Annotated in this window: 118 protein-coding genes, 1 tRNA gene, 4 pseudogenes and 2 riboswitches (2 of these 125 running past the window's edge); of the genes and pseudogenes, 107 read left to right on the top strand and 16 right to left on the bottom strand. The window is 38.3% G+C overall.

What is annotated here, in order from left to right:
* The 3 genes in view from IYQ91_RS01210 to IYQ91_RS01200 are tightly spaced (at most 24 nt apart) and all read left to right on the top strand, a layout consistent with a single transcriptional unit that may run on beyond the window.
* Positions 1–226, top strand: the 3' portion of a protein-coding gene (locus tag IYQ91_RS01210; protein ID WP_003024831.1) for a carboxymuconolactone decarboxylase family protein. 518 nt of this gene lie to the left of the window's left edge; 226 of the gene's 744 nt are visible here — the last part of the coding sequence; its start codon lies beyond the left edge, outside the window; its stop codon occupies positions 224–226.
* A 24-nt stretch (positions 227–250) separates the two neighbouring features.
* Positions 251–691, top strand: a complete 441-nt coding sequence (locus IYQ91_RS01205; RefSeq protein WP_003024829.1) for a cupin domain-containing protein — start codon at positions 251–253, stop codon at positions 689–691.
* A gap of 15 nt (positions 692–706) precedes the next feature.
* Positions 707–1,342 carry an SDR family oxidoreductase gene (locus IYQ91_RS01200; protein WP_003024827.1) on the top strand — a complete coding sequence of 212 codons (636 nt, stop codon included), beginning with the start codon at positions 707–709 and terminating at the stop codon, positions 1,340–1,342.
* A 235-nt stretch (positions 1,343–1,577) separates the two neighbouring features.
* Here IYQ91_RS01200 and IYQ91_RS01195 read toward each other — a convergent pair whose 3' ends face one another.
* Positions 1,578–2,486, bottom strand: coding sequence for a LysR family transcriptional regulator (locus IYQ91_RS01195; protein ID WP_003024824.1), 909 nt, complete (start codon positions 2,484–2,486; stop codon positions 1,578–1,580).
* A gap of 194 nt (positions 2,487–2,680) precedes the next feature.
* Here IYQ91_RS01195 and IYQ91_RS01190 point away from each other — a divergent pair, with 194 nt between their 5' ends.
* The 11 genes from IYQ91_RS01190 (at position 2,681) to IYQ91_RS01140 (ending at position 10,778) form a co-directional block, all read left to right on the top strand.
* On the top strand, positions 2,681–3,487 hold the full coding sequence (locus IYQ91_RS01190) for a dihydroorotate dehydrogenase electron transfer subunit (protein ID WP_195672823.1): 807 nt from the start codon (positions 2,681–2,683) through the stop codon (positions 3,485–3,487).
* 9 nt (positions 3,488–3,496) lie between these two features.
* Complete coding sequence (locus IYQ91_RS01185) at positions 3,497–4,438, top strand: dihydroorotate dehydrogenase (protein WP_195672822.1); 942 nt, start codon at positions 3,497–3,499, stop codon at positions 4,436–4,438.
* A gap of 313 nt (positions 4,439–4,751) precedes the next feature.
* Positions 4,752–5,447, top strand: coding sequence for an orotidine-5'-phosphate decarboxylase (pyrF, locus tag IYQ91_RS01180; protein ID WP_003024815.1), 696 nt, complete (start codon positions 4,752–4,754; stop codon positions 5,445–5,447).
* Positions 5,440–5,766, top strand: coding sequence for an inorganic diphosphatase (locus tag IYQ91_RS01175; protein ID WP_003024813.1), 327 nt, complete (start codon positions 5,440–5,442; stop codon positions 5,764–5,766). Before pyrF ends, IYQ91_RS01175 begins: the two co-directional genes overlap by 8 nt.
* 10 nt (positions 5,767–5,776) lie before the next feature.
* Entirely contained in the window at positions 5,777–6,406 is a 630-nt protein-coding gene (gene pyrE, locus IYQ91_RS01170) for an orotate phosphoribosyltransferase (protein WP_003024810.1), read from the top strand.
* A 5-nt stretch (positions 6,407–6,411) separates the two neighbouring features.
* Complete coding sequence (locus IYQ91_RS01165) at positions 6,412–6,867, top strand: ASCH domain-containing protein (protein ID WP_003035663.1); 456 nt, start codon at positions 6,412–6,414, stop codon at positions 6,865–6,867.
* A 77-nt stretch (positions 6,868–6,944) separates the two neighbouring features.
* Positions 6,945–8,474 (top strand): glycosyltransferase family 39 protein, encoded by a 1,530-nt coding sequence (locus tag IYQ91_RS01160; protein ID WP_195672821.1) that lies wholly within the window; start codon positions 6,945–6,947, stop codon positions 8,472–8,474.
* Entirely contained in the window at positions 8,471–8,686 is a 216-nt protein-coding gene (locus IYQ91_RS01155) for a YozE family protein (protein ID WP_195672820.1), read from the top strand. Before IYQ91_RS01160 ends, IYQ91_RS01155 begins: the two co-directional genes overlap by 4 nt.
* 76 nt (positions 8,687–8,762) lie before the next feature.
* On the top strand, positions 8,763–9,827 hold the full coding sequence (locus IYQ91_RS01150; RefSeq protein WP_195672819.1) for a PhoH family protein: 1,065 nt from the start codon (positions 8,763–8,765) through the stop codon (positions 9,825–9,827).
* 127 nt (positions 9,828–9,954) lie between these two features.
* Entirely contained in the window at positions 9,955–10,455 is a 501-nt protein-coding gene (locus IYQ91_RS01145; RefSeq protein ID WP_195672818.1) for a GNAT family N-acetyltransferase, read from the top strand.
* A gap of 2 nt (positions 10,456–10,457) precedes the next feature.
* On the top strand, positions 10,458–10,778 hold the full coding sequence (locus IYQ91_RS01140; RefSeq protein ID WP_195672817.1) for a TfoX/Sxy family protein: 321 nt from the start codon (positions 10,458–10,460) through the stop codon (positions 10,776–10,778).
* Positions 10,779–10,997: 219 nt separating this feature from the next.
* Here IYQ91_RS01140 and ald read toward each other — a convergent pair whose 3' ends face one another.
* Positions 10,998–12,110 (bottom strand): alanine dehydrogenase, encoded by a 1,113-nt coding sequence (gene ald, locus IYQ91_RS01135; protein WP_195672816.1) that lies wholly within the window; start codon positions 12,108–12,110, stop codon positions 10,998–11,000.
* Between the two features lie 132 nt (positions 12,111–12,242).
* Between ald and IYQ91_RS01130 the strand changes: the two are divergent.
* From IYQ91_RS01130 to IYQ91_RS00950, 37 genes and pseudogenes are all read left to right on the top strand, one after another.
* Positions 12,243–12,819: pseudogene (locus tag IYQ91_RS01130) on the top strand (GNAT family N-acetyltransferase).
* Positions 12,820–12,963: 144 nt separating this feature from the next.
* A tRNA-Thr gene (locus IYQ91_RS01125) sits at positions 12,964–13,036 on the top strand.
* 41 nt (positions 13,037–13,077) lie between these two features.
* Positions 13,078–13,807, top strand: a pseudogene (locus IYQ91_RS01115) (FAD-binding protein); the annotation flags it as partial.
* A 284-nt stretch (positions 13,808–14,091) separates the two neighbouring features.
* Positions 14,092–15,822 (top strand): ABC transporter ATP-binding protein, encoded by a 1,731-nt coding sequence (locus tag IYQ91_RS01110; protein WP_195672815.1) that lies wholly within the window; start codon positions 14,092–14,094, stop codon positions 15,820–15,822.
* Positions 15,819–17,555: an ABC transporter ATP-binding protein gene (locus IYQ91_RS01105; RefSeq protein ID WP_195672814.1), complete on the top strand. Its 1,737-nt coding sequence runs from the start codon at positions 15,819–15,821 to the stop codon at positions 17,553–17,555. The genes IYQ91_RS01110 and IYQ91_RS01105 overlap by 4 nt, the downstream gene beginning before the upstream one ends.
* Before the next feature lie 117 nt (positions 17,556–17,672).
* Positions 17,673–18,170 carry an rRNA maturation RNase YbeY gene (gene ybeY, locus IYQ91_RS01100; protein ID WP_195672813.1) on the top strand — a complete coding sequence of 166 codons (498 nt, stop codon included), beginning with the start codon at positions 17,673–17,675 and terminating at the stop codon, positions 18,168–18,170.
* On the top strand, positions 18,151–18,555 hold the full coding sequence (locus IYQ91_RS01095) for a diacylglycerol kinase family protein (protein ID WP_003024772.1): 405 nt from the start codon (positions 18,151–18,153) through the stop codon (positions 18,553–18,555). Before ybeY ends, IYQ91_RS01095 begins: the two co-directional genes overlap by 20 nt.
* 67 nt (positions 18,556–18,622) lie before the next feature.
* On the top strand, positions 18,623–19,522 hold the full coding sequence (gene era / locus IYQ91_RS01090) for a GTPase Era (protein ID WP_195672812.1): 900 nt from the start codon (positions 18,623–18,625) through the stop codon (positions 19,520–19,522).
* A 96-nt stretch (positions 19,523–19,618) separates the two neighbouring features.
* Positions 19,619–20,312: pseudogene (locus tag IYQ91_RS01085) on the top strand (alpha/beta fold hydrolase).
* A gap of 2 nt (positions 20,313–20,314) precedes the next feature.
* Complete coding sequence (locus IYQ91_RS01080) at positions 20,315–20,785, top strand: NUDIX hydrolase (RefSeq protein ID WP_195672811.1); 471 nt, start codon at positions 20,315–20,317, stop codon at positions 20,783–20,785.
* A gap of 53 nt (positions 20,786–20,838) precedes the next feature.
* Entirely contained in the window at positions 20,839–21,363 is a 525-nt protein-coding gene (locus IYQ91_RS01075) for a DUF664 domain-containing protein (RefSeq protein ID WP_195672810.1), read from the top strand.
* Between the two features lie 8 nt (positions 21,364–21,371).
* Positions 21,372–21,815, top strand: a complete 444-nt coding sequence (locus IYQ91_RS01070; RefSeq protein WP_195672995.1) for a GNAT family N-acetyltransferase — start codon at positions 21,372–21,374, stop codon at positions 21,813–21,815.
* A gap of 7 nt (positions 21,816–21,822) precedes the next feature.
* Positions 21,823–22,647, top strand: a complete 825-nt coding sequence (gene mutM, locus IYQ91_RS01065) for a DNA-formamidopyrimidine glycosylase (protein ID WP_003029866.1) — start codon at positions 21,823–21,825, stop codon at positions 22,645–22,647.
* A 3-nt stretch (positions 22,648–22,650) separates the two neighbouring features.
* The gene (gene coaE / locus IYQ91_RS01060) at positions 22,651–23,262 is read left to right on the top strand and encodes a dephospho-CoA kinase (protein WP_195672809.1); all 612 of its coding nucleotides are present in this window, start codon (positions 22,651–22,653) and stop codon (positions 23,260–23,262) included.
* Positions 23,240–23,470: a hypothetical protein gene (locus IYQ91_RS01055; protein WP_195672808.1), complete on the top strand. Its 231-nt coding sequence runs from the start codon at positions 23,240–23,242 to the stop codon at positions 23,468–23,470. The genes coaE and IYQ91_RS01055 overlap by 23 nt, the downstream gene beginning before the upstream one ends.
* 72 nt (positions 23,471–23,542) lie before the next feature.
* Positions 23,543–24,205, top strand: coding sequence for an NAD(P)-dependent alcohol dehydrogenase (locus IYQ91_RS01050; RefSeq protein ID WP_195672807.1), 663 nt, complete (start codon positions 23,543–23,545; stop codon positions 24,203–24,205).
* A gap of 258 nt (positions 24,206–24,463) precedes the next feature.
* Positions 24,464–25,669, top strand: a complete 1,206-nt coding sequence (locus tag IYQ91_RS01045; RefSeq protein WP_195672806.1) for a multidrug efflux MFS transporter — start codon at positions 24,464–24,466, stop codon at positions 25,667–25,669.
* The gene (rpmG, locus tag IYQ91_RS01040; protein WP_003024746.1) at positions 25,653–25,802 is read left to right on the top strand and encodes a 50S ribosomal protein L33; all 150 of its coding nucleotides are present in this window, start codon (positions 25,653–25,655) and stop codon (positions 25,800–25,802) included. Before IYQ91_RS01045 ends, rpmG begins: the two co-directional genes overlap by 17 nt.
* 39 nt (positions 25,803–25,841) lie before the next feature.
* Positions 25,842–26,075 carry a preprotein translocase subunit SecG gene (secG, locus tag IYQ91_RS01035; RefSeq protein ID WP_003024744.1) on the top strand — a complete coding sequence of 78 codons (234 nt, stop codon included), beginning with the start codon at positions 25,842–25,844 and terminating at the stop codon, positions 26,073–26,075.
* Positions 26,076–26,166: 91 nt separating this feature from the next.
* A complete protein-coding gene (gene rnr, locus IYQ91_RS01030; protein WP_195672805.1) occupies positions 26,167–28,500 on the top strand; it encodes a ribonuclease R in 2,334 nt (777 codons plus the stop codon).
* Entirely contained in the window at positions 28,463–28,930 is a 468-nt protein-coding gene (gene smpB, locus IYQ91_RS01025; protein ID WP_195672804.1) for an SsrA-binding protein SmpB, read from the top strand. The genes rnr and smpB overlap by 38 nt, the downstream gene beginning before the upstream one ends.
* Positions 28,931–29,111: 181 nt before the next feature.
* Positions 29,112–29,816, top strand: a complete 705-nt coding sequence (locus IYQ91_RS01020) for a helix-hairpin-helix domain-containing protein (RefSeq protein ID WP_195672803.1) — start codon at positions 29,112–29,114, stop codon at positions 29,814–29,816.
* Positions 29,800–32,028 (top strand): DNA internalization-related competence protein ComEC/Rec2, encoded by a 2,229-nt coding sequence (locus tag IYQ91_RS01015; RefSeq protein WP_195672802.1) that lies wholly within the window; start codon positions 29,800–29,802, stop codon positions 32,026–32,028. The genes IYQ91_RS01020 and IYQ91_RS01015 overlap by 17 nt, the downstream gene beginning before the upstream one ends.
* A gap of 81 nt (positions 32,029–32,109) precedes the next feature.
* Entirely contained in the window at positions 32,110–32,481 is a 372-nt protein-coding gene (locus IYQ91_RS01010; protein ID WP_223350767.1) for a DUF805 domain-containing protein, read from the top strand.
* Positions 32,481–32,651, top strand: coding sequence for a hypothetical protein (locus IYQ91_RS09930; protein ID WP_226997586.1), 171 nt, complete (start codon positions 32,481–32,483; stop codon positions 32,649–32,651). The genes IYQ91_RS01010 and IYQ91_RS09930 overlap by 1 nt, the downstream gene beginning before the upstream one ends.
* A gap of 654 nt (positions 32,652–33,305) precedes the next feature.
* The gene (locus IYQ91_RS01005; RefSeq protein WP_195672801.1) at positions 33,306–34,292 is read left to right on the top strand and encodes a Gfo/Idh/MocA family protein; all 987 of its coding nucleotides are present in this window, start codon (positions 33,306–33,308) and stop codon (positions 34,290–34,292) included.
* A 21-nt stretch (positions 34,293–34,313) separates the two neighbouring features.
* Positions 34,314–34,967, top strand: a complete 654-nt coding sequence (locus tag IYQ91_RS01000; RefSeq protein ID WP_174720595.1) for a uracil-DNA glycosylase — start codon at positions 34,314–34,316, stop codon at positions 34,965–34,967.
* Between the two features lie 36 nt (positions 34,968–35,003).
* Complete coding sequence (locus IYQ91_RS00995) at positions 35,004–35,474, top strand: NUDIX hydrolase (RefSeq protein WP_195672800.1); 471 nt, start codon at positions 35,004–35,006, stop codon at positions 35,472–35,474.
* 12 nt (positions 35,475–35,486) lie between these two features.
* Complete coding sequence (locus tag IYQ91_RS00990; protein ID WP_195672799.1) at positions 35,487–36,764, top strand: dihydroorotase; 1,278 nt, start codon at positions 35,487–35,489, stop codon at positions 36,762–36,764.
* Between the two features lie 266 nt (positions 36,765–37,030).
* Positions 37,031–38,221: a methionine adenosyltransferase gene (metK, locus tag IYQ91_RS00985; RefSeq protein ID WP_195672798.1), complete on the top strand. Its 1,191-nt coding sequence runs from the start codon at positions 37,031–37,033 to the stop codon at positions 38,219–38,221.
* Between the two features lie 416 nt (positions 38,222–38,637).
* The gene (locus IYQ91_RS00980; protein WP_117644510.1) at positions 38,638–39,897 is read left to right on the top strand and encodes a UDP-N-acetylglucosamine 1-carboxyvinyltransferase; all 1,260 of its coding nucleotides are present in this window, start codon (positions 38,638–38,640) and stop codon (positions 39,895–39,897) included.
* A 78-nt stretch (positions 39,898–39,975) separates the two neighbouring features.
* The gene (locus tag IYQ91_RS00975; protein WP_049533965.1) at positions 39,976–40,527 is read left to right on the top strand and encodes a GNAT family N-acetyltransferase; all 552 of its coding nucleotides are present in this window, start codon (positions 39,976–39,978) and stop codon (positions 40,525–40,527) included.
* Positions 40,520–41,797 (top strand): CBS-HotDog domain-containing transcription factor SpxR, encoded by a 1,278-nt coding sequence (gene spxR / locus IYQ91_RS00970; RefSeq protein ID WP_162614537.1) that lies wholly within the window; start codon positions 40,520–40,522, stop codon positions 41,795–41,797. Before IYQ91_RS00975 ends, spxR begins: the two co-directional genes overlap by 8 nt.
* 24 nt (positions 41,798–41,821) lie before the next feature.
* The gene (locus tag IYQ91_RS00965) at positions 41,822–42,679 is read left to right on the top strand and encodes a methionyl aminopeptidase (protein ID WP_003024703.1); all 858 of its coding nucleotides are present in this window, start codon (positions 41,822–41,824) and stop codon (positions 42,677–42,679) included.
* 50 nt (positions 42,680–42,729) lie between these two features.
* Positions 42,730–43,638 (top strand): YihY/virulence factor BrkB family protein, encoded by a 909-nt coding sequence (locus IYQ91_RS00960; RefSeq protein WP_003024700.1) that lies wholly within the window; start codon positions 42,730–42,732, stop codon positions 43,636–43,638.
* Positions 43,639–43,711: 73 nt separating this feature from the next.
* Positions 43,712–44,170: a MarR family winged helix-turn-helix transcriptional regulator gene (locus IYQ91_RS00955; protein WP_106100445.1), complete on the top strand. Its 459-nt coding sequence runs from the start codon at positions 43,712–43,714 to the stop codon at positions 44,168–44,170.
* Between the two features lies 1 nt (position 44,171).
* The gene (locus IYQ91_RS00950) at positions 44,172–44,879 is read left to right on the top strand and encodes a B3/4 domain-containing protein (protein WP_126466838.1); all 708 of its coding nucleotides are present in this window, start codon (positions 44,172–44,174) and stop codon (positions 44,877–44,879) included.
* A 65-nt stretch (positions 44,880–44,944) separates the two neighbouring features.
* Here IYQ91_RS00950 and IYQ91_RS00945 read toward each other — a convergent pair whose 3' ends face one another.
* On the bottom strand, positions 44,945–45,388 hold the full coding sequence (locus IYQ91_RS00945) for a GtrA family protein (RefSeq protein ID WP_022526909.1): 444 nt from the start codon (positions 45,386–45,388) through the stop codon (positions 44,945–44,947).
* Between the two features lie 28 nt (positions 45,389–45,416).
* A riboswitch (PreQ1 riboswitch) is annotated at positions 45,417–45,525 on the top strand.
* On the opposite strand from IYQ91_RS00945, the gene IYQ91_RS00940 reads away from it, so the two are divergent.
* On the top strand, positions 45,523–46,032 hold the full coding sequence (locus IYQ91_RS00940; RefSeq protein ID WP_022526908.1) for a QueT transporter family protein: 510 nt from the start codon (positions 45,523–45,525) through the stop codon (positions 46,030–46,032). (Overlaps the previous riboswitch by 3 nt.)
* A gap of 135 nt (positions 46,033–46,167) precedes the next feature.
* Here IYQ91_RS00940 and IYQ91_RS00935 read toward each other — a convergent pair whose 3' ends face one another.
* Positions 46,168–47,115, bottom strand: a complete 948-nt coding sequence (locus tag IYQ91_RS00935) for a 2-dehydropantoate 2-reductase (RefSeq protein WP_021001645.1) — start codon at positions 47,113–47,115, stop codon at positions 46,168–46,170.
* A 198-nt stretch (positions 47,116–47,313) separates the two neighbouring features.
* On the opposite strand from IYQ91_RS00935, the gene ligA reads away from it, so the two are divergent.
* From ligA to kphA, 5 genes are all read left to right on the top strand, one after another.
* Entirely contained in the window at positions 47,314–49,272 is a 1,959-nt protein-coding gene (ligA, locus tag IYQ91_RS00930; RefSeq protein WP_195672797.1) for an NAD-dependent DNA ligase LigA, read from the top strand.
* Between the two features lie 8 nt (positions 49,273–49,280).
* Positions 49,281–50,240 carry a diacylglycerol kinase family lipid kinase gene (locus IYQ91_RS00925; protein WP_024051581.1) on the top strand — a complete coding sequence of 320 codons (960 nt, stop codon included), beginning with the start codon at positions 49,281–49,283 and terminating at the stop codon, positions 50,238–50,240.
* Positions 50,241–50,253: 13 nt separating this feature from the next.
* Entirely contained in the window at positions 50,254–52,554 is a 2,301-nt protein-coding gene (gene pulA / locus IYQ91_RS00920; RefSeq protein ID WP_195672796.1) for a type I pullulanase, read from the top strand.
* 118 nt (positions 52,555–52,672) lie between these two features.
* The gene (gene rpsP / locus IYQ91_RS00915) at positions 52,673–52,945 is read left to right on the top strand and encodes a 30S ribosomal protein S16 (RefSeq protein WP_003024685.1); all 273 of its coding nucleotides are present in this window, start codon (positions 52,673–52,675) and stop codon (positions 52,943–52,945) included.
* A gap of 18 nt (positions 52,946–52,963) precedes the next feature.
* Positions 52,964–53,203 carry an RNA-binding protein KphA gene (gene kphA, locus IYQ91_RS00910; RefSeq protein WP_003001620.1) on the top strand — a complete coding sequence of 80 codons (240 nt, stop codon included), beginning with the start codon at positions 52,964–52,966 and terminating at the stop codon, positions 53,201–53,203.
* 58 nt (positions 53,204–53,261) lie between these two features.
* Here kphA and IYQ91_RS00905 read toward each other — a convergent pair whose 3' ends face one another.
* Positions 53,262–53,771 carry a transcription repressor NadR gene (locus tag IYQ91_RS00905; protein ID WP_195672795.1) on the bottom strand — a complete coding sequence of 170 codons (510 nt, stop codon included), beginning with the start codon at positions 53,769–53,771 and terminating at the stop codon, positions 53,262–53,264.
* A gap of 38 nt (positions 53,772–53,809) precedes the next feature.
* Complete coding sequence (locus IYQ91_RS00900) at positions 53,810–54,334, bottom strand: ECF transporter S component (RefSeq protein ID WP_024051575.1); 525 nt, start codon at positions 54,332–54,334, stop codon at positions 53,810–53,812.
* A 143-nt stretch (positions 54,335–54,477) separates the two neighbouring features.
* Between IYQ91_RS00900 and IYQ91_RS00895 the strand changes: the two are divergent.
* The 5 genes and pseudogenes from IYQ91_RS00895 (at position 54,478) to IYQ91_RS00875 (ending at position 60,293) form a co-directional block, all read left to right on the top strand.
* Positions 54,478–55,341, top strand: a pseudogene (locus tag IYQ91_RS00895) (GNAT family N-acetyltransferase).
* Between the two features lie 55 nt (positions 55,342–55,396).
* Entirely contained in the window at positions 55,397–56,029 is a 633-nt protein-coding gene (locus IYQ91_RS00890) for a copper homeostasis protein CutC (protein WP_022525802.1), read from the top strand.
* A 12-nt stretch (positions 56,030–56,041) separates the two neighbouring features.
* Positions 56,042–56,713 (top strand): MmcQ/YjbR family DNA-binding protein, encoded by a 672-nt coding sequence (locus IYQ91_RS00885; protein WP_195672794.1) that lies wholly within the window; start codon positions 56,042–56,044, stop codon positions 56,711–56,713.
* Between the two features lie 95 nt (positions 56,714–56,808).
* On the top strand, positions 56,809–58,548 hold the full coding sequence (locus tag IYQ91_RS00880; protein WP_195672793.1) for an ABC transporter ATP-binding protein: 1,740 nt from the start codon (positions 56,809–56,811) through the stop codon (positions 58,546–58,548).
* A gap of 2 nt (positions 58,549–58,550) precedes the next feature.
* Positions 58,551–60,293, top strand: coding sequence for an ABC transporter ATP-binding protein (locus IYQ91_RS00875; RefSeq protein WP_195672792.1), 1,743 nt, complete (start codon positions 58,551–58,553; stop codon positions 60,291–60,293).
* A gap of 239 nt (positions 60,294–60,532) precedes the next feature.
* Here IYQ91_RS00875 and IYQ91_RS00870 read toward each other — a convergent pair whose 3' ends face one another.
* Positions 60,533–61,819 (bottom strand): PLP-dependent aminotransferase family protein, encoded by a 1,287-nt coding sequence (locus IYQ91_RS00870; RefSeq protein ID WP_195672791.1) that lies wholly within the window; start codon positions 61,817–61,819, stop codon positions 60,533–60,535.
* A gap of 220 nt (positions 61,820–62,039) precedes the next feature.
* Between IYQ91_RS00870 and IYQ91_RS00865 the strand changes: the two genes are divergently transcribed.
* The 28 genes from IYQ91_RS00865 to rpsU all read left to right on the top strand — a co-directional run bounded on the left by IYQ91_RS00865 (position 62,040) and on the right by rpsU (position 88,638).
* Complete coding sequence (locus IYQ91_RS00865) at positions 62,040–64,355, top strand: CAP domain-containing protein (protein ID WP_195672790.1); 2,316 nt, start codon at positions 62,040–62,042, stop codon at positions 64,353–64,355.
* Positions 64,356–64,581: 226 nt separating this feature from the next.
* Positions 64,582–64,920: an ATP cone domain-containing protein gene (locus IYQ91_RS00860; protein ID WP_003024641.1), complete on the top strand. Its 339-nt coding sequence runs from the start codon at positions 64,582–64,584 to the stop codon at positions 64,918–64,920.
* Positions 64,921–65,154: 234 nt separating this feature from the next.
* Positions 65,155–65,346, top strand: a complete 192-nt coding sequence (locus tag IYQ91_RS00855) for a hypothetical protein (RefSeq protein ID WP_195672789.1) — start codon at positions 65,155–65,157, stop codon at positions 65,344–65,346.
* Positions 65,346–66,233 (top strand): replication initiator protein A, encoded by an 888-nt coding sequence (locus IYQ91_RS00850; RefSeq protein ID WP_003043334.1) that lies wholly within the window; start codon positions 65,346–65,348, stop codon positions 66,231–66,233. The genes IYQ91_RS00855 and IYQ91_RS00850 overlap by 1 nt, the downstream gene beginning before the upstream one ends.
* On the top strand, positions 66,233–66,499 hold the full coding sequence (locus IYQ91_RS00845; RefSeq protein WP_006269180.1) for a thiopurine S-methyltransferase: 267 nt from the start codon (positions 66,233–66,235) through the stop codon (positions 66,497–66,499). The genes IYQ91_RS00850 and IYQ91_RS00845 overlap by 1 nt, the downstream gene beginning before the upstream one ends.
* Positions 66,500–66,840: 341 nt before the next feature.
* Positions 66,841–67,161: a hypothetical protein gene (locus tag IYQ91_RS00840; protein WP_049512512.1), complete on the top strand. Its 321-nt coding sequence runs from the start codon at positions 66,841–66,843 to the stop codon at positions 67,159–67,161.
* 94 nt (positions 67,162–67,255) lie between these two features.
* Complete coding sequence (locus IYQ91_RS00835; protein ID WP_049512514.1) at positions 67,256–67,810, top strand: hypothetical protein; 555 nt, start codon at positions 67,256–67,258, stop codon at positions 67,808–67,810.
* A 70-nt stretch (positions 67,811–67,880) separates the two neighbouring features.
* On the top strand, positions 67,881–68,108 hold the full coding sequence (locus tag IYQ91_RS00830) for a hypothetical protein (RefSeq protein WP_049512516.1): 228 nt from the start codon (positions 67,881–67,883) through the stop codon (positions 68,106–68,108).
* A gap of 10 nt (positions 68,109–68,118) precedes the next feature.
* The gene (locus IYQ91_RS00825) at positions 68,119–68,874 is read left to right on the top strand and encodes a hypothetical protein (RefSeq protein WP_049512518.1); all 756 of its coding nucleotides are present in this window, start codon (positions 68,119–68,121) and stop codon (positions 68,872–68,874) included.
* Positions 68,875–69,274: 400 nt separating this feature from the next.
* A complete protein-coding gene (locus tag IYQ91_RS00820; protein WP_229311604.1) occupies positions 69,275–71,608 on the top strand; it encodes a VirB4-like conjugal transfer ATPase, CD1110 family in 2,334 nt (777 codons plus the stop codon).
* A gap of 17 nt (positions 71,609–71,625) precedes the next feature.
* Positions 71,626–74,268: a phage tail tip lysozyme gene (locus tag IYQ91_RS00815; RefSeq protein WP_229311579.1), complete on the top strand. Its 2,643-nt coding sequence runs from the start codon at positions 71,626–71,628 to the stop codon at positions 74,266–74,268.
* A 44-nt stretch (positions 74,269–74,312) separates the two neighbouring features.
* On the top strand, positions 74,313–74,954 hold the full coding sequence (locus tag IYQ91_RS00810; RefSeq protein WP_084741136.1) for a hypothetical protein: 642 nt from the start codon (positions 74,313–74,315) through the stop codon (positions 74,952–74,954).
* A 13-nt stretch (positions 74,955–74,967) separates the two neighbouring features.
* Complete coding sequence (locus IYQ91_RS00805; RefSeq protein ID WP_049534255.1) at positions 74,968–75,222, top strand: hypothetical protein; 255 nt, start codon at positions 74,968–74,970, stop codon at positions 75,220–75,222.
* A 13-nt stretch (positions 75,223–75,235) separates the two neighbouring features.
* Entirely contained in the window at positions 75,236–76,054 is an 819-nt protein-coding gene (locus tag IYQ91_RS00800; protein ID WP_084741130.1) for a hypothetical protein, read from the top strand.
* 19 nt (positions 76,055–76,073) lie between these two features.
* Positions 76,074–76,958, top strand: coding sequence for an LPXTG cell wall anchor domain-containing protein (locus tag IYQ91_RS00795; RefSeq protein WP_084741127.1), 885 nt, complete (start codon positions 76,074–76,076; stop codon positions 76,956–76,958).
* Positions 76,959–77,109: 151 nt separating this feature from the next.
* Positions 77,110–77,628: a hypothetical protein gene (locus IYQ91_RS00790; RefSeq protein ID WP_084741124.1), complete on the top strand. Its 519-nt coding sequence runs from the start codon at positions 77,110–77,112 to the stop codon at positions 77,626–77,628.
* Between the two features lies 1 nt (position 77,629).
* A complete protein-coding gene (locus tag IYQ91_RS00785; RefSeq protein ID WP_084741121.1) occupies positions 77,630–79,432 on the top strand; it encodes a VirD4-like conjugal transfer protein, CD1115 family in 1,803 nt (600 codons plus the stop codon).
* A gap of 44 nt (positions 79,433–79,476) precedes the next feature.
* Positions 79,477–79,656, top strand: a complete 180-nt coding sequence (locus tag IYQ91_RS00780) for a hypothetical protein (protein WP_195672788.1) — start codon at positions 79,477–79,479, stop codon at positions 79,654–79,656.
* A gap of 2 nt (positions 79,657–79,658) precedes the next feature.
* Positions 79,659–80,264, top strand: coding sequence for a zeta toxin family protein (locus tag IYQ91_RS00775; protein WP_195672787.1), 606 nt, complete (start codon positions 79,659–79,661; stop codon positions 80,262–80,264).
* 36 nt (positions 80,265–80,300) lie between these two features.
* A complete protein-coding gene (locus tag IYQ91_RS00770) occupies positions 80,301–80,633 on the top strand; it encodes a hypothetical protein (RefSeq protein WP_084741115.1) in 333 nt (110 codons plus the stop codon).
* Between the two features lie 12 nt (positions 80,634–80,645).
* Complete coding sequence (locus tag IYQ91_RS00765) at positions 80,646–82,928, top strand: DUF6782 family putative metallopeptidase (protein WP_084741112.1); 2,283 nt, start codon at positions 80,646–80,648, stop codon at positions 82,926–82,928.
* A gap of 54 nt (positions 82,929–82,982) precedes the next feature.
* Positions 82,983–83,264: a hypothetical protein gene (locus tag IYQ91_RS00760; protein WP_148131513.1), complete on the top strand. Its 282-nt coding sequence runs from the start codon at positions 82,983–82,985 to the stop codon at positions 83,262–83,264.
* 200 nt (positions 83,265–83,464) lie between these two features.
* A complete protein-coding gene (locus IYQ91_RS00755; RefSeq protein WP_084741108.1) occupies positions 83,465–83,857 on the top strand; it encodes a plasmid mobilization protein in 393 nt (130 codons plus the stop codon).
* Positions 83,848–85,488 (top strand): relaxase/mobilization nuclease domain-containing protein, encoded by a 1,641-nt coding sequence (locus IYQ91_RS00750; protein ID WP_195672786.1) that lies wholly within the window; start codon positions 83,848–83,850, stop codon positions 85,486–85,488. Before IYQ91_RS00755 ends, IYQ91_RS00750 begins: the two co-directional genes overlap by 10 nt.
* Positions 85,489–85,591: 103 nt before the next feature.
* Positions 85,592–86,176 (top strand): recombinase family protein, encoded by a 585-nt coding sequence (locus tag IYQ91_RS00745; protein ID WP_195672785.1) that lies wholly within the window; start codon positions 85,592–85,594, stop codon positions 86,174–86,176.
* Positions 86,177–86,248: 72 nt separating this feature from the next.
* On the top strand, positions 86,249–86,620 hold the full coding sequence (locus IYQ91_RS00740) for a hypothetical protein (protein ID WP_195672784.1): 372 nt from the start codon (positions 86,249–86,251) through the stop codon (positions 86,618–86,620).
* A gap of 130 nt (positions 86,621–86,750) precedes the next feature.
* Positions 86,751–88,076 (top strand): ISLre2 family transposase, encoded by a 1,326-nt coding sequence (locus tag IYQ91_RS00735; protein ID WP_195672783.1) that lies wholly within the window; start codon positions 86,751–86,753, stop codon positions 88,074–88,076.
* A gap of 385 nt (positions 88,077–88,461) precedes the next feature.
* A complete protein-coding gene (rpsU, locus tag IYQ91_RS00730; protein ID WP_000048054.1) occupies positions 88,462–88,638 on the top strand; it encodes a 30S ribosomal protein S21 in 177 nt (58 codons plus the stop codon).
* Positions 88,639–88,879: 241 nt separating this feature from the next.
* Here rpsU and mscL read toward each other — a convergent pair whose 3' ends face one another.
* Positions 88,880–89,257, bottom strand: coding sequence for a large conductance mechanosensitive channel protein MscL (gene mscL / locus IYQ91_RS00725; protein WP_117644497.1), 378 nt, complete (start codon positions 89,255–89,257; stop codon positions 88,880–88,882).
* A 153-nt stretch (positions 89,258–89,410) separates the two neighbouring features.
* Between mscL and dnaG the strand changes: the two genes are divergently transcribed.
* From dnaG to IYQ91_RS00680, 9 genes are all read left to right on the top strand, one after another.
* Positions 89,411–91,186, top strand: coding sequence for a DNA primase (gene dnaG, locus IYQ91_RS00720; RefSeq protein ID WP_324252975.1), 1,776 nt, complete (start codon positions 89,411–89,413; stop codon positions 91,184–91,186).
* A gap of 2 nt (positions 91,187–91,188) precedes the next feature.
* The gene (gene rpoD / locus IYQ91_RS00715; protein ID WP_195672781.1) at positions 91,189–92,301 is read left to right on the top strand and encodes an RNA polymerase sigma factor RpoD; all 1,113 of its coding nucleotides are present in this window, start codon (positions 91,189–91,191) and stop codon (positions 92,299–92,301) included.
* Positions 92,302–92,319: 18 nt separating this feature from the next.
* The gene (locus tag IYQ91_RS00710; RefSeq protein ID WP_003024629.1) at positions 92,320–92,649 is read left to right on the top strand and encodes a metal-sulfur cluster assembly factor; all 330 of its coding nucleotides are present in this window, start codon (positions 92,320–92,322) and stop codon (positions 92,647–92,649) included.
* Between the two features lie 147 nt (positions 92,650–92,796).
* Positions 92,797–94,125, top strand: a complete 1,329-nt coding sequence (brnQ, locus tag IYQ91_RS00705; protein WP_195672780.1) for a branched-chain amino acid transport system II carrier protein — start codon at positions 92,797–92,799, stop codon at positions 94,123–94,125.
* A gap of 137 nt (positions 94,126–94,262) precedes the next feature.
* Positions 94,263–94,973: a thiol-disulfide oxidoreductase-associated membrane protein CcdA2 gene (gene ccdA2 / locus IYQ91_RS00700; RefSeq protein ID WP_003024626.1), complete on the top strand. Its 711-nt coding sequence runs from the start codon at positions 94,263–94,265 to the stop codon at positions 94,971–94,973.
* 13 nt (positions 94,974–94,986) lie between these two features.
* Positions 94,987–95,550 (top strand): redoxin domain-containing protein, encoded by a 564-nt coding sequence (locus IYQ91_RS00695; RefSeq protein WP_003024623.1) that lies wholly within the window; start codon positions 94,987–94,989, stop codon positions 95,548–95,550.
* A 12-nt stretch (positions 95,551–95,562) separates the two neighbouring features.
* Positions 95,563–96,681 (top strand): peptide-methionine (R)-S-oxide reductase MsrB, encoded by a 1,119-nt coding sequence (gene msrB, locus IYQ91_RS00690; RefSeq protein WP_037593715.1) that lies wholly within the window; start codon positions 95,563–95,565, stop codon positions 96,679–96,681.
* Between the two features lie 57 nt (positions 96,682–96,738).
* Positions 96,739–97,473 carry a response regulator transcription factor gene (locus tag IYQ91_RS00685; protein ID WP_126466860.1) on the top strand — a complete coding sequence of 245 codons (735 nt, stop codon included), beginning with the start codon at positions 96,739–96,741 and terminating at the stop codon, positions 97,471–97,473.
* A complete protein-coding gene (locus IYQ91_RS00680) occupies positions 97,470–99,179 on the top strand; it encodes a cache domain-containing sensor histidine kinase (RefSeq protein WP_195672779.1) in 1,710 nt (569 codons plus the stop codon). Before IYQ91_RS00685 ends, IYQ91_RS00680 begins: the two co-directional genes overlap by 4 nt.
* Before the next feature lie 27 nt (positions 99,180–99,206).
* On the opposite strand, the gene IYQ91_RS00675 is transcribed toward IYQ91_RS00680, so the two are convergent.
* From IYQ91_RS00675 to IYQ91_RS00650, 6 genes are all read right to left on the bottom strand, one after another.
* Complete coding sequence (locus IYQ91_RS00675; protein ID WP_003042640.1) at positions 99,207–99,986, bottom strand: ABC transporter permease; 780 nt, start codon at positions 99,984–99,986, stop codon at positions 99,207–99,209.
* 2 nt (positions 99,987–99,988) lie between these two features.
* A complete protein-coding gene (locus tag IYQ91_RS00670; RefSeq protein WP_195672778.1) occupies positions 99,989–100,768 on the bottom strand; it encodes an ABC transporter permease in 780 nt (259 codons plus the stop codon).
* A complete protein-coding gene (locus IYQ91_RS00665) occupies positions 100,761–101,744 on the bottom strand; it encodes an ABC transporter ATP-binding protein (RefSeq protein WP_117644488.1) in 984 nt (327 codons plus the stop codon). The genes IYQ91_RS00670 and IYQ91_RS00665 overlap by 8 nt, the downstream gene beginning before the upstream one ends.
* Before the next feature lie 136 nt (positions 101,745–101,880).
* The gene (locus IYQ91_RS00660) at positions 101,881–103,125 is read right to left on the bottom strand and encodes an NAD(P)H-dependent oxidoreductase (protein WP_195672777.1); all 1,245 of its coding nucleotides are present in this window, start codon (positions 103,123–103,125) and stop codon (positions 101,881–101,883) included.
* An 18-nt stretch (positions 103,126–103,143) separates the two neighbouring features.
* Positions 103,144–103,752, bottom strand: a complete 609-nt coding sequence (locus IYQ91_RS00655; protein ID WP_195672776.1) for an NADPH-dependent FMN reductase — start codon at positions 103,750–103,752, stop codon at positions 103,144–103,146.
* A gap of 19 nt (positions 103,753–103,771) precedes the next feature.
* Entirely contained in the window at positions 103,772–104,701 is a 930-nt protein-coding gene (locus IYQ91_RS00650) for an FAD:protein FMN transferase (protein ID WP_195672775.1), read from the bottom strand.
* A gap of 290 nt (positions 104,702–104,991) precedes the next feature.
* Here IYQ91_RS00650 and nox point away from each other — a divergent pair, with 290 nt between their 5' ends.
* A complete protein-coding gene (gene nox / locus IYQ91_RS00645; RefSeq protein WP_070836411.1) occupies positions 104,992–106,365 on the top strand; it encodes a H2O-forming NADH oxidase in 1,374 nt (457 codons plus the stop codon).
* Positions 106,366–106,661: 296 nt separating this feature from the next.
* Here nox and IYQ91_RS00640 read toward each other — a convergent pair whose 3' ends face one another.
* Entirely contained in the window at positions 106,662–107,972 is a 1,311-nt protein-coding gene (locus IYQ91_RS00640; RefSeq protein ID WP_003024595.1) for a sensor histidine kinase, read from the bottom strand.
* The gene (locus tag IYQ91_RS00635; RefSeq protein WP_003024592.1) at positions 107,973–108,662 is read right to left on the bottom strand and encodes a response regulator transcription factor; all 690 of its coding nucleotides are present in this window, start codon (positions 108,660–108,662) and stop codon (positions 107,973–107,975) included.
* Positions 108,663–108,833: 171 nt separating this feature from the next.
* Between IYQ91_RS00635 and IYQ91_RS00630 the strand changes: the two genes are divergently transcribed.
* The 7 genes from IYQ91_RS00630 to IYQ91_RS00600 all read left to right on the top strand — a co-directional run.
* A complete protein-coding gene (locus IYQ91_RS00630; protein WP_003024589.1) occupies positions 108,834–109,742 on the top strand; it encodes an ABC transporter ATP-binding protein in 909 nt (302 codons plus the stop codon).
* Positions 109,742–110,482 (top strand): ABC transporter permease, encoded by a 741-nt coding sequence (locus IYQ91_RS00625; RefSeq protein WP_003024586.1) that lies wholly within the window; start codon positions 109,742–109,744, stop codon positions 110,480–110,482. The genes IYQ91_RS00630 and IYQ91_RS00625 overlap by 1 nt, the downstream gene beginning before the upstream one ends.
* Positions 110,479–111,207 (top strand): ABC transporter permease, encoded by a 729-nt coding sequence (locus IYQ91_RS00620; protein ID WP_003024584.1) that lies wholly within the window; start codon positions 110,479–110,481, stop codon positions 111,205–111,207. Before IYQ91_RS00625 ends, IYQ91_RS00620 begins: the two co-directional genes overlap by 4 nt.
* Positions 111,208–111,434: 227 nt before the next feature.
* Positions 111,435–112,991 (top strand): ClC family H(+)/Cl(-) exchange transporter, encoded by a 1,557-nt coding sequence (locus IYQ91_RS00615; protein WP_195672992.1) that lies wholly within the window; start codon positions 111,435–111,437, stop codon positions 112,989–112,991.
* Between the two features lie 189 nt (positions 112,992–113,180).
* Positions 113,181–114,164 carry a GMP reductase gene (gene guaC / locus IYQ91_RS00610; RefSeq protein ID WP_195672774.1) on the top strand — a complete coding sequence of 328 codons (984 nt, stop codon included), beginning with the start codon at positions 113,181–113,183 and terminating at the stop codon, positions 114,162–114,164.
* Positions 114,160–114,255: riboswitch (purine riboswitch) on the top strand. (Overlaps the previous gene by 5 nt.)
* A 99-nt stretch (positions 114,256–114,354) precedes the next feature.
* Entirely contained in the window at positions 114,355–114,936 is a 582-nt protein-coding gene (locus IYQ91_RS00605) for a xanthine phosphoribosyltransferase (protein WP_195672773.1), read from the top strand.
* Positions 114,936–115,343 carry the beginning of a nucleobase:cation symporter-2 family protein gene (locus tag IYQ91_RS00600; protein ID WP_195672772.1) on the top strand. 858 nt of this gene lie beyond the right edge of the window, so only the first 408 of its 1,266 coding nucleotides appear in the window; the start codon lies at positions 114,936–114,938; its stop codon lies beyond the right edge, outside the window. Before IYQ91_RS00605 ends, IYQ91_RS00600 begins: the two co-directional genes overlap by 1 nt.

Here is a 115,343-nt window from a genome sequence, read left to right as displayed (position 1 = left end):
CTCTAGCCTTGATTATGCTGAGCGTGAATTATTGACATTCTGTTATCTTTATTCTCAAGGGGGCTGTGAACCGCAGTTGAAGGGACATATTGCAGCCAATCTTTGCTTGGGAAATGATAAAACGTTGTTAATTGCAGTCATCTCTGCCTGTATCCCTTATATTGGTTATCCGCGTACTATCAATGCACTTAGCTGTATCAACGAAGTTGCAAATGCACAACAGTAAATTTATCACAAAGGAAGTAGAAAAATGAAATATCAAACAAAAGAAGCCTTTGATAAGGCAAATCATTTTGGACTTGGTGCATCAAATGATGCTTGTGCTCAATACTTTATCGGTCAATCGTATCTAAATGCCCTCGGTGCAACAAAGGATGGTGTGATTGCCCTTCATAATGTTACTTTTGAGCCTGACTGTCGAAATAATTGGCATATTCACCACGCTAGCAAGGGTGGTGGACAAATTTTGATTTGTACGGCTGGTGAAAGCTGGTATCAAGAAGAAGGTAAAGAAGCCGTTAGTTTATCTGAAGGCTCTGTAGTGATTATCCCCGCGAATGTAAAGCACTGGCACGGTGCGAAAAAAGATTCTTGGTTCAGTCATATAGTGCTTGGTGTTCCTGGGGAAGATTTGTCAAATGAATGGTGTGAAGCCGTTTCAGACGAAGAATATAATCAATTAAAAGATTAGAAAGTTACTGTTAGAATGAAGAGAGTTCTTATTTTAGGAGCCAATGGGCAAATTGCTCGTTTGGTGATTCCAAGATTATTACAGGAAACAGATGTACATTTGACGCTTTATTTGCGAAAAATTGCTCGTTTACAGTCACTTGAAAGTGAGCGAGTGGATGTTCTTGAAGGGGATGTCAATGATTTTGCAGCCTTGACAAGAGCCATGAAAGGTCAAGATATTGTCTACGCCAATCTCGGTGGACAGTTTGAGCCTATGGCAGCAAATGTTGTTAAAGCAATGGAAGAAAATCAAGTTTCTCGTTTGATTTATGTAACAGGCCTTGGTTTGTATCACGAAGTTCCAGGAGAGTTTGGTCGTTGGGTGGAAGAAAGTATTGGTTCGGATATTATGGACGATACTCGTCGCGCAGCGAAAATCATTGAAGAGTCTACTGTTAATTATACGATTTTACGCGCCGCATACATGACAAATAATCCTGAAATTGACTATGAATTAACAGAAAAAGGGGAGTTTTACAAGGGAACAATCATTTCAAGAGTAAGTATTGCGGATTTGATTGTTCGTATCATAAAAGAACCGTCTTTACACAGTTATGCTAGTCTAGGCATTTCAAAGCCAAGAACAGACGGCGATAGACCTATGTATTAAAGAAAATAGCATAAACCTATGGTAAGAAAGTTTGTGCTATTTTTAATTGCATGATTTTATTCCATTTTAAATGATAGGATAACAGTTTATCGCTACACAGAGAAATGAAAATGCTAGAAAAACTCCCAACGCGATACAATAAAGGTGTTCAAGCCTATTGTAAAGCGACAGGAGAAAATATAGCATAAAAATTGCATTGTTTATCACATATAAGAGTGGAACAGATGATTATGATTTACTTATCAAATTGAACTTCTTCTAACAGGTACTCAATGAATTTATCACCCATTTTAGACAAGCTAGCTTTTTCGTGTTTGATATAAACCAGCTCAATAGGGTCATCAATATCTAGCGGAATGGAAACAATATTGTCACCGTTGAGATTGCTGTTGAGAATACCAGTTGCGATAGTGTAACCGTCAAGACCGATTAAAAGATTGAAAAGGGTTGCTCGGTCACTGACAACGATGGATTTTTTATGGTGTTCTTGGGATAGGATTTCTTCTGAAAAGTAAAAGGAATTGTGGGTGCCTTGGTCATAGCTCAGATAAGGAAAATCTTCTAGATCAGCTAATTGCACCAGTTTTTTCTTTGCTAGAGGATTGCTCTTGCTGACAAAGATATGGGGCTGTGCGGTAAAGAGATGAGTGGCAATCAAGTGATTGTCATCTAGCATTTTGGAGAGGACATCGCGGTTGTAGCTGTTGAGAAATAGAACACCAATTTCACTACGGAAATTTTTGACGTCATCAATGATTTCCCAAGTTCGGGTTTCCCGCAGGAAGAGCTCGTACTTTTCCATGTCACTCTTTTTGAGCAGAGATACGAAAGCATTGACCACAAAGGCGTAGTGTTGTGAGGAAACGCTGAAAAGTTCTCGGTTAGCAATGGGATTTTTATAACGTTCTTCCAGCAGCTGGGTTTGCTCCACTACCTGACGAGCATAGGAGAGAAATTCCATGCCGTCCTTGGTCAGAGTAATGCCTTTGGGATTGCGGATGAAAATTTCAATACCCATTTCATTTTCCAAATCACGCACAGCATTAGACAGACTGGGTTGGGTGATAAATAACTGTTTGGCAGCTTCGTTCATACTGCCCGTTTCGACGATTTTAATAATATAATGTAATTGCTGAATTCTCATAAGCCTATTTTATCACATTAGCATTGACAAAACACTTGTTAAGTTGTAAAATATGTTAAATTTAACCTTTAAGAAAGTCCAGCGAGGCTTCCAAGGTTTCAGGTGAAGGAAGAGTGGGAACAAGTCTGCTCTCTATTTTCGTGAGACCTTGCGTGTGTATGCGAGGTCTTTTTTGGTAAAGAAATGAGGTAGAAATGGTAAGTAGTTCGTGTAAGAAAAGATTCGGAAAAATCATGTTGGAGAAGATGAGCATTGTGCATCAAGAAGAAATTGCTCCGCGAATTTTTGCTATGGATTTACAAGGGGAAATGGTTATCCAGATGAAGGCTGGGCAGTTTCTACATATTCGAGTCCCAGATGATACGAAGCTTCTACGGCGACCTATTTCAATTTCAGAGATTGATAAAGAGAGAAAAATCTGTCGGATTATTTACAGGATAGAAGGGGCAGGCACAGAAATTTTTTCTAAATTGCAGAAGGGTCTTCAGTTGGATGTCATGGGTCCTCAAGGAAATGGGTTTGATTTATCTGGTTTGGACATTGAAGATACAGCCTTAATCATAGGAGGCGGTATTGGTGTTCCGCCCTTGCTGCAGGTAGCAAAAGAATTACATAGCAAAGGGGTCAAGGTCACTTCGGTTCTTGGATTTGCAACAAAATTTGCTGTTATTTTGGAAGAAGAGATGAAAAAATACGGTCGTGTCATTGTAACAACAGATGACGGCTCTTATGGTCGCAAAGGCTATGTTTCCTCTGTTGTGAATGAGTTGCCAGAAAGTTTTACTGCGGTTTATGCTTGCGGTGCCCCTGGTATGCTCAAATATGTTGATGAAACATTTCGTAGTCATCCACGAGCTTACATTTCTATGGAGTCACGAATGGCTTGTGGAATGGGGGCTTGCTATGCTTGCGTACTTCATGTGGCTGGTGAGGATCAATCAGTCAATAAGCGTGTCTGTGAAGACGGTCCAGTTTTTGAGACTGGTACAGTTTTGGTGTAGGAGGTGAACATGTCGAAAAATCGTTTAGCAGTTTCTCTTCCGGGTTTGGAATTAAAAAATCCAATTATTCCAGCTTCGGGCTGTTTTGGTTTTGGTCAGGAATATGCCAAATATTATGACCTAGATGTGCTTGGCTCAATCATGATTAAAGCAAGCACGCAGAATCCTCGTTTTGGCAATCCGACACCGCGTGTGGCGGAAACACCAGCTGGTATGCTCAATGCTATTGGTTTGCAAAATCCTGGTGTAGATGTGGTGTTAGCAGAAAAGCTTACTTGGTTGGCTCAACATTATCCTAATCTGCCGATTATTGCTAATGTTGCTGGATTTTCTAATGAAGAATATGCTTTTGTTGCGGGAAAAATTTCTCAAGCACCAAACGTTAAAGCAATCGAACTCAATATTTCTTGCCCTAATGTGGATCATGGCAATGGAGGATTATTGATTGGGCAGGTGCCGGATTTGGCATACGAGGCTGCGAAGGCAGCAGTAGATGTATCGGAAGTGCCGGTCTATGTGAAATTGACACCTAGTGTAGCAGATATTACGCAGATAGCTATAGCAGTTGAAGCTGCAGGAGCAACGGGCTTTACCATGATTAACACCTTGGTTGGCATGCGGTTTGACTTAAAAAGCAGAAAACCCATTATTGCAAATGGAACGGGTGGGATGTCAGGACCAGCTGTTTTTCCAGTCGCCTTGAAGTTAATTCGTCAGGTAGCCCAATCTAGCAGTTTGCCAATCATTGGTATGGGTGGAGTAGATTCAGCAGAAGCAGCCATTGAAATGTTTATTGCGGGAGCATCAGCTATTGGTGTTGGCACGGCAAATTTCACTGACCCTTATGCTTGTCCTAATATCATTGAGAACCTACCTAAAGTTATGGATAAGTATGGCATTGAAAGTTTGGAAAGTCTGCGAGCAGAAGTTAGAGAAAATTTTCTTGCTTAATTGATGTTTTACTTGACAAGAGATAAAGTAAATTGTAAAATAATTGAAATAAAACCTTTAAAGAAGTCCAGAGAGGCTACTAAGGAAGATACGGTTAAAATGGCAGTTTCTGCCAATTTTCGTGTAACCTTGCCTCGGGCAAGGTTTTTCTATAGCTCGTAATAAGGCAAATTTAGAGCTATTGATGATTAGCTAGTGCTACTAAGCAACTTCACCGTTTGATGTAGTATAGTCAGTATTGAAAGGTGGCAGAGCTAGAGATTCTGTCAAAAGGTTAAAAATGGCGAAAAGCCTATAAAAAGGAGAAGAATCCATGCGTGAAGAACGTCCTATTATTGCCCTTGATTTTCCGTCATTTGATGATGTCAAGGAGTTTTTAGAGCATTTTCCAGAAGACGAAAAGTTATATGTCAAAATCGGTATGGAATTTTTCTATGCCATTGGTCCGGAAATTGTGCATTATCTGAAAGGTTTGGGACACAGCATTTTCCTAGATTTGAAATTGCACGACATTCCAAATACAGTACGCTCTGCCATGTCAGTTTTGAGAACCTTTGGGATTGATATGGTGACGGTTCATGCGGCAGGTGGCGTGGAAATGATGCGAGAAGCCAAGAAGGTTTTAGGTGATCAGGCAAAGCTCGTAGCAGTGACCCAGCTAACTTCTACCAGTGAGGAAGATATGAGGGATTGCCAAAATATCCAAACAACTGTTTCAGAATCTGTTGTCAACTATGCCTGCAAAGCTAAGGAAGCTGGACTGGACGGAGTTGTTTGTTCGGCTCAGGAGGTTAAGCTGATTAAATCCGCAACATCAGAAGATTTTCTGTGCGTCACTCCAGGTATTCGACCAGCTGGTTCTGAAATCGGAGATCAAAAACGGGTTATGACGCCGCAAGAAGCTCATCAAATTGGTAGTGATTACATTGTGGTTGGGCGTCCAATCACACGAGCAACTGATCCAGTAGCTGCTTACCTAGCTATAAAGGCGGAATGGGTGAATGGTTAGAAAAATCTATCGAGCAATCATTGATAGACCAATAGGTTACAAAGACAACTTTGGCAATTGTTATCCTATCAACTATGGTTATATTCCGGATTTATTTGCTGGAGACGGCGAAGAACAAGATGTTTATATCATTTCGGAAAAAATACGAGAACCTTTGGAATCTTTTGAAGGAGAATTGATTGCTGTTATTCACCGACAAAATGATGTGGAGGATAAGTGGGTACTGACCTCTACAAATGAGAATATTACCATAGAAGATATTAAAGAAAAGACATATTTTTTGGAACAATATTTTGCTTCCACTATTGAATTATTGTAAAGGAGAAATCATGACTTTAGCAAAAGATATTGCCCGTGACTTACTGAAAATTGAGGCTGTTTACTTGAAACCGGAAGAGCCTTTCACTTGGGCGAGCGGTATCAAGTCTCCAATTTATACAGACAATCGTGTGACCTTAGCCTATCCAGAAACGCGGACGTTGATTGAAAATGGCTTTGTAGAGAAAATCAAGGCTGAATTTCCAGAAGTAGAAGTGATTGCTGGAACAGCGACAGCGGGTATTCCTCATGGTGCTATTATTGCAGACAAGATGAATCTGCCCTTTGCCTATATTCGTAGCAAACCAAAAGATCATGGGGCTGGAAATCAGATTGAAGGTCGGGTAAAATCAGGTCAAAAAATGGTCGTGGTTGAGGATTTGATTTCAACTGGTGGTTCTGTTTTGGATGCTGTTGTAGCAGCGAAGCGGGAAGGTGCAGATGTCATTGGAGTAGTGGCTATTTTCACTTATGAATTACCTAGAGCAGAAAAGAATTTTTCAGATGCAGGTGTGAAATTAGTAACCTTATCTAACTATACTGAATTGATTAATCTGGCAGAACAAGAAGGCTATGTTTCAGCAGAAGGTTTGGCTCTACTTGAGAAATTTAAGCATGATCAAGAAAATTGGCAGGGATAAGAAAGATGAATCTAATAGAACTAAGTAGGAAGTATCCTCGGGCAGAAGTTTGGGCACATCCAGATGAGTTTCCAAACTTATATGATTTAACATTGAGAGGAGTCAAGCAAGCGACAAGTTCTTGGTTTGAAGAGTATGAAAAAGACAAGGAATCGTTACCTAAAGTTGGAGAAGTCTCCATCATGCTAGATAGAATGGAGAATCCTAGTCGAGCCTTGGTCATGGTGACTAAAGAAGTTCTTGTCCGTCCCTTTCATCAAGTGACAGCAGAAGAAGCTTTTTTAGAAGGAGAAGGCAATCGCAGTTTAAGAGATTGGCAGACTATTTTTGGTGATTATTGGCGTAAAACCTTGCCAGAAGAAGGATTAGAATTTTCAGAGTCTGGTTTGGTTGTTACAGAAATTTTTACTGTCTTAGAAGATTATCTTTTAGACAATGAAGAAAACGGACGTAGCAAGTAATTAGACGTTAAGCAGCAATCTGACGATTGTTGTTTTTTTAAATAGCGAAACACTGTAGATTTTGTTATAATATCCCTATGCTAAAAATGTACTCTTTTTTCTTTGGAATCTTGCAAAAAATCATGTTACTGATTGGCTTGCATTGGTTTTTTACTGTGATTAGTCATCTAGGGACAATTTCTAGTCTGGCTTTGATTGGAGTGGCGATACTAGCGTTTCTGGCTTATCGTTATCTAGAAAATTTAAAAAAATGTTACCACTACCTGATGAAGCACAAAGTTGCTATTATGATAGCGGTGATTATATTTCAGTTAGCCATGCTTTTGTCTGCTCAGTTGCTGATTCGGCGAGATGCAGCAGTTGTTTTCAACGGTGCTTTCAAATATTTAAAAGAATCTTCCATTTCCAGCTATTTGACACGCAATCCGAATAATCTGTTTCTCTTTTTGTATGAGCGCTTTTTTTATAATATCTTTGGAAGCTCAGCTTTATGGATTTTGCAGGGATTAAATATATTTTATGCTGATATAACGGCACTCATTTTGTACAAGGGAATGAAAAAATATGTGAGCAAGCCGGCTGCTGATATGACATTTAGTTTGTATGTCTTGCTAGTTGGCTTTTCACCTTATTTTTATTCGATGTACACGGATATATGGCCTCTTCCGCTCATTGCTTTACAAATATTCTTACTTCTTGATTTATTTGGACTTCAATGGCAGGATAAGAGAGGACTCTTCATAAAGACAATCGGATTAGGTTTGATAAGTGGGCTTGCAGTTCTGATTCGACCAACTGCGTTGATTGTTATTATGGCAGGTTTTATTTTGCTGTTGTTCAAAAAGGAATGGAAGAAATTTATCCTAATCTTTTTCACCTTTCTCCTATCGTTTGGCGTAACTTCTATCGGCGGAAACTATCTGAAAGCGACGCAAACAGAAGTGACATTGATACAAGAGAAAGGATTGTCTAAAAGTCCTCTGCTCTTTATTGACTTAGGGTTGACTTTTATTGGACACGATCAAGAAGACATGAAAGAGGGCTTGCTTCAATACATTGATGTGGATCAGAGAGAACAATATAATAATGGAATGTTTAAGCAAGAAAATGTAAAAAAAGAAATCAAACGACGTTTAAAAGAGTATTCGTTTTTTGGATTTCTCAATCATCTTTACTATAAGCATTCATTAACTGTTTCAGAAGGAACTCTAGGTTGGTTATATCGAGATGTGGAATGTGAAAAAACGCCTTATATCTCCCCTCTTTATCCTTATACAAAAAAGAATCTTGTGGCACAGTTTATCAGAACTTATTTTTTGAGTGTGGATAAGAGTGAGTATCGCTATTATGAGATTGTGAAGCAAGTTGTTTGGATTGTGATGAGTCTGGGTCTTGTTTTTGCCTTGTGGAAATATCGTGCAGATGATAAACTCAATATGCTCAGTCTTGCAGTCTTTGGTGGTTTGTTGTTTTTGCTCATTTTTGAAGGTGGAAAGACGCGGTATTTAATACAATTTTTACCGCAAATCATCATATTGTCTGCATTAGGATTGACTAAATATTTACCGGATTGGTTAAAAAGTAAGAAAGGAGAAAAGATAAAATGAGAAAATCGTTTTACACTTGGTTGATGACGGAGCGCAATCCCAAAAGCAAAGCACCGAAGGCGATTTTAGCAGACTTGGTGTTTCATGAAACAAATTTCCCTAAGCACACGGATGATTTTGATGAAGTTAGCCGTTATTTGGAAGAACATGCTGACTTTTCCTTTAATCTTAGCGATTTTGATGCGATTTGGGAAGACTATCAGGCTCATTAGTTCGGAGAAATGATAGAATTTTCCGAGTTACTTTGCTATAATAATAGTAAATAATGTGAAGAAAGAGGTTCTTTATTTGCAAGAACATTCAGTAGAAATTACCTTACAGCATCCGGATGATGCTTTTCATCTTTTTGGTTCCAATGAACGTCACTTGCGTTTAATGGAACAGGAGTTGCAGGTAACCATTCATGCAAGGACGGAGATTGTCCAGATTATCGGTAGCGAAGCAGCTTGTGAGGAGACTCGTCAGGTGCTTCAAGCTCTGCTAGTCTTAGTCAACCGTGGAATGACGATTGGAACACCAGATGTAGTGACGGCTATTACAATGGTCAAAAATGGTGAAATTGATAAGTTTGTGGCTCTGTATGAGGAAGAAATTATCAAAGATTCTTATGGCAAGCCCATTCGTGTCAAGACCTTAGGGCAGAAAATCTATGTTGATAGCATTAAGAATCATGATGTTGTCTTTGGGATTGGACCGGCAGGGACAGGAAAAACCTTCTTAGCGGTGACCTTGGCAGTGACAGCACTCAAACGCGGTCAGGTCAAGCGAATTATTTTGACTCGTCCGGCAGTAGAAGCGGGCGAGAGCCTAGGATTTCTACCAGGGGATTTAAAGGAAAAAGTGGATCCTTATCTGCGACCAGTTTATGATGCATTGTATCAGATTTTAGGTAAGGATCAAACAACGCGTCTTATGGAGCGAGAAATCATTGAGATAGCTCCTTTAGCTTATATGCGTGGACGAACATTGGATGACGCCTTTGTCATCTTAGATGAAGCGCAAAATACAACCATTATGCAGATGAAGATGTTTCTAACACGACTTGGTTTTAATTCCAAGATGATTGTCAATGGGGATATTAGCCAGATTGACTTGCCAAAGAATAATAAATCAGGTCTCATTGATGCGACAGAGAAATTGAAAAATATCAAGCAAATTGATTTCGTTTACTTATCAGCCAAGGACGTTGTGCGTCATCCTGTGGTTGCAGAGATTATCCAAGCCTATGAACATTCTACTGAAGTGGTGCATCATCATTTTTCTAAAGAAGAAAATTCTACTTTAGTTAGTCACGAAATCGTCAGCGAGCCAGTCAAGGAGTTGGAAGATGATGAAGGAATATCTCTTGACTAATCTGGACAAGTTGCACACGACTGATTTTGAGGAAGTACGCTTGCAAAAGAATCTGCTACGTGACTGATGACTATCAATGCATCTTCCTATGTCATGATCACAGGACACAGAAAGTAAGAATTAAAAAATGATTGACCAACTATCTAAGTATTACAGTTGTAGAATACTAACTGAAAAGGATATTCCAAGTATTTTATCTTTATATGAAAGCAATCCTCTATATTTTCAGTATTGTCCACCAAAGCCAAATTTGGCAAGTGTAAAAGAGGACATGCTTCGTCTACCTGAAGGTAAAGCTAAGGCTGATAAGTTTTATGTTGGATTTTGGAATGGCTTTGACCTTGTGGCTGTTATGGATTTTGTCTATGCATATCTTGATGAGGAGACTGTTTTTATTGGTTTGTTTATGGTTGATCAAGCCTATCAGAGGAAAGGGATTGGCAGTCAGATTGTGACAGAAGCACTAGCCTATTTTGCTAAAAACTTTCGAAAAGCACGTTTGGCTTATGTCAAGGGGAGTCCGCAATCTCAGCATTTTTGGGAAAAGCAGGGCTTCAAACCAATTGGAAGTGAGGTCAAGCAAGAACTCTATACGGTTGTTATCGTTGAACAGAGCTTAGGAGATTAGAAATGGCATCAAGTAAGAACTATTTGGAATTTGTTTTGGAGCAATTATCAGGATTAGATGATGTGACTTACCGTTCCATGATGGGGGAGTATATTCTTTACTTCCGTGGCAAGATTATTGGTGGCATTTATGACGATCGCTTTTTAGTTAAACCCGTGCAAGCAGTCTTAGATAAGATTGACCAACCTTCTTTTGAGTTTCCATACGAAGGTGCCAAAGAAATGATCTTAGTGGAAGACCTTGAAAATCAGGTGTTTCTAGAAGACTTAATTTTAGCCATGTATGATCAATTGCCGCTACCTAAACCTAAAAAGAAAAAATAAATGGAATGAAGCAAAGAGGTGGATTTGAAAGCTCTTTTCTTATAGTTATACGACTTAAAATGATAAGTAAAAAAGAGTCTGGGACAATAGCGTCTCAGACTCAAATAATTATTTTTATAATAAATGAGTAGTGTAGTAGGTGATTGTTCAAAAAAACTGCTTAAAAGGTGGTGTATAGGACTTGCGAAGCAAGTTGGCATATCCTTTTATTTTCAAAACTCATACTAAATCATTGATATCGGTGTAGTCACGATTAAGCCCTTCTGCGACGGGTCGGCTAGTGAGATAACCTTTATAAGTAGTCACTCCTTGTTGTAGCCCCCAATCATCTGCAATAGCTTGTTCAAACCCTTTGTCCGCCAAAGCTTCAATGTAAGGAAGTGTTACATTTGTTAAAGCAAGAGTTGATGTGCGAGCAACAGCACCAGGTATGTTGGCAACGGCATAGTGAAGTACACCATGTTTTTCATAGACAGGTTCATCGTGAGTGGTTACACGATCAGCAGTTGCAACAACTCCACCTTGGTCAACGGCTACGTCAACGATGACAGAACCTGGACGCATTTGGCTGACCATATCATCCGTAACGAGTTTAGGTGCTTTGGCACCAGGGATTAGCACGGCTCCAATCACTACATCAGCATCTTTGACGCTTTCAGCAATATTGAAAGAATTAGACATAAGGGTCTGGATTTGGTGACCAAAAAGGTCTTCTAGTTCTGACAGTCGTTTAGCGCTGATATCAAGAATAGTAACATGCGCTCCCAGTCCTAAAGCGATGCGAGCTGCGTGTGTCCCAACAACTCCACCTCCGATGATAGTGACTTTTCCTTTAGGAACACCAGGAACGCCGCTTAGTAGCACGCCGGAACCGCCTTCTTGTTTGGTTAGAAAGTGAGCCCCAATCTGCACAGCCATTCTCCCTGCAACCTCACTCATAGGAACGAGCAGAGGAAGTTTTCCTTCTTGGTCACGAACGGTTTCGTAAGCAATCCCTGTTGTCTTGCCCACAATCATCGCATCGGCCAATTTAGGCGCAGCAGCCATGTGTAGATACGTGAAAAGCAAGAGGTCATCACGTAAGAAACCGTATTCAGTAGCTAAGGGCTCTTTGACTTTGACAACTAGATCAGCTGCCCAAACTTTGGCTGCAGTTGTAACAATTGTCGCTCCCTGTGCTTTGTAGTCGGCGTCTGTAAATCCAGAACCAAGACCAGCTTTGGTTTCAACCAAAACCTGATGACCTTTTTGGACGAGACTGTAAACGCCAGCTGGTGTTAAAGCAACACGATTCTCATTGTTTTTAATTTCTTTTGGAATACCGATTAACATAGATTTACTCCTTTTTTTGAGATGTTTTTATTGTATATGAAAACGTTTTAAAAATCAAGGCGAAATCAAAGAACATTGATTTCAGTGAGTATTTATGTTATGCTATGAGGCAACATAGGAGGTTCGTGTAAAATGGAAAGTATTTATCTAAAGCTAGCTGAAAACCGAACTTTGGAAACAGAGCGCCTGCTCCTACGACCTGTGACCTTAGATGACGCTGAGGGCTGAGGCTATGTTTGAATATTCCTCTGATGAAGAAAATACTCGCTACACTTTTTTACCTAATAAAGATTTGGAAGAAACTAAAAATATTATTGCTCGTTTATTTATTAGTCGACCGCTCGGAAATTGGGGAATTGAGTTAAAAGAAAATGGAAAACTGATTGGCAGCATTGACCTACACAAGCTAGATCCGGTCCTCAAAAAGGCGGCTATCGGCTATGTGATTCATAAGAATTACTGGAATCAGGGCTTGGCAACGGAAGCTTTGAAAGAAATAATCCAGCTGGCTTTTGAAAGTTTGAATATGAATATGTTGGTGGCTCTCCATGATGTGGAAAATCCAGCTTCAGGACGGGTTATGGAAAAAGCTGGTATGAACTTTTCTCACATAGATCCGTATGCTGCCTTGGATTTACATAAAGAAGGTCGAATTTCTCAGAGAGCTTATTATCGTTTGACAAAGGAAGATTATTTTAAAAAATATTGATGTGAACATGATATTTATAGGAAATTTTAATGGTGATTAGGTTCTTTTTGGGACGTTCTAACACAAAGTTCTTTCTCTTATGATGAAAACATTTTTCAAATCTATTGACAAGAATCTGTCTACGTGATATAGTAGATAGGTACTGCTGATTTAGCTCAGTTGGCAGAGCGCATCCATGGTAAGGATGAGGTCGCCGGTTCGATCCCGGCAATTAGCATGAAGAACAGGAAAAAGCCCAATTTTAATGGGCTTTTTTGCATTGGTGACGATATTAAGACATCAAATTCATCAGCTATTATAGGTGATGGTATTCTCTTAGGTCAAAGCGTTGGCACAGACCTAGTCGGTTTGGACTTCTATCAAATAATGCCGGCAAATAATGCTGGTATCTGACCCGATTACAGGCGCCTCCGGCTAACTTCATCATGGTCAATACTTAAGGAAAACGTTTTGTAGATGAGTACGGTAGTCGAGATAAATTGGACCAAGCAGCGATTGACAATGGCGGTCTTTTCTATCTGATTGCAGACGAAAATATCAAAGAAACGGCTTATAATACCAGTCAAGAAAAGATTGATGCGCAGGTAGCACATGGAATGATTTACCGATCAGATAGTTTGGAAGAGTTGGCTTAACAGCGACAAATGGAGCTACAGGTCTTTATCAAGACGATCACAGCTTATAATATTTATGTTGATGCGGGCTATGATCCTGAATTTGAAAAGGAAGCTTTCGATCTCAAGGTTGAAAAAGCACCGTATTATGCCACTCTTCGAAAACCAGCCATTCACCACACTATGGGTGGGCTTAAGATTGATACGGAAACACATGTTATCAATAAACAAGGACAAGTTATCCAAGGTCTCTATGCAGCTTGAAAGTAGCTGGCGGATTGCATGCCGGAAACCGTTTAGTTGGCAATTCTCTTACTGATATTTTCACTTTTGGACGTATCGCAGCCGAAACCGCTATTGCAGAGAAATGTTAATCTTGATTTTTAGGTAGAAATCCTCTCAGTTTTGGGAGGATTTTTTGTAAATATTCTTGACAAGCATTTCTTTTAATGTTAAAGTATTAACTAATTAAAAGTAGAAAGGAGAATGTATCATGAATGATGTAAAACAAAACAGTACTCAGGTATATCATACGACAGAACTCCTTTCTAGCACAGCACTGTAATTTATTTTTGATGAAAAAATAAATAAAAACAAGTAAGCTCAGGACAGGTCTATTCTGTCTTGGGCTTTTTTGTGTGTTTAGGGAAGGGTTAGGATGATTAAAAGTTTATTTGGATATATAAAAGAGCATAAATGGTTATATTTATCCATTGCTCTGGTTTTATTATTGTATGATTTTACCATGCTGATTCCAACACAGGTGATTCAGCGTTTAGTAGATCATCTGTCGCATCATACTTTGACACAGCAGCATTTAATTAAAGATGTTGGTTTGTTAGTTCTGGTGACAATTTGTAACTATCTTTCGGCTTACTATTGGCATTTAAAAATATTTCAGTCGTCTATTGACTATAAGTTTCTCATGCAAAGAAGAGCTTTTGAGAAATTGGTAGCTATGAGAACGCCTTTCTACGAAAAATTTCGTTCTGGCGATATTCTAACGCGTTTTTCAACAGATGTTGAGGGAATGATGGAGATGGCTGGCTATGGGATTGTCATTCTCTTATACGCAGGAGGCATGATTGCCTTTGTCGTTCCGACCATGTTTTTTATCTCATGGGAAATTAGCTTACTGGCTATGCTTCCGCTTATGATATTGATGATATGGATTTATGTTCTTGGGAAAAAACAAGATAAATTAGTTGAAAATAATCGTGAAGCAGTGGCATCTTTGAATGATGAGGTATTGGAAACGATAGAGGGAGTCCGAGTTGCGCGTGCTTATAGCAAGAAAGCAACTCAGAAAGAACAGTTCCAATTGCGCACGAAAGCTTTATCTAAGGTCGGCGATCAAATTGCTGGCATTCAATATCTTTACGCACCGCTCTCCTCGGTCTTTATCGCTTTATCAACGATTATTGTGCTTCTTATTGGTGCTGCTTTTATAAAAACGGGACAGTTGACAATTGGGCAAGTGATTGCTCTTCAATTGTATATGATTAGCCTGATTGAACCTTTTTGGATGCTGTCGGATTTTATCTTGGTCTATCAAACGGGGAAGACGTCTTTTAAAAAGGTAACAGAACTGATTGAAACGACAGATGATATGGAAATGAGTGGAAAAGAGGAGTTGCAACATCTTATCTCTATTCGTTTTCAGGATTATCATTTCACTTATCCACAAACAAAAAGACCTAGCTTGCGTAACATAGCTTGGCAAATTGAAGCAGGAAAGACGTATGGTATTGTTGGAAAAACTGGCTCTGGTAAAACAACCTTAGTTCGTCAGCTTCTTCAGCAATATCCTATTGGACAAGGTGAATTTCAGATAAATGGAAAATCTGTCGGTCACTATTCACGTCAGTCGATTGAAGCGATGATTGGCTATGTCCCACAGGAACATATTTTATTTTCAAAATCCGTCAAAGACAATATTGCCTTTGGCAAGAGGAATGCGACATTAAGTGATATTGAGCGGGCTATTGAAACAGCGGCATTTTCAGAAGATTTAAAACGAATGCCAGACGGACTGGAAACTCTTATTGGTGAGAGGGGAGTGTCAATATCTGGCGGTCAAAAACAAAGAATTTCTTTGGCACGCGCTTTTATTAGACAGCCAGAAGTCCTTATTTTGGATGATTCTTTGTCTGCAGTTGACGCTCAGACAGAACGCCGAATTATCCAAAATATCCAGAAGGTACGAGCGAATCAGACAACAATCATTGTGACGCACCGTTTGTCAGCTATCCAGCAGGCAGACTGGGTTCTTGTCTTAGAAGACGGACAAATTATAGAAGAAGGGACTCCGAACCAGTTGCTTAATAAAGGAGGTTGGTACGCCGAACAATATCAGCGGCAGCAACATCAGAAAGGAGGGAGTGAATGAGTATCATTAGTCGTTTATTAAAAGAACTAAAAGTTGTTCGAATTGCATTTTTTCTTGCGGTTGGAATTGCTGTCTTAGCAACGGTGACTAGTCAACTGTCCCCTCTCTTTTTGAGAAATATGATAGACGGACCGCTTACACAGATTGGAAACGGAAAAGATTGTCAGGTTCAGCTTTTGCAATTAGCTGGATTATACCTAATTGCTGTAGTTTTGGGGAGTGCCTTGACTTACTTAGGCGACCGACTTTTAGCGCATTGTGGCAACAAGGTCGCCGAACATCTGAGAAATGAAGCTTATCAAGTCATGCAAAATTTGCCGATTTCTTACTTTGATGATAAGCCGGCAGGGAAGATTGCGACCAGAATTGTAAATGATACGGAAACCTTACGCAGACAATTTTATGCCAGTTTGGTTAGTGTTTTGATTCAAGTCCTTCGGATTGTTTTTACCTACGCTCTATTGTTTTACCTTAGTCCGCTTGCTGCCTCGGTACTTTTGCTATTGCTTCCTGCTTTTTATGGGATACAAGTATTTTATAAAAAACTAACGGACAAGCCGATGAAAGACTTTTATGATTCACGGAGTGACATCAATAATCAAGTGAATGAATTGATGCATGGAGCTAGTCTGATACAGCTATATCATCAGGAAAAAATAGTTCTTTCAGAATTTGATGCTACTGCCCGAAAAATGAGCCAAGCTGATAAACAAATTGTATGGGTAAGTGCTCTTTCGTCTTGGCCACTAACGGAATTTTTAAAAAATACAGTGCTTGCTATCATTTTGACGATAGTTGGCCAGCAATTTTTAGGCGGTCGCAATGTCATTACCGCTGGTGTACTGTTTATCTATCTCAATTATATTATCAATTTATTTGAGATGATGGGTTTTCTGGTTCGGCTTTTCCCGAATGTACAACGATCATTGGAAACAGGAAAACGAGTTTTAGAATTGCTAGATCAACCTCAGGAAGCGGATGAGAAAGCCCAGTTAGTAGTCAATAAAGGTGAGGTTGTGTTTGAACATGTGAGCTTTGCGTATGAGAAAGAAAAAACTGTCCTGCATGATATTAGCTTTAAGGCAAAGCAAGGAGAGACGATTGCTTTGGTAGGGCATACCGGCTCTGGAAAATCTTCTATCATGAACCTACTTTATCGTTTCTACGATCCCCAAAAAGGGAAAATATATATTGATCAACAAGACATCCAACAATATTCTCGTGAAAGTCTTCGTAGTCACATGGGGACTGTTTTGCAAGATCCTTATCTATTCACAGGAACACTAGCAAGCAATGTAGCGATGAGCCATTCAGGCATCAATCGTGAAAAAGTTCTAGAAGCTTTAGAAAAGGTTGGTGCAAGGGACTTGCTGGCTCGTTGTAAAAAAGGAATTGATGAACCTGTAAAGGATAAAGGGACAGCATTTTCGAGCGGTGAACGGCAACTGATTTCATTTGCACGAACTCTCTACGCTAATCCCAAAATTTTAATATTGGACGAAGCAACTTCCCATATTGATACAGAAACCGAAGAGCTGATTCAAAAAGCAATGGCGGTGGTCAAGGAGGGGAGAACGACTTTTATCATTGCTCACCGTTTATCCACCATTCAAGATGCAGACCAAATTTTGGTTATTTCTGAAGGAAAGATTGTGGAGAGAGGGCAACATGATACATTGGTAAAACAAAATGGAATCTATGCTCAAATGAGCCGTCTCCAGCAACAAGTATAAGTTTTGAAAGAAAAAATATGAAATAAAGAGCAGAACGAAATAGTAAATGATTTATAAATCAGGCATCCCTATCTGAAATATGGTATAATGAAGTGATACTAATAAAGTGGGTGTAATATGTATATAGAAATGGTCGACGAGACAGGGCAAGTTTCAGAAGAAATCATCAAGCAAACGCATGATATACTGGAATTTGCTGCTAAAAAGATTGGCAAAGAAGAAAAAGAAATGGCAGTGACATTTGTTACCAACGAGCGCAGCCATGAGCTGAATTTGGAATATCGAAATACAGATCGTCCGACAGATGTTATCAGCTTGGAGTACAAGCCTGAGCTGGACATTGCCATTGACGAGAAGGATTTACTAGAAAATCCTGAGCTGGCGGAAATGTTAGAGGATTTTGATGCCTATATCGGAGAGCTCTTTATTTCCATAGATAAGGCGCGTGAACAAGCAGAAGAATATGGTCACAGTTTTGAGCGAGAGATGGGGTTTCTTGCAGTGCATGGTTTTTTGCATATCAATGGATACGATCACTATACGCCAGAAGAAGAGGCGGAAATGTTTGGTTTACAGGAAGAAATTTTGACTGCTTATGGACTTACAAGACAATAAAAAAAACAAGCGCAAATGGAAGAATCGGGATGTCATTTCGAGTTTAGAATTTGCTCTGACAGGGATTTTTACGGCAATCAAAGAAGAACGTAATATGCGTAATCATGCCGTTTCAGCAGTTGCGGTCGTGCTTGCAGGATTGCTTTTTCGGGTATCTGCGATAGAGTGGCTCTTTCTCTTTTTGAGTATTTTTCTAGTCATTTCTTTTGAGATTATGAACTCTGCTATTGAAAATGTGGTAGACTTAGCTAGTGATTATCACTTCTCCATGCGAGCTAAAAACGCCAAGGATATGGCAGCAGGAGCTGTTTTGGTTGTTTCCGGTTTTGCGGTTATAACAGGAGTGATTATTTTCGTTCCGAAAATTTGGAATTTACTTTTTTAACATGAAAATCGGAGAATCCTTTCCGATTTTCTTATATTAGACTAATAAGGAATAAACGAGGTGAAAAATGACCTTTAAATCAGGATTTGTTGCTATTTTAGGACGTCCAAATGTTGGAAAGTCTACTTTTTTAAATCATGTTATGGGGCAAAAGATTGCTATCATGAGTGATAAGGCTCAGACGACTCGTAACAAGATTATGGGAATTTACACGACAGATCAGGAGCAGATTGTTTTTATTGATACGCCGGGGATTCATAAGCCTAAGACTGCCTTGGGCGACTTTATGGTGGAATCTGCCTACAGCACGTTGCGTGAAGTGGATACAGTTCTTTTTATGGTTTCTGCCGATGAAAAACGCGGTAGGGGTGATGATATGATCATGGAGCGTTTAAAATCGGCTAAAGTCCCTGTTATTCTGGTCATCAATAAAATTGATAAAGTACACCCGGATCAGCTGCTGAGTCAGATTGATGATTATCGCAAGCAGATGGACTTTAAGGAAGTTGTGCCAATTTCTGCTCTTCAAGGCAATAATGTTTTGCATCTGGTTGATATTTTAAGCGAAAACTTAGAGGAAGGTTTCCAATATTTCCCAGCTGACCAGATTACCGACCACCCTGAGCGTTTTTTGGTTTCTGAGATGATTCGGGAAAAGGTTTTATTGCTGACACGTGAAGAAATTCCGCATTCGGTGGCGGTGGTCATTGACAGTATGAAGCGGGATGAGGAGACTGACAAAGTGCATATCCGTGCTACCATTATGGTGGAAAGAGACAGTCAAAAGGGCATTATCATTGGCAAAGGCGGCTCTATGCTCAAGAAAATCGGCTCTTTGGCACGCCGCGACATTGAACTCATGCTAGGTGATAAGGTCTTTCTTGAAACTTGGGTTAAAGTCAAGAAAAACTGGCGGGACAAAAAGCTGGACTTGGCAGATTTTGGATATAATGAGAGGGAGTATTAGAGGCTGAGGAAGATGAGGTCGTTATTTGTCGCAGAAAAAGGTCACCAAAATGATAAAAGTATTGTCTTTTTGCATGCGTCTGGTTCTAGCAGTTAGATGTGGGCACATCATATCGCTGAGTTAAAAAATGATTTTCACTGTATAGCTGTTGATTTGCCTGGACATGCTTCTAGCCGCGACATTGAGTGGACAAATTTTAATGATGTTACAGAAATGATTGCTGATATTATCAAAAACAGGGCTCACGGCAAGCCGCACCTTGTTGGACTATCGTTGGGAGGCAGTCTCGTTCTTAAATTGTTGGAAAAACATGCTGGTTTATTTGATAGAGCGATTGTTGACGGTGCTAGTCATGAACCGATTAATGGACGTGGTAAAGTCATTGCCGTTGTCTACATCATGTCGTTATTTAAAAACACTAAGCTAATTGGTCAACTTTATGACAAAAATGATGCAGGATGATGGGGTCACTGAAGAGGATTGCCGAGGCTTTATTGCTGATTTGCAAAGGGCTTCTGCTAAATCATTTCGCCGAGCAATGTTACAGGCAAATCTGCTGAGGATTACTGCAAATTTCGACAATCCTGTTTTCTTTGTTTCGGGCGGTAAAGAATCGAAGTCAATTCATGAATCTCATAAAGAATTGGTAAGAAAAAACAGATTGAGTGATCGTGCCTATTATCCAAATAAAGGGCATGCGTGGCTGTTTAGTGATATTGACACGCATATACAATTACTTCGCTACTTTTTTCAAGACGGAGCATTTCCAGATAAATTAAAAGGTTTCTAAATATGGACTACATTTCCTACATTCGCTCAAAAGTTGGGCATGATAAGGTTATCCTGACCTTTGCTGGTGGTATTTTAGCAGATGACAAGGGACGCGTGCTGTTGCAACTACGCGGGGATAAGAAAACATGGGCTATTCCAGGTGGTGCAATGGAGCTTGGCGAATCCACTCTTGATACTGCTAAGCGTGAATTTTTTGAAGAAACTGGCATTGAAGTAGAAGCTACTCGTTTTCTCAATGTTTACAGTAATTTCGAGGAAGTTTATCCGAATGGTGATGCGGTGCAAACGGTTGTCTTCATCTATGAGTTGGCGGCGGTTTCATCAATGAATATTACAGATTTTCACAATGAAGAAACTCTACGCCTGCGTTTCTTTTCTAAGGAAGAAATTGAGAATTTAGAATCTGTGAGTAGTAAGCATCGCCTGATGTTAGCTGAGTATTTTGATGACAACTTTGCGATGGGACATTGAGTTGAGATTGACATATAATCCGTGATTAATTTATTTTTTAAGGAGGTAGGGCAATGGAATTTGTAAATCTTTTAGTGGAAAATGTGGAACGAGCCGAGGAGTGTTTTTTGTCGGTGCTGACTAATTTATCTGTGGAAGAAGCGAATGCTTTTCCGGTTGCGGATACAGTTCCATCCATTAAGTCTGTGACTTGGTTGACTTGGCATACGGCGCGGGAGCTGGATTTTCAGATTGCTGATTTAGCTAAGACCGAGCCAGTCTGGTTCTCTAAAGGTTGGAAGAAAAAGTTTGCCTTGGATTTGCCAGATGATACGGAAGATTGGCACCATACTCCTCAAGAAGCGCATAAAGTTGTGGTGACAGATATTGAGTTGCTCAAAGACTATCTGTCTGATGCGGTTGCGGCAACAATTGCTTATTTATTAGAGGTGAATGAAGACAGTTTGGACGATGTTGTTGATGAGAATTGGACTCCAGCTATTAAACGTGGGAATCGTTTAGTATCGATCATTGACGATGCTGCTATGCATTCAGGTCAGGCAATCTATGCTCGCCGCCTGCTAGGAAGAGAAGATTGAAAAAGGTAATGGTAGGGGAAATTCGAGCGGTTGAAAAATCTCATCTAGCTGACTGGGCTTACTTTGCTCATTTAGCTTGGAAGATAGAGAAAAAGAAATTACTAGCAGTATTTTCTGAAGGAAAATTTCCTAATGAATTTTTATACTACTTAGAGGGAGAAGCCATTGCTTGGATCAGCTTATCTATGCGTTCAGAGTATGTGGAAGGAGCAGAGCAACTTCCTATCGCATATATTGAAGGCATAGCGGTAGCACCTGCTTTTCAAAGAAATGGCATCGCTCATCAACTTCTAGAGTTTGCACAGTCGTGGGCGAAAGAAAAAGGAGTGTACCAGCTAGCTTCAGATTGTGATATGGACAATGCAGTCAGTCAAGCTTTTCACAAGAGTGCGGGATTTGAAGAAATAAGTCGAACTGTTCATTATATGTTACATTTGGATAAGAAAGGATAAAGATTTTATGCCCGAATTACCAGAAGTAGAAACGGTACGCCGTGGTTTAGAGCGGCTGGTTAAAGGAAAAGAGATTGAAAAGGTAGATGTCCGTTATGCCAAGATGATTGGAACGGGGGCAGATCCTTTTGTCTTAGAATTACCGGGGCAAAGCATTGATGCTGTTGGGCGTCGGGGCAAGTATCTGATTTTTTATTTGACGAATTGGGTGCTGATTTCGCATTTGCGCATGGAAGGAAAGTATCTTTTCTATCCTGAAGAGGTCCAGTTGACGAAGCATTCTCATGTAATTTTTCATTTTACAGATGGCAGCAGCCTCGTTTATCAGGATGTTCGGAAATTTGGCACGATGGAGTTGTTGAGAAAAGAACAAATAACATCCTATTTTACTGAGCGAAAGCTAGGACCAGAACCGACTGAATCAGATTTTCATTTACTGCCATTTGAAACCGCTCTGAAAAAATCTAAGAAATTGATTAAACCTTACCTGTTGGATCAAACTTTAGTAGCTGGTCTTGGCAATATCTATGTAGATGAAGTATTATGGCGGGCGCAGATTCATCCGGCAAGAGCAGCTCAAAGTTTGACTGCTGGAGAAGCAGAGGAATTACGCAAGCAGATTATTGCAGTCTTGCAGCTAGGTATTGAAAAAGGCGGTTCAACCATTCGCACCTACCGCAATGCTTTGGGAGAAGACGGAACCATGCAGGATTTCCTACAAGTCTATGGAAAAACAGGCCAACCTTGTACTAGATGCGGTCACGAAATTGAAAAAATCAAACTAGCTGGTCGTGGAACTCACCTTTGTCCACATTGTCAAAAAATGAGGTAGGACATGGCAAAAATAATCGGAATTACAGGCGGTATTGCTTCTGGCAAATCGACAGTCACAAATTATCTCAGGCAAAAGGGCTATCAGGTCATTGATGCGGATCAGGTGGTTCATGAATTGCAGGCGAAAGGCGGTAAACTCTATCAAGCATTGGTCAGCAGGCTAGGGTCTGCTATCTTGAACGAAGCAGGTGAGCTTGATCGTCCTAAACTATCTCAGCTCATTTTTTCTAGCCAAGAAAATTTAGCGAAATCTTCCCAGCTACAAAATGATATCATTCGGGAAGAGTTAGCCAATCGACGCGACCAACTGGCTAAGACTGAGGAGACTTTCTTTATGGATATTCCGCTCTTATTTGAGCAGGATTATGCAGACTGGTTTGATGAGGTTTGGCTGGTTTACGTGAATCCAGAGACACAAATCAAGCGGCTGAAGGCACGAAATGGCTATTCACAAGAAGAAGCGCAGCAACGCCTTGCCAGTCAGATGAAGTTGGAGGATAAAGTTCCTTATGCAGATTTTGTAATCAAAAATGATGGCAATTTAGAAGAGCTGATAGAACAGATTGATAAGAAGCTTAGGAGATTAAGAAATGATGAAAGCAATGGTTTATAGAGGAGGCGATTTGGGGAATGCTTTTGAAGTAAAAGAGATAAAACGCCCAATTCCTAAGGAACACCAGATTCTAGTGAAAGTAAACTATTCTTCTCTAAATAATGTTGACTATGAGCGCTTTAAAGGGAAAAAACTGTCTTTGTTTGCTCGAGCAACCCTTCTTTTTGGAGGTAAAGGAAAAATTTTGGGAGGTGAAGTTTCAGGGTAGGTCGAAGCAGTTGGAGAACAAGTTCAAAACTTTAAAAAAAGAGATGAGGTCTTTGGTCAAACATTAGGTTTCATGGCTTTCGGAGCTTGGGCTGAATATGCTTTACTGGAAGAAAAGCAGACTGTACTTAAACCAAGCTACCTCTCATATGAAGAAGCAGCTGTTTTAGCTAGTGCCTCTAAGACAGCCATAGGCGCTTTATGTACAGGGCAATTGCAGTCTGGTCAGAGTGTCTTAATTTATGGTGCTTCGGGCGGTGTAGGGCATCTTTTAGTGTGTTACGCCAAAGCTTTAGGAGCATCTATAACCGGTGTATGCAGCCAGCGCAATTTGAAGATGGCAACTGATTTGGGATGTGATAGAGTCATTGATTATCAACATGATGACTTTGAGAAAGCAGCAGGAAAGGATGATCTCATTTTAGCCGTTAATGGACATGTTGATTTGAAGATACTAAAGGCACATTTGAAGAAAGATGGTATTCTAGTAGGTGTAGGAGCGAGCTATCTGCCTGCTTCATTCTTGCAATCTTTCTTTTCAAAAAGGGTTCGCTATTTTAGTTACTTTCTAAAACCAAGAGCAGCTTATTATAATGAAATGCAGATGTTAGTGATGAAGAAAGAAATCAAACCTTTCATTGATAAGGTCTATCCCATTACTCAGGTTTCACAAGCCATCCAATATGTGATGAACGAACACCCCCAAGGAAAGATTGCTTTAAGAATGCATTTTTAGTATAGACAACCCTATATTAGATAGGCTATCATTCAGATGATGCTCAAAGTAGTCTAATAGATTGATTATTGGTTAATGACAAAGGATAAGAACTGTGTCAATTGAACATTGATTATAAAAAATTTTTAGAGACTGGCTGGGAAAATCATTATTAAAAATGCACAACTAGGATCTTCAGAAGAATTAAAAAGGCAGAGTGATGTTTATTATTCTGTGTTATAAACAAGTTGGAAAGAAGATGATTTTATTAAGAATCAAGTGAATTGGAAACGGAATTTATGGATTGCTTGGTTGGGGAACTTTTTTATAGGTGCTAGCCTGTCACTAGTTGTTCCCTTTATGTCTTTATACGTGGAAGAATTAGGCGCTAGAGGCTCTATGGTTGAATTTTATTCAGGCTTGGCGGTTTCGAGTACAGCTTTGACAGCAGCGCTTTTATCGCCTGTCTGGGGAAGTTTAGCTGATAGGTACGGTCGCAAACCAATGATGATTCGGGCAGCTTTTGCAATGACCTTTACGATGGGAGGCTTGGCTTTTGTACCGAATGTATTTTGGCTCATTGTATTGAGACTGTTAAATGGGGTGTTTTCTGGTTATGTACCGAATAGCACGGCTTTGATTGCTAGTCAAGCTCCTAAAAAACACTCTGGTTATGCCTTGGGAACATTGTCAACAGGTGTCGTAGCGGGGACTCTGATGGGACCGCTCTTAGGAGGAATGATAGCTCAAAGTTTGGGAATGAGAAATGTTTTCCTTTTGGTTGGATTTTTCTTGTTTGTTGTTACTTTGTGGACCATTTTTGGGATAAAAGAAGATTTTCATCCTGTCTCTAAAGGAAAAGAAGTTTCGACCAAGCAACTATTTCAGCGAATTCCTCAAAAATCAATCCTTTTTGGTTTGTTCATTACTAGCATGGTGATTCAGATGATTGGACAGTCCATTTCCCCTATTTTGACACTTTATATCCGCTCTTTAGGACAAAAAGAAAATTTGTTATTGGTATCTGGTGCAATCGTTTCAGCAATGGGCATTTCAAGCATATTTTCATCTAGTTGGCTGGGAAAATTAGGAGATAAAATGGGAAATCACCGTTTGCTTCTGCTGGCTCTTTTGTATAGTTTTGTAATTTATATTTTCTGTGCGAGGGCTGGTACGCCACTTGAATTGGGAATTTATCGTTTTCTGTTTGGTCTGGGGACGGGTGCGCTTTTGCCTGGAGTTAGCTCTCTGCTCAATAAAATTACTCCCCAAGAAGGTATTTCACGGATTTTCAGTTACAATCAAACCTTCTTTTATATTGGTGGCGTTATTGGACCGTTAATGGGGTCAGCTATTTCTGTTCATTTTGGCTATCATTGGGTTTTCTATAGCACAGCAGGTTTAGCTTTATTGAACTTCTTCTTTTTATTGTTTAGTTTTAGAAAATATTTAGGAGCAAAGGAAATCAGTGCGAGTAAAAATTAATTTAAAGTGTTCTTCTTGCGGCAGTCAGAATTATTTAACGAGTAAAAATATGAAAACACATCCAGAAAAGGTTGAGGTATTAAAATACTGTCCCAAAGAAAGAAAAGTGACCCTACATCTTGAATCAAAATAAATTTTATGGTAGAATAGATGAGATTTTAAGGAGTTTGATATGTATAATTTATTATTAACCATTTTATTGATTTTATCAGTATTTATTTTAATTGCAATTTTTATGCAACCAACCAAAAATCAATCAAGTAATGTATTTGACGCAAGTGCGGGTGATTTGTTTGAACGACCAAAAGCCAGAGGATTTGAAGCAGTTATGCAGCGTTTGACGGGAGTGATGGTTTTCTTTTGGTTGTTGATTGCATTAATGCTGACAATCTTATCTAGTAAATAAAATGGGCTCTGACTTTGTCTTTGCCTATTTTTTCTGTAGTAGATGAGTAAAGGCGACTTAAAGTTTAGAAAACATAAGAAAAAAGGAAAGAATGAAAGAAGAAATTTTAAGCTATTTAAGAGAAAAAAAAGAAGCTAGTATGGATGAACTGGCGCAGGGATTAGGGAAAGAAAAGGCGAAAGACTTTAGAAACCTAGTCAAAACGATTTCTGAAATGGAGCGAAAACGTCAGCTGGCCTTTAGCGATGCAGGGAAAATCCAGCTTCGCAAAGAAAAGCAAATGCTTACCTTGAAAGGAATCTTTCACGCCCATAAAAATGGCTTTGGTTTTGTTACCTTAAATGAAGAAGAGGATGATCTTTTTATTGGTCGCAATGATGTCAACTATGCGATTGATGGTGATACGGTAGAAGTTGCAATCACTAAGGTTGCAGATCGCAGCAAGGGAACATCTGCTGAAGCCAAGGTTATTGATGTTTTGGAACACAGCTTGAAAACAGCAGTGGGGCAGCTTATCTTAGACGAAGAGAAGCCTAAGTATGCTGGCTATATTCGGTCAAAAAATCAGAAAATCAGTCAACCTATTTATATTAAGAAGCCTGCTTTGATTTTGGATGGAACAGAGATTTTAAAAGTAGAGATTGATAAATATCCAACTAAAAAGCATGACTTTTTTGTAGCTAATGTTTTAGATGTGGTCGGTCATAAGGATGATCCAGGAATTGATGTTCTGGAAGTTTTGGAGTCCATGGATATTGTGTCTGAGTTTCCAGAAAGAGTTTTGAAGGAAGCATCAACGATTCCAGAGGCGCTGTCTGAAAAAGATTTTGAAGGACGTTTAGATCTGCGTAATGAAATTACCTTTACCATTGACGGGGCGGATGCGAAAGATTTGGATGATGCAGTTCATATCAAGAAGCTATCAAATGGACATTTTGAACTGGGAGTTCATATTGCAGATGTTTCTTACTATGTTCAAGAAGGTTCTGAATTGGACAAGGAAGCCCTCAACCGAGCGACATCGGTTTATGTGACTGACCGTGTAATACCGATGCTACCTGAGCGTTTGTCAAATGGCATTTGCTCGCTCAATCCTAATGTAGATCGACTGACGCAATCGGCTATCATGGAGATTAATCAAAAAGGTCAAGTTATCAAGCATACCATTACTCAAACGGTCATTAAATCCACTTTTCGTATGACCTATAGCAATGTGAATGACATGATTGCTGGAGATGAGGAAAAACAAGCAGCTTTTAAAGCGATTTTGCCGAGTGTTGAAGCAATGACGGAACTTCATGCAATTCTTGAGCGGATGCGATACAAACGTGGAGCTCTTAATTTTGATACGAAAGAAGCTAAAATTTTGGTCAATAAGACTGGGCATCCAGTAGATATTGTTTTGCGCCAGCGTGGACTTGCGGAGCGTATGATTGAGTCCTTTATGCTAGTCGCCAATGAAACAGTAGCAGAGCATTTTGCTACGTTAAACCTGCCCTTTATCTATCGGATTCATGAAGAACCTAAGGCTGAGAAAGTGCAGAAGTTTATTGATTATGCTTCTACTTTTGGCGTTCGGGTCTACGGAACGGCTAATTCTATGAGCCAATCTGCCCTTCAGGATATTATGAAAGCAGTCCAAGGTCAGCCTTATGAAGAAGTGCTGTCTATGATGCTTTTGCGTTCCATGCAGCAGGCTCGTTACTCAGAGCACAACCACGGTCATTATGGTTTGGCAGCCGAGTTTTATACTCACTTTACTAGTCCGATTCGCCGTTATCCAGACCTTTTGGTTCACCGTATGGTGCGCGATTATGGGCATTCTAAAGAAATAGCAGAGCATTTTGAACAAGTCATTCCAGATATTGCCAGTCAGTCTTCCAGCAGGGAACGGCGAGCTATTGAAGCAGAGCGAGAAGTAGAAGCTATGAAAAAGGCTGAGTTTATGGAAGAATTTGTGGGAGAAGAATTTGATGGTATTGTGTCAAGCGTTGTTAAATTCGGTCTTTTTGTTGAACTTCCAAACACAGTTGAAGGTTTGATTCATGTAACCAATTTGCCAGAATTTTTCCACTACAATGAACGCACTCTAACTCTGCAAGGGGAAAAGTCAGGTGTGGTTTTTCGAGTCGGTCAACAGATTCGCATTAAGCTGATTCGAGCAGACAAAGCGACTGGTGAGATTGACTTTGAATACCTACCTAGTGAATATGATGTGATTGAAAAGAGAAAGCAATCCAATCGTGATAGGCGTCAACAGTCGCATCAAGATAACAGAGGACGAAGAGACAAGTCTCCGAAAGGAAAAGTTTCTAGGGATAAGAAATCAAAGAAAAATAAGAGTAAGAAACCGTTTTATAAAGAAATGGCTAAGAAAGGAAGCAAGAATGGCAAAGGGAGAAGGAAAGGTCGTCGCTCAAAATAAGAAAGCGCGTCACGACTATACGATTGTTGATACGATTGAAACGGGCATGGTTCTGACCGGAACTGAAATCAAAAGTGTGCGGGCTGCACGAATTAACCTGAAAGATGGCTTTGCTCAAGTCAAAAACGGAGAAGTCTGGCTCAGTAATGTTCACATCGCTCCCTATGAGGCGGGCAATATCTGGAATCAAGATCCTGAACGTAGGAGAAAATTGCTATTGCATAAAAAGCAAATCCAGAAATTAGAGCAGGAAACCAAAGGAACTGGAATGACTTTGGTTCCCCTCAAAGTTTATCTTAAGGACGGTTATGCCAAGTTACTTTTAGGATTGGCTAAAGGGAAACACGACTATGACAAGCGTGAATCCATTAAACTTCGTGAGCAAAATAGAGACATTGCTCGGACGATGAAGGCTTATAATGTGAGATAATATACAAGATGTAAAAATCGGAAGTTGTTTCCGATTTTTTAGTAGTTCGAGGTAGTTGATTGGTCAATCTTTATCAAAAACCCTTTTCTAACATGGCAAAATCTGAGAAATTTTTTCAGCTTTTTTATTTGTTTTACGAATAAATAGATAAAGCAAATTTTCATTCAACTTAGGAGGAAAGATGTTAGAGACAATCATTGAAAAGATGAAAGAGTATAAAATTTTGATTGGTTTAAGTTTGATTGGTTTGATAATAGCAGGATTTTTTATGATAAATGGTCAATCCAGTAGACGATCAAATGTAGCAGAGCTCGCACAGGAAACAGTTACGAGTTCGGAGGCAGAATTAGAAGAAATTTCAACTGGAACGAAGAAAAACTCACAGAAAGAAAAAGCAGAGCCTCAAACGAGCTCCAGTGAAGAATCAGAATTTTTAACCGTAGATGTCAAGGGTGCAGTCAAAAATCCAGGTATTTATCAACTGAAAAAGACTAGCCGGATCAATGATGCAATCCAAAAAGCAGGTGGTTTAACAACAGACGCTGATAGCAAATCTGTCAATTTGGCGCAAAAACTAACGGATGAAGCCGTTGTATATGTAGCAACCATGAGCGAAAATGCAGCAAGTATTGCAAGCGGGGCAGGGCAATCTTCAACGTCAGGAACTAGTGAAGTCGCATCGCAAAAAGGGAATAAGGTCAATCTAAACACAGCTGATTTATCTGAGTTGCAGACCATTTCTGGCATTGGTCAAAAACGTGCGCAAGATATTTTAGAATATCGTGAGGCAAACGGGAAATTTAATTCCGTTGATGACCTGAAAAATGTATCAGGAGTTGGTGCCAAAACACTAGAAAAATTGGAAGAATATGTCACAGTGGATTAAAAGATTTCCGATTAAGCCGATTTACATTGCTTTTTTGCTTGTCTGGTTATATTTTGCAATCTATCAAAGTAGCTGGTTAGCATGGCTTGGTTTTATCTTTCTAGGGATTCGTCTTTTTCGATTTTATTCACCGAAAGAATGTTTCATGACCTTCATGATCCTCTCTTGTTTTGCTGGTTTTTTCTTTGTTCGTAGGGAAATGGTAGAGCAGAAGACGAAAGTAGAACCTTCTCCCGTAAGACAAGTAGCAGTTCTACCTGACACGATTAAGGCAAATGGAGATTCACTTTCTTTCCGTGGTAAAACAAATGGGCAGACTTATCAAGTTTACTACAAATTGAAATCAAAGGAAGAACAATTGGCTTTTCAAAATCTCTCTAGTTTGGTTACATTGACAGTTGAGGGAGAATTTGAAATCCCTGAGAAGAAGCGTAATTTTGATGGTTTTGATTACCAATCCTATTTAAGAACGCAAGGAATTTATCGAATTTTAAAAGTGAATACCATTTTATCTAGCCAAGATCGAATCAGCTTGCACCCCCTAGAGTGGCTCTCTAGTTGGCGAAGAAAGGCACTGGTATTTATCAAGAAGCATTTTCCAAATCCGATGAGTAATTACATGACAGGACTCTTATTTGGTGCCTTGGATACAGACTTCGATGAAATGAACAGTCTTTACTCTAGCTTGGGAATTATTCATTTATTTGCGCTGTCTGGCATGCAAGTTGGCTTTTTTATGGAGGGTTTTCGTAAGTTGCTGTTAAGGCTGGGCCTTACGCAGGAAACGGTTCATAAATGCCAATATCCATTTTCTTTCTTTTATGCGGGAATGACTGGATTTTCAGTATCCGTTGTACGGAGCTTAATTCAGAAATTATTATCGCAACATGGTATCACTAAGTTAGATAATTTTGCTTTAACGATGATGATATTGTCCTTGATTATGCCGTCCTTTCTTTTGTCGGCAGGAGGAGTTCTCTCCTGTGCTTATGCTTTTGTCATTAGTGTGATAGATTTTGAAGGTATGGCTTCTTGGCGAAAAGTTGTTGTAGAGAGTAGCGTTATTTCACTTGGTGTTTTACCAATTCTAATCTTTTACTTTGGTGAATTTCAACCTTGGTCTATTTTGTTGACATTTGTTTTTTCACTGATTTTTAATGCAATGATGCTACCAGGCTTGATGTTTATTTTTCTTTTTTCGCCTTTGATAAAGCTGACTCAAGTCAATTTTCTATTTGAAGGTTTAGAAAATAGTATTCGTTGGATAGCAAGTGCCTTTGGTAAACCAATCGTTTTTGGGCAGCCCAGCCCGCTTTTGCTGATTATTATGCTGCTTGTATTGGCTATTTTGTATGATGTTAGAAAAAATAAAAAATGGGTAATATTTCTTAGTCTGTTTCTTTCATTACTCTTTTTTGTAACTAAATTTCCTTTGCAAAACGAGATCACAATGGTGGATGTCGGGCAAGGAGATAGTATTTTTCTGAGAGACCGAAAAGGGAGAACTGTATTGATTGATGTTGGCGGACGTGAAGAAATTAGAAAAAAAGAAAGTTGGCAAGAACGTATAAGTAGTTCAAATGCAGAGAGAACGCTGATTCCTTATCTAAAAAGTCGTGGCGTAGATACGATTGATACTTTAGTCTTAACAAATCCAAATCCAGATTATGCAGGAGATGTATTAGAAGTTGCTAAAAAGTTTGCAATAAAGAAAATTTATATTTCCAGAAGTAGTCTAAACAATGCAGATTTTCTAAAGAAATTAAGGGAGACAAACACATTCATTCATGTCGTAAAACAAGGCGACAAACTTCCTATTTTTGATCATCATTTGCAAGTTCTTTCGGGTGCTAGCAAGAACGACCATTCGATCGTTTTATATGGTCAGTTTTTCCGTACAAGATTTTTATTTGCGAGCGACTTGAAAGAAGAGGGCGAAGCAAAGTTAATGCAGCATTATCCAAAGTTGAAAACAGATGTTTTGAAAGTCGGACAGCATGGAGCCAAGGACTCATCAAGTTCAAAATTTTTGCAAAAAATAGAACCAACGGTTGCGCTCATTTCTGTCGGGAAAAATAATCAATCTAAGCAACCTAGTCAAGATACAATAGAGCGATTTGCACAATTGCCTGCTAAACTCTATCGGACAGATGAACAAGGGGCAGTTAAATTTTCAGGGTGGACAAACTGGCGATTAGAAACGGTCAAGTAATTGTTCTCTAAAAATTAATTTCCGTTGATTTATTAGGGAAAGTATGATATTCCTATTAGAAATTAAAATGTTAGGAGATTTATGATATTTACAGCTTATAAAAAGTTTTGGACTCACTATGCTGATTTTGAAGGAAAATCAACTAGATCTGACTATTGGTGGTCTGTTTTGTGCAATGTTTTGATTACACTTCCATTTGGTATTATGGCTTTTGGGTCAATTTTGGTTGCAATCTTCAATGTTGTACAGCAAGCGACTTATTATGATTATGAAGGAGAATTTGATCCAAGTATTTTTATAAGTAGTTTAGGTTCCGAATTTTTTATCATTATTTTATTGAGTGTTTTTGGGATAGCAACTTTAGTCCCAAATTTGGCGATTATGTGCGTCGTTTGCGGGATGCTGGCTATCATTGGGCATTTATCTTTTTATATGCAGGTCCTATACTTTTGATGTGGGTTCCAATTTTAAATATTTTAGCTGCCGTTGCTATGTTACTATGTTCTATCGCTCTAATTGTCCTACTTTGTATGCCAACTAAAGAAGTGAAAACATCTACGGTTCACCAAGGACAATTTACGACACAACAAGCACAATCTCAGCAACAACCTGTTCAAGCATAACAATTTACTTAACCACAAGAATAAGCAGTTGAACCTGAAACAACACCAACTCAATCTCAACAAGAATCTGCGATTACCATTGAAACTCCAGAACAAGTTGTTCAATCAGATGAGAAAGAGTTGGACTCAGCTATCTCTGAAGATAACTAAACTAGAAATGCTCCAATAATGCATTGGGGTGTTTTTTAGAAATGACGATTTTTTTAATATCATTTTTAGGAATTTATTCCTGAATAAGCCAATCTTATATCTCTTTTATCCCATTAGAGAAATGACCTATTTAAGCCAATTTTTAGTCTTTATTTGGATCGTTGTGATAATCAATGAAAAAGCAAATGATAGCAATCGCAAAAATAAATAATCCAAATCCGATAATAGTTTTTATTATGATATTTGAAAAGTAAAATAAAGCAATAACCAAAAGTAAAAATACAATAAACCAAGACCACATAAAATTGCTCCCTTCTCAATTTATTATAACATAAAGGAATATTCTGAATAATTGTAATCCTTGATTTTATTCGATTGTTTAGATAGAAAAGAGTAGTTTGATTTCATAGGATTTTGTCAAAAGGGATGTCTCTACACAAAAACTCAGCTAAATGAAGGAAAATTTGGTATGATAAAGATAATTATGTAGCTAGGAGAATGACCATGGGAAATAAGGTACGCTATAATTGGGCAACTTTAGGTACAGGTGTGATTGCTAATGAATTGGCACAGGCCTTGGAGAAATTGGGTGGAAAACTCTATTCTGTTGCCAATCGAACATATGCAAAAGGTATGGATTTTGCACAAAAATACGGTATTGAAAAAGTCTACGACCAGATAGATGACGTATTTAGTGACGAAAATGTGGATATTATTTACATTTCCACGCCACACAATACGCATATTGATTTTTTGCGAAAAGCATTAAAAAACGGAAAACATGTTTTATGCGAGAAGTCCATTACGCTCAATTCAGAAGAATTGGAAGAAGCAGTTTTATTAGCCGAACAAGAACATGTCGTTTTGGCAGAAGCGATGACGATTTACCACATGCCAATCTATCGAAAATTGAACAACATCATTTCCAGTGGTCAATTGGGTGATTTAAAAATGCTTCAAATGAACTTTGGCAGTTACAAAGAATATGATATGACCAATCGTTTCTTTAATCGTCAGCTTGCAGGTGGTGCACTATTAGATATTGGCGTGTATGCCTTGTCATTTGTTCGGTGGTTTATGACATCTCGACCCAATCAAATTCTTTCACAAGTGAAATTTGCACCAACGGGCGTTGATGAGCAGGCGGGGGTTCTTCTGACGAATGCTGAAGGAGAAATGGCAACTTTGACCTTGAGTCTCCACGCTAAACAGCCTAAGCGAGGAACAATTGCTTATGATAAAGGCTATATTGAAATATATGAATATCCTCGAGGACAAAAGGCGGTTATTACCTATACGGAGGACGGGCATCAAGAAATCATTGAAGCTGGAAAGACGAGTGATGCTTTAATGTATGAAATTCTTGATATGGAAGAAGCAGTAGCTGGTGACAAAAATGAGATGTATTTGGATTATAGTCGTGATGTCATGAAAATCATGACGGATTTGCGAAAAGAGTGGGGCGTGACTTATCCAGAGGAAGAAAAATAACGATATAGAACAGGAGAAACAATGGAACACTCAGCTTGGCATAGTTTGATTAAGCAACAATTACCTGATGGTTATTTTGGTAAAATTAATTATTTTTTAAATCAGGTTTATTCATCAGGCACAATCTATCCGCCGCGTGAAAAAGTATTTAATGCGATACAAACGACGGATTTAGCAGATGTAAAAGTAGTGATTTTGGGACAAGACCCTTATCATGGTCCGCGTCAAGCGCAGGGGCTGAGCTTTTCAGTACCAGATGATATTCCAGCGCCGCCTTCTCTTCAAAATATTTTGAAAGAGTTAGCAGATGACATTGGCATCAAAGAATCTCATGATTTGACACCATGGGCACAGCAAGGAGTCTTGCTGCTGAATGCCAGTTTGACTGTTCCTGCTGGGCAAGCAAATGGGCATGCCGGTCAAATCTGGGAACCGTTTACGGATGCTGTGATTAAGGTTGTCAATGAAAAAGATACACCTGTTGTCTTTATACTCTGGGGCTCTTATGCACGCAAGAAAAAAGTCTTGATTACCAATCCTAAACATCTCATTTTAGAATCTCCTCATCCAAGCCCTCTCTCAGCTCATCGTGGATTTTTTGGCAGCAAACCTTTTTCTAAAACAAATGTCTTTCTAACATCTCAAGGGATAGAGCCGATAAATTGGTTATTATAAGTAGTTTTATATAGTGGTATTTTCGAAAGGAGAAAAATGGTTAAGTTAGCAACGATTTGCTATATTGACAACGGCAAAGAATTTTTATTGCTACATCGAAATAAAAAGCCTAATGATGTTCATGCTGGTAAGTGGATTGGTGTTGGGGGTAAATTAGAGAAAGGTGAAACGCCGCAGGAGTGCGCTGTAAGAGAAATCTTTGAAGAAACAGGTTTGCGGGTCAATAAGCCAGTATTAAAAGGTATTATCACGTTTCCAGATTTTACACCTAACCATGATTGGTATACCTATGTATTTAAAGTGACGGAGTTTGAGGGAGACTTGATTGACTGCGATGAGGGGACTTTGGAATGGGTGCCTTATGAACAAGTTTTGTCCAAACCAACTTGGAAGGGAGATCATACGTTTCTATCTTGGATTTTAGAAGATAAACCATTCTTCTCGGCTAAATTTTCTTACAAAGGAGAGAAGTTGGTGGAGAGTCATGTTGATTTTTATGGAGAATAAGGAGAAAAGTACATGTTGTTAATTAAAAATGGTCGTGTCATGGACCCTAAGTCTGGTTTAGATCAGATTCGCGATGTTTTGGTTAAGGATAAAAAAATTCTTAAAATTGGTCAGGATTTGAAGGCAGAAAACGCTCAGGTGATTGATGCGACTGGATTGGTGGTGGCGCCAGGGCTGATTGATATTCATGTTCATTTTCGTGAACCTGGTCAGACGCATAAAGAAGACATTCATACGGGTGCTTTAGCTGCGGCAGCGGGTGGATTTACAACGGTTGTCATGATGGCAAATACCACTCCAACGATTTCAACAGTAGAGACGTTGAAAGAAGTATTAGAATCTGCCGATCGTGAAAACATTCATATTAAGTCTGTTGCAACCATTACAAAGAATTTTGATGGACAGCATTTGACAGATTTCAAAGCGCTTTTGGAAGCGGGAGCTATTGGTTTTTCAGATGACGGAATTCCATTAAAAAGTACAAAAATAGTACGCGAAGCTTTGGAAGAAGCTGACCAAAATGGTACATTTATCTGCCTTCACGAAGAAGACCCAGAACTCAATGGTATCCTTGGGTTTAATGAGCAGATTGCCAAAGAACATTTTGGATTTTGTGGTGCGACTGGGGTCGCTGAATATAGTATGATTGCGCGTGACGTGATGATTGCTCATGCAACCAATACTCATATTCATATCCAGCATTTATCAAAAGCAGAAAGTGTGAAAGTCGTGGAATTCGCTCAGCGATTGGGCACTCACGTAACAGCAGAAGCAGCGCCCCAGCATTTTTCTAAGACAGAAAAGCTATTGTTGTTAAAAGGTAGCAATGCTAAAATGAACCCGCCACTTCGTTTGGAATCAGATCGTTTAGCTGTCATTGAAGGACTTAAGTCTGGAGTTATTTCAGTCATTGCGACAGACCATGCACCTCATCACTCTGATGAAAAGAATGTAAAAGACATCACCAAAGCACCGTCTGGCATGACAGGTCTAGAGACATCACTTTCGCTTGGCTTGACGTATTTGGTGGAAGCAGGTCATTTGACACTCATGCAGTTGCTGGAAAAAATGACGATTAACCCAGCGCAACTCTATGATTTTGAAGCGGGTTACCTTGCTGAGAATGGGCCAGCAGATCTCACCATTTTCGATACAGATGCTGAACGCATGATAACAGAAGATTTTGCCTCAAAAGCAACTAATTCACCATTTATCGGTGAAAAATTAAAAGGTGTTGTTCACTATACGATTTGTGATGGACAAATTGTCTATGGAGGCAAATCATCATAACAAGCATAAGGTTGGAAGTGTTTTTCAACCTTATTGTATTTTAAATTTCTTATAATTTTTAGAAAATTTTCTGTTTATTAGGATAAAAAATGATACAATAGAGAAGTTAAAAGAGTCCCGAAAAGGTAGTCAAAGGTTAAATATTAACCATAGAGACTAGTGCTTTGTAACTTTTTAACGTAAGTCTGTTTACAGATTTTCAAGTAACTTCCTAGCAATAATAGAATTTTTAGGAGGGAATATTTCATTAAAAGGGGGACATGAATATGTCAGAACGTAAACTCTTCACGTCTGAATCTGTATCTGAAGGACATCCAGATAAGATTGCAGACCAAATTTCAGATGCTATTTTAGATGCTATCTTGGAGCGGGATCCAGAAGCTCATGTGGCTGCTGAGACAGCTGTCTATACAGGCTCTGTCCATGTTTTTGGGGAAATCTCTACCAATGCTTATGTGGATATTAACCGCATAGTTCGCGATACAATTGCAGAGATTGGTTATACAAAAGCTGAATATGGTTTTTCAGCAGAAACAGTGGGGGTGCATCCGTCGCTTGTTGAGCAATCACCAGATATCGCTCAAGGGGTGAATGAAGCCCTTGAAATTCGTGGAAATGCTGAACAAGATCCGCTTGATTTGATTGGTGCCGGTGATCAGGGGCTGATGTTTGGTTTTGCTGTAGATGAAACATCTGAACTAATGCCGTTGCCTATTTCTCTCAGTCACAAATTAGTCCGTCGTTTAGCAGAGCTTCGCAAGTCTGGAGAAATTTCCTATCTTCGTCCGGATGCAAAATCTCAAGTAACGGTTGAATACGATGAAAATGACCAACCAGTGCGCGTGGATGCTGTCGTTATTTCTACACAACATGACCCAGAAGTAAGCAATGAGCAGATTCATCAAGATGTGATTGAAAAGGTCATTAAAGAAGTAGTTCCAGCAGAGTATTTGGATGAAAAAAGTAAGTTTTTCATCAATCCAACCGGCCGCTTTGTTATTGGCGGACCTCAAGGAGATTCTGGTTTAACTGGACGTAAGATTATCGTTGATACATACGGCGGTTATGCACGCCATGGAGGTGGGGCTTTCTCAGGAAAAGATGCCACAAAAGTCGATCGTTCTGCTTCTTATGCAGCGCGTTATATTGCTAAAAATATTGTTGCAGCAGGATTAGCTAAGAAAGTAGAAGTTCAGCTAGCCTATGCTATCGGAGTTGCACATCCAGTATCAGTCCGCATTGATACTTTTGGTACAGGTGCAGTTTCAGAAAGCAAGCTTCAAGAAGCAGTTCGACAAATTTTTGATCTTCGCCCAGCGGGTATTATTCAAATGCTTGATTTGAAACGACCAATTTACCGTCAGACTGCTGCCTATGGGCACATGGGACGTACGGATATTGACCTGCCGTGGGAAAAACTTGATAAAGTAGATGCTTTGAAAGCAGCTGTGAAATAACAAGTAGGTCGCTTAGACTAAAAATCTTTAGTTTCAAAATAAACCAGTAGCGCAGTTGGCTGATTACTCAAAGCAGGACTTGGATATAGCGAACAGAGCTTGTGCTAAGCAAGTCTCAAGACTATTCGTTTTTCAAGCTCAGAAAAGAGTACTTTTGATAAAAAACTTTTACCTCTCAACAGTCTAGGAAATTGTTGAGCAACCTTTCGGGGATGAGATTACGAACTAAAAATTTTCAAATTTTAGTTCGATCTCACTCCTTTTTTAATGTTACAAAAATAAAATGGCTCTGTAATCGTTATATAACAAGAATGACAAGTCAAAAGAGATTTCTTTAAAAGGATAGGATTTTCCCAGAAACTGTGTTATAATAAAGTGCAGTATATTTGATTAGAAATTCTTTGAAAGAGCTGAAAATGAAAAAAATTGTAATTAATGGTGGTCGCCCCTTAAAAGGAGAGGTGACTATTAGTGGTGCTAAAAATAGCGTAGTCGCTTTAATTCCGGCGACAATTTTATCTGATGAAATCGTGACATTGGACTGTGTGCCAGATATTTCCGATGTTGTGAGTTTGATTGACATTATGGAAGCTATGGGAGCTACTGTTGAGCGCCAAGATGATACGCTAAGAATTGATCCTCGTGGTATAAAAAATGTGCCAATGCCTTATGGTAAAATCAATAGCTTGCGTGCTTCTTATTACTTTTATGGTAGCTTGCTGGGCCGCTATGGCGAAGCAACAGTTGGTTTACCTGGTGGCTGTGATTTGGGTCCGCGACCTATTGACTTGCATTTGAAAGCATTTGAAGCCATGGGGGCTACTATGTCTTACGAGGGGAATTTCATGAACCTTTCGACAGGTGGTAAACATCTCCACGGAGCTAGTATATACATGGATACGGTAAGTGTTGGGGCGACCATTAACACCATGCTTGCGGCAGTAAAAGCAAAAGGGCGCACCGTTATTGAAAATGCAGCTCGTGAGCCTGAAATCATTGATGTAGCGACACTTTTGAATAATATGGGAGCACACATTCGAGGAGCGGGTACGGATATTATTGTCATTGAAGGTGTTGACAAACTTCATGGTACTCGTCATCAAGTCATTCCAGATCGAATTGAAGCAGGAACTTATATCTCAATGGCTGCTGCAATTGGTGAAGGCGTGCAAATCAACAATGTCCTTTATGAACACTTAGAAGGCTTTATTGCGAAATTAGAAGAAATGGGAGTTCGCATGACCGTTTCTGAAGATAGTGTGTATGTCGAAAAGCAACATGACTTGAAAGCAATCAATATTAAGACGGCTCCTTATCCAGGCTTTGCTACAGACTTGCAACAGCCTATTACGCCACTTTTATTGACAGCTAAAGGACGTGGCTTGATTATTGATACGATTTATGAAAAACGAGTAAATCATGTCGCTGAATTAGCGAAAATGGCAGGTAAGATTTCAACGAGTGCCAATCATATTGCTTATGAAGGACCTAATCAATTGCAAGGTGCAGCGGTCAAAGCAACTGATTTGCGGGCAGGAGCAGCACTTGTAATTGCAGGATTGCTAGCTCACGGGAAAACTGAGATTACAAATGTAGAATTTATTTTGCGTGGTTATTCAAATATTATTGAAAAGTTGACGAGTTTAGGAGCAGACATTCAGCTTGTCGAAGAATAGATTCGAAACAACGTTGACATGATGAGGTGAAATAGCCCAGTTGGCGTACCAACTGGGTCTTATCTTTAGAGGTAAGATATGAATTTGTGGACAAAATTGGCGGAATTCGCCTTTATAGAAACAGAACATTTAGTATTACGTCCATTTTCCTTTATGGATAGTGAAGATTTTTATAAAATTGCCTCCAATCCTGAAAATCTACGCTTCATTTTTCCTGTGCAGGCTAATTTACAAGAAAGCCAACATGTATTGGCTAATTATTTTATGAAACATCCTCTTGGAATTTGGGCGATTTGTGATAAAGCTTCTGAGAAAATGATCGGATCTATCAAATTTGAAAAGATAGACGAAATCAAGGGCGAAGCAGAGCTTGGTTATTTTCTTCGGCATGATTATTGGGGACATGGTCTGATGACTGAGTGCGTCAAAAATATTGTTTATTTGGCATTTACACAGTTTGATTTGAAGCGACTTTATATTATAACTCATCTGGAAAACAAAGCCAGCCAAAGAGTTGCCGAGAAGACAGGATTTTCTTGTAGGCGGCAGTTCAAGGGGAGCGACCGTTATACACGTAAAATGCGGGATTATTTAGAGTTTTGCTATGAAAAAGGAGACTTTCATGAGTAAACATCAAGAAATTATCGCTTATTTGGAAGAATTACCAGTAGGAAAGCGTGTTAGTGTACGCAGTATTTCCAATTATTTAGGAGTAAGCGAGGGGACTGCTTATCGTGCAATTAAAGAAGCTGAAAATCGTGGATTGGTAGAAACACGTCCTCGTAGCGGCACGATTCGCGTAAAATCTCCCAAAGTAGAGCTGGAGCACTTAACATTTAAAGAAATTGCTGAAATTACGAAATCAGAAGTATTAGCTGGTCAAGACGGACTTGAAAAGGAATTCAGTAAATTCACAATCGGGGCAATGACCGAGAAGAATCTCTTACGTTACTTAACGGAAGGAGGTCTCTTGATTATTGGAGACCGCACCCGTATTCAGTTATTGGCTTTGAAGCATGAAAATGCTGTTTTAGTGACAGGTGGCTTAGAAGTGAGTTCTGATGTTTTAAAATTAGCGAACCGCCTAAGCATTCCTGTTCTAAGATCCCAACATGATACCTTTACAGTTGCAACGATTATCAATCGTGCTCTGTCCAACATGCAGATCAAAACAGATATTTTAACCGTGGAACAGGTTTATCGTGGTAGTCATGAGTATGGTTTCTTAAAAGATACAGATACCGTTCGTGATTTTATGGATTTGGTTCGAAAAAACCGTAGCAGTCGTTTTCCTGTTGTTAATCAGCATAATATGGTCGTTGGCGTGGTGACTATGCGTGATACTGGTGACAAGTCTCCTCACACTATTTTGGACAAAGTCATGACGAAAAATATCTATGCCGTCACTTTAAACACCAGTATTGCCAATGTTAGCCAGCGTATGATTACAGAAGATTTTGAAATGGTACCAGTTATTCGGAGCAATCAAACTCTTCTTGGAGTCATTACGCGTCGTGATGTCATGGAAAAAATGAGTCGGGAACAAATCTCCAGCCTACCGACTTTTAGTGACCAAGTCTCTCAAAAACTTCGTCATATCAACAATGAATTTTCTTTTGTTGTGGAACCTTTTATGTTAGAAAGTAACGGTGTTTTGTCTAACGGGATTCTAACAGAGATTTTAACGACAGCAACGCATCAATTCATGACATCTGGCAAGAAAAATATTATTATTGAGCAGATGATGATTTATTTCTTGCAAGCTGTTCAGATTGATGAAAGTTTGACACTTCGACCAAGAATTGTTCGACAAACAAGGCACTCTGCTATTTTGGATTACGATATTTATTTAAAACTTCAATTGGTTGCAAAAGCGACCATTACAGTAAAGATAAACTAATACCTCAGATATTAAGGAGAAAGAATGATAACTTTAAAATCACAACGTGAAATTGATTTAATGGAAAAAAGCGGCGCATTTCTCGCCAGTATTCATATAGGTTTAAGGGATTTGATTAAGCCAGGTATTGACATGTGGGAAATTGAAGAATATGTCCGCAGACGCTGCAAAGAAGATAATGCGCTTCCTCTTCAAATTGGCGTAGAAGGGAGCATCATGGACTACCCTTATGCCACTTGCTGCTCATTGAATGATGAAGTGGCACATGCTTTTCCACGTCATCAAAAATTGGTTGAGGGTGACTTAATTAAAGTAGATATGGTTGTTGGCTTGGTTGATAAAGCAGAATTGGATGTTTCTAAACTCGATTTCAACAATGTAGAGCAGATGAAACACTATACAGAAAATTTCCGTGGAGGTGTTGCGGATTCTTGCTGGGCTTATGCAGTTGGTCAAGTGAGTGAAGAAGTGCACCAACTGATGGACGTGACAAAAGAATGCCTTTATCGTGGAATTGAAGCTGCTCAAGTTGGCAATCGAATTGGTGACATTGGTGCAGCGATTCAAGAGTATGCGGAAAGTCATGGCTATGGTGTCGTTCGTGACTTGGTAGGACACGGTGTTGGACCAACCATGCACGAAGAGCCAATGGTGCCTCATTACGGACGCGCTGGACGCGGATTGCGTCTTCGTGAAGGCATGGTTTTGACAATTGAGCCAATGATTTCAACAGGTACTTGGGAGATTGACACAGATTTTGAAACGGGTTGGGCTCACAAAACGCTGGACGGTGGACTTTCTTGTCAATACGAACATCAATTTGTGATTACCAAAGATGGTCCTGTTATCTTAACCAGCCAAGGAGAAGAAGGAACTTATTAAAAATAAGAATGGAAAGGGGCTTTTTGCTCTGTATTCTAGTAGGAGACGAGATGAAAAAGTTTGTTTCTAAGATTGGACAGAATCCGTTTTTACAATCCTTTTTTAAATTTTATCAAGCATCCGAGATTGATTTGACAAGCATTGCAGTGGCTTATTATTTGCTGATTTCGATTTTTCCGTTGCTATTGATTGTTGTGAATATATTGCCTTATTTTCAAATTCCGATAGCAGAATTTTTGGAAGCAATGGAAGATGTTCTGCCTGAATCGCTGTATGAAGTCGTTGCAAAGGTTACCCGAAATTTGCTAACTCAGCCTTCTTCTGGCTTGTTGAGTTTTTCTATCCTTTCGGCTTTATGGGCATTTTCACAATCAATGTCATTTTTGCAAAAAGCATTTAATAAAGCTTATGGTGTTGCAAAAGATAGAGGTCTGATATCACATAGATTATTTAGTTTAGTCATTAGCTTGGGATTGCAATTCCTCTTTGCCTTGTCTCTTTTACTGACAATGTTTGGGAGAATGTCGCTTCGCTTGCTTCATAGCTTTTGGGAGTTTGATGATCAACTATATGCCAGTTTGCAAAGAATGACCCAGCCGACTATTTACACCTTGCTGTTTCTTTCTTTACTGATGCTTTATTACTTTTTACCCAATGTAAAAATCAGGAAAATTCGCTATGTTCTGCCGGGAACGATTTTTGTAGTTTTTACGATTGGAGTATTGTTAAATTTATTTTCCGTTTATTTGGACACTTATGTAAATCACTTAATGGATGTCCGATTTTTTAGTTCCATTTTTGTTGTCGTCGTCATGATTTGGTTTACCCTCATTGCCCAAATTATGATTATTGGGGCAATCTTAAATGCAAGTTACCAAGGTTGTCACGAAAAAGAATTTGAAACGAGACATAAACAACTGACAACGAGACTTATAAAAAATAAAGAGAAGTTCAAATAAAACTTCTTTTTTTGTGGTGTTTTTTTGTTGCATTTGCAATAAAATGTGGTATAATATTGCTTAAGGAGGCAATATGACGATTTTGCGAGAGATTGGTATCATCGCTCGAGCGTTGGATTCAATGGCGAATATTGAATTTCGCCATGTTGATTTGGCCAAAGGGCAGTACCTTTATTTGGTTCGTATCGTAGAAAGTCCCGGTATTATTCAAGAAGAGCTTTCTGATTTGCTGAAAGTTGATCGTTCAACTGTTGCTCGCTCCGTCAAAAAATTAGAGAGTAAAGGTTTGATTGAAAGAAGAAGTGCAGCTGGAAATTTAAAAAATAAAGAGCTTTTTGCGACAGACACAGGAAAAAAACTTTATCCGTTTATCTTAGCAGAGCACACTTATTCTGAGCAGCAGGCTTTGACAGGATTTTCAAAAGAAGATGCTCAATTGTTAGAAGACATGTTAGCAAAGGTGCGACAGAATATTACTGATGATTGGGAATTGGTTAAAAAAGGACAAAAAAGAAATTATGGAGATGTGTAAAATGAAAGTCACAGTTGAAAATGAATTTTGGGAATTATTCCCTCAAGCACAAATTAGCATTATGGTTGTTAAAGGCTTGGATAATAGCGTTGACGAAAGCAAAGACCCTTATTTTAAATCTTTGTTGGACAAGGGAAGCAAGCGAGCAGAAGATTTTATCGTAGATGAAACCTTTACGCAAAATGACGTGATTCAAGAATGGCGCGGTGCTTTCAGTAAGTTTAAAACTAAAAAAGGTGCGCGTTCTTCTATTGAAGCTCTTTTAAAAAGGGTAAGTCAAGGTCGTGAGTTCAATCCAATCAATCCATTGGTGGATATTTATAACAGTGTGTCACTTTCCTATGCTGTTCCTTGTGGTGGTGAAGATATAGCTAAGATTCAAGGAGGCTTGCATCTTGGAAAAGCGCAAGGAGGCGAACCCTTCTTTCCACTTGGTGCAGAGACAGACGCACCAGCTCTTCCAGAGGAAATTATTTATTATGATGATGAAGGAGCTGTTTGTCGTTGTTTTAACTGGAGGGAAGCGCAACGGACAATGCTGACTGAAGACACAACGGATGCAGTATTAGTCATTGAAGCAATCAATGAAGACCAAGCTAAACGCGCGCAAGCAGCTATGCAGGAATTGCAAAGTTTAGTTGAAGATTATTTTGGAGTCAAAGGAGAAATCACTCATCTAACAATTGACAATCCAAGTGTAGACATTTAAGAAAAAAGAGCATTAAAGCTCTTTCAGATTGCGGGCAAACCACCATTTGAGGTAGGTTTGTCTTTTTAATTAGTTGATTTATTTTTAAATACAAAGACTTTACTAAAAACATAATTGAGCACAATAATAACGATTTGAGCAAATAAAGTTTCAATGGTATTAACTGCTTTGATGTCATTGTGGACAAATTGACCAATAATGTTAGGAAATGTTGTGACAAAAATGAATGTGAGCCCCATGTCCAGCAGAAAAGTGGAAAGTCGCGCAAGAGCAAATTTGACAAAACGAGCGCCCCAGCCCTTTCTTTGTTGCTTAAAAACAATCGTGTCATTTGTCGCAAAAGCAAAAAGAATACCAGCGATATTTCCTAAAGCTGTAGCAAGTAATTCATTGCTCGTCAAAGCGTAACAAAGCATACGAGTAAGGACGGCGACAACAGTTGTAGCAACACCGAAAAACAAATAAGATAAAATTTCGTTGTCAAAAAAGTGTTTAACATATTTTTTCATAGATTTAGTCTATCATATTTGCAAAAAATGTGCTATACTTGAAAAGCTGTATTCGTTTTGTCAATACAGCCCTTGGCGCTTAGTTCCCTTTCGTCAAGCATATTACACGCGGTTTAGCCGCTAAAGGAGAAAACATGGAAAAAATTACTGTTCGTGATATGGCTCAGATTGCTCTTGTTGCTGCGATTTATGTCGCACTAACAATGACACCGCCTCTGAATGCTATTAGCTACGGTGCCTACCAATTTCGGATTTCTGAAATGATGAACTTTATGGCTTTTTATAAACCAAAGTACATCATCGGAGTCACGTTGGGGTGTATGATTGCAAATTTATTTAGTTTTGGAATCATCGATGTCTTTGTCGGTGGTGGCTCAACTTTGGTCTTTTTGAGCTTAGGTGTGTATTTCTTTAGAAAATACATGCATGAATACTTGTTTAATGGACTGATCAATAAAGCTTTCTTTTATTTTGCGATTTTCTTTTCACTTTCTATGGTTACCATTGCAGCTGAATTGTATCTTGTCGCTAAAGCACCGTTCTTTTTGACTTGGTTTACGACAGCAGTAGGAGAGTTTGCTTCACTCATCATTGGTGGAATTTTAATGGACAAGCTAAATAAGCGGATTGATTTAGGAAAATAATTTTCGTTAATATTAGATTCAATAAAAAATATGCCCAAAAATTCTTCGGCATATTTTTGTTTATCTAGAAATTAAAAAATATAAGACCATATCGTTTTATGATTTTTGTAAAAACAATGAATTTTCTAGCTAAGTTTATTTTGCACCTAATAATTGTTCTTTACAATGGACGAGTTCAGTTATAAGGGCACAGTATGGCGTGTCTACACCATATTGTTGTCCCTTTCGTGCAATAGCTCCGTTGATATAATCAATTTCTGTCAAACGATTGTGCTCGTTCAAATCTTGATACATTGACGGATAATGCAAGCCAATTGTATCGCGATTATAACAATTCTTTTCAATGTAGTCCACGGTTTCTGTGACATTCAAGTCTACATTTTCGTGTTTTGCAACTTCTGCAAACTCGCTAACAATTTTCACAACAATATTATGTGCAGGAGTAGTGTCTCCAAAGTCTGCCATATTAGCAAGCAAAAGGGTACACAAACTATTCATCGTTCCGTTGACACAAGCTTTTTTATAAATGGCATATAAGATATTTTCTGTGTATTGCGCATTTAATCCGGCAGAATTCAAGGTTTCAATGACTTTATAAGCTGCTTGTTCGGCTTTTGGATCTGCGACTAAATTCTTCAAAGCGATTGAGCCGTTTCCAAATAATTTTGCACGTCCAGGTTCTTCCATACCAGCAGTCCACATGGTATTTCCAATCATAATTTGATTTCTTGGGACATATTTTTCAATGACTTCTTCGTGACCAATCCCATTTAATAGACAGAGAACAGCTGTATTATCATGTATCAAAGGTTGAATATCTGCTAACATCGCTTCTAGCTGCATGGCTTTTGTAAACAGAATAATTAAGTCATTAGATAAGGTTGGATCTACTTCGCTTTGCAAATAGATGGGCAACTTGGCAACAACTTCTTCGCCGTTTAAGTTAGCTTGTAAGCCATCCTTTTGGATAGCTGTGACATGTTCTTTCCAACCATCTACTAAAGTCACTTTATGCCCTGCTCGATGCAACATCAGAGCAAAGCGGCTACCCATGGCACCGACACCTGCAATTGTAATATTCATACTAACAATTCTCCTAGCTTTTTTATTTATAGTATATTTTACTTCTTTTATGTATTTTAATCAATTAAATTTTGGAAATTTATCATATTTGATGTGATGATGATTATTTTTCTGCTATTTTACATTTTTGTCTAATTTTTTGTAAAGAATATAGGTAAGAATGCTGTAGAAACGCATGAATTATGATAAAATAGAACTATGAAAGACAGAATGTTAGAACTGGTGAAGTTGCTCAATCAGTATGCTCATGAATATTATACGACTGATAATCCAAGCGTATCAGATAGTGAATATGATAAGTTGTATCATGAATTATTAGATTTAGAAAAGCAGTATCCAGAGTTCGTTCAGCCTGATAGCCCAACTCATCGTGTGGGAGGTAAGGTTTTAGAAGGTTTTGAAAAATACCAACACCAGTATCCGCTCTATAGTTTGCAGGATGCTTTTTCACGTGAAGAGTTAGATGTATTTGATGCACGGATTCGGAAAGATTTTCCAGATGTTAGCTATCTATGTGAACTAAAAATTGACGGCCTCTCTGTTTCTCTCATGTATGAAAAGGGGATTTTAGTTGCAGGAGCGACTCGCGGAGACGGTTCTGTTGGGGAAAATATCACAGAAAATCTGAAAAGAGTGAAAGATATTCCTTTAAAGTTGCCAAGCGAAGTTGATATGACTGTTCGTGGGGAATGTTACATGCCACGCAGCTCTTTTGACGCGGTGAATCAGCTACGCCAGGAAAACGGAGAACCAGAATTTGCTAATCCGAGAAATGCAGCGGCAGGAACATTGCGTCAGTTGGATACGGCGATTGTTGCCAAGCGAAATCTTGCAACCTTTCTCTATCAAGAAGCCAGTCCGACAAGTGCGACGAGCCAAGAAGCTGTTTTAAATCAGTTATCTAAAAATGGATTCAGTGTGAATGAGCGGCATATTTTGGCACATTCGATGGATGAAGTGTGGCAGTTTATTGGACAAATCGCTCAAGAACGCGACCAGTTACCGTATGATATTGACGGTGTTGTAATCAAGGTAAATGATTTGGCGGTACAAGAAGAGCTTGGTTTTACCGTAAAAGCACCTAAATGGGCGATTGCTTACAAATTTCCAGCCGAGGAAAAAGAAGCGCAGCTTTTATCAGTTGACTGGACGGTTGGGCGGACTGGAGTTGTTACGCCGACCGCCAACTTGACGCCTGTGCAATTAGCAGGGACAACGGTCAGCCGAGCCACTTTGCACAATGTAGATTACATTGCTGAAAAAGATATTCGCAAAGACGATACAGTTATCGTTTATAAGGCGGGCGACATTATTCCGGCTGTTTTGCGAGTGGTTGAAAGCAAGCGCCAATCAAAAGAGAAATTGGAGATTCCAAAGAATTGTCCAAGTTGCAACAGCGAGTTAATTCACTTTGAAGATGAGGTTGCTTTGCGCTGTATCAATCCACGTTGTCCTGCACAAATCAAAGAAGGCTTGATTCATTTTGCTAGTCGCGATGCCATGAATATCACAGGTCTTGGTCCTGCTGTTGTAGAAAAGTTATTTGATCAGCAGTTGGTAAATGATGTGGCTGGCATTTATCGCTTGACTGTCGAAGATTTGCTGCAATTGGAAAATTTTAAGGAAAAATCAGCTAATAAGTTGTATACTGCTATTCAGGCTTCCAAGGAAAATTCTGCTGAGAAATTATTATTTGGCTTGGGCATTCGCCATGTTGGAAGTAAAGCCAGTCAGATTTTGTTGGAGCATTTTCATGATTTGGAGCAATTAGCAAAAGCAAAAAGAGAAGAGATTGCTGCGCTGGATAGTTTAGGAATGGTGATTGCTGAGAGTCTTTCCAGCTATTTCGCACAAGAAGGAACTCATATTTTATTGTCGGAATTAAAAGAAGCGGGGTTAAATTTCACCTACCTTGGCGAAAAAGTGGCAGCAGATGCAGCACTTTCTGGATTGACCGTTGTTTTAACAGGAAAATTGGAACGTCTCAATCGTTCAGAGGCAAAAAAGAAATTAGAAAGTTTAGGTGCAAAGGTGACGAGCTCGGTCTCTAAGAAAACAAGTCTAGTCGTTGTCGGAGCAGATGCAGGAAGTAAATTAACAAAAGCTCAAGAGTTAGGAATTGACATTCGTGATGAAGCTTGGCTTGAGAGTTTATAGAGGTTTGTATGGAAACAGCTAGAAAAAGAGCACGATTGATTTATAATCCGACCTCTGGTCAGGAAATTATTAAAAAAAATATCGCAGAAGTTTTAGACGTTTTAGAAGATGTAGGCTATGAAACAAGTGCTTATCAGACGACGCCAGCTCCTTTATCAGCTCAAAATGAAGCAGAGAGAGCAGCCAAAGCGGGATTTGATTTAATTGTTGCAGCTGGTGGCGATGGGACAATCAATGAAGTGGTCAATGGGGTAGCACCGTTGAAAAATCGTCCAAAGTTGGCGTTTATTCCAACTGGTACGACCAATGATTATGCACGCGCCCTCAAGATTCCAATGGGGGATCCGGTGGCAGCAGCTCGTATCATTGAAAAAAATCAAACTATAAAAATGGATATTGGTCAGGCTTATGGGAAAAAATATTTTATTAACATTGCTGCAGCGGGAACTTTGACAGAATTGACCTATAGTGTTCCAAGTGAAGTCAAGTCACGTCTAGGCTACCTTGCCTATGTCGCAAAAGGAGCAGAAATGCTGCCAAAATCTAAATTACGCAAGGTACACATTGAACATGACCACGGTGTGTTTGAAGGTAAGGTCTCTTTGATTTTTGTTGCCTTGACAAATTCAATCGGCGGTTTTGAAAAATTAGCGCCAGATACAGTACTAGATGACGGTAATTTCACCTTAATTTTGGTGAAAACTGCTCGGTTGTTTGATATGTTGGCGTTGATGATTCAAGCAATCAATGGTGGTCAACATGTGACAGATGTGAATGTAGAATATTTAAAAACAAGTAAGTTAAAGTTAGAAGTTTTAGACAAAAAAGCCCCATTCATGTTAAATCTGGATGGCGAATATGGTGGAGATACTCCTGTTGAATTGGAAGTTCTTCATAACCATTTAGAATTTTTTGCAAATATTGATGAGATTAGCGATAGTGCTTTGTCATTGGAGAATAAAGAATAATCAGGAGAATGTGATGTTAGACTATCGTGTCTTAATCCATTACCATAATCAATTAGGAAATTATGCAGCCTATAATATGTGGAAATGGCAAATGAATAAATGGGGAGAAGAGAGTACTTTTTCCCAGTATGATGATTTCGGGATTCAAGGAACCTTGTCCTATAAAAGCGAACAAGCTTTGAGTAATGTCCATGTCATTGTAAAAACAACCGATTGGTCTCACCAGTCGGTTGACTATTCCATTCAGTTGTTACCATCTCATTTAGTGACTGAGGTTTGGATTATCGAAGGAGACAGTCAAGTTTATTATTCTAGGCAGGCTGCTATGACTAGTCCGTATTATGCAAAGCAAGATCCTCATGCTTTTGATATGGCATTAGACAGCAAACATTTTGATCAGCATTGGGGGTATCAAGGTTGGTTAGGGTGTCGGTATAATGGTGAACAAGCAGAATTCAAACTCTGGGCACCGACTGCAAAAAAAGTTCAGCTAGTAGTCTACAAGAATAGCACTAACAAAGCGAAAATCTGGAAGGTCTACGACTTACAAAGAGGAGAAGATTTTTCCAAAGATCATGCTAAAAATACAATCGGAATTTGGTCTCGAGTGATTTCAGATGACTTGGCAAATAAAGCCTATCAGTACCAGCTAGAGTTTGAACATCACAAAACAGTAACACGCGATCCGTATGCGGAAGCCGTAACGGAAGATGGAAAGCGTTCTGTCATTTTATCGCCTGCGGAGCGAAATCCAAAACATTTCCAAGTGAAACAAGGGCAACAGGCAATTTGGCGTCTAAAGAATCCTTGTCAAGCTGTTATTTATGAGATGCATGTACGAGATTTGACGAAGTCTAGCAGTTCTGGCGTGTCTAAAAAACACCGAGGAACCTTTTTAGGGGCTTGTCAAAAAGGAACCAAAAATCGATCTGGCCAGGCGACGGGATTTGATTATATCCAATCTTTAGGTATCAATGTTGTACAATTGCAGCCCATCTCTGATCGACACAAAGAGTATGACCAAGACGGAAATGTAATGTATAATTGGGGCTATGACCCTCAAAATTACAATGCTCCTGAAACGAGTTTTTCAACAGATCCAGCAAACCCATCTCAAGGAATGCGGGATTTAAAAACGATGATTCAAGCCTATCATGATGCGGGCATTTCCGTAGTGATAGATGTTGTATACAACCATATTTATTCGACTCATGATTCACCGTTTCAACAAGCAGTGCCTGATTATTACTATCGAATGAATCCAGACGGATCTTTCCAAAATGGAACAGGTGTGGGGAGCGAGACAGCCAGCGAGCATGAAATGTTTCGTAAATATATGATTGATTCTATCCTTTATTGGGTAAAAGAGTATAATATTGATGGTTTTCGTTTTGATTTAATGGGCATTCATGATATTGAAACGATGCGTCAAATTCGGGAAGCGTTAGATGAAATTGACCCGAGAATTCTCACATACGGTGAAGGTTGGGATATGGGGACAGGATTGCTTCCGCTTGACAAAGCTAAAAAAGATAATGCCTTTGAATTACCTAATATCGGATTTTTCAACGATACTGAACGTGATGCTATCAAAGGCGCAGAGGTTTATGGTGGTTTGAAAGCTGGCTTTGTAAGTGGTCAAGCGACAGAATCAATTGTTGCCAAGGCAATTCTAGGAAGTAGTGAACTAGGAACCTATCTGGAGCCAAAACAAGTTGTTAATTATGTAGAAGCGCATGATAATTACAATTTGCACGATTTGTTAGCTGAACTGCACCCAGATGATGATGAATTGACTCGTACTAAGCGGATTGAATTAGCAACTGCGATGAATCTCCTCTTGCAAGGCATGAGTTTTATGGAGTTGGGACAGGAATTTTCACGTAGCAAACTAGTGGCAACTGGAGCAAATGGAAATACCATTCAGGCAGATCATAAGCGCGCTATGAACAGTTATAACGCTCCCGACGTTGTCAATCAAGTAGACTGGGATTTATTAGCTCATCATCAAGAAAGTATCAACTATATCAAACAGATGATTCGTTTAAAAACGACAACAAAAGAATTTTCTTACCAGCATTATGATGACATTTACCAGCATGCCTTTGTACATTCAGCGCATTCCGGAAGTGGCATTGTCATTTTTGAAGTGAAAGATGATAATTATTACCTCGTAATTTTTAATGCAAGTGGTGATAGATACAATATTGAAGATATTGGAAATTTGAAACTTGTAGCTGGAAATAGTCGTCAAGTTAGCGATTCTTTTGTTGAAGATCTGACAGCTACAGTCTTTGAAGTTGTAGAATGGTAATATCAAAAGATGTCAAGATTTTTTCTTGACACCTTTTCTTTCTTGTGATAAGATAGAGTATGTTGGGAGTAGCTCTGCTATTCCTAAAAATAAAAAAGAGAAAAGAGAAATTTTTAAAATGGCAGTTAAAATCCGTTTAACTCGTATGGGTTCTAAGAAAAAACCTTTCTACCGTATCAACGTAGCAGACTCACGTTCACCTCGTGACGGACGTTTTATCGAAACAGTTGGAACATACAATCCACTTGTTGCTGAAAACCAAGTAACTTTAAAAGAAGATCGTATTCTTGACTGGTTGTCAAAAGGTGCTCAACCTTCTGATACTGTTCGTAACATTCTTTCAAAAGCTGGTGTGATGAAGAAATTCCACGATTCTAAATACTCTAAATAATAGAAGTGCAGGTTGACTATGGATACGATTGAAAATCTTATTATTGCGATAGTGAAACCTTTGATTTCACAACCAGATGCTTTAACTATCAAGATTGAAGATACACCAGAATTTTTGGAATATCATTTAGATCTTGACCCTAGTGATGTTGGACGTGTAATCGGTCGTAAAGGTCGCACGATCTCTGCGATAAGAACGATTGTTTATTCTGTCCCAACCGAAGATAAAAAAGTCAGAATTGTTATTGATGAAAAATAAAAATGGAGCCATTCAGGCTCTATTTTTTTGAAATCTATATAGAAATCATGTTTGAATTTTATAATAAAAATCCCAATTTTTCTAGTGCTTTTTCGACATAGTCTAAATCTTGTTGCGAATCAGCTTCTACTAGATGATAATGAACACCGTCTGTCAATTCAGATAAACCGCGGAAATTGGTCTCGTGAATTTGTTGAATGAAATGCTGAACATCTCTGCGACAAGTTAATTTTAGATAGGTTTGAATTTCCCCATAAACGGGATGCTCTATCATAATATTTTGAACTCGTCCACCGTTATCTACAATTGCCAGTAATTCCACTTCAATATCTTCAATCGTATGCTTAACTTTAAAAAGCTGGTGATAATATTTAGCAGTATCATTCGTTTTGTAAATATAGCCTCGATTTGTACTAATAATAGGGGCGCCATCTGCTCGTAAAACGGCAATGTCTTGTACAATGATTTGTCGAGTAACATGGAATTTCTCTGCTAAAATTTGTCCATTTAAGGGAGTTTCCGCAGTTTTTAAAAGCTGTAATAAATCTGTTCTTCTTTGTTTTATCATAAATTCATTGTAGAATAAATCTGTTAAATATTCAAGATTTAGCGGATTTTTTGTAGAGCTTTATAGATAAATTGTGCAATGATAAAATCAACGATACTATGAATAATAGTTCCAACTCCTACGAGGATGAAAAGCAGATAAAACATATTTGCTGGAAAAGAAGTTGAGGCGTAAAAGATGAGGCAAGCAAGGACTTCAGCAATTGCATGAATAAAAGCAAGGACAATATTAAGAATCCAAGTCTGGATTGGTTTATCTAAAGTTTTAGGATATTTTTTTAGATAAAGAGCGCCTACCAAGCCGAAGCATAGGTGCGACAGGGCACGAAGAACGATAACAATGGGATAACCAGCTACTAAAAAACCAAAAGTAGATCCTAGAATAACGATCAAAGCCATTAACGGCGAGATAAACATGGCTAAAAAGATGGGAACATGGCTTGCCAAAGTGTAGGATGCAGGCGGAATAATAATCTTTGCAGGCATAACCATGGGAATAACAATAGCTAGTGCGGTCAGAAGAGCTGTAAGAGTTATAAATTGATTTTTTGTTTTAGGTTTCATAATTTTCTCCTTTTAACTGTGTATACACAAGTATAGTATACTGTTTTTGCAGATAATGTCAAGAGAAAATTTTGATAGAATAGGACAGAATTCCTAAACAATCTGTGTAATTTCTGTTAGAATGTCAGTAAGAGGAGAATATTATGATAGATGTAAAGAAACAACCAGAGTATATTTCCATTGATTCTTCCTTACGTTTGCGAAAGTATGATGGACAAGCTCACCTCGCTTTTTCTTGGTATCAAGACCCTGAGGTAATCCGTTTGATTGATGGTAGTAGAGCGCCTTACACACTTCAACGAATCAAGAAAATGTATGATTATCTTACTCAGCAGGGAGAAGTGTATTTTATTGAAGTTTTGACAAATGCAGGGTGACAGCCGATTGGTGATGTGAGTTTTTGGCAAGAGGACATGCCGATTGTTATTGGCAATTCAGCTTATCGTGGTCAGGGAATCGGGAGGACAGTTGTTCAGGCATTGGTTGAACGCGGACGCAAGTTGGGTTATAAGGGCTTGTATGTTCAAGAAATCTATGATGACAATGAAGCTTCTAAGAAGATGTTTGAGTCAGTAGGGTTTTATCCTTTGGAAAAGACTGAAAATGGGCATCGCTATGCTTTGGATTTGACGCTTTCTTTGTCAGCTATTCAACCAAGTCAATTTTATCTTTCTGAGAAGAAATTAGAGCAGGTACAGGCATGGTTTGATATAAAGGACATAAATGCTTTAAAGCCTTTACCAATTAAGCGATTGAAAGGTAAAATCTTTTTCACTGATGGACATAGCAGAGCATTTGTAGCTTATCAAGCTGGTTTTGAAGAGATTCCAGTTTGTTCAGAAGAGGACGATTTGAATTGGGATTTTTATTACTATTGCCTTCAAACTTGTGAAAAAATGGGAATTTTTACGATAAAAGATTTAGAAAATCGTATCTTGCCTGAGTCGGATTATAGGAAAAAATGGTTGGATTGGTGCCAGCGAGTCGCGAAAGATTTTGAAGAATAAATAGTGATTATGTTATAATAATCAAGAAAACACTTTCACATAGAAGAGGTCAAAAATGATTTATGAATTTTGTGCAGAAAATGTGACTAATTTGGAAAAAGCCATGCAGGCTGGTGCTCGACGAATTGAACTTTGCGATAATCTAGCAGTTGGCGGAACAACGCCTAGTTACGGTGTCATAAAAGCGGCTGTTGAGCTAGCAAAACCTTACAATGTGACCGTTATGACGATGATTCGTCCACGCGGGGGAGACTTTGTATACAATGACTTGGAAATGGAAATCATGCTAGAAGACATTCAAATGGCGTGCAGCGCTGGGACACACGGACTTGTTTTTGGTGTTTTGACAACTGCTAATAAAATTGATTATCCAAAAATGGAAAAATTATTAAAAGCCTCGCAAGGGCTGGAAGTCGTCTTTCACATGGCTTTTGACGCTACTCCAAGAGAACATCAATTTAGTGAAATGGACTGGCTAATGGAACATAGCGTGAAACGGATTCTAACTCACGGTGGACTGGCAGAAGAGCCGATTCAAGAGCATTTTTCTTGGTTATATGAATTGATAAATCATGCAGCTGGTCGGATTGATATTTTACCAGGAGGCGGTATTACGGTTGATAATCGTGATGAAATTGTTGCAAAGCTCGGCGTCAATCAACTTCATGGTACCAAAATTGTATTTTAGAAAGTGAAGATCATGTTAGACTTATTTGAGAAATATCAAGCAAATCCAGAAAAATTACAGGTATTTGGTTTTGAAAAAAGAGGAGAAGAGTTTGTTTATTCTCAGGAAATAATGAATGGTGATTTTCTGTTACAGCTAAAACTGCAGGGTGAGAAGCTGGACTATCAAGTGTTTGACCAAGAGACTGGTGATGAATACGTACAAGTCAAAATGAAGACTATGACGGGTGAATTTGTCGGTCAAGTCCGTGAAGCTTGTCAGGATATTTTTTTGATGATTCGAGCTAATTGTTTTGAGGAAGTTGGCTTTCTTTATGAACAGAGCAGGCGCTTGCAAGATTATGTTGCAAAAACCTATGATGAAAAGCTAGAATACCTCTGGGAAAAGTCTTCCAGGAAGAGTTCTACCAAAGCTGGAGTTTTCCGTCATCAGGACAGTAAAAAATGGTATGGAGCCTTTCTGACTACAGATTGGTCTAAGTTTGAAGTAGATGGAAGTGGTACTATTGAGGTGCTTAATGTTAAGAATGACCATGTGGTAGAGCTAATTCAGAGAAAGGGAATTTACCCAGCCTTTCACATGAATAAAAAATATTGGCTGAGCCTGCCCTTGGATGATACTTTGACGGATACAGAACTTTTTTCCCTTTTAGATAAGAGTTTTGAATTGACCCAAAAGAAATGAGGAACACAGTTAGGTTGCGCTAGCTGCGTTTTATTTTTACAGATAATGCAACAAAATAATGTATAATGGTAATTAGTAATAGCAGAGGAGAAAATATGAATCTTATCAGAAAATTGGGCTGGTTTTTCAAACTGGAGAAAAAACGTTATATTATCGGAATTCTAGCCTTGTCTTTGGTTAGTGTTTTTAATTTAATTCCTCCTAGAGTAATTGGTGTGGTCATTGACCGTATTGCTAGTCGAAATCTAACATCAGAGCAATTACTTTTAAATCTTTCACTTTTGGTTGCTTCGGCCTTTATTATGTATGGTCTGCGTTATCTTTGGCGTCTATATATTTTTGGTACGGCAAATCACTTGGGACGACTTTTACGTTCTCAACTCTTTGAGCACTTTACCCAAATGGCATCGTCTTTTTACCAAAAATATCGAACAGGAGATTTGATGGCGCATGCAACGAATGACATTAATGCAGTTGTAAGTGTGGCAGGTGGGGGTGTCATGTCGGCGGTAGATGCCTCTATCACAGCACTGGTAACGCTGCTGACCATGTTTTTTGTTTTAGACTGGCGCTTGACTTTGATTGCTATTCTGCCATTGCCATTTCTTTCCTGGGGAACCAGTTTAATTGGACGAAAAAATCATGAGAGCTTTAAAGCGGCTCAGGAGGCTTTTTCTGACTTGAATAACAAGGTACAGGAAAGCGTTTCGGGGATTAAAGTGACGAAGTCTTTTGGCTATCAAAAAGCAGAAAGTTACTCTTTTGCTAGAACAAATCAGGATGTCTATGAGAAGAATATTTTAGCTGCTAAATACAATTCCCTCTTCGACCCTATGGTTCTGATTTTCATCGGCTTATCTTATGCGTTAACTTTGATTGTTGGGGGAATATTCATCTCTAGAGGGCAATTTACAGTCGGGGAATTAGTGACGTTTATTACTTATCTAGATATGCTGGTATGGCCTTTGCAGGCGATGGGCTATCTCTTCAACATCAGCCAGAGGGGAATGGTGTCTTATGAACGGATTGAGCGACTGTTGGCAGAAAAATCTGATGTCAAAGAGACCAAAAATCCCGTTTCCCCTATACAAAATGGTCGTTTGCTCTATTATATTCAGCGTTTTTCTTATGAGAAAGCAGCCACTTTATCCAATATTCATTTTGCATTAGAAAAAGGGCAGACGCTAGGAATTGTTGGACAAACAGGTTCTGGCAAAACAACACTATTACGCCTGCTCATGCGAGAACGGGATATTCAAGAAGGTGCTATTTATCTGAATGATCATGATATTCGAGATTACAGCTTAAATGATTTGCGGAGTTTGATTGGTTACGTACCGCAAGAACAGATTCTTTTTGCAATGTCGATTGCGGACAATATTCGTTTTGCAAATCCAGACTTGTCAGATGACGAAGTGATTCAAGCTAGTAAACTTTGTGGTCTTTATGAGGATATTATTGCCATGCCAGAAGGCTTTCAGACGATTGTCGGTGAACGAGGGGTATCGCTTTCAGGAGGTCAAAAGCAACGTTTAGCCATGAGTCGAGCGCTCGTTTTGAAACCAGATATTTTAATCTTGGATGATTCTTTATCTGCTGTTGATGCTAAAACAGAGCATTTGATTTTGGAAAATCTCAAGGAAGAAAGAGATGGTAAGACGACGATTATTACTGCTCATCGGTTATCAGCAGTTGTTCATGCAGATTTGATCTTAGTTATGGAAAATGGGCGCATTAAAGAGCGTGGCACTCACCAAGAATTGATGGCTCAAAACGGTTGGTATGCGCATACTTATCACAACCAGCAACTGGCAGAAAGTCTGAAGGAGGAGTGATTATGAAAAAACAAACAACTTTTCATCGCCTTCTGACTTATATGTGGCGTTATAAATGGGTGAGCATTTTGGCACTTACTTTTATCTTTGCGACAACTTTGGTGACGACAGCTTTGCCGCTTTTGGCCCGGTATTTTATTGACCATTTTATCAGTCGTCATCAGATTATGGCGGGATTTTATATTTTAATTCTCTATTATGCTCTCTTTCTTTTGAGGGTGCTATTTACTTTCTTAGGACAGTATTCTTTTGCCCGTGTGGCATATAGCATTGTTCGCGATCTGCGTCAGGAGAGTTTTGAAAATATTGAGCTACTACGTATGGCTTATTTTGATCAAACGGCTGCAGGAGCGATTGTCTCCCGTTTGACGAATGATACACAAGCGGTAGCAGATATGTTTAGTAGCATATTTTCAAGTTTTCTAAGTTCCATTTTTATTCTTGTTGTAACAGTAGTGACGATGTGCACCTTGAATTGGCGCTTAACAGGACTTATTGTACTTTTTTTACCAGTCATGCTGGGCTCCATTTTACTTTATCAACGCTTATCTAATCGTCTCCTCAAACTCGTCCGAAGCAAACTGAGCGATTTGAATGTCAAACTTTCTGAAAGTATTGAGGGAATGCGAATTATTCAGGCATTTAGCCAGGAAAAGCGTCTAATAAATGAATTTGAAGCGATTAACGGGGAGCATTTGGAGTATACAGTCCGCTATCTCAATATCAATAGCCTTTTTCTCCGTCCAGCTATGTCTTTGCTAAAAATTTTAGCTTATGCAGTTATTTTAGCTTACTTTGGCTTTACTTGGCAGGTTGCAGGAGTGACAGCAGGAGTCATGTACGCTTTTATCCAATATGTCAATCAACTTTTTAATCCTCTGATTGATTTGATGCAGAATTACTCTGTTTTACAGACATCTATGGTGGCTGCAGACCGTGTTTTTGCAATCATAGACCGCAGAGACTATGAGCCCAATCAAGCTAATCTTCCATTGGAAATTACAGCTGGGAATATTGAATTTCGTCATGTTTCCTTTTCATACGACGGCAAGCGTGATGTTCTGAAAGATATTTCATTTTCAGTCAAGCAGGGGGAAACAATCGCCTTTGTTGGTGCGACTGGCTCAGGCAAGTCTTCGATTATCAATCTCTTTCTGCGTTTTTATGAATTTGAAAGAGGAGAAATTTTAATTGATAATCAAAACATTAAGGATTACAGTCAAGCTGAATTACGCCGCAATATTGGTTTAGTTCTTCAAGATCCTTTCCTCTATCACGGTACCATTGCTTCTAATATCCAAATGTATCAGGAAAATATGAGTCGAGAAGATATTGTAGAAGCTGCTAAGTTTGTGGATGCTCACGACTTTATCACTCAGCTTCCTGCAGGTTATGACAGTCCAGTAACCGAGCGAGGTGCGACTTTTTCAAGCGGACAAAGACAATTGCTAGCTTTTGCTCGAACAATCGCTACCAAGCCCAAAATCTTGATTTTGGACGAGGCAACCGCTAATATCGACTCAGAGACCGAAGAACTTATCCAAACTTCGCTAAAAAAAATGCGCCAAGGACGAACAACGATTGCCATTGCTCACCGTCTGTCTACCATTCAGGACGCTAACTGCATTTATGTCATGGAACAAGGCCGTATCATTGAATCTGGCACACACGAAGAGCTTCTAGCGCTTAAGGGGACTTATTATAAAATGTATCAATTGCAGGCTGGAATGATGAAAGAAGAGTGATATGTTAAAGAAGGAGGCTGGGCAAAAAGTGCCCCAGCTTCTATCAGATTTAGTAATAAACGAATAACGCAGTAGGTGATTGGACTCTTCATTCGCTTTTCAAGCTCAGAAGAGCGCTTTTGGCGAAAACTTCGTTTTCTTCATCTGCAACCTTAAACAGCTTGATAACTGTTTAAGCACCCTTGCGGGGGTGGGACTACGAACTAAAAATTTTCGATTTTTAGTTCTGTCCCACTCCCTTATAAATATTCATTTAAATGTTGTAAGACTTTTTCTAGATCCTCGTATTTAATTTTTGCGTATTGATAAGGACAATCCTGTATATAACTTGCTTCAAAAAAATCCAATGGCAGATTGCTATGTTTGAGGGAGCTGACAGATTTAAGTCCACGTAGATCTAGTAAGATACCATCTCTATTGAGAAAGTAGGAAAGTTTGAGCTGATTTTGGCTTAAAAGTTTTCTAGCTCTCGTCAATTCTTTTTCTTGTTGATTGAGCAGAGAAAGACGATTTTTTTCAAACATGAGATTGTCAATATAAAGGGATAGAGCTTTCTGCATGATGAGATTGCTGTCGTAGTCTACTGCTTTTTTGTAGGTTATAAAAGTGGGCTGAATAGCTGGAGGAAATAGCAGAGCTGTTATCCGAAGGGCAGGGAAGAGGCTAGTAGAAAAAGATTTGATATAGATGACATGCTGGCTGTCGTCCAAGTAATGAAAGGTTAGTTCGCGTTTGCTGTCAAAGTCAGCCAAATAATCATCTTCTATGATATAAACATCATAAAGCCGAGCAAGACGAATGATTTCTTCCTTCTCCTTTCGACTGTAAGAATGCCCCAAGGGATAATGAAAGCGTGGGATAGTATAGAAGAATTTGATACGACCAGATTGAAAAATCCTCTCCAATTCTCCTAAATCAATTCCTTCTGGAGTTCGCTCAATTGTTTGATAAGGAAGTTTTTGGGCAGTTAGCAAATCATTTATCCGATGATAGGTAGGCTGTTCAACTAGAATTTCATATTTTTCATTTGGAAAGGCAATTTGCGAAAGAATATAAAGAGCTTGCTGGGTACCAGATGTCAGAACAATCCTATCAGCAGAGGTGTAGATAGCTGAATCTAGAAGCAGCTGCTGGACAGATTGTCGCAAATCCTCTAGCCCCTCTTGTTGCGAGTAGTAGTTAAAAAGATAATTCTCACGTCCAATCAGCGTTTCATTGAGACAAAGTCGAAAGTCTTCATAAATTTGGTAGTGGTCATCTCTGACGGTTAGCTCCATGTCCTGCTGATCCTCCAGACTATTTTCCAACACATAGTAGCCACTTTTAGGAACCGCATAGATATACTTTTGATATTTCAATTCCATTAGCGCCTTTTGAGCTGTATCCTTGCTACAGCGATAGTATTCTGCCAGCTGACGGACAGAAGGAATCTTTTGTCCCTTGGACAATTTCCCACTTTTAATATCTTGGCTAATCTGATCTACAATACATTGATACTTAGGTTTTATCATCTTAACTGTCCCCATACAGAAGAATTTTTCTCTATTGTAGCGTATTTTGAAATCTTTTACAATCAGGAAATGATAGTTTGGATTGTGTAGGATTCCCCCATAGATTTCTCCCTACCAATAATTAATGTAAAAGAAATTTAATGAAATAGTTATCTGAGTAATACATTAGCGGAATTGTAATTTAGGCTGAAATGGTTTATAATGAAAAGTAGCAAGTATATTAGGAGGCCGTCTAATGGAGAGAAAAATTAAAAAATCAGTAGTTGCGACCGGTTTAGCTGCAACCACTATTATTTCAGGCAGTTTATCACATCAAGTAAATGCCGAAGAAGTAAAAACACAATCTACTGAGCCAAAGACATCTGAAAAAATCACCAAACCAGTTACAGAAACAGATGTTCAATCAGCAAAGATGCAAGCCGATGCTGCAAAGGTTCAGACAGATGCTCAGCAAAAAGTTGTAGAGCAAGTCAAAGGAGATGTAAATACTTCAAAGGACGCGGTAGCAGATAGCGAAAAAGCTGTTGCAAATGCTGAGGCAGAAAAGAAAGAAGCAACTCCAGAAGTTATTGAAACCGCAAAAGAAGAAGTGGCGACATCAGAGAAGGCGGTTACAACAGAGGAAAATAAGGTTCAAGAAGCAGAACAGTCTGAAACAAAGGCAAAAGAAGCTGTTAAAAATCAAGAAAATGTTGTTGCAGGGCAACAATCACTTGTTGATGTAGCACAACGTGAATTAGATACAGCAAAAGCTCCGGTTGCAAATGAGCAGCAAGAGCTCAACCAAGCACAAGATGCAGAAAAACAAGCAGAAAAAGATTTAGCAGAAAAGCAAAAAGAGCTTGCTAAGGTGAAAGAAGAAATCGCTAATCTTCCTAAAGAAATCAATTCAGCGACTGAGCAAGTCAAGCAAAGTGAGCAAAAAGTTGCAGAAAATCAAGCAGCTATTGATCAAAAAAACGCTGAAGTAGCCCGTGCTGAACAAGCAGCTGCCAATGGAAGAAACGTTGACTTAAGCAAGGCAACCTATGGTGAATTTTTACAACACGCTAAAACAAATGGAGCCAACGAAGCGATTCGTAATGCAGCTACTGAAGCTCTAGCAACTTATGAAAGAGCTAAGCGTGAAGACGGTATTACAGTTGGTTCTGACGCAACAAGTCCAGCAACTTTAGCAAATAACTTAAAAGCGATTGAATTGGTTAGAGCTATCAATGCTTATCGTAGACAAGCTGGATTAAAAGAATTATTGATTGATCCTTACAAGAATCCAGCAAGCCAAGTCCAAACTCTTTATTTTGAAAGAGCAGATTGGCATATGGGCAAATATTTGAGAAATGAAAATGTAGCGATTAGTTTTACTCCGAAAGGAGCCGTTGATTTTTGGTATAAGGAAAAATCTATCTATATGGCTGAGGCAGCTAAGTATGGCTTAACAACCAATGAGCGAGACATTGATTCCAATCAAATTTATACCACCTTACGTAATCGTGGTCAACTTGCTTTCTTCTATAGAGTTGGTCACTATCTTCAAATGATGGATAAAAACTTTAATACCATTTCAGCTGCATATGATAAAGTTCCAAATCAATACAGTAATGTATATGGAACGTCTGAAGTTGGATTTCATAGAGAACCTAATTTTAATGCACGTGTTAACAACGGTACTCTTCTTAGCGCAGACGCGTATGAGCAAGCAATCCGTAATTTTGCTGGTGCTGCAAAAGCCGCAAATGCACAAGCAACAGTAGCGAAGAGTCAATTAGGCGTGTTGCGAGCTCAAAGAACGGGTTATGTATCTACTTTAAATATTCAAAAAGCAAAATTAGCAGACCTTCAAAAGTTGTCTGCGAATCGTTCAGCTGCTCTTGCTACTGCGAATGCTGGAGTGATTACAGCTGAAGCGGCCTTGACAAAAGCAAAGCAAAATGTTGTAACAAAAGAAGCTGCTTTGAAGCGCGCAACTGCAACTATTGCATCCAAGTTAGCACCAAAACAAGTAGCTTTAGAAAAAGCTCAAAAAGTGCTAGATAGTGCTAAAAATAAATTAGCAAAACTAAAGAAAGCTTTAATTACAGCGGAGTTAAATGTTGCCAAGGCAAAAGACGCTTTGCAAACTAGTCAAACCAAGCTAAAAGAAGCACAAGATAACTTGGAAAAATTACAAAATGCACCACAAGCACTGGAAGCAGCTCAAAAGGCTCTTCAAGCTGCACAAGCTGACTATGCCTCTAAGGTTAAAACGTTAAAAGATGAAGAAGCAAAACTAGAGATTTCTCGTTCAATTTATACCAAGTTACAAGAAAACTATGAGCAATTGAGAAGTCAACTTCCTCCGAAGGCTCAAAAAGAAACAGGTGGAAAAGTACCAAACTTACACTTATCCAGAACTTACCAACCAAAACCATTGTTAGTTAGACAACAAAATACTGGTCAAAAAGTTCTGCCTGCTACAGGTACTAAAGCAGATCAGGTTGCTGCATTAGGCCTGCTACTTGGTTTGGGAACTCTAGCTAGTGCTCGCCGTCGTAAAAGAAATAACGAAGATTAAATAATTGAAGATTTTAGAAAAAATCTAATCTTTCTTCCCAAAGACAAACAACTCTGTTTTTGAGTGTTTGTCTTTTTTTAATCAAGATAATCAAAAGCAAGCATTGAAAACCGCAGCTTTTGTCTACCAACTCTCCCACAGTATCTATCATTTTGAGAATCAGCACAAAAATAGTATAATAAACTGTATTCTCTTAACGAAACGAATAAAACTAAAGGAGTTTTTCATGCAAGTCATCAAACGTAATGGAGAAGTTACTGATTTTAATCCAGATAAAATTTATCAAGCTATTCTGAAAGCAGCACAAACAGTCTATGTCTTGACAGATGATCTACGTCAAAATTTAGCGCTTGTAACTAAAAAAGTAGTGTTAGATCTAGAGGAAGCTGGTGTTGAACGAGCTACTATCAGTATGATCCAATCTATGGTAGAAAATCGCCTGTTAGGTGCTGGTTATATCACCATTGCCGAGCATTATATCTCCTACCGCTTGCAACGAGATTTGGATCGCAATGGTTATGGCGATCATATTGCAGTCCATTTACATTTTGAACAAATTCGATAATAAATTTACAGCTTAGATCACAGAATGAAGTAGTTGGCAGATTTTTTTGAAAAATTTGCTAAAAATCAACTTTCTTTTAAGTTAACAATAATGCTTGTTCTAGAAAAGTTTACCACATTCCCTTAATTTGTATGTGTCCCAAATTGGGAGAATTGAATAAATAATATTGAGAGAACGTAAAAAAGCGTTCTCTCTTTTGTTTTTCTCAAAACCAATTTTAGGAGCTGTTCTGTTATGAATATGAATCAGAAAAAATTACGTGCTAAACAAAAACAATCAAAGAATATGGTGATTGTAGAACTCATGGAATTGACAGGGTGGTCACGTGATCGTGTTATTGCTTCACTTGGCTATCTTGAAGCTACTAGAATGATAAAATTTCCTGAACAAGGTGGAATCATGCTGAGAGCAGGTGAGGTGAAATAATGGCATACGGAAGAATTTCTTTAGAACAAGCTCTAAACAGTGATAATTTTTATCAACTGCCTAAAGTAATTATTGGTACTAAGTTTTACAGCAAACTAAAAGCAGAAGCCAAATTATTATTCATGCTTTGTAGAGATCGTTTGAGTGTCTCACTTGACAGCACCCGAAAAGGAGATTTGAGGTTTGTGGATGAAGCAGGAGATATCTTTATCTATTACTCCATTGAAGAGCTTGCTGAAGATCTTGGTTGTGGTAGAGCGAAAGTTATTAAACTAAAAAAAGAGTTGATCAAATATAGCTTAATTGATGAAGTTAGACAAGGATTAAACAAGGCTAATCGTATCTATGTGAAGAATGTTATTACTGATATTCAAATTCTAAACATGACTTTTGAAGAAGCACAACCCCTCTTAAACCCAGTAAAATCAACGGAAGTCTCAAAATCGAACTTCCAGAAGTTCGAAAATGGAACTTCAAGAAGTACCAAAAACGAACTTCAAGAAGTCTCAAAATCGGACTCAACTTATATTAAAGAGAGTAAGACTAAAAAGAATAAGAATAAAATAATTCTTTCTGAGGATGAGGAGGAATCTCCTTCTCGAAATTTGGAAGAAAAGAACCAAGAATTACTTTCTCGAAAAGTGGATAAAGCGACTCGTTATGATAAGGAGTACATTTGGAATCTGGTTCATGAACAGTTATTAAAAGATAACTTTACAGAGACCACAGTAAGCTATATATTGTTAAATTTTGAAGATCGTTATCAGTATGCTCTGTCCAATATGAAATATGCTAGCTCCTCGGAGAGGATTGCTGAATATGTCTATAATGGCTTATTAGCTAGCTATAACAGCATAATTAGAAAACAAAACAAAGGAGTAAACTAATGGCACTTTTTGGAAATAATAGAGAGTCACAAAGAATGGCTGCAATGCGAGAAACTCAAAAACCAGAAGAAGAGCTAGAGATGTTGATTGAGTATTATGATAAAACAACAGAAACGATTTCAATTACATCCAACCTAGAAGAATTACAACAATTGGTTGGTAATTCCTTATCAACTGGAGCCAGTATGAATTTTCCAAGTGCACAACCACCTTTTGTAATCAATCCAAGGTGGGTTAAGAAAGTGACTCTTACAAAAAGGCAGTAGATTCAAAAGGGGAGTCTATGACACTGATTGCATACATTTTAGATTTTTGACCTGAGCATGTCAGAAAACTACTTGTGGCCTTTGAAAACTGAATAGAACGACTGTCCCGATTAGCGTGGCTTGGTATAAAAAGAAGAAGCAGGGGCGGTGTAACGGGAGCTAGAAATGCATATCTAGTGCCTGCCACAGGAACGTAAAAGCATAGCAATCAATGCTATAAGCCAAAGGAGTTTGAGGTGAGCTAGACTATAAACCTTGCGTAAAAAACCACGGCGGAGGTGAAATACCCTCCCAAGATGGCTGCGTAGTTCAGCCTTCCATATCACAAAGGAGAAATCAAAATGAATGGAATCAAAACACAAAAAGACACGGAAGTGACCGTGTCAGATTTAAAAAATTTAGGACGTCAGGGCGACGTGACAGCTCGACTAGATTCAGGCGAGATTATTGAATTGAAAGCAAAGTATGCGATAAGAAAACGCCTGGCAATTGTTGCAGGTCAAGAAACTGAAGCTGAAATAATTGTTTTCTACCCAGAAATTTACAAACAGATAAGAACAGTGAAACGAAGAAATATTCTTATCGCTAGGAAAGTTAAGCACAAGAGAGAGACAATCTTACAGCTCACTGGTAAAGGCTATCACAGACCTAATAACGACTAAAAGGGGGTGTTGATAATACACGAATCATTATTATACCAAAAAAAGTTGTAAAACATGGTATAATAAAATCAAGAAAAGGGAATGGGGTGAGAAGATGACTGAACAAAAAGAATCACTGACAACGACTCAAGAGAAGCCCAAAGATAGACTGGATCAGCTAGTTGATCAGTACAATGCTGCAGTTCGTAAGTATGAACAAGAAACTAGTCCTGAACAAAAGCGAAAAGATTTGAAAGAGTTCCGCAAGCAGCGGAGAAAAGCAAAACGTCAGAACCGAGTTTATCCATGGACGGGTGCATCTTTTTGGGATTTCTTGGTTGGGTTATTCAAGGTTCTTTTTTACAGCCCTATCTTTCTTGTTCTCTTTGCAATTAACTTGTTGAAAATGATTATCGGGGTTTTTATCACTTGGATAGTCGGTAAATTTGCTATTTTATTTCTAGTTTTATTAGTGGGAGGAGCGATTACTTCTTTTTTACCTGATACTGAAAAAAATCTTATTTTTATTGTTGAAGGTCTCCCTAAACTATTTTTTAATATTGGTGGGATAGGAGGTTTCCAACTCTTCCCTGGAGGTATGATTGAAGTTTCTATCATGCTTCTGCTGGCGGTTATTGGCGCTGTTGGCGCTACAATTAACCCTGATTAACAATTATACTTACACTAGACGTCCCAGCTATTAAGAGGCGTCTTTTTCATACTCAAAAGGAGAAAAAATTATGGACACTATCGTACGTATTATTACTGTTGTTGGAGCAATTATCACTGTTTTAGGTCTCACATGGGGCTTGACTGGAGCTTATGATTACTTTGGCGGTCGTCGCAGCCGTGACACTACCCGTCAAGATCAAGGGCTGGAATCTATCATCTCAGGAGGTGCTATGGCAATCATTTCAGGTAGTCTGACAACAGCTATAGTGGCAGCTCTCAACGCCATTGCATTTTAAGGAGTCGCTTATGATTGATACGAATATTATCAATCAATTGACCTCAAGTCTCAGTAAATATAACCCAACACTAAATACTCAGATAATGGCTATCAATCAGTCTTTGTTAGCTGTAGGTTATATTTTATTATCCTTCTTTTTTATGCTAGAAATGCTCTCTTTTTACCAACATTTACGTCTTTCAGGTGGAGGAATTACTGTAAGAACCTGGTTAGAGGTTGGGATTAAATACCTTTTTGCTTTTGTTTTAATCACCTATTCTAGCCAAATCTTTGATGCAATTCTATGGTTGACAAATGCAACTATTCATCTGGTCGCAACGAACAAGAATATTACCTATGAATTTGTTGAACCAACTAAAGGAAACTGGTTTTTTAAACGTATTATTTCATTTATCGGAGGTAGTACTGAATTTATTACAAAAGTTACTGTCAATATCCTTGTTATGTTACGCTTTATTGAAATGTACCTACTCAAAGCTATTGCACCTGTTATCGTGGCTTTCTTTATGTCAGATGCTTTTCGAGGCATTGCGAAAAATGTCATTATGACCTTTGCGTCGGTGGCGCTACAAGGGTTGGTATTGATTGTGCTTTGTGCCATCTATCCCCTAGTGATTCAGGATGATTTGTTTAAAGTCACTATGACTGGATTTTGGGGAAATTTTGTGGCTTCCTTCGCTTCTATTGCCAAAGGAATTGTCTTTATTTTTCTTCTGATTGGAAGCAGTCGCAAAGCCAGGAGCTTATTAAACGTAATGGGTTAAGTTATTAGTCAGGACAGGAGTTCTGACTTTTTTATTTCCCTGCATTTTGGATAAAGGAGACCGTATGAATAAATTAGGCAGTGAATTTTTGAAAGAAGTCAAAGATTATGAACGGAGTATCATTGGCGGATTTACTTTTCGCCATATAGTCATGCTGACAGGTGTTGTTTTAGCGACTATTCTAGCAGCAGGAATCATTTTATTAGGCTTACCTGATATTTTGCATTATATTATCCTCCCTATTATTTTGATTCCCTTTATGATTTTTGGACTGAAACAAGAGGAACGATTGAAAGATATGTTGACTTTTAGGCTAACTATTCAAGAAAGAGCCTATCAAACTGAATTTGAAAGTGAGGAACCTTATGGTAAATTTACCATTTCTCAAGAAAAGGGGTCAATGAGTTTGACCCCATCCCAACAGGAGAGGGGGAAGCGTCTCAAACGAACAATGAAGCCCTCAACACAAAATACAATTGATTATGAGCTACTCTTTGAGGATGGGCTTATGTATATTGATGGGAGTGAATATTCCCAGACTTTTCGGCTTGGTGATGTGAATTACATCACTGCAGGTGAGGAAGAAAAGGTTGATATTGTTGATTTTTACGCTGGAGCTTTAAATAGTCTCAACTCAGATAATGGCTATCAACTTCTTATCATCAACCGTCAAGTCGATAGTAACCTATTAACCAATATTACCTATGATGCCGAAGGAGATGGTTATGACGATTACCGAGAAGAATATAATGATTTGATTGAGCACCGCTTTGCTTATGACCAAAATAATTTTACAGTAGAAAAATTTATTACCGTCACAACGTCAGCCTTTGACCGTAAAATGGCTAAACGTCAACTGAAAGATGTGGAGACTAACTTACGCAATCAATTTCAAGGGGTTGAGGTTACACTAACTGCACAGACGGGCAGCGAACGACTCAATATCTTTTCTGACCTACTTCGTGGGAATCCTTATCTCAACTTGGATTACCAAGATTTGGTCATTTCAGGATTGAAGACAAAGTCTTTTGTAGCCCCTAATCGGATTCGATTTTTTGAAAACTATATGATGATTGATGATAAGTTTGCCAAAATTATGTTTATCCGTCAATATCCCTCATTCCTTAATGATGGAATCGTTAAATCTTTAACAGATACAGGAATTGAACTGGCCATCTCTATCAATGCTAAGCCTTATGATATTGGTGAAGCAGTGAAAGACATTAACACAGCAGAAAGCAATGTCAAGCTGGATATGATTAAATCAATGCGCCGAGGTTTCTCAGAAGGGATTCCTGAAGATTTTGCTATCGGTGGGGTTGCCAGTGAAACCAATGAGGCAGATAAGCGTTGGCGTAAAGAAGTACAGGATAATGATCAGAAAATCTTTTCAGGTGTTATTTGTGTCTTTTTTAAGGCGGACAGTTTAGAACAACTGAATGAATATAGTAACCGTGTCAAAACAGCTGGTCGTAAACATGTGGTAGATTTTGAAGATATTTATTATCATCAAGAAGAGGCTTTAAACACGGTCTTACCTATCGGACGTTGTTTTTTAGACGTGAAAAAGTCCCTTATGCGTGATATGACCACTTCAAATATCGCAACCCAAGTACCTTTTACCAATGTAGATTTACAATCTACATCAAAAAGGGCGATATATTATGGTCAAAATCAACTATCCAATAATATTATTACAGTTGACCGTAAGCGAGACCTTAATACAGGCTCTGGCGTTGTGTTGGGATCTTCTGGTTCTGGTAAGTCTGTTACGGTTAAAGCAGGTGAGATTATTCCAACTATTTTAAAATATCCTGAAGACCGTGTAATTATTGTTGACCCAGAAGATGAATACTCTGATATTGGTCGTGAATTTGGTGCTCAACTCATTGATATTTATGTAGGGTCAAACACTCACTTGAACCTCATGGACTTACCAGATGAAGATAGTTTATCCTCAGATGATACAGACCCAATCGGTCAAAAATCTAACTTGATTATGGGATTGTTTGAAAACATCTTGACAGAAGTTACAGACGAGGAGTTCTCTATTATTGACCGTGTTACTCATCTTTGTTATGAGAAAATTACAGACAGAACGCCAACGCTTAAAGATTGGCATGTTATCTTGAAGCAACAGCCTGAGCAAGAAGCACAAAATCTTGCGCTTAAATCAGAATCCTATGCAACGGGATCTCAGGATGTCTTCTCGTATGAGACAAACGTTGATATGGAGAGTCGCTTCGTTATTTTTAATCTGAAGAAACTCTCTGGAAAACTCAAACCATTTGCCCTCATGGTTATCCAAGACTATATCTGGAACCAGGTAGTCAATAACCAGGGAAAACTTACGACACATATTTATTTTGATGAAATGCAACTGCAGTTTACTACAGATAATCAGGCGCAGTTCTTTACAGAATTATACTCACGTGTCCGCAAGTATGGAGCAATCCCAACAGGGATCACTCAAAATGTAGAGACTCTTATGTCACGTGAAGAAGGTCGTAAGCTGCTTTCAAATAGTGAATTTATTATTCTGTTGAAGCAAAAGCCAACAGATTTGAAAGTTCTGGCTGACACCATTCACTTAACACCTGCTCTTTTACGCTATGTAGCTAAACCAAAGGCTAAGGGGACAGGTTTAATTGTGGCTGGATCAACAGTTGTACCATTTGAAAATCCTATTCCAAGAGGAACAAAACTTTTCAATTTAATTGCTACAGACGCTTAGAAAAGTGAGGTGGCAGATTGACGGAACATAAAAAAACACGTGGCTTTCGAGAACGTCGTCAGGCTGTCAAGGAAGTCACCCAAGAGGCATTAGATACTTATAATGTTAAAGAAGCTAAGTTTGCTATGAAGGACGCCTATAAAGAGGCTAAAGAGACTCAAAAAGCGGAAAAGAAATTCTATAAGTTGGTTAAAAAGCGCAAGCAACATTACGGTTTGAAAGTCTCTCCCAAAGATAAGGAAGCTTGGAAGCGTGCTAAGCAGGATAAACGGATTGCTAAAAAGGTTTATGTCAAAACAGCGGAAAAATCAGGTGGAACAGTAGGACAAAAGTTTCGACGTGGGACTTATCGGGCGTCTAAACAACTTGTTCGCTCAAACCTTGAGAACGCTGCTTCTCAAGATGAAACCCTAGGAGCAGTGGCAGAGGGCAGACGAAAAATTCGTAACTTTCATTACCAAAAAGATAGTGCCTCAAGGTCAGTTAAAGCAGGTGGAAATTTAGGAAAGTGGACGATACAGAAAAGCTATGGTCTTACTAATCGAGGCTATAATTTTGTCCGAGGTCGAGGTTTTACAAGGACACCATTTCAGGAAAGCTGGCAAGGTAAATTGGCTAAACGTTATCGTAACTTTACAGTCAGATTTAAAGCCTCTAAGACTGGTAAAGTGACACGTGGAGCGGGTCGAGGGATTGACTTACTAACTAAGCCTCTTCGTACGGTTTTACATAATCCCTTATCTGCTAAGAGTTATATTATCATGTTCTTAGCAGCGGTCATCGTTGCCCTTGTCGGTGTTTTAGGTGGAAGCTCTACGGTTTCTCAAGATGAGTTTAAACTCAACCAAGCTTGGCTTTATTTCTCTCACCTGGATAGAGAAAACTCAAATTCTAGAGTTGATTATTGGTCAGACATTGATTCAGTCATGACTTATATGAATTATCGTTATGGTGATTATGATTTGAAAGGAAAATGGGATGATGGTATTAACTCTAATCAAGCTGGAGCAGACCATAACAAAACTTATGAGAATGCCTTAACCAGTCTTTGGAATGGTCTGAATCAGGATACAGACCATCTTAAAACAATGAAAGACTTGTATAGTAAGAAGTCAAAAATTGCTTGGGCTATCTTACCAAAAGATGACCGTGAAGATTATGAAGAACTATTGGAAAGTGCTCAAACAGATGGCTATTATACTTACCTGCAGGAATTAGACAATCCATTTTATACGGATAAAGATGAGGCACATTATAATAGCCCTTTACGTATTGTCAAACGTTTTGGCTATATCAGTAAAAGCAAGATTTATCAAGGTTCTGTTCTTCAGGCTAATACAGGGCAGCAGCTTTTGGCGGTCATGTCTGGGACGGTTAAGGTTTCAGGTACTGATGTCACGATTGAAACTAAGGAATCTAAATTCACTTACAAAGATGTATCAGGTATCCGTTTCAAGACAGGAGATACCGTTGAACAAGGTACGTTTATTGGAACTGTTAAGAGCAGCACTGGTCAGGAAGTTTATTACCAGAAACAAGAAGAAAAGGCGACGAAAAAGCAAAAAGCTAAATGGACGTATGTAAACGTCGGTTTTTACTTCCAACTGGTGAACTATACACAAACTACTTCTGTCATGACAGACCTTGATATTTCTGGAGATTTAGCTCAACGCTCTAGAGCTGTACGGGATTTCATTAAAAAGAAAATTCCGAATGCGACGGATAATGGGATTGCGGCAATGTTAGGAAATTTTGCGACAGAAAGTAACATCAAGGCTAAACGAGCAGAAAGCGATTATTTAAGTCCCCCGATTGGGGCGACAGAAAGTTCCTGGGATGATGAAAATTGGCTCAATATGGGATTTGCTCAAGGGGCAAGTATCGGCTCTTTAGTCGTTCACCGTGGCTTAGGATTGGGTATGTGGACGGATACTTCAGATGGAGCCATTCGGAATACACTTCTTAGAAACTATGCAAAATCAAAAGGAAAGAAGTGGTATGACCTGGAACTGCAGATTGATTTCATGCTAGAAGGAGATAATCCTTATTATATTCACATTTTAAAATCTATTTTAACGAGTAATGAGAATGTCGCGACCCTGACGCAGCGCTTTCTGGTACATTGGGAAGGGAATGCAGGCGATAAGCTCAAAGAACGTCAAAATAATGCAAAACAAATGCTGACGTATTTCAAGCAAACAATCAAAGGAAGTGGAACAGAGGCCTCTTCTTGGAATTTCCCAAGCGGTTGGGAAAGTAAATTGGCTTTTGGGAAGCCTTCAACAACTTCAATGACAACACAGCCAGGCAATAACTACCCAGTTGGTCAATGTACTTGGTATGTGGCGAACCGACTCGTGGAAACAGGAACGGTTGGCAATGCCCTTTCAAGTAATAACGGCAATGGTCAAGATTGGGTGAGGAATTTAGTTGCTAAAGGCTGGAGATTCAGTACAACTCCTACCCCTGGAGCTGTTTGTTCGACAGCTGGTGGATTTGACTTTACCACAGTGGCTTATGGGCACGTCGCTTTTGTTGAGGCTGTCAATGATGACGGAACCTTCTTAATTTCAGAATGTAATTATTTAGGAGTCCAAGACAAAGTTCATTATCGTGTTCTATCAAATCAGGCGTACTATACTTTTGCAACACCAAAATAAATGGAAAGGAGCAGCGGTAGACGAAAATCTACCGCTTTTCAATCATGTTAGATATTCAAAAAGTAAAATTTTTCAAAATTTTAGCTACTGTTCTGGGAATTGTGTTGATTTTCTTGATTGGTTTTGGTTTTGGAGCAAGAGGACAATCTCAAAGTTCTCCAAAGACTATAACCAAGAAATCAACTACAACTAAGAATAGTAATACACAAGACGGTTCATTAACACAAAATTATGTAGAGGATTTTCTTATGGTTTACTATACTAAGAAAGATCTGGGAGAAAATCGCAATCGTTACAAAGAATACATGACAGACGCAATGTATAATCAGGCAGTTTCTCTAGAGAACGAACCAACTACACAAACATATAAGGGTTATGTGGTGGACTTTGAGTATCGAAGCTCTAAGATTTACTTGGATACAAAAGAGAATGTAGCGCTGGTTAGCGTGACTTATACCAATACGCTTTTAGCCAAGAAAAACGACTACTCACAGTCTCAAAACACTACCAATACAGCTACTTTACGATTGAGTTTTTCTAAAATGAAGAACAAATTTTTAGTAAACCGTATGGAAAGTATTATTTTAGTGGATGCTAATAACAGTAATGACTATGCAAGCGTCAATACTCAAAAGACTTCTGATGATGCAACACCTCCATCAGAAAGTAATTCAGAAACAAAATAAAGGAGATTATAAAATGGCACAAAAAAACCTTAAAGACCGTTTGGCTGAAAAAGAAGAAGCATTGCAGAAAGCGGAAGAAAAGAAAAACTTCTATGCCAAGCGAGTAGCTAAACTCAAAGACGAAGTGAAAAACCTCAAGACGGAACGTACTCTGGCACTTCTTGCGGAACGTGATCTGGATTTGGATGACTTGGAACTGTTTGCAGATGAAATTAAATCACTTAAAAAGGCGTCTGAAACGTCTTCAGAACCTTCTTCCTCATACTAGGAGGTGAAGATAGATGACTTTTAAAATCATAGATGTCAACACCTTACATAGCCAATTGGTAACCAATCGTGACGAGTTGCTCAATCAATTGGAAATCAGAGAAAAACGCTGTAAAGCATTAGGTGAAACGGAAAGCTATTTGATTGAACATCTAGACCGTGATGATTCAGTGATGGAAAATCTTGAGTTTAGCCTACCATACGATGGAATAATTGATGACTTGCTGAAGGACTTTGGTTTCAAGCGTCCTAGCAAAACAAATCCTCTGAGTACATTAACTAAGACTTCAGGAAAATCACTGAAAAATGCCTCAGAATCGCCCTCTCAGCACCACCTATCTTCCTCACCTGGTTCAACAAGACAAAAACGGTCACTGCTTGTCCTGTTGAGTTTGCTTGTTGCGATTGTTAGCTTAATCTTTGCCAGTCTGTCCTTTAGTCAGATAACTAGCTTAAAGACGATGAATCAATCTCTAACTAAGCAGGTGAAAATGCTTCAAGCTTTTGAGAAGGAAAAAACTGCTATTGATGTATTTGACCGTTATTTCATACCTAGTTACTATGCGAATACTAGAAAAGCTGTTAGCGATTTTGTTACAGAAGATTTGAAAGAAACTATTAACGTTTCAGAGGGTACCCTCCAATCGGTGATTCTGGAAGGTATCACTAAAAAAGGTAATAGCTATACCGTTACCTATGTGTTAGTTGTTAAAGATAACAAGGAGAATCGAGCAAATGTCCGCTTGACCTATTCCCTTAAAAAATCTGTTAAAGCTCCTTATGGTTATCTTATAACGACACAACCGAAAACTCAAAAATATCCGAATAACTAATAGAAAAGGAAAAATTATCATGAAGAAAACATCATTTATTGCACTTGTTACACTATCTAGCTTGGTTCTTAGTCAGGCAGTTGCCTTTGCGGATGAAAGTACAGTTCCCGTTGATTCAACAGCCAGTGTTGTTGTCACACCTACACAACCTTCATCAACTCCTTCAGAGACTAACCCTACACCTACCATCCCACCCGTTGACAATACAGCAACACCCTCTATACCTGATACGTCGGCTAGTACAGACCCAACAACTCCAAGTACTACAGAACCAAGTAAAGATGATGCGGTATTACCAAAGGATTCTTCTTCAACTGTAGAACCTAGCACAGATAAGCAAGACCCAGCACCATCTCCATCTGAAGATACCACACCAAAACCATCTGACCAGCCAAGCCAACCAAGCCAAACCGATACGACAGATAAGCAGGACCCAACAACTACAGATAATAAGACAGTGACTGTTCCAACGGTTGATGGCGGAAAAACAACCTTAACCCCAAGTGTAGATGTACCGACTAATAACCCTAACGTATCTGCCCAAACAGCTGTCAATGCAGGGGCTAGTCAAGTTGGTACAACTTCACAAGTGACAGGTCAAATTGTTCAGAACGTGACTCCAGCTGCTCCAGTTTACACTAATACTGGTTATCAAATTGTCTCAACCGTGAATAGCCAGGTAGTTGTAGCTTATGCGGACGGTTCCAGAGCTACAGTCAGTCCAGAAGAAGTTGGAGGGACAGTTAATGCAGATAAAACAATCTCTGTTCAGACTGCTTCAGGGGAAATGAAGACCCTTCCATCAACAGGGGATGAGTTAGGGTTATTGACCAGTTTCAGCGGATTTGTTCTTCTGATTGGCGCTTGGCTGCTTCGCAAAAAGAACGGTGCAGATGAGGCTTAAAAGGAGGAGTAGAAATGCCAGATTTAAAGGGGCTTACCGAAAAGGAATTTAATCAGCTAAAGCCAAAAGCAATTTCTCTAACAGTAACAGAACATTTACAAGAAGAGCTGCTTTTTAAATGAATGAGACTAATTTATGGAAAGGAGACTAAATGGAACAGGACAGAGTAGTTTTTCAACTGTCTAATGCTTCTAAAGTGACAGGAGAAACTATTTTAAAAGCCCTTTGGTCTATAATTCAATATGCTCATGAAAAACATGAGTACAACAAAAATAATCAGAATTTTATTGGTGAGACGAACTATAATCAATTCATGGCGACTAACACTAATAAAGATATGCTGATACTGGAAAATAAAGATATTCACATAGGAAAACTGAAAGAATATCTTAATGAAAAGGGCATTGGATTTACTACCAAAGCAGGGGCAGAAAAAGGGACGACAACCTTATTATTTGACGTTAAAAATAAGATTTTGGTTGAAGGAACAGTAGACAAAGTAATCAAAGAATTGACTTCAAATCCACAAAAGGCTGCTGAAAAGTTAGGGAAAAAATTTCCTACTCGGACAGTTGCAGAAAAAATAGCGTACTTTAAAGAACACGTCAAATATGGAGGTATTGGAACACCACTTAAAGGAAAAGGTAAAAAGAAAGGAAGTGTGAAATGAGATGCCACGGAAAAGAAAGCATTTATTACCTTATATCATTTTAGGCTTGTTCTTCTTTTATGGTTTTCATTGGCTGGTCAAACTTTATCAGTCAGCTCCAGGAGTAACCGACCCCCTCAATCCGTTTTCTAAATATGCATGGGTTATCAATAATCTGGAGACCAAAAATTGGCTAGACCTTCAGTTTAATCAATTCTCACTTATTGGTGGGGCGCTTGGTTTTGTACTTCCTTTTTTCATCTACCTACGAGTGGGTGATAATGGGGTGTATCGCCACGGAGAAGAAAGAGGATCAGCTCGGTTTGCGACGGTAAAAGAGATTGCTACATTCAGAGATAAAGTCTTTGAGAACAATATGATTCTTACAAAGAATGGGTTTATTGGCCTATTTAATAAACTTTTACCATATGATAAACAACTGAACAAAAATACGCTGGTTGTGGGGCTTCCTGGAGACGGGAAAACACAAAATTATGTGAAACCTAATCTTATGCAGATGAACGGTAGTTATATTGTTACAGATCCCAAAGGCTTGCTGGTTCATGAAGTCGGAAGTCTGTTAGCTAAAAATGGTTATAAAATTAAAGTTTTTGACCTAGTTCACTTGGCTAATTCCAATACCTTTAACATCTTTAACTACATGAAATCGGAGTTAGATATTGATCGTGTGACTGAAGCCATTGTTGACGGGACAAAGAAAACAGATAATCAAGGAGAAAACTTTTGGTTGACTGCTGAACTCTTATTGACTCGTGCTTTGATTGGTTATCTGTATTTTGATAGTCAACTAGATGATTATACCCCTAATCTGTCTATGGTAGCGGATATGATGAGAAATATTAGACGAACAGACGAAGAGCAGCCTAGCCCTGTTGAACAAATGTTTGAAGAATTAGAGGAGCGTTTACCAGGCAACTATGCGTACAAGCAATGGGCGTTATTTAACTCTAACTTTGAAGCAGAGACACGTATGGGGGTCACTACTCAGGTGGCGACTCGTTATTCTATTTTTGACCATGCGGACGTGGCTAAAATGATTGCAGAAGACACTATGGATATTGACCGCTGGAATATTGAAAAGACGGCGGTCTTTATTGCCATTCCTGAAACTAATAAGTCCTTTAACTTCTTGGCTTCCCTTTTATTTGCGACAATCTTTGAAGAATTGACCCACGGTGCGGACGCTATTCTTCAAGGGGAACGTCCAGGTTTATCTGCAACTGACCTTTTGCACGTGCAAGTCATTATTGATGAGTTTGCGAATATCGGGAAAATTCCTAACTTTAACGAAGTTTTGGCGTCAGTTCGTAGCCGTGAAATTTCAATCAAAATTATTATTCAAGCAATCAATCAGCTTAAATCGCTTTATAATAAGGATTGGGAAACTATTTTTAATAACTGTGCTTGTCACCTGTTCTTGGGAACAAATGATAAGGATACCATGAATTACTATTCAACGCGTGCAGGAAAACAGACGATCAATCAGAAACAATATTCTGAATCACGAGGAAGAAATCGCTCCAGTTCCTTTAGCGAACAAACTCAACAACGTGAACTTATGACCCCTGATGAGGTAGCTCGCATTGGTGTGGATGAAGCCTTACTGTTTCTATCCAAGCAAAACGTTTTGAAAGATAAGAAGTTCTACGTTAAAGATCATAAAAACGCTCAACTCTTATCGAATAGTCCTCAAGACGACAACTGGTACACCTATGAGCGCCGTATGGATGGGACAGATGATTGGTATGAAAATGTGGATCAGACAGAATTTGTTGACCTTCAGATTGAGGAGAATGCGGCTTAATGTGGTATAATAGACTTATGTAAAAGAAAGTGAGGACTTGCTTCATGGCAAATGAACTGAATCAATTTTTTGAAATGGTAAGAAACCTTGAAACGGCTGACTTGTATCAGTTGTTTATCCAGGAGACAGACCCAGAAAAACAAGCCTTCTATAAAGCTATGTATGACTACAGTATGCAAGCTCATCAACGTGAAGTAATTGCCCGCCCTGATTTTGTGAGATAGGTATGAGACCACGCTATATTATTGTAGCTGGCGTCAACGGCGCTGGCAAAAGTACACTTTACAGCTCGCAACCCTGGCTTTTTAAAGGGACAAGGCGAATCAATGCGGACGAATGGCTCAAAGCAAACGGAGGTGACTGGCGTAGCCCTGCAGATAATGTGAAAGCAATGAGGGCAGTTCTTAAAGATTTGAAACAGGCTCTTGAAAAAGGTGAATCTATTCATCAAGAAACCACTCTAGCAGGGACAGGCAAGCCTTTCTTAAACTTGATAGATAAGGCACATGCCAAAGGATACGAAGTCACTGTTTTATATGTTACTTTAGATAGTCCAGAAACAGCTATTGATCGGGTGGCAGATAGAGTTAAAAAGGGAGGTCACGGCGTTGATGAAGACCTCATTCGTAAGCGTTATGACCGCTCAAAAGAGAATCTCAAGGTGATTGCTGAGGTTGCGGACAATGTCTTGATGTTTGATAACTCTAAAGCCTTCACCCAAACTTATGAACGTCGAGGGAATCACATTCTCTATGATATTCGTAAAACACAAACGCAACCAACTAAAAATCAAAACCAACATAAAGATAATACACAATCAAAGCACTTGTAAGATTTACAAGCGCTTTTCTTATTGAGGAGAAAAAGTATGATGACAGAAACAACCTTATTAACTCCAGATCTTTATGGCATCGGCTGTTTTGAGGGGATAGAAGCCCTCTATCCAATTCATGTCTTAGCAGATGCTATTAAGAAATTGGTACTTACTAAAACCATTACAGAAGAAACCTCATCTGCAGAGATTAGAACTCAGTTAGCAGTGGAAGTGATGAAAGAGCTGACTTATCCTGATTTTAAATCTCTAAGAGGGTATCTATTTGCCTATCGACGTCATAAGCCATCTATTCGAGCAGAATCTTTAGCGCTGACTCCTGAACTTTTCCATCTGTTGCAGGAAAAACCAGAGGCTTACTTTAACTAGGGGGATAACCTTATGGCAGTAAATATTGATGAATTGAAACAACTTTCCATGATTGATGTAGCTGAATCTTTGGGAATGGAACTTAAACGCCAGTCTGGTCACACCTATTATTGGACTGAACACGATTCTTTGAAAATCCTTGCTAATACAAACCGTTTCCATTGGTTCAGTCGTGATGTTGGTGGAGATGTTATTCAACTGGTTCAATCTGTTAAGGATGTATCTTTTAAAGAAGCCGTTCGTTTCCTTCAGGAAGGAACATTTTCTCAAGTAGAAAATGAAATGATAGAACCAGTCAAACAAGAACCATTTAGTTATGTTCTTCAACCCTATGAACACCCTGATTTTGAACTCGGTAGAAACTATCTCAAAGAAGAAAGAGGATTAACAGATGACACAATTAACACTTTCTTAGCAGGTGGAAACTTAGCAGAAGCCACTCGGAAGAAAGGGGACTATTTTGAGCCTATAATCGTTTTTAAATACCGTGGACTAGATGGGAAAATTCAAGGAGCTAGCCTGCAGGGAATTGTAGAAAATAAAGTTCAATATCCAAAGCGTGGCCGTCTGAAACAAATTATGAACCATTCAGACGGGTTAGCAGGTTTTTCTTTCGATGTAGGAACTCCAAAACGACTGGTATTTTTTGAAGCACCTATCGATTTGATGAGTTATTATGAATTGAAAAAAGACACCTTACAAGATGTCCGATTAGTTTCTATGGATGGCTTGAAAAAGGGGGTAATCAGTCGCTATACAGCAGATTTATTGACGGATGGTAAGTTTTCCCAAGCAAACTCTTATACGTCTATTTTGAAGGCATTAGATAGCTTAAATAAGACAACAAAACTTATTACAGATGACTTAATCACAATAGCGGTTGATAATGATAAAGAAGCGCTGAAGTTTATTGAAAAACTGAAAGAAGATAACATTCCTTTTCAAATTGATCTTGCCCCAAAAAGTGATGGAGTAAAGAAAATGGACTGGAACGAGTATTTACAGAAAGAAAAAGCAGGAGAAAAAAAGATGCCAGGAGAAAAAACCTCTGAAGTAATTCAGAAGAAACAGGAGAAACTTCAGGAAGAAAGGAATCTTGAACGTACTAGAGATTCTGATGGAGATGGTCTAACTGATGAACTTGAAAAGTCAATTGGTACAAATCCCTATAACTCAGATACGGATGGAGATGGTTTGACAGACTCTCAAGAAGTTGCGATGGGGACGAACCCACTTAAACCTAACCCTCTTTCTAAGGAATTGACCACTGACCAGCTAACACAGTTGCCAACTCTTTCTGAGTTGATTCAGGCAAAAGATACTAAAGGACTTTCTAAAATTATGAAAGAGGGAATTAAAGATTACTTTAATTCCGATCAATACAAAAATTATCTGGAAGCAATTAGTAAACTTCCCTCATATTCAGCTAATAATGTGATGTTGTTATTAAGCCAAAATTCAGAAGTTTCTATGGTTGCTTCTTTTAAAAAGTGGCAGTCCGACTTTGAGCGCAGTGTAAAAAAAGGTCAAAAAGCTCTTTGGATTTTTGCCCCTTATGAATTTAAACTAAGGGATAATAACGGTCAATACAAGGTCAATGAAAATGGGGAGATTGAGAAAGGAATTGGTTTTAAATTAGTACCTGTCTTTGATGTCAGTCAAACCCAAGGAAAGGAGATTCCGCAAGCTGTTTACGAACTCACAGACGAAGGTAAAATCTTTGATTATGAAACACTTTATCGTGCGCTTAAAAGTGTTTCTGATGATAACAAAGTGGCTATGCACTTCCAAGAGATTGATTCAGGAGCCAGAGGTTTTTATAACCGTGAAACCAATGAAATTGCTATCAAGCGAGGTATGACAAAAGCACAGACGATTAAAACCATAATTCATGAAATGGCACATTCTGAATTGCACAATAATAAGATAGTGGCGGAAGCAGGTGAGAAACTCACACGAAGCACGAAAGAGCTTCAAGCTGAGTCTGTCGCTTTTGTCGTTTCAAATCATTACGGTATTGATACCAGTGAATACTCTTTCGCTTACTTAGCTAATTGGGCTAAAGACAAAGAGAGTTTAACCGACCTTGAGGCACAGCTTTCAATCGTCCAAAAAGAAGCCAGTCAACTGATTAAAAAAGTGGATTTAAAACTTGAAAAAATCAAAACATTAAATTTGACAAAAGACAAAACGAAAGAGAGTGTTTTTCATGAAAAGCTCAATCGTTTCAAAGAAAAACAATCTATTCAAGAAAAAAACAAAGAGCCAAAAAAAGCAAAGGGAATCTCGATTTAGTGTCCAGTCGGGGTTCTCGTAAACTAGCATTAGGACAGATAGAATACGGAGGAAATGATGATGACGGAAACAACACAGGGAATTTTGCTGACCTACCTTTTTGATAGTTTTGAGGTAAGCAACTGTAAAGAAAATAACCAGCTTAAAAATGCCAGCCGTAAAAAAATGATGGCAGTCATTAACCGAGATATGGTAGATATAGAAGAACTCGAACTGGATATTTTTGAAGATTATCAAAGAGCCTATGATGAACTTTCTCACCTGACAGATGAAGCTTATGAACAGGAAAGAGAAGAGATTCTCGGTTGGGAACCAACAGAGGAAGTCATCTTCTAACCAAAGAGCGAAGCGGCAAAAAGGGGCTTGGGGATTTCCCCAAAACTTGACACAAAACAACAGCTGTTTCTTGCAGGAAGTGGCTGTTTAGTTTTTGTCAACTATCGCAAGTGGGTACCCACTTGCTACGCTTGCCAGATGAAAAGTAAATGAGATCTGTAGGTACACAACTCAAATTTTAATCAAGAAGGAATACGTTAATGGTTGAACATGTAAATAGACACAGACCGATTCAGAAAAAAGTCTGGTTAAATGCAGATGAAGAAAAATATATCAAACGGAAAATGACAAACGCAGGCGTTAAAAATTTCTCTACCTATGCTCGAAAAATGATGTTGCTTGGAGCAGTTGTCAAAGTTGATTTGTCAGAATTAGTTGGAATCAAACAAGAAATCAATCGAATTGGGGTGAATATCAACCAGATTACTAAGTATGTTAATACTACTGAAACAATTTCTTTAGAAGAGCTAGAAGCTATTAAACTTGAACTGAAAGGGATCACTCAATTATTATCCTCAAAACTAAAAGAAATTAAAGGGCTGGAAAAAGAAAATAAGGATAAAGATAAGGAGAAAATAGAAACATGGTTGTGATTAAAGTCGCACAAATTAAAAAGCTTGACCGACTAAAAAGAGCCCTTGATTATATCACTCAAGAGACCAAAACACTTAGGATGATTGATAAGTCTACTTCAGTTGGAGAGTTTGATATTCGCTTAGAAGAAGAAAGTGTTAGTTTGCAATTGGTATCAGGTCACAACATCATAACACCGACAAATGCTTTTGATGAGTTTGTAATGACTAAATACTTGGCAGAGTTACAATCTGAAAATAAGGAATTGTCCGACTTACACAATGAAAAAAGAGTATTGGCCCATCATCTCATTCAGTCGTTTTCGCCAGAGGACAATTTAACACCAGAGCAAGTTCATGAAATCGGACGTAAGACAGCTTTAGAATTTACAGGTGGTGATTATCAATTTGTGGTGGCTACTCACATGGATAGAGGACATCTACACAACCACATTATTTTTAACACGACTAATGAGGTGACTCTAAAGAAATTTCGCTGGCAAAAAAGGACACGAAACAACTTGAAAGAAATTTCAGATAAAATATCAGACTTGTACGGTGCTAAGATTATCCAGTCCAACATGAAAAATTCACACAAGAAATATACAGCTTGGCAACAAGCCAACACTTTCAAAGTGGAGATTAAGAATCGTTTGGAATTTTTGCTGAAGCATTCTACCAGTCTGGAGGATTTCAAAGTTAAAGCCAAAGCACTTGATCTTAATGTTGATTATTCTGGAAAGTTTGTTAAATATCGTCTAACCGTTCCGCTTGATGGAAAACTCCAAGAGCGGAACACACGTGATGATATTTTGTCTAAACGTCGCAAATATAGTTTAGAGAATATTCTTAAACGTTTAGATCAGAATCAAGTAACCTTTGATTTATTAGAAATTAAAGATCGTTATCAGAAAGAAGAACGGGAGCGGTCATCTGACTTTGAAGTAAAATTGGAAGTGGAAGATTGGCAGGTAAAACAAGAAACGTCCCGTGGAATTTACCTTGAAATGGAATTTGGAGTGAATCAAACGGGTACTATCTTAATACCCGCTCGTCAGGTAGATAAGTTGGAAAATGGTTCCTATGAAATTTACCTGAAGCAAAAAGATTTTTTCTATTTTATCAATCCTGACCAGTCACAAGATAATCGTTTCATGAGAGGTTCAACAGTTATTAAACAGCTATCCAAGGATAGTGGCGAGATGATTATGCGCAAAAATCCAAATATTTCTCGTATGGAAATGCTTGTTAAAGAGTTCAACTTTTTAGCAGCCAACAATGTGACAAATGGCAAACAGTTCCAAGCACTTCAAACCAGATTTGACCAACAGCTCAAAGAGACGCAAGAAGAATTGAATAATTTAGATCAACGAATTGGTAATGTGAACAGAATTATTTCAGCCCTAATAGCTTATCAGGAAAGAAGGCCAGAAGGTGTTACCGCTGAGAAAATTCTGGAACAATTCAAGATTGATAAGACCACGAATCCGAAAATCTTGAATAAAGAGTTACAAGAAATTCAGGTGGAAAGAGAAGCACTACGTGAACATCTTGACCTAGTGATTAAGAACTATACAGACTATAAGGAAATCAAGGAGAGAGTGGAACAGCGTGAAAGAAGTGAAGAGAAAAATCAACACAAGACAATATAAAAAACAGGTCAGTAGGGTATGCCCTATTGACCTAATGGTCAGTTGTTGATTTTAAAGGCTGGAACAAGCGGACAATAGAGTTCGGCAAAAATGAGGTAAGAAAATGACAAAAATTGGCTATGCACGAGTCAGTACCCAAGACCAAAATCTAGAGCGACAGTTTGAGCAGCTGAAGGACTGTGATAAGGTTTTTCAGGAGGCAATTAGTGGAGCAACTAGAGAACGTCCTCAGCTGCAGGCACTGCTGGAATATGTCCGAGAAGGAGATATAGTTGTGGTGACAGAGCTAGAACGGTTAGGGAGAAATAACAAGGAGCTAACCGAAATTATGGCAACTATCCAAAGAAAAGGAGCAACGTTAGAAGTTCTGAACTTGCCTACGCTTCGAGGGATTGAAGATGATAACCTGAGACGACTCCTGAACAATCTTATTCTGGAGCTTTACAAGTATCAGGCACAGGCAGAGCGTGAGCGGATAAAAGAACGGCAGAAGCAAGGAATTGTACTTGCCAAGGCACAAGGCAAGTATCAGGGCAGGAAGGCGCTCTATACAGCAGATGATGAACGTCTGCAACATGCTTTTGAACTATACCGAAAAGGCTATACAGATAAAGATGTTGCAAAATTGACTGGTATTAACGAGCGCACCTTTAGGCGGTATCGTGATAGATATAATGTCAAGCGATAATTAGAACCAGACAGCTATTAAGAAAAAGTTTATAGTGAAAATAAATCTATCATACATGGAAAGGAATAGACCATGGCACAGATCAATATCAAATTGACAGACGAACAGAAGGAAGAAATTAGTAGGATTGCAAAAGAGAAAGGAGTGAGTATAACACAATTAGTTATCAATTCTATACTAAATAAAGAACAATTCTATACAGATAACGAAGATATAGAACGTAAAGAAAATAGTAAAGAAAGTACAGAAAATAATCTAGACAACAATAAAGAAAATCTTCTATACAAAGAGTTATGTGAAGTGTTGCAAGGGCAGATAGCTCAAAAGGATATACAAATAGATCAATTACATAAAATCATCTATAACAAAGATACCTTACTTATAGAACAAGATACAAGAAAGAAACATTGGTGGGAATTTTGGAAAACTAATGATAAAGATTAACTCTATACTCTTTATATAAATTTTCTTTACTGTATATAAACGGTTTGTGGCTTTTCCGAAAGGAAAGGCTTTTTTCTTTGTCTAGATTTGCGGTATAATAAATTTTTATGCTAGTAGAAGAGGTGAATAGATGGATTTAGCAGTCTTAGACGAGAGAGATTTTTTTGTTGCTTTACAAGAAAATAACCGCAAGACATTCCTCAAAATGATTGAAAAATATGAGAGCTATATTGCCCCTATCATGAGAACCCAAGGCTTCAAGAGAATCAATCAGAAAGAGCGCACCGTTATTTTTTCTTTTGGGGAGATGACTTTTTCACGGAGTAGGTGGAAGAAAGGGGATGTTGTCAGGATACCTGTTGATGAAAAGTTAGGACTTAAACCACGTGCTAGGTTCTCGCAAGAACTCCTTTATCAGCTAACCACACTCTCTAACTTTATGCCGTATCGTAAAGTAGCATCGGTGATGGAATTGCTGAAGAATATTTATATCACAAAAAACAGCGTTCAACGAGCGCTAGAGACAGCAGGTGAACTTTTGGAGGAACGGGATGAGTACCGAGTATTGGTAGCTCCTGAAAAGAAAAAGAAAATCAAGCCAGAGATTCTATACATAGAAGGAGATGGTGTTTGGGTGAAACAGTCCCATTCTAAATCTGAAACTAAATCTGTTGAATTAAGCCATTTTGTTGTCCATACTGGTAGCAAGAAAGGTAAAAGGAATGTCTTAAAAAACAAGATGGAAGTGATTTCAACACGGTATTACACAGCGAAAGACAAACTTCTTGATGTAATCTATAACCATTTTGAGGTTACACCTGAAACAATCATTATCACTAATTCAGATGGCGGTCACGGCTATTCACCCCAGATTTTTCAAGACCTAGCCAGAGCTTTTAAACCCAGAGATCATTTTCATTTTTGGGATGCTTTTCATGTGCATCAGTCTTTGAAAACCAACCTAACTCCCTTATCAGCAGAACTGACAGAAGAAGCGTTTAAGGCTGTTAAGAAACGAGATAAAAATAGGCTAAAGACTATTTTAGATACTGCTGAGTCTTTGATTGATTCAGATACAAAATTAGAATCCTTTAGTCGTTTCAAGAGACAACTACTCAGAAATTTTCAGTATACCATTACACCTAAACAGATGGGATTAAGTTCAAGTGGTGTTGGAATTATGGAAAGCCAGCACCGTAAAGTCACCTATCGGATGAAGAACAGAGGAATGTATTGGAGCAAAAAGGGTGCAGACACAATGAGCCGCACCATTCTTTTAAATCATACAGGGGAATTAAGAGAGGTTTTCTTTGGTGATTGGCGCACGGAGTATGAGAAAATCCAAGAACTAGAAGGAGTACAAATAGAACGTCTCACAACTTTTAGAAAAGCCCATCATACTTTACCAGATGTTTGTCCTCCTCGAAGAATTAGGTGTTATTCGGGGAAAAAGTAGATTATAAAAAAACTAAATCCCTTAAGATTTAGCGTTTTTGCGTACAATTTTAACATGAAATGCTTGCATTATTTACAAGATATGGTATAATACAGCTATAGAAAAACACGAAGAAAAGGCGCTGAGTGCGACAACACTCAAACGCCCACCGATTAAACAAGTAGGGCTTGTTAATCAGTTTAGAAATATTGTAACATCAAAAGAGCAATAAATCAAGACTGAAACAGCAAAAAGTCCAAACGTTTCGGTCTTAATTTTCGTTCTCTTGATGGTTTTTTCATTTTCTCCCAAAAACAGACACATTCCCCTTAATTTCTGGGACTTGACAAGTGTATTTTAATATGATAAAATTTAAAAGATTTTAAGCTTGAAGGGAGTGAAAAAAATGTCAAAAACAGTAGTACGTAAAAATGAATCCCTTGACGATGCTCTTCGTCGTTTCAAACGTGCGGTTACTAAAGCTGGTACTCTTCAAGAAACACGTAAACGTGAATTCTATGAAAAACCTTCTGTAAAACGGAAACGTAAATCAGAAGCAGCTCGTAAACGTAAAAAATTCTAATTGAGCAAAATGACAGACTTCGGTCTGTTTTTTGTTTCTATTTAGATAAAATCGAACTCGTACTCAATAAAAATCAATAGCTTTAGCAGTTTTACCGTATGGACGTTATCTGTCATCTCAAAACTCCACCGCAAGTTTAATAGAAGTAGCAGCTAGAGGGGCAGGTTAAGGCAAACAGAATATCAAGAAACCGTGAGAGTAAACAAAAACACTGATTTTCATCAGTGAATTTTTCTCATAATTATTTGCTTTCGAGCAATGCTTTGATTTCTTGAAGAACTTCTAATTCAGTTGGTCCTGCAGCTTCTTCAGCAGTATCTTCTTTTTTAGTAAGACTTTGCGCTTTTTCAACAGACTTGACGATGAAGAAGAGAACTGTTCCGATGACGAGGAAATTGATAACAGCGCTTAAGAAACTACCGTATGCAATCCCATTCCATTTTAAACCGGCAATTTGTTCTACACCAGCAGCTTTTAAAGCTGGATTGAGAAAGAGTGGAGTAATAACATCTCCAATAAGCGAAGTCACAATAGCTCCAAAAGCATTGGCAATAATAACACCGACTGCCAAATCAATTACATTGCCGCGAAGCAAAAACTCTTTAAGGTCCTTTAACATTTTCTTTTTCCTTTCAAAATACTAAACTATATTATATCCAAAAAAGGGGAAAGTCAATAAAATGTCTAAAAAATATAGTGAATATTTTACTTTTTGATAAATTTATTATAAAATGTAAGTTGTTATTCTATGATAAATTGGGGGTGTTGTCTATTGATTGATAAAGAAATCATTTCTGATATTAAAAATAGTGTCAATATCGTCGAAATCATAGGAGAAGTCGTTGCTCTAACGAAAGCTGGAAGAAATTATCTAGGGCTTTGTCCTTTTCATGGTGAAAAAACTCCATCATTCAACGTGGTAGAAGAAAAGCAATTTTATCACTGTTTTGGCTGTGGAAAGTCAGGTGATGTCTTTAAATTTATTGAAGAATATCGTGGTGTTTCTTTTATGGACGCTGTACAAATTGTTGCCGATCGTGCAGGGTTTCCATTAGAAATAGAGCATAGTAGAAAAGAGCTGTCAACACATACACATCCTCATCAAGCACTTTATGATATTCATGCAGAAGCTGCAAGGTTTTACCATGCAGTATTGATGACAACAAAGATAGGAGAAGAAGCACGTTCTTATCTTTATGAACGTGGCTTAACAGATGAGGTTATCAAGCATTTTCAAATTGGTTTAGCGCCCAATGAAAATAACTATCTTTATAAAAGTGTTAGTGGAAAGTTTGATGAGCAAGTCATTATGAATTCTGGTTTGTTCAACTTAGCTGATAACAATTTGGTTTATGACGCCTTTCAAAATCGGATTATGTTTCCATTGGCAAATGATAAAGGACAAGTCATTGCTTTTTCAGGTCGTATTTGGCAAGCAAGCGATATAGAGCAGAAAGTCGCGAAGTATAAAAATAGTCGCAGTACACCGATTTTCAATAAAAGCTATGAGTTGTATCATCTGAACAAGGCCAAAGCGACTATCAAGAAAAGTCACGAAATTTACTTAATGGAAGGCTTTATGGATGTTATAGCCGCTTATCGTGCTGGAATTGAAAATGCTGTAGCATCTATGGGGACAGCATTGACGCATGAGCATGTGGAGCATCTTCGTAAGTTCGCAAAGAAAATTATTTTAACGTACGATGGTGACAAAGCAGGACAAGCAGCGACAGCAAAAGCTCTGAATGAATTGCATAATTTATCAGTTGAAATTGTCAGGATTCCTGATAATATGGATCCGGATGAATTTATCAAAAAAAATTCTGCTGATGATTTACAAAATTTACTGACTAAAACACGAATTAGTGATATAGAGTTTCTTTTGAACTATCTGAAGCCAGATAATATCGAAAACTTGCAAGCTCAAATTGAATTTGTTGAACAAATGTCTCAGCTGATTGCACAGGTTCAATCAATCACTGCACAAAATTCCTATATTTATATGTTAGCTGAATTGTTACCTGATTTTGACTACCAGCAGGTGGAGCAAACTGTTAATAATCATCGTTTGGTAAATAGAAGAGAGCAACAACAGCAATCGCATCAACAAGTGTCAAGACTTGACATTCCGGTAACACGGCAAGTATCACGGCTAATTAAGGCAGAGAGTCATCTTCTGCAGCGGATGATTGATAATCCTGTAATTTTAAATGATTATCGTTTGAGGAAAGATTTTCATTTCGCAACAGTAGAATTGCAGACTTTGTACGATATTTTAAAAACAAATGGCGAGGTAACGCCACAAGATTTGTCTGAGCAAAATGATTCGGTACAGCAAGCTTGGTATCGGGTCTTAGAAGAAAATCTACCAGAGGAAGTTTCTGAGCAGGAACTGATTGAAGTGGAGCAAACGCGAGATAAGGAATTGCTTCGCAAAGAAAATCAATTGATTGGTAAAAAAGTCCGTGAAGCATCTCATAGTGGGGATGCAGATACGGCATTAGAAGAGCTAGAGCGATTTATTGCTCAAAAAAGGAGAATGGAGTAGGAATGGCTACAAAACAAAAAGAAGTAACAACTTTTGATGTTCAAGTTGCAGAATTTATTCGCAACCATAAAAAAACTGGTACAGCAACCGATGATGAAATCAATGATCGGCTAGTCATTCCATTTACTTTGGAAGCTGATGGCATTGAAGATCTTCTTCAACGGATTCAGGACGCAGGGATTGCTATTACGGATAAAGAAGGCAACCCAAGTGAACGGGTTTTAAATAAAGAGGAAGAAGAAGCTGAATTAACAGATGAGGAGTTGCTTGGTAGCAATTCTGCTAAAGTGAACGACCCTGTCCGTATGTATTTAAAGGAAATTGGTGTTGTTCCGTTATTGACCAATGAAGAAGAGCAAGAATTAGCTGTTCTTGTGGAGCAAGGCGACTTAGAAGCGAAACAACGTTTGGCAGAAGCTAATTTGCGGTTGGTTGTCTCTATTGCTAAGCGCTATGTTGGACGCGGCATGCAGTTTCTTGACTTGATTCAAGAAGGCAATATGGGATTGATGAAAGCCGTTGACAAGTTTGACTATACCAAAGGTTTCAAATTTTCGACCTATGCCACTTGGTGGATTCGTCAAGCGATTACTCGTGCGATTGCTGACCAAGCGCGTACGATTCGGATTCCGGTTCACATGGTTGAGACAATCAATAAATTAGTGCGGGAGCAACGAAATCTTTTGCAAGAATTGGGGCAAGATCCAACGCCAGAACAAATTGCTGAGCGCATGGATATGACACCAGATAAAGTTCGTGAAATTTTGAAGATTGCCCAAGAGCCGGTCTCCCTTGAAACTCCAATTGGAGAAGAAGATGATAGTCATCTTGGCGATTTCATTGAGGATGAAGTGATTGAAAATCCAGTTGATTATACAACACGTATTGTCCTACGTGAGCAATTAGACGAGGTTCTTGATACATTAACAGACCGTGAAGAAAATGTACTACGTTTGCGATTCGGTCTAGATGATGGTAAAATGCGTACGCTGGAAGATGTTGGAAAAGTCTTTAACGTGACTCGTGAACGGATTCGACAAATTGAGGCCAAAGCCCTACGCAAATTGCGTCACCCAAGTCGTAGCAAGCCACTTCGTGACTTTATTGAAGATTAGTAGACAAAAGGAGGCGCCATGGCATACACAAACGAACAAATTGATGATATTAAAAATCGTATCTTGGAAAGTTTGGAACAAGTTATTGACCCTGAATTAGGAATTGATATTGTAAATCTTGGTTTGATTTATGAAATTCGGTTCAATGGTGAAAATGGTGAGACGCAGATTGATATGACCTTAACAACAATGGGATGCCCACTGGCTGACTTATTAACTGATCAGATTCATGATGCGATGTCAGATGTACCTGAAGTGAGCAAAGTAGAAGTGAGACTGGTGTGGTATCCAGCGTGGACTGTGGATAAAATGAGTCGCTACGCACGCATCGCCCTAGGGATTAAATAAGAATATGGCAGCATGACTTGATTATGCTGCTTTTGTTTTGCTCAAACATTCAGAATTTGTGCAATATTTTAACTTTATATCACTTGAAGTATTGTAAGAATCTGTTATAATAGTTGAACATACTGAATTTTAGAAAAGGGAGAGAAGATGGTTAAAAAAGGAGCACTGACAGGATTACTCTTGTTTGGAATATTTTTCGGCGCAGGGAATTTAATCTTTCCGCCAACTTTAGGAGCTTTGTCTGGCGAACACTTCTGGTCAGCGATTGCAGGATTTGTGCTTTCAGGAGTTGGAATTGCTATTTTAACATTGATTATCGGTACTTTAAATCCCAAAGGCTATGTTTACGAAATTTCTAAAAAGGTTTCTCCTTGGTTTGCGACCAGTTACTTGGTAGTTCTGTATCTAGCGATTGGTCCATTTTTTGCCATTCCTCGGACGGCAACGACTTCTTATGAAGTTGGGATTGCACCATTGCTTTCGAGTAATATGACTGGATTAGGACTTATTATTTTTACAATCTTGTATTTTGTGGCTGCTTACTTGATTTCATTAAATCCTTCCAAAATTTTGGATCGGATTGGTCGGATTTTGACTCCTGTGTTTGCCATTTTGATTGTCATTTTAGTCATTTTAGGGGCAATAAAATACGGAGCAGCTGCACCGCAAGCTGCTAGCGCGGAATACGCAAAAGCAGCTTTTGGAACTGGCTTTCTTGAAGGGTATAATACGCTTGATGCACTTGCCTCTGTTGCTTTTAGCGTTATCGCTGTGCAAACATTGAACCAACTCGGCTTTGCCAACAAAAAGGAATATATCTCAACGATTTGGATTGTTGGAATTGTTGTTGCATTGGGATTTAGTGCACTTTATATTGGATTAGGATTTCTTGGAAATCATTTCCCAATTCCGGCTGATGTAATGGCGTCTAATGCCAATAAAGGAGTTTATGTCTTATCTCAAGCTACACAAGCTATTTTTGGTCCGACAGCACAGATTTTCCTTGCAGCCATGGTAATAGTGACTTGTTTCACGACTACGGTTGGTTTGATTGTTTCAACATCAGAATTTTTCAATAAAATCTTTCCTAAAATCAGCTACAAAACTTATGCAACAGCCTTCACCTTGATTGGATTTGCAATTGCAAATCTTGGTTTGGGAGCGATCATTCAGTATTCAGTTCCTGTCTTGCAAATTTTGTACCCGATTACCATTGCGATTGTAATGATTGTGATTGTCAATAAGTTTGTTGCCTTATCTAAGATTGGAATGCAGCTAACGGTCGCAGTTGTAACAATTATTGCCTTTGCGAATATTATTGGCTCGCAATTTAAATTGACTAGTGTGAGTAATTTAATCAATGCTTTGCCATTTGCGCAAGCTTCAATTCCTTGGCTGGTACCGACGATTGTCGGGATTGTGTTATCTTTGTTTTTGCCAAATAAACAAAAAAGTGACACATTTGAAATGGAATAATTAAAAATATCTATCACGAAAAGTGATAGTTTTTTTATGACCATATCAAATTCAAGTTTTTACAAATCGTATCCTCTATTTTTAGATAGTGAACCAGTGTATACTTTTCTTAGAAAGAAAATGAGGAGGAAAAGATAATGATATCTATTGTGTTTTTGATTTCTGTATTTCTAGCGGGAATTTTATCATTTTTCTCGCCTTGTATATTGCCATTGCTTCCTGTATATGTTGGTATTTTATTGGATACAGATGAACCAAGAACAATCACTATTTTTGGAAAGAAGATTGCTTGGTACGGAATTATAAAAACACTATTTTTCATTGCAGGATTGTCCGTAGTCTTTTTAATTCTTGGATATGGCGCTGGCTTTTTGGGAAAAGTTCTCTATACAGAGTGGTTCCGCTATGTATTAGGAGCAATTGTTATTTTGCTCGGTGTTCATCAAATGGAACTGATCAATTTTAAGCTACTACAACGACAGAAAAGTGTTCAATTAAAAAAAGATAAAAATAGAAATGATTTTTACAATGCTTTCTTGCTAGGTGTGACCTTTAGCTTTGGTTGGACACCTTGTGTAGGTCCTGTTTTGAGTTCTGTTCTCGCAATTGCAGCTTCTGGTGGTAATGGAGCAGTACAAGGTGGCTTCCTCATGTTAGTTTATACCCTTGGTCTTGCTATCCCATTTCTCATTTTGGCGCTTGCCTCTTCTATTGTTTTACGCCATTTTGGGAAAATAAAACCTTATATGGGACTACTAAAGAAAATTGGCGGGTTACTTATCATCTTGATGGGAATTTTACTTATGCTGGGAAATCTTAATGTTCTAGCTTCAATATTTGGTGGATAAAAGGAGGAATCTCATGAAAAAAACAATGTTAGTCATCACAGGTCTTGTTTGTGTTGCTCTGTTGGGTGCCTGTGGAAATCAAAAATCAGCTAGTGGAACTAAGTCTGGACACGGACAATTTACAAATAAAACGACAGCTACAAAGTTGAATCAAGGCGAAGCAGCTCCTGATTTTGAACTAAAAGGAGTTGACGGGAAAACTTATAAATTGTCAGATTTCAAAGGAAAGAAAGTTTATCTCAAATTTTGGGCATCTTGGTGTTCTATCTGCTTATCTACATTAAAGGATACTGATGAGTTAGCTAAAAATGCTGGGAAAGACTATGTAGTTTTGACGGTTGTTTCACCTGGGCATGTTGGTGAAAAATCTGAAGCAGATTTTAAAAACTGGTATGAGAAATTAAATTATAAACATTTACCTGTTTTACTAGATCCTAGTGGTAAACTATTGGAACAATATGGTGTTCGTTCCTATCCGACAGCTGCATTTATTGGAAGCGATGGAAAATTGGTAAAAACTCGTCCTGGACTTATTAAAAAAGCAGAAATTGAATCAACTCTTAAAAGCATTAAATAGGGAGGGAGGATGATGGATCATAAAATGAAATGGTTATTATTTGGTGGAGCAGTCCTGCTGGTTTTAGGTTTATTTGTGCTGGGAAGTCGCATGATGCCAACCCTTAAAAATCAATCTGCTATTAATCAGATTAAAGAAGCAGCTGTTAGCCAGGCTGAACCGGTCAAGCAAAAGAAAGCGGACTTGAAAAATGCAAATTTAAAGCATATCTATTTGGCAGGAGGTTGTTTCTGGGGTGTAGAAGAATATTTTTCGCGAGTAGATGGAGTGGTTGACGCAGTCTCTGGTTATGCTAATGGCACTAGCGAAACCACGAAATACGAACTAATCTCGCAGACAAAACATGCAGAAACGGTTCATGTAACCTATGATGCCAATAAAATCTCTTTAAGAGAAATCTTGCTACATTACTTTAGAATTATCGATCCAACCAGCAAAAATAAGCAAGGCAATGATCGTGGAGTGCAATATCGTACAGGCGTGTATTATAAAGATCAGGCTGATGTAGAAACGATTAACAAAGTCTTTGACGAGCAGAAAGAAAAATTTAAAGAGCCGTTGGCGGTCGAAAAACAACCATTAAAACATTTTATTAAGGCTGAAGAGTACCACCAAGATTATTTAAAGAAAAATCCAAATGGCTATTGCCATATCAATGTTAAGCAGGCTTCTTATCCAGTTATTGATGCTTCCAAATATAAAAAACCTAGTGATGCAGAGATTAAAAAGAAACTATCTGATGAAGAATATGCTGTAACACAAAAAAATGATACTGAGCGTGCTTTTTCTAATCGCTATTGGGATAAGTTTGATGCAGGAATCTATGTCGATGTTGTAACAGGTGAGCCACTTTTCTCTTCCAAAGATAAATTTGAGTCTGGTTGTGGTTGGCCTAGCTTCACACGTCCAATCAGTCCAGATGTAGCGACTTATAAAGAAGATAAGAGTTTTAATATGACTCGAACAGAGGTGCGAAGTCGTGTTGGAAATTCTCATCTAGGGCATGTCTTTACGGACGGACCAAAAGATAAGGGCGGACTTCGCTACTGTATCAACAGTTTAGCTATTCATTTCATTCCGAAAGACCAAATGGAAAGTAAAGGCTACGGTTATTTATTAAACTATGTGTAACAGCAATTTTCACAGAAATTTGCTATAATGAGTTTAATAAATAATAGGGGTGCGCTAGTGTATTCAATTATGATTGTAGAAGATGAATACCTTGTTCGGCAAGGTATTTCGTCTTTAGTAGATTTTGAAACATTTGATATGGAAGTCATGGGCGAGGCTGAAAACGGCTTGGATGCTTGGGAAAAGATACAGCTTGCACAGCCCGATATTGTCTTGACAGACATCAATATGCCACATATAAACGGGATTAAACTAGCTCAATTAGTCAAAGAACAATATCCTTCTGTTCATATTATCTTTTTAACGGGTTATGACGACTTCGACTACGCTTTATCAGCAGTAAAATTAGGTGCTGATGATTATTTACTAAAGCCGTTTTCGCGGGAAGATGTGGAAACGATGTTGTTTAAAGTCAAAGAGAAATTGGACAAGGAGCGAAAGCAGCAGCAAGTTCATGAACTGGTTGGGCAAGCAGAATTTTCTGATTTAGAACAAGCAATTCATGATCGTTTAACCGATACAGAATTATCTCTTAAATCACTCGCTTTTCAACTCGGGTTTAGTTCGTCTTATTTGAGTGTTCTCATCAAAAAAGAGCTGGGCTTGCCATTTCAGGATTACTTAATTCAAGAACGGATGAAGAAAGCAAAATTACTGCTTTTGACAACTGACTTGAAGGTTTATGAAATTGCAGAGCAGGTAGGCTTTGAAGATATGAACTATTTTTCTCAACGCTTCAAGCAAGTCGTTGGAGTAACACCGCGGCAATTTAAACGAGGAGAAGGGCAATGAAACGATATTCTCTCCTGATTCAGTTAGTGATTTATGTTTTTATTATGATATTAGCTCTTTTGGGAATTGTCGGTGGGATTTATTATCAGACTAGTTCGGTTGCTATTCGCCAGACAACTGAGCAAAATACACGCAAGACCATTCAGCAAAGTGGTCAGTTTATCACTTCTTATTTACAAAAAGTTAAACAGACAACAAGTAGTTTGGCTGAAAATGAGAAAATAAAGACATACGCACAAACACCAAGCCAAGAAAACGCTGAACAACTTCGGCAATTATTCGCAACGATTTTAAAAACAGATTCGGATTTGGTATCTGCTATTTTGGTAACAAAAGACGGGAATCTCATATCAACAGATCCTGAATTAACCATGAAGACATCCGCTGATATGATGAAAGAAAAATGGTATCAGGATGCTATCCATAAAGGTGCTATGCCGATTTTGACACCAGCACGAAGAACCGTCAGTCATACAACTGGTGAAAAATGGGTGATTTCAATCATGCAGGAAGTTGTAGATAAAGATGGTAAAAATCTAGGGGTTGTTCGCTTAGATATTGGATACAAGACGTTGGAAGCTTATTTAGATCAACTACAGTTAGGAAAAGAAGGATTTACCTTTATCGTCGATGCCAATCATGACTTTGTCTATCATCCTAAAAAAGCAGTTTATTCTTCTCACGCTGAAATGAAAGCGATGGCGCCTTATCTTTCTGTAAAAAATGGATATGTCAAATCAAAACAAGCTTATGTATCTCAATATCAAATTCCAAATAGTGGTTGGACATTGATTGGGGTTTCTTCAATGGAACAATTGCATGCAGTTCAAACGCAGATTTTGTGGTCTTTTATTGGAACAGGTCTGTTTGCTTTGGGGGTTTGTCTAATAGGGATCTGGTTTGTGCTTCGGCTTTGGATTAAGCCTTTGCGAGATTTGCAAGCAACCATTTTAAAGGTTGGAAGTGGGCATTCAGATTTGAGGGCTAATGAAACCGGCTCTCCTGAATTAGTTGATTTGGCAAGACAATTTAATATTATGTTAGACCGGATTGATCAATTGATGATTGCAGTCAAAGAAGAGGAACAAAATGTCAGAAGATATGAATTGCAGGCACTTTCCAGCCAAATCAACCCGCATTTTCTTTACAATACGTTGGATACAATTGTATGGATGGCAGAATTTAATGACAGCAAGCGTGTGGTAGAAGTCACAAAATCACTAGCTAAGTATTTCCGTTTAGCTTTGAACCAAGGACATGAACAAATTTCTCTTAAAGATGAAATTGACCACGTGCGTCAGTATCTCTTTATTCAAAAACAGCGCTATGGTGAGAAATTGCAATATGAGATTAAAGAGTTGAAGCAATATGATGACTACAAAATTCCAAAATTAATTTTGCAGCCTTTGGTTGAGAACGCCATTTACCATGGTATCAAAGAAATGAATCGTCAAGGGAGGATTCGAGTTAGCGTTTCTGAAAATGACACGCAGCTCATCGTTTCAATTTATGACAATGGTCGTGGCTTTGTCGCCAGCGAAACTACAAATGCTACACTCGTTCGCTTGGGTGGTGTAGGTCTGAAAAATGTTGACCAACGTTTGCAATTACAATTTGGTAAATCCTATCACATGGAAATTAAATCTGAAGAAAATACTTATACGGAGATTCGTCTCTATTTTCCAAGGGCAAATAAAACCAACTGATGAAAGATTTCAGTTGGTTTTTAATATTTAATTCCCAACACTGGAGAATTTTTTCATGCCGTATTTGAATAGAGCGTAGTTGATAGTAAAAATAACAAGTAGGACTAAAGGAAGTAGCAAACCAATCCAGCTTAGATTTAAAAAATAAAGAGCTGGAAAAAAAGAAGTAAAAGCATAAGGAAATACAAAAATTAGTATCAATTGGATAAAGGTTGGGTAAATTTTGATAGGGTATTGTGCCATTTGATTGAGGGAGAAAATCCCCATTGTGATAGGGAAAGATTCGACAATCCAAAAAGCAAGAGCAGTAGGTCCTAATTGAATAGCGGCATAGAGTAAACCAATACAAATACAGATAAAGACAAAGAGAAGTAGATGAAAAATATTCCAATGCAGTCCGAGTAAATGATAGGATTGATAAGTTGCAATAGCTCCCATCAGTGTTGTGCCAAAGCCTTGTAGCTGCACGCGTTCACAAATTAGCTGAAAAAGAGGATTGATGGGCATGATAAGCAGGCGTTCAAACTCACCTTTGCGAATATAGCGGCTTCCAAACATCCAAAGATTGTCAAAGAAAATCAGGTGAACTGAACGTCCGATAGTTGCCATTCCATAAATAAATAGCATTTGTCCATAGTTGAATCCGGCAATTTCCTTGATATTTGCAAATAATACATTTAAAAAGATTAAATAAACAATCTGTTCAATCAAAGAAGAAATAAGTCCAATAAAGAAGTCCAACCTATAAGACATACTAGCAATCAAGTAAGCTTTGAGGTTATAAAAATAAATGTTGATGTATTTCATCTTCAACCTCCTAAAATGACTAAACGACGTTTAGCTTGATACCAAAGAAGAGCAATGAAAGCTGAAAGTATCGGAATCCAAGCCAATTGAAACCAGAAGAGTTCAAAATTAACCTGTCTTTTCAAAAGGATATTGACCGGAAAATTAACAGCAAAGCTATAAGGTAATAGTTTCAAAATGTTTGCAATATTTTCTGGATAAAAACTTAGTGGCAAAAGCGCTCCTGAAGCGAGTGAAAAAAGCCCGTTTCTGAGAATCAAAATTCCCCAAGTATTTGCCGTGAAGAAGGCTGTTAAGCTAAATCCTAAATCTAACAGGAGGATGATAAACATTCCTAATAAACTAGAAAATAGGAAAAGCAATCCTGTCTGCCAATTTGGAAGATAAAGCTGTCCTTGAAGCAAAGGGATAACTAATAAAATTGGAATGAATTTGATAATTTCAACGATTTTGACAGCAAAGTCTTGGAAAAAGAGAGAAGTAATGAGGGAATAAGGATAGAGTAGCTCACCAGTAATATTCCCATCAACAATCATTATAGACAAATCCCGTCCAATGCTAAAACTATTTAGATTTCCCAGTAGATTTGCAAAGATAATATAGGTTGTGAAAGTTTCTAAAGTATAACCATTGACTTGAGATTGGGTGAAAAAAATGGTTTTCCAAACGAAAATAGAGACTAGAACTTGTATGAAAGTACGAATCAGGGTCGCGACAAAGAAAGATTTATATTGAAGTTGCGTAATAAGAGCTAATCGTGTGATATGAATATATTTACTCATCAAGCCCCTCCTCATAAATTTGTTTGACGATATTTTCAATTGTCAATTCTTTGATAGCTAGGTCTTCGATTGAATAATGCTCAAAAATCTGATTGATAACTTGGGCATTAGTATAAATATCCGTCTGATAATGAATATTGAAATGATAAGAGTCAATTTTCTCAAAACGAAAACCATTGATTTGGAATAGCTCTTCTATTGGCGTTTGCGTTTTGAAAGAAATGGTTTTAACTGTTGAAAATTTTTCTCTTAATTTCGTCAGACTTCCATCATAAACCTTTTTGCCCTTATCAATAATGAAAATTCGTTCGCAGAGCGACTCAATATCCTGCATATCATGAGACGTAATGAGGAAAGTTGTCTGATACTCTTTATTCATAAAGCGAATGAAAGAGCGGATGGTTTCTTTTACACTGGCATCAAGACCGATTGTAGGTTCATCCAAGAAAACAACGGCAGGTTGATGAATGAATATAGCAGCAAATTCGCAGCGAACTCGTTGCCCGAGCGAAAGATTACGAACAGGCTGGTGAATAAAATCTCCTAGCTGCAACAGGTCAATTAATTGCTCCAAGCGTTCCTCAAAAACTTTATCAGGAACGTCATAGATTTTCGCATGCAAAATAAAAGATTCCAGCACAGGAATATCCCAACGTAAATGTGATTTTTGTCCGAACAAAACGCCAATTTGCTTATTGACTGCTGTGCGATGTTTCTGTGGGGTAAGTCCATTAATTTTAACATTGCCTCGATCTGGATAAAGAACACCCGTCAGCATTTTTATAGTCGTGGATTTTCCGCTTCCATTCGAACCAATATAACCAATAATTTCACCTTTTTGAACCGTTAATGAAATATTCTGTACAGCATGAATTTGTTTTTTCTTAGGGCGAAAAAAGGCTTTGATAGAACCTTTAAGACCTAATTCTTTCTCGACAATACTATATGTCTTATATAATTGATTTGCTTCAATCATCATTATCTCCTTGTGGCAGAAAACGTTTGCGTATATTCATTATAACAAGTTCACGAGATCTGCGCAAGTGAATCTTATGGAATGATCTTTTGCACAGAAAAAGGATGAGACAAGATTTCTCAACCTTTTCTTTAGATCAATGACTGGAAGCAGCAGAAGTAGCATCTGCCTCACCCCTACTCTCGCTGTGACTACCTGTATCCGAAGCACCGGAAGTAGCATCAGCTTTAGCCTGTCCTCCTGCAGGAGTGAATGGGCCGCTTCCGCCAACTAGCTGCTGACCAGTTGTTTCCAAGTACCATTCCAGCCATGGTCTGAAATTAAAGACAATTTCATTGATACCAGCGTAAGAGCCGTCTGGATAGTACATGGCCTGATAATTGTGTGTATTTAAAACTGGTGAATGCGGATTTGGAATCAGGGTGCGGACATATTCTTGATTGCCGTTACGCAAGGTTCCGACCACCCACTCTACATTTTTCATTCTGCCAGTCGGAAGTGAATTGTGAACCGTTGATAGGCGGTTTCCTGACTGAGATGGTATACGTTTTGCCAGCATGGTATCAGGGTCTTGATGTGCATTGTTGTAGTAGAGGAATTGATTGTTGTCATCGGCGTAAGTCAGTTCAAAAGGCATGGATTTCAAGAACATATTGATCTGATCCACCGTTAAAATACCGTGGTCTAGTTTTACATAGGTATCTCCTGAGACAGCGCCCACCATGGCAGCGGCTTTTTCAACCCATTCAGGATCATCTGGGTCAATGCCTTGAATCGTTGTTGCGATAGGTTTGGTAACATCTAAATTTTCTGGTTCAATTGGTTTTGGTTTTTTCAATTTTGAAACGACCTCTACATATTTCATAAAATTATCCAAGCAGGTTTCAAGGAATTTGACGGTTCCTTCGTTGGTAATATTTCCCTCATCGTCAAAGGCTTCTTTGGCTTTTCCAAGCAGAAATTCATTTCCGGGAAGAGTATAAGCATTGACACCTGGTGCGTCGAGAATTTTGCGTAAATGGACCTGTGCGCGTGAAGTTCCTTGATCGTAGTAAGAAGCGCCCACAATCATGACAGGCCTGTTTTCAAATGGATGAACTTCAAATGACAGCCACTCAAGCACGCTTTTCAGAGCGGCGGTAATGGTATGGTTGTGCTCAGGTGTTGCGATAATGACTCCGTCTGCACGGGTAATTTTGTTGTATAGGAGGCGAAGCTGGAAAGATTCGTCCCATTTTTCGTCTTGATTAAACATCGGAACTTCATCAATTTCCAAGACTTCCAATTCAAATTTTAGTTTAAAATGTCTTCTGATAAATTCCAGTAATTTACGATTATACGATTGCTCTGCATTTGAGCCTACAATTCCTACAAATTTCATTGCGTCATTCTCCTTTACTTACAAGTTTTCCCAGTCGAAGTTTTCAGCTTCTTTGTGCAATAATTCCTGCGCGCTGGATAGTTTCTCGGTAATTTTCACAAAAAGGCGGAAATCATCAAAGAGTGCATCTAATTTCTGAATGGTTTCAAGGTCGATGAGATTGCCATCTTTATCAAATGCCTGCAGAGAGTGCGACAGCAAAAATTCAGAGCCAGGCATGACGGAAGCTTTCAACTCAGGGGCATCCAAAATCTGGCGAAGCTGTAACTGTGCACGAGATGACCCCAATGTTCCATAAGAGGCGCCTGTAATCATCACTGGTTTATTGAGCAGTGGATAAAGGCCGTAAGATAACCAAGCCAGAGCACTCATGAGCGAAGCTGGAATAGAGTGGTCGTATTCAGGCGTTCCGATAATGACCCCGTCAGCGGCTTCTATCTTTTCAGCGATTTCCGTTACAATAGCTGGAAGTTTTTTGTCTGCGGGTTTATTGAAAATGGGGATATCTTTGATTTCCACCAGTTCAATTTCTGCTTTATCCGCAAAATGTTTTTGCATATATTGTAATAGTTGGCGATTAGTGGAACGTTTTGAATTTGTGCCAACTAAACCGATGAGTTTTAACATAATTATTTCCTTTCCGATATTAAAATAGCAATTCTGGTTTTAAACCAGAAGAATAGAATAATTGATCGTCTTTTGTAATACCTAACGCTTCAATCTGTTCTTCTTTTTCAACTTGTTCTAGAATAGACGATGGGCTTTCGCCAAATAATCGGGTTGTCCAAATTTCACCGTCTACAGAGCGATTAGACACGATCGTTAAACTAGCGACATCTGTCTCCACAGGATAGCCTGTCTTGCTATCAAGAATATGGTGATAGGAATGTCCTTGTTTTTCAAGGGTTCGCTCATAAATTCCTGAAGTCACAACGGATTGATTTACGATAGGAAGAACAGCCAGATTATTCCCGCGGGTTAATTTGGGATGCTGGATTCCAATCCGCCAAGGACGCTTAGAAACTTGGTTGATTCCTAGGGTTAATACATTCCCGCCTAGATTGATGAGAGCAGAAGTCACGCCTTTATTTTTTAAGAACTCCATCACTTTATCAGCAATATAACCTTTTGCAAGTGCTCCAAGGTCAATTTTCATTCCTTCTTTTGCCAAAAAAACACTAGAAGAAGCAGAATCGAGTTTAATAAAAGTAGGTTCTATTAAAGAAAGGCAATATTTGATTTCTTCCGGCTGAGGCACTTTAGCGTCTGAAAAACCAATTCGCCATGTTTGTACAAGTGGTCCGATAGTAATATTTAAGTGACTATTTTGAGCTAAACTATGCTGTTTTCCTAACTCAATTAGCTCAAACAAATCAGGATGTACCTGAACCCATTGCTTTCCAGCTTGATGGTTGATCTTCATCAACTCCGAAGCATCATCATTTGCACTAAAGCGTTTCTCATAAAGAAAAAGGAGCTGAACGACCTCGTCAAGTAACAAGTCTGCCTGATGATGAAGAATCAAAATTGTAATCGTCGTTCCCATTAATTGAATAGAACGAGAGCTGAAATCCATCACATTACCTCCCTTCTATAGATTAAATACACACATCTATTATAACAGATAGATAACGTTTTCACAAACTTTTTTGTAGAAAATTTTCCGACAATTTCATATAGAATGGTCTTAACTAGAAACTTAAAATTTGAATGCATTGAGATTAGAAATGAAATCATTCATGAAAAGTTCTTTTAAATTGATAGAAAATGTAATATTTTTCAGTTTTATGAGCAAATATATTGTAAACGCTAACACGTAATGTTATAATGTTTTAGTAAATTAAAAATTAAGGTAGGAATTGCTCTATGAGTAAAATTGTTGTTATTGGTGCCAACCATGCTGGTACAGCTTGTATCAATACGATATTAGACAACTTCGGAAATGAAAACGAAGTTGTGGTGTTTGACCAAAATTCAAACATTTCCTTCTTAGGATGCGGAATGGCGCTTTGGATTGGTAAGCAAATTGACGGCCCAGAAGGATTGTTCTATTCAGATAAAGAAAAACTTGAAGCAAAAGGTGCAAAAGTTTATATGGAAAGTCCTGTTTTGTCAGTTGATTATGACAAAAAAGAAGTGATCGCACTTGTAAATGGTCAGGAACATCTTGAATCTTATGACAAATTGATTTTTGCGACTGGTTCACAACCAATTATCCCGCCAATCAAAGGTGTTGAACTTGTAGAAGGAAATCGTGAATTTAAAGCGACCCTAGAAAACGTTCAGTTTGTAAAATTGTATCAAAACTCTGCTGAAGTGATTGAAAAGCTGAAAAACAACGAAGGCATCAATCGGGTCGCTGTTGTTGGAGCCGGCTACATTGGTGTTGAACTGGCAGAAGCCTTTGAACGTCTCGGAAAAGAAGTAACCTTGATTGATGTGGCGGACACTTGTCTTGCTGGTTACTACGATCGTGAATTGTCTGATTTGATGAGTCAAAACTTGGCAGATCATGGTATTAAACTTGCCTATGGTCAAACTGTGCAAGCAGTTGAAGGTGAAGGCAAAGTTGAACGCATTGTAACAGATAAAGAAACATTTGACGTAGATATGGTCATTATGGCTGTTGGCTTCCGACCAAACACAGCTCTCGGCGCTGGCAAGATTGAACTTTTCCGTAATGGCGCCTTCCTTGTTGATAAAAAACAAGAAACAAGCATTCCAGGTGTTTATGCAGTTGGTGACTGTGCAACGATTTATGACAATTCCCTTGGTAAAATGAGCTACATTGCACTTGCTTCAAACGCTGTTCGTTCAGGTATTGTCGGAGCTTACAATGCTACTGGTCATGAGTTAGAAGGCATTGGTGTGCAAGGCTCAAACGGTATCAACATCTACGACCTTAAAATGGTTTCAACTGGTTTGACATTGGAAAAAGCAAAAGCTGCGGGTTATGACGCAGTTGAAACAGGCTTCAACGACCTTCAAAAGCCAGAATTTATCAAACACGATAACCATGAAGTAGCTATTCGTATCGTATTTGATAAAGATACACGTGTCATCCTTGGAGCACAAATGGCTTCGCACGAAGATATCTCAATGGGTATTCATCTCTTCTCACTCGCAATCCAAGAAAAAGTGACCATTGATAAATTGGCATTGACAGATATTTTCTTCCTGCCACACTTCAACAAACCTTATAATTACATCACGATGGCAGCATTAACAGCTGAAAAATAAAGATAAAATATTGAGTTTATAAAGCGTTTTTAATACAATTCGTATATAGTTGTTGACAAAGCATTTCAACATTAAAAGAGTGCAACTTTATTTGTGCACTCTTTTTTTGCGTATAACAGAAAAATTTTTGATAAATAGAATAGTATTGCTACTTATTTATCAAAAATTTACGATGATTAGACGAAAGAATACTTTGCCCCAAAAATAGCATTTAGAAATATTTAGAAGATAAATAATGTGTTGCGATGCTCCAAATGGTTAGTTTTCTGAGTGTAAGCTTGTTCTTAGGTAGGTCATCAGTCCTTTACTAAAGGTAAAGAAATGATGACTTTTAAGCCTGGCTGATTGTCTAAAAAAACAATTTCACCTTGATGTAATTTAATAATTTGTTTAGTGATAACCGTTCCCATACCATGTGATTCATAATTAGTCGATTTTTGATTTAGCTCAGTAATTTTTTGAGCTGTAATATCTCCTTGATCCGCAATGATGATGAGCACTTTATTATCAGATAATTGATAAGTCAGATCAATCTGGTTAGAACCGCTGTGTATGATACTATTAAGCAAGAGATTTCTAAAAGCTCTTTCTAGTAAAGTTACCTCTCCTTTTACCAACACTGCCTCGGTAGGCAAATCAAAATGAAGTGTAATTGTTTCATAATTATTCAATATATCGGCAATTACTGTTCGTAGGACTGCAACCAAATCAAGACTCGAAAATTCGGAGTGATGCTTTTGATTATCCAATAAGTAGCTCATATTGAGATTAGAAATCATTTCTTTCATAGTTTGAATCTGATTTTCAATTTCCTCCGTCTGCTTTCCTTTACCATATTGCTGCTCTAGCTGACTGTTATAACCTGATATGAGCATAAGAGGATTGCGTAAATCATGACTGACCCCTCTAATCCATTGCTCTTTCATCGTGTTGCTTTCTTCCAAAATATGAGAGGTTTCATTGAGAGCTGTCTTAATTTCAGAGAAATTTCCCTTTTCATTAAGAGCGATATTTTGACCTTGAGACAAAGAAGTGACAGCAGTAATAATCGGCTCCATCTCCTTTTTAATGCGCAACTTTGATCGGCTCAAAAGAATAAAAATAAGTAAAAGAATAATACCCAAGAAAACAAGTCCCAAACTGAGAAAATTCCTAATAAATTGCGTATTAGCATAGAAATTAAATTTTGCTAAGGAATGCTTTTTAGGATAGCCCAAAACTAAAATTTGCTGACCTCGTACATAGGAGAAAACAGGGTAATCTTCTAAATACCAGCGTGAAAATTTAACCATATCAGTATTCGTATAATGCCTTTTGAGTCCTTTAGGTAAATGATAAGATTGGACAATATTGCCATCTTGATTCAGTACCATAGCCCAAGTATTTTGTTTATCCATTTCAATTTTGCTGCTTTTATCAAAATTAAAATTATTCTGTTGACTCGATTGAGCGATTTTAGTGTAAAGTAGTTCCGGTTTTTCCTTTCCATAGAAACTAAAATAGGATGAGAAAACCAAACCATAAACAAAAACAAGTCCTATGATTAAAGCCAAGAGTAATAGAACATACCTGGTTAATAACTTCGTAAAAAATTTAACGGTATCCATTTAATTCACCTTTAGTTTGTAACCCAAACCTTTAACCGTTATTAAGCTTTCTGGTTTAGATGGATTGGCTTCGATCTTTTGCCGAATCTTACGAATATGAGCCATTAGGGTATTATCATAGCCTTGGTATTGTAAGCCCCAGACTTTTTCTAAGAGTTGGTCAAAAGTAACAATGCGATTCTTATTATCATATAAGACCTTAAGAATACTGTATTCCTTAGCTGTCAGCTGAATCTCTAGTTTTCCTTTGGTAATCAAGGCTTGGCTAAAATGCACCTGGCAAGCAGGCAAAACAAGGGTATCTTCCTTTTCGGGATAGGCTCTTTTTAAGATGGAAAGAATACGCAACTCCAAATCTCTTGGGCGGAAAGGCTTGATAATATAGTCATCTGCCCCTAACTCAAAGCCCTGATATTGTTTTTCTATATCGGAGATTGCCGACAAAAACAAAACAGGAACCGTTGAAGTCTTACGGATACCTTTTAAAACTTCAAATCCTGATCCTTCAGGCAGCATAATGTCTAAAATAACTAAATCAAAAGATTTTTCTTCAAATTGCTCCAAAGCTTCTTTTTGTGATTGTACACTTGTTAGATTGCTAAAACCAGCAATGTTCAATGATTCTTGCACCATTTCTAAAATTTCTGGATTATCGTCTAAAATTAAGATCTTCTTTTCTTTATAATTCATACTATTACCTCAATAAGACTAGTATAACACATTGCTTCCTTGGTCAAGGACTTTAAAGTAAAAATTAAGGAAGAATTAAGGTAATGAATAGGTTAAAATAAAGGAGTTTCATTATAATAAAAATAGCGAAAGGATATAACATCACTCTAAGATTTTTAAAGGAGAAAACAAATGAACAATTATATCGTTGAAACCAACCAATTAAGTAAGGATTTTTCAGGTGAAGTAGCCGTTAATCAGCTCTCTATTCATATTAGAAAAAATGAAATTTATGGTTTTTTAGGACCAAATGGTGCTGGTAAGAGCACTGCTATGAAAATGCTTTTGGGATTGTTGCAACCAACCCATGGTTCCATTAAGTTCTTTGGCAAAACCTTTAATAGCAATCAAATATCACTCCTCTCAAATGTAGGTTCCCTTATTGAGGAGCCCTCTTACTATGCTAATTTGACCGGCTATGAAAATCTTGAAATTATCCAAAAATTACTTAAATTACCAAAAAGAAATATTGATGAAGTCTTAAAGATTGTCAAACTTTTCGATCAAAAAGAAAAGCTAGTTAAAAACTATTCACTAGGCATGAAACAACGTCTAGGAATTGCGCTAGCCATTGTTAAATTTCCTAAATTACTGATTCTGGATGAGCCAACTAATGGTTTAGATCCTGCTGGTATTCAAGAAATTCGTGAGCTCATCAAGTCATTACCACAAAAATACGATATGACTATCATCGTTTCTAGCCATATTCTTTCAGAAATTGAACAGATGGCTACGACTGTCGGTATTATTAATCATGGTCAATTACTTTTTGAAGGTCACCTATCTGACCTTGAAGAAGATGAAAAATATCTGTTTGAGACCAGTGATGATGTAACTGCTAAAAGAATACTAATGTTCAATGGTTTTAATTTGGATGATGACAAAAAATTGATTGTCAACGATAACGATAAAGTTAATATAGCCACTGCTATTCGACTCTTAGTTGAAAATGATGTTGATATTTATCAAGTTCGTATGATTCGTCGATCGCTGGAAGATGTTTTCCTTGATATGACAGGACGGGAAGGAAGTGTTTTGTAATGCTAAATTTACAATTAGAATTTATCAAATTAAAAAGACGTTCTTTCTTGCTATCTTTGATTGCTATTGTAGCAGTGGGCTTGATTTGGAGTGGCGTTGTTATCAAATATGAATTACCTAAAACGCATGAGGCCTATAATGCCATTTATACCATGACTTACTTGAATGATTGTATTTTGCCACTTTTCATTGCAGTTTTAGCGTCTAGACTACTGGAATTGGAACATCTAGGCAAAACTTTTAAACTCTTGCAAACCAGTAACGAAAGTCCTTGGCAACTTTTTAAGGCTAAATTGACTGTGATGGCTATTTTTGCCTTTGTTGTCAGTTTGATTCAAACGCTTTTTCTGAAATTTATTATTCAAGGCATGCAGGTCAGTGTGACACCTGTTTCATTGAGTCTCTTTTTGTTCACAACTTTTTTGGTTTGTCTCTTTCTGTCTTGTTTACATCTTTGCTTAGCTTTTATCTATCCAAAGCCAAGTGTGACAGTGGTAACAGGCTTAATTGGTTCCTTCCTGTCATTTGTAGGTATCGGTGCGTTACCATTTCCTATTCGTATTTTCATTCCTTGGCAATATTTCTCTATGATGGGAATCGCTAAACGGGTGGCTGGAACTAACACTTATCTTTTTCAATATGATAATGCTTATCCCTTTAAATTAGTCACATTATTGCTTATCATTTTTTTAAGCATCTTTGTCAGTAAAAAACTCATTGGAAAGGCGGATCTATTATGATTATTTTTGAATTTAAAAAAATCAAAAAAAGTGCTATTCCGATAACGCTAATCTTCTTTAACCTTGTTGGGTCCTTATTGGGAGCAATGATTTACGCTCTCAATCGAAAGGTGCTCCTAGATGGTACACAAGCTCGCGTCCTTTGGGGACAAACAGTTTTCTATTCCTCGCAGATATTTACTCCTATTCTGATCGGGATTATCTGTTCCATCAGTTGTCAATTCGAGGAAAGTAATAAAAACTGGCAGCGCTTATTAAGTATTCCGGTTAAAGCCAATCGTATCATTTTATCAAAAATCACCAGCTTATCACTAGTCATGGCTATTAGTCAACTGATAGTTCTTCTCTTTTATATTATCAGCGCTTTGGTTTTGAAGGTACCTTTTGCAAATTATCTACTGGACTTTTTGCTTTGGTCTATCACAGGTTGGATAGCAACCATTACTATTGTCACCATTCAAATTTTTCTTAGTATTCGCTTAAAAAATTTCGCAGTGCCTATTCTTATATCAGCCATTTTGGCTATAGCAGGGCTTATGACCCTATTTATTGGACAAGGTCTTTTTAGCATTTTCCCTTATGCTCAGATTGCTGTTGGTGATCGAGCTCGTTCTTTAGTCCCTTTTACCTTATCTGAATTTATCCTTTTCTTAGTTGTCAATGGTGCTTATATTTTTGTCTTCTATACCTTAGCAGTTAGACAGCTTAAAAAGAGATTTATTTAATCTCATTTATAGTAAAAAACAAGAAGAAAGCGAAGATTTATCGTAATTGTTATACAATTAATGATCAGCAAATAAACAGTGTAGAGATTTAATAAGGATATTATCATAAACCAGTTTCGCATGAAGCTGGTTTGATTTTTTCTCTAGACTTCATTTTCTAAAATAATTTCTATAAGCAATAAGAAAAATTATGCTAAAATAGAAGGAGAACATATTGGGAGGTAATGATGTCTGTTCAGACAGAAAAGGGAACATCAAATACCAAGAAAGAATTTGCATTTACATCTAGTTCGATTATTCTGCAAGTTTCAAGAGGAATTTTAGTCGGGATTATTGTAGGTGCAATTGTCGGTTCTTTTCGTTTTTTGATTGAAAAGGGATTTCATATTGTTCAACATTTCTATCAGCAAGGGTATGATAGTATGATTTGGTTTGCTTTTATTCTGTTATTTTATGCTTGCGTGATTTGGATAAGTGCAAAGTTAACGCTCTCGGAAAAGGATATTAAAGGTTCTGGAATTCCGCAAGTAGAAGCAGAGCTGAAAGGTCTGATGAGCTTATCATGGTGGAGCGTTCTCTGGAAAAAATATATTCTGGGTGTTTTAGCCATTGCAAGTGGCTTAATGTTAGGACGTGAAGGTCCAAGTATCCAGCTGGGAGCAATGGGTGGAAAAGGAATTGCCAAACATCTTCATTTAAGCCCTGTGGAAGAGCGTTCTTTGATTGCTAGTGGAGCGGCAGCAGGGCTGGCAGCAGCTTTTAATGCTCCGATTGCGGGATTACTGTTTGTTATTGAGGAAGTCTATCATCATTTTTCGCGTTTCTTTTGGGTCTCGTCTTTGGCGGCAAGTTTAACGGCGAATTTTGTTTCACTTATGATTTTTGGAATGACCCCTGTATTAAATATGCCAGATAATATTCCTCTGATGAGACTAGGGCAATACTGGCTTTATTTGTTGTTAGGAATTTTTCTTGGTTTTTCAGGATTTTTATATGAAAAAGTTGTTCTAGCTATGCCTCGCATTTATGATATGATTGGAGAAGTTTTGCACCTTTCTCCGCAATATTATCCTATTATAGCTTTTATTTTCATTTTGCCAGTAGGATATTTCCTTCCACAGCTTTTAGGTGGTGGCAATCAACTGGTTCTCTCTTTAACCAGTCAACACTATCTGCTATTAACATTAATGATGTTTTTCGTTATTCGCTTTATCTGGAGTATGATCAGCTATGGTAGTGGGCTTCCTGGCGGTATTTTTCTACCCATTTTAGCTCTCGGCTCTCTTTTAGGAGCAATTGCTGGCGTCATTTGTGTGCAATTAGGCTTTGCAACACAAGAGCAATTTCCTATTTTTATTATTTTAGGTATGAGCGGTTACTTTGGTGCAATTTCTAAAGCTCCATTGACAGCAATTATCTTGGTGACTGAGATGGTTGGTGATATACGAAACCTCATGCCTCTTGGTTTAGTGACTTTAGTGGCATACGTTGTAATGGATTTATTGGGCGGAGCACCTGTGTATGAAGCTATGCTAGAACGAATGCTTCCAGATAGTGTGGCAGATGACGGAGAGACAACCCTTATCGAAATTCCTGTCTCTGAAAAAATAGCGGGTAAGCAAGTTCATGAGTTGGAATTACCAAGAGATATTCTAATTACCATGCAACATCACAACGGAAAGAACCAAACAGTGAATGGCAGCACGCGCCTGTATCTAGGAGATATGATTTATGTGGTATTGAAAAAATCAGATATTGGACGCATTAAAGATTTACTCTTGTAAAAGAGGGAGACCTCTTTTTTTAGAATCTGAAAGAATAACTCGCAATTTCCGAACGATAAAAAATATTATAAGTCATTATATTGTAATTTCTGTACCTTGTGTTATAATACTAAAGGAAACGTCAGGAAAGGCGTAGCGATGCGAAAGCATAGGTAGGTCATTTTTAGCATAAAATTAAAGGAGAATGATATGCTGAACGAATTTCCTATTTTTGACTATGAAGATATCCAATTGATTCCGAATAAATGTATCATCAAAAGTCGCTCAGAAGCAGATACGACCGTTACTTTTGGGAAACACACCTTCAAACTTCCTGTTGTTCCAGCTAATATGCAAACAATTCTGGATGAAGATGTAGCAGAAAGATTGGCGAAAAGTGGCTATTTCTACATCATGCACCGTTTTGACGAAGCTGGCCGCATTCCTTTCGTCAAGCGTATGCATGAGCAAGGACTGATTGCGTCTATTTCGGTTGGTGTGAAAGATTATGAATATGATTTTGTTAGCCAGTTGAAAGAAGCTGCTCCAGAATACATCACGATTGATATTGCGCATGGGCATTCAGATAGTGTGATTGATATGATTCAGCACATCAAAAAAGAACTCCCTAATACTTTCGTGATTGCAGGAAATGTCGGGACACCAGAAGCTGTTCGTGAGCTGGAAAATGCTGGAGCAGATGCAACCAAAGTTGGCATTGGGCCAGGGAAAGTTTGTATCACAAAAGTAAAAACTGGTTTTGGTACAGGTGGCTGGCAATTAGCGGCTCTTCGTTGGTGTGCAAAAGCTGCTCGCAAACCAATTATTGCGGACGGTGGTATTCGTACGCATGGCGACATTGCCAAATCTATTCGCTTTGGTGCTACCATGGTGATGATTGGTTCCCTATTCGCAGGTCATATCGAAAGCCCAGGTCAAACGGTTAAAGTAGACGGTGAACAATTTAAAGAGTATTATGGTTCGGCTTCAGAGTACCAAAAGGGTACGTATAAGAATGTGGAAGGAAAGAAAATTCTTTTACCAGTTAAAGGGCATTTAGCTGACACTTTGGTTGAAATGGAGCAAGATTTGCAAAGTGCCATTTCCTATGCTGGCGGAAGAGACTTAGCTGGTCTTAAGCACGTAGATTATGTCATTGTGAAAAATTCTATTTGGAACGGTGATGCGCATTAACAATAAAATAATTACTTATTTATATTACGAATTTGGCGTAATGTTTCTACAAGGCACCTAATGTCTAACAATAAGTAAGTCTTCAACTTTCCTGCTATGTTTTTAGCAAGGAATTTTGTATTCAGTTGGTTAACCAATTGTTTTAGGCTTGCTTTTGGCAAGCCTTTTGTTTTTTCTAAAAGGAGATTTTATGAAATTATTAGAAGAATGTATCCTAAAAGATGGAAATGTTTTAGGAGAAAATATTTTAAAAGTGGATTCATTTCTGACTCACCAAGTCGATTTCAACTTGATGAAAGAAATTGGTAAAGTGTTTGCAACCTATTTTCGCTCAGCTGGTATTACAAAAGTTGTGACAATTGAAGCATCTGGCATCGCACCTGCTATTTATACAGCAGAAGCATTGGGCGTTCCAATGATTTTTGCGAAAAAGTCAAAAAACATCACTATGACGGAAGGTATTTTGACGACAGAGGTCTATTCTTTTACCAAACAAGTGACAAGTACGGTCTCAATTGCAGGGAAATTTTTAAATCGTCACGATAAAGTGCTTATTGTCGATGATTTCCTAGCAAATGGGCAAGCAGCTAAGGGGCTAGTTGATATCATTGAACAATCAGGTGCCCATGTGGAAGCGATTGGCATTGTGATTGAAAAATCATTCCAAGAAGGAAGAAAGTTGCTAGAAGAAGATAAGCGAAAAGTCGTTTCTTTGGCTCGTATTCAAAAATTTGAAAATGGAAAAGTTGTATTTATGGAGGCTGATGCATAATGGAACTGAAAGAAGAAAAACACTCACAGGCGGCTGTCTTAGGTTTACAGCACTTATTAGCAATGTACTCAGGGTCAATCCTTGTACCCATTATGATTGCTGGTGCGCTAGGTTATTCGAGCCAACAGCTGACCTATCTTATCTCCACAGATATTTTTATGTGTGGTGTGGCAACATTTTTGCAATTGCAACTCAATAAATATTTCGGAATTGGCTTGCCAGTCGTACTTGGCGTTGCTTTCCAATCGGTTGCACCTCTGATTATGATTGGTCAAAAACATGGAAGTGGAGCTATGTTTGGAGCACTCATCGTTTCCGGTATCTACGTTCTTTTGATTGCAGGCATTTTTTCTAAAATTGCTAATTTCTTTCCACCAATTGTGACGGGCTCAGTGATTACAACTATT

The sequence above is a fragment of the Streptococcus sp. HF-2466 genome (assembly GCF_015594645.1).
GTDB classification, from domain to species: domain Bacteria; phylum Bacillota; class Bacilli; order Lactobacillales; family Streptococcaceae; genus Streptococcus; species Streptococcus anginosus.
The sequence above is the reverse complement of the archived record's forward strand: the minus strand, read 5'-3'. Positions and strand labels throughout refer to the sequence as shown.

Coding starts and splice junctions, on each gene's coding strand:
- IYQ91_RS00630 (WP_003024589.1), top strand. CDS start 108,834: ATGAACAATTATATCGTTGAAACCAACCAATTAAGTAAGGATTTTTCA.
- IYQ91_RS01195 (WP_003024824.1), bottom strand. CDS start 2,486: ATGAGAATTCAGCAATTACATTATATTATTAAAATCGTCGAAACGGGC.
- IYQ91_RS01185 (WP_195672822.1), top strand. CDS start 3,497: ATGTCGAAAAATCGTTTAGCAGTTTCTCTTCCGGGTTTGGAATTAAAA.
- metK (WP_195672798.1), top strand. CDS start 37,031: ATGTCAGAACGTAAACTCTTCACGTCTGAATCTGTATCTGAAGGACAT.
- IYQ91_RS00640 (WP_003024595.1), bottom strand. CDS start 107,972: ATGGATACCGTTAAATTTTTTACGAAGTTATTAACCAGGTATGTTCTA.
- IYQ91_RS00675 (WP_003042640.1), bottom strand. CDS start 99,986: ATGAAATACATCAACATTTATTTTTATAACCTCAAAGCTTACTTGATT.
- IYQ91_RS00750 (WP_195672786.1), top strand. CDS start 83,848: ATGGTTGTGATTAAAGTCGCACAAATTAAAAAGCTTGACCGACTAAAA.
- mscL (WP_117644497.1), bottom strand. CDS start 89,257: ATGTTAAAGGACCTTAAAGAGTTTTTGCTTCGCGGCAATGTAATTGAT.
- ligA (WP_195672797.1), top strand. CDS start 47,314: ATGAAAGACAGAATGTTAGAACTGGTGAAGTTGCTCAATCAGTATGCT.
- IYQ91_RS01165 (WP_003035663.1), top strand. CDS start 6,412: ATGAATCTAATAGAACTAAGTAGGAAGTATCCTCGGGCAGAAGTTTGG.
- rpsU (WP_000048054.1), top strand. CDS start 88,462: ATGTCAAAAACAGTAGTACGTAAAAATGAATCCCTTGACGATGCTCTT.
- IYQ91_RS00735 (WP_195672783.1), top strand. CDS start 86,751: ATGGATTTAGCAGTCTTAGACGAGAGAGATTTTTTTGTTGCTTTACAA.
- IYQ91_RS00775 (WP_195672787.1), top strand. CDS start 79,659: ATGAGACCACGCTATATTATTGTAGCTGGCGTCAACGGCGCTGGCAAA.
- IYQ91_RS09930 (WP_226997586.1), top strand. CDS start 32,481: ATGTGGGTTCCAATTTTAAATATTTTAGCTGCCGTTGCTATGTTACTA.
- IYQ91_RS00795 (WP_084741127.1), top strand. CDS start 76,074: ATGAAGAAAACATCATTTATTGCACTTGTTACACTATCTAGCTTGGTT.
- IYQ91_RS00695 (WP_003024623.1), top strand. CDS start 94,987: ATGAAAAAAACAATGTTAGTCATCACAGGTCTTGTTTGTGTTGCTCTG.
- IYQ91_RS00850 (WP_003043334.1), top strand. CDS start 65,346: ATGGCATACGGAAGAATTTCTTTAGAACAAGCTCTAAACAGTGATAAT.
- IYQ91_RS00875 (WP_195672792.1), top strand. CDS start 58,551: ATGAAAAAACAAACAACTTTTCATCGCCTTCTGACTTATATGTGGCGT.
- IYQ91_RS01015 (WP_195672802.1), top strand. CDS start 29,800: ATGTCACAGTGGATTAAAAGATTTCCGATTAAGCCGATTTACATTGCT.
- IYQ91_RS00765 (WP_084741112.1), top strand. CDS start 80,646: ATGGCAGTAAATATTGATGAATTGAAACAACTTTCCATGATTGATGTA.
- brnQ (WP_195672780.1), top strand. CDS start 92,797: ATGGTTAAAAAAGGAGCACTGACAGGATTACTCTTGTTTGGAATATTT.
- IYQ91_RS00800 (WP_084741130.1), top strand. CDS start 75,236: ATGACTTTTAAAATCATAGATGTCAACACCTTACATAGCCAATTGGTA.
- IYQ91_RS00865 (WP_195672790.1), top strand. CDS start 62,040: ATGGAGAGAAAAATTAAAAAATCAGTAGTTGCGACCGGTTTAGCTGCA.
- IYQ91_RS00605 (WP_195672773.1), top strand. CDS start 114,355: ATGAAATTATTAGAAGAATGTATCCTAAAAGATGGAAATGTTTTAGGA.
- IYQ91_RS00760 (WP_148131513.1), top strand. CDS start 82,983: ATGATGATGACGGAAACAACACAGGGAATTTTGCTGACCTACCTTTTT.
- IYQ91_RS00785 (WP_084741121.1), top strand. CDS start 77,630: ATGCCACGGAAAAGAAAGCATTTATTACCTTATATCATTTTAGGCTTG.
- IYQ91_RS00975 (WP_049533965.1), top strand. CDS start 39,976: ATGAATTTGTGGACAAAATTGGCGGAATTCGCCTTTATAGAAACAGAA.
- IYQ91_RS00940 (WP_022526908.1), top strand. CDS start 45,523: ATGGAAAAAATTACTGTTCGTGATATGGCTCAGATTGCTCTTGTTGCT.
- IYQ91_RS00655 (WP_195672776.1), bottom strand. CDS start 103,752: ATGTTAAAACTCATCGGTTTAGTTGGCACAAATTCAAAACGTTCCACT.
- IYQ91_RS01020 (WP_195672803.1), top strand. CDS start 29,112: ATGTTAGAGACAATCATTGAAAAGATGAAAGAGTATAAAATTTTGATT.
- ald (WP_195672816.1), bottom strand. CDS start 12,110: ATGTTAATCGGTATTCCAAAAGAAATTAAAAACAATGAGAATCGTGTT.
- IYQ91_RS00790 (WP_084741124.1), top strand. CDS start 77,110: ATGGAACAGGACAGAGTAGTTTTTCAACTGTCTAATGCTTCTAAAGTG.
- IYQ91_RS01160 (WP_195672821.1), top strand. CDS start 6,945: ATGCTAAAAATGTACTCTTTTTTCTTTGGAATCTTGCAAAAAATCATG.
- IYQ91_RS01155 (WP_195672820.1), top strand. CDS start 8,471: ATGAGAAAATCGTTTTACACTTGGTTGATGACGGAGCGCAATCCCAAA.
- IYQ91_RS00885 (WP_195672794.1), top strand. CDS start 56,042: ATGTTAGACTTATTTGAGAAATATCAAGCAAATCCAGAAAAATTACAG.
- IYQ91_RS01205 (WP_003024829.1), top strand. CDS start 251: ATGAAATATCAAACAAAAGAAGCCTTTGATAAGGCAAATCATTTTGGA.
- IYQ91_RS00965 (WP_003024703.1), top strand. CDS start 41,822: ATGATAACTTTAAAATCACAACGTGAAATTGATTTAATGGAAAAAAGC.
- IYQ91_RS01005 (WP_195672801.1), top strand. CDS start 33,306: ATGGGAAATAAGGTACGCTATAATTGGGCAACTTTAGGTACAGGTGTG.
- IYQ91_RS00870 (WP_195672791.1), bottom strand. CDS start 61,819: ATGGGGACAGTTAAGATGATAAAACCTAAGTATCAATGTATTGTAGAT.
- IYQ91_RS00665 (WP_117644488.1), bottom strand. CDS start 101,744: ATGATTGAAGCAAATCAATTATATAAGACATATAGTATTGTCGAGAAA.
- ccdA2 (WP_003024626.1), top strand. CDS start 94,263: ATGATATCTATTGTGTTTTTGATTTCTGTATTTCTAGCGGGAATTTTA.
- IYQ91_RS01075 (WP_195672810.1), top strand. CDS start 20,839: ATGGAATTTGTAAATCTTTTAGTGGAAAATGTGGAACGAGCCGAGGAG.
- IYQ91_RS01175 (WP_003024813.1), top strand. CDS start 5,440: ATGGTTAGAAAAATCTATCGAGCAATCATTGATAGACCAATAGGTTAC.
- IYQ91_RS00900 (WP_024051575.1), bottom strand. CDS start 54,334: ATGAAACCTAAAACAAAAAATCAATTTATAACTCTTACAGCTCTTCTG.
- IYQ91_RS00860 (WP_003024641.1), top strand. CDS start 64,582: ATGCAAGTCATCAAACGTAATGGAGAAGTTACTGATTTTAATCCAGAT.
- IYQ91_RS00990 (WP_195672799.1), top strand. CDS start 35,487: ATGTTGTTAATTAAAAATGGTCGTGTCATGGACCCTAAGTCTGGTTTA.
- IYQ91_RS01105 (WP_195672814.1), top strand. CDS start 15,819: ATGAGTATCATTAGTCGTTTATTAAAAGAACTAAAAGTTGTTCGAATT.
- IYQ91_RS00845 (WP_006269180.1), top strand. CDS start 66,233: ATGGCACTTTTTGGAAATAATAGAGAGTCACAAAGAATGGCTGCAATG.
- IYQ91_RS01070 (WP_195672995.1), top strand. CDS start 21,372: ATGGTAGGGGAAATTCGAGCGGTTGAAAAATCTCATCTAGCTGACTGG.
- IYQ91_RS00670 (WP_195672778.1), bottom strand. CDS start 100,768: ATGAGTAAATATATTCATATCACACGATTAGCTCTTATTACGCAACTT.
- IYQ91_RS00960 (WP_003024700.1), top strand. CDS start 42,730: ATGAAAAAGTTTGTTTCTAAGATTGGACAGAATCCGTTTTTACAATCC.
- IYQ91_RS00935 (WP_021001645.1), bottom strand. CDS start 47,115: ATGAATATTACAATTGCAGGTGTCGGTGCCATGGGTAGCCGCTTTGCT.
- IYQ91_RS00890 (WP_022525802.1), top strand. CDS start 55,397: ATGATTTATGAATTTTGTGCAGAAAATGTGACTAATTTGGAAAAAGCC.
- era (WP_195672812.1), top strand. CDS start 18,623: ATGACCTTTAAATCAGGATTTGTTGCTATTTTAGGACGTCCAAATGTT.
- IYQ91_RS00820 (WP_229311604.1), top strand. CDS start 69,275: ATGAGTTTGACCCCATCCCAACAGGAGAGGGGGAAGCGTCTCAAACGA.
- IYQ91_RS01055 (WP_195672808.1), top strand. CDS start 23,240: ATGATGAAAGCAATGGTTTATAGAGGAGGCGATTTGGGGAATGCTTTT.
- IYQ91_RS00740 (WP_195672784.1), top strand. CDS start 86,249: ATGGCACAGATCAATATCAAATTGACAGACGAACAGAAGGAAGAAATT.
- ybeY (WP_195672813.1), top strand. CDS start 17,673: ATGTATATAGAAATGGTCGACGAGACAGGGCAAGTTTCAGAAGAAATC.
- IYQ91_RS00635 (WP_003024592.1), bottom strand. CDS start 108,662: ATGAATTATAAAGAAAAGAAGATCTTAATTTTAGACGATAATCCAGAA.
- IYQ91_RS00980 (WP_117644510.1), top strand. CDS start 38,638: ATGAAAAAAATTGTAATTAATGGTGGTCGCCCCTTAAAAGGAGAGGTG.
- IYQ91_RS00925 (WP_024051581.1), top strand. CDS start 49,281: ATGGAAACAGCTAGAAAAAGAGCACGATTGATTTATAATCCGACCTCT.
- IYQ91_RS00755 (WP_084741108.1), top strand. CDS start 83,465: ATGGTTGAACATGTAAATAGACACAGACCGATTCAGAAAAAAGTCTGG.
- IYQ91_RS00805 (WP_049534255.1), top strand. CDS start 74,968: ATGGCACAAAAAAACCTTAAAGACCGTTTGGCTGAAAAAGAAGAAGCA.
- IYQ91_RS00710 (WP_003024629.1), top strand. CDS start 92,320: ATGGCATACACAAACGAACAAATTGATGATATTAAAAATCGTATCTTG.
- IYQ91_RS01080 (WP_195672811.1), top strand. CDS start 20,315: ATGGACTACATTTCCTACATTCGCTCAAAAGTTGGGCATGATAAGGTT.
- rpoD (WP_195672781.1), top strand. CDS start 91,189: ATGGCTACAAAACAAAAAGAAGTAACAACTTTTGATGTTCAAGTTGCA.
- IYQ91_RS00825 (WP_049512518.1), top strand. CDS start 68,119: ATGATTGATACGAATATTATCAATCAATTGACCTCAAGTCTCAGTAAA.
- IYQ91_RS00830 (WP_049512516.1), top strand. CDS start 67,881: ATGGACACTATCGTACGTATTATTACTGTTGTTGGAGCAATTATCACT.
- IYQ91_RS00840 (WP_049512512.1), top strand. CDS start 66,841: ATGAATGGAATCAAAACACAAAAAGACACGGAAGTGACCGTGTCAGAT.
- IYQ91_RS00770 (WP_084741115.1), top strand. CDS start 80,301: ATGATGACAGAAACAACCTTATTAACTCCAGATCTTTATGGCATCGGC.
- smpB (WP_195672804.1), top strand. CDS start 28,463: ATGGCAAAGGGAGAAGGAAAGGTCGTCGCTCAAAATAAGAAAGCGCGT.
- msrB (WP_037593715.1), top strand. CDS start 95,563: ATGGATCATAAAATGAAATGGTTATTATTTGGTGGAGCAGTCCTGCTG.
- IYQ91_RS00620 (WP_003024584.1), top strand. CDS start 110,479: ATGATTATTTTTGAATTTAAAAAAATCAAAAAAAGTGCTATTCCGATA.
- IYQ91_RS00855 (WP_195672789.1), top strand. CDS start 65,155: ATGAATATGAATCAGAAAAAATTACGTGCTAAACAAAAACAATCAAAG.
- IYQ91_RS00955 (WP_106100445.1), top strand. CDS start 43,712: ATGACGATTTTGCGAGAGATTGGTATCATCGCTCGAGCGTTGGATTCA.
- nox (WP_070836411.1), top strand. CDS start 104,992: ATGAGTAAAATTGTTGTTATTGGTGCCAACCATGCTGGTACAGCTTGT.
- IYQ91_RS00745 (WP_195672785.1), top strand. CDS start 85,592: ATGACAAAAATTGGCTATGCACGAGTCAGTACCCAAGACCAAAATCTA.
- spxR (WP_162614537.1), top strand. CDS start 40,520: ATGAGTAAACATCAAGAAATTATCGCTTATTTGGAAGAATTACCAGTA.
- pyrE (WP_003024810.1), top strand. CDS start 5,777: ATGACTTTAGCAAAAGATATTGCCCGTGACTTACTGAAAATTGAGGCT.
- IYQ91_RS00995 (WP_195672800.1), top strand. CDS start 35,004: ATGGTTAAGTTAGCAACGATTTGCTATATTGACAACGGCAAAGAATTT.
- secG (WP_003024744.1), top strand. CDS start 25,842: ATGTATAATTTATTATTAACCATTTTATTGATTTTATCAGTATTTATT.
- IYQ91_RS00780 (WP_195672788.1), top strand. CDS start 79,477: ATGGCAAATGAACTGAATCAATTTTTTGAAATGGTAAGAAACCTTGAA.
- mutM (WP_003029866.1), top strand. CDS start 21,823: ATGCCCGAATTACCAGAAGTAGAAACGGTACGCCGTGGTTTAGAGCGG.
- IYQ91_RS01140 (WP_195672817.1), top strand. CDS start 10,458: ATGGCATCAAGTAAGAACTATTTGGAATTTGTTTTGGAGCAATTATCA.
- IYQ91_RS01050 (WP_195672807.1), top strand. CDS start 23,543: ATGGCTTTCGGAGCTTGGGCTGAATATGCTTTACTGGAAGAAAAGCAG.
- IYQ91_RS01000 (WP_174720595.1), top strand. CDS start 34,314: ATGGAACACTCAGCTTGGCATAGTTTGATTAAGCAACAATTACCTGAT.
- IYQ91_RS00625 (WP_003024586.1), top strand. CDS start 109,742: ATGCTAAATTTACAATTAGAATTTATCAAATTAAAAAGACGTTCTTTC.
- IYQ91_RS00905 (WP_195672795.1), bottom strand. CDS start 53,771: ATGATAAAACAAAGAAGAACAGATTTATTACAGCTTTTAAAAACTGCG.
- IYQ91_RS00880 (WP_195672793.1), top strand. CDS start 56,809: ATGAATCTTATCAGAAAATTGGGCTGGTTTTTCAAACTGGAGAAAAAA.
- IYQ91_RS01095 (WP_003024772.1), top strand. CDS start 18,151: ATGGACTTACAAGACAATAAAAAAAACAAGCGCAAATGGAAGAATCGG.
- coaE (WP_195672809.1), top strand. CDS start 22,651: ATGGCAAAAATAATCGGAATTACAGGCGGTATTGCTTCTGGCAAATCG.
- IYQ91_RS00950 (WP_126466838.1), top strand. CDS start 44,172: ATGAAAGTCACAGTTGAAAATGAATTTTGGGAATTATTCCCTCAAGCA.
- pulA (WP_195672796.1), top strand. CDS start 50,254: ATGTTAGACTATCGTGTCTTAATCCATTACCATAATCAATTAGGAAAT.
- IYQ91_RS00660 (WP_195672777.1), bottom strand. CDS start 103,125: ATGAAATTTGTAGGAATTGTAGGCTCAAATGCAGAGCAATCGTATAAT.
- pyrF (WP_003024815.1), top strand. CDS start 4,752: ATGCGTGAAGAACGTCCTATTATTGCCCTTGATTTTCCGTCATTTGAT.
- rnr (WP_195672805.1), top strand. CDS start 26,167: ATGAAAGAAGAAATTTTAAGCTATTTAAGAGAAAAAAAAGAAGCTAGT.
- IYQ91_RS00650 (WP_195672775.1), bottom strand. CDS start 104,701: ATGGATTTCAGCTCTCGTTCTATTCAATTAATGGGAACGACGATTACA.
- kphA (WP_003001620.1), top strand. CDS start 52,964: ATGGATACGATTGAAAATCTTATTATTGCGATAGTGAAACCTTTGATT.
- IYQ91_RS01110 (WP_195672815.1), top strand. CDS start 14,092: ATGATTAAAAGTTTATTTGGATATATAAAAGAGCATAAATGGTTATAT.
- IYQ91_RS00945 (WP_022526909.1), bottom strand. CDS start 45,388: ATGAAAAAATATGTTAAACACTTTTTTGACAACGAAATTTTATCTTAT.
- guaC (WP_195672774.1), top strand. CDS start 113,181: ATGCTGAACGAATTTCCTATTTTTGACTATGAAGATATCCAATTGATT.
- IYQ91_RS01200 (WP_003024827.1), top strand. CDS start 707: ATGAAGAGAGTTCTTATTTTAGGAGCCAATGGGCAAATTGCTCGTTTG.
- IYQ91_RS00680 (WP_195672779.1), top strand. CDS start 97,470: ATGAAACGATATTCTCTCCTGATTCAGTTAGTGATTTATGTTTTTATT.
- IYQ91_RS00835 (WP_049512514.1), top strand. CDS start 67,256: ATGACTGAACAAAAAGAATCACTGACAACGACTCAAGAGAAGCCCAAA.
- IYQ91_RS01145 (WP_195672818.1), top strand. CDS start 9,955: ATGATTGACCAACTATCTAAGTATTACAGTTGTAGAATACTAACTGAA.
- IYQ91_RS01190 (WP_195672823.1), top strand. CDS start 2,681: ATGGTAAGTAGTTCGTGTAAGAAAAGATTCGGAAAAATCATGTTGGAG.
- IYQ91_RS00615 (WP_195672992.1), top strand. CDS start 111,435: ATGTCTGTTCAGACAGAAAAGGGAACATCAAATACCAAGAAAGAATTT.
- rpsP (WP_003024685.1), top strand. CDS start 52,673: ATGGCAGTTAAAATCCGTTTAACTCGTATGGGTTCTAAGAAAAAACCT.
- IYQ91_RS00810 (WP_084741136.1), top strand. CDS start 74,313: ATGTTAGATATTCAAAAAGTAAAATTTTTCAAAATTTTAGCTACTGTT.
- IYQ91_RS01010 (WP_223350767.1), top strand. CDS start 32,110: ATGATATTTACAGCTTATAAAAAGTTTTGGACTCACTATGCTGATTTT.